The organism is Alphaproteobacteria bacterium (assembly GCA_040220875.1).
In the GTDB taxonomy this organism is placed as follows: Bacteria; Pseudomonadota; Alphaproteobacteria; order JAVJVX01; family JAVJVX01; genus JAVJVX01.
Genome location: JAVJVX010000009.1, coordinates 402,827 through 516,786, shown reverse-complemented (window position 1 = coordinate 516,786; position 113,960 = coordinate 402,827). Strand labels below are relative to the sequence as shown.

111 protein-coding genes and 1 tRNA gene (2 of these 112 running past the window's edge) are annotated in these 113,960 nt (G+C 63.3%); 42 read left to right on the top strand and 70 right to left on the bottom strand.

Features of this window, described 5'->3' with window-relative positions; translation table 11 throughout:
- The 16 genes from flhA to RLQ26_11845 form a co-directional block, all read right to left on the bottom strand.
- Positions 1-1,804 carry the 5' portion of a flagellar biosynthesis protein FlhA gene (gene flhA, locus RLQ26_11920; GenBank protein ID MEQ9089431.1) on the bottom strand. Its footprint begins 326 nt before the window's first position, so 1,804 of the gene's 2,130 nt are visible here — the first part of the coding sequence; it begins with the start codon at positions 1,802-1,804; its stop codon lies beyond the left edge, outside the window.
- Between the two features lie 56 nt (positions 1,805-1,860).
- Positions 1,861-3,240: a sigma-54 dependent transcriptional regulator gene (locus RLQ26_11915; protein MEQ9089430.1), complete on the bottom strand. Its 1,380-nt coding sequence runs from the start codon at positions 3,238-3,240 to the stop codon at positions 1,861-1,863.
- Between the two features lie 27 nt (positions 3,241-3,267).
- A complete protein-coding gene (locus RLQ26_11910; protein ID MEQ9089429.1) occupies positions 3,268-4,119 on the bottom strand; it encodes a MotA/TolQ/ExbB proton channel family protein in 852 nt (283 codons plus the stop codon).
- A gap of 22 nt (positions 4,120-4,141) precedes the next feature.
- Complete coding sequence (gene fliN / locus RLQ26_11905) at positions 4,142-4,411, bottom strand: flagellar motor switch protein FliN (protein ID MEQ9089428.1); 270 nt, start codon at positions 4,409-4,411, stop codon at positions 4,142-4,144.
- A gap of 163 nt (positions 4,412-4,574) precedes the next feature.
- Complete coding sequence (locus RLQ26_11900) at positions 4,575-5,333, bottom strand: FliH/SctL family protein (GenBank protein MEQ9089427.1); 759 nt, start codon at positions 5,331-5,333, stop codon at positions 4,575-4,577.
- Positions 5,334-5,356: 23 nt separating this feature from the next.
- On the bottom strand, positions 5,357-6,373 hold the full coding sequence (fliG, locus tag RLQ26_11895) for a flagellar motor switch protein FliG (protein MEQ9089426.1): 1,017 nt from the start codon (positions 6,371-6,373) through the stop codon (positions 5,357-5,359).
- Positions 6,374-6,430: 57 nt separating this feature from the next.
- A complete protein-coding gene (gene fliF, locus RLQ26_11890) occupies positions 6,431-8,107 on the bottom strand; it encodes a flagellar basal-body MS-ring/collar protein FliF (GenBank protein MEQ9089425.1) in 1,677 nt (558 codons plus the stop codon).
- A 172-nt stretch (positions 8,108-8,279) separates the two neighbouring features.
- Positions 8,280-8,621, bottom strand: a complete 342-nt coding sequence (locus RLQ26_11885; GenBank protein ID MEQ9089424.1) for a DUF1153 domain-containing protein — start codon at positions 8,619-8,621, stop codon at positions 8,280-8,282.
- Positions 8,622-8,879: 258 nt separating this feature from the next.
- Positions 8,880-10,157 carry a flagellar hook protein FlgE gene (gene flgE / locus RLQ26_11880; protein ID MEQ9089423.1) on the bottom strand — a complete coding sequence of 426 codons (1,278 nt, stop codon included), beginning with the start codon at positions 10,155-10,157 and terminating at the stop codon, positions 8,880-8,882.
- Positions 10,158-10,216: 59 nt separating this feature from the next.
- Complete coding sequence (locus tag RLQ26_11875; protein ID MEQ9089422.1) at positions 10,217-10,891, bottom strand: flagellar hook capping FlgD N-terminal domain-containing protein; 675 nt, start codon at positions 10,889-10,891, stop codon at positions 10,217-10,219.
- A gap of 25 nt (positions 10,892-10,916) precedes the next feature.
- Entirely contained in the window at positions 10,917-12,530 is a 1,614-nt protein-coding gene (locus RLQ26_11870; GenBank protein ID MEQ9089421.1) for a flagellar hook-length control protein FliK, read from the bottom strand.
- Between the two features lie 38 nt (positions 12,531-12,568).
- Complete coding sequence (fliS, locus tag RLQ26_11865) at positions 12,569-13,009, bottom strand: flagellar export chaperone FliS (GenBank protein ID MEQ9089420.1); 441 nt, start codon at positions 13,007-13,009, stop codon at positions 12,569-12,571.
- Positions 13,010-13,086: 77 nt separating this feature from the next.
- Complete coding sequence (locus RLQ26_11860) at positions 13,087-14,556, bottom strand: flagellin (protein ID MEQ9089419.1); 1,470 nt, start codon at positions 14,554-14,556, stop codon at positions 13,087-13,089.
- Positions 14,557-14,974: 418 nt separating this feature from the next.
- Entirely contained in the window at positions 14,975-15,454 is a 480-nt protein-coding gene (gene fliS / locus RLQ26_11855) for a flagellar export chaperone FliS (GenBank protein MEQ9089418.1), read from the bottom strand.
- 66 nt (positions 15,455-15,520) lie between these two features.
- Positions 15,521-17,947, bottom strand: coding sequence for a flagellar filament capping protein FliD (gene fliD, locus RLQ26_11850; protein MEQ9089417.1), 2,427 nt, complete (start codon positions 17,945-17,947; stop codon positions 15,521-15,523).
- A gap of 356 nt (positions 17,948-18,303) precedes the next feature.
- Positions 18,304-19,776 carry a flagellin gene (locus RLQ26_11845; GenBank protein MEQ9089416.1) on the bottom strand — a complete coding sequence of 491 codons (1,473 nt, stop codon included), beginning with the start codon at positions 19,774-19,776 and terminating at the stop codon, positions 18,304-18,306.
- 322 nt (positions 19,777-20,098) lie between these two features.
- On the opposite strand from RLQ26_11845, the gene RLQ26_11840 reads away from it, so the two are divergent.
- Both RLQ26_11840 and RLQ26_11835 read left to right on the top strand, forming a co-directional pair.
- Positions 20,099-20,851: a class I SAM-dependent methyltransferase gene (locus RLQ26_11840; GenBank protein MEQ9089415.1), complete on the top strand. Its 753-nt coding sequence runs from the start codon at positions 20,099-20,101 to the stop codon at positions 20,849-20,851.
- Between the two features lie 51 nt (positions 20,852-20,902).
- Positions 20,903-23,434 (top strand): tetratricopeptide repeat protein, encoded by a 2,532-nt coding sequence (locus RLQ26_11835; protein ID MEQ9089414.1) that lies wholly within the window; start codon positions 20,903-20,905, stop codon positions 23,432-23,434.
- A gap of 12 nt (positions 23,435-23,446) precedes the next feature.
- Here RLQ26_11835 and RLQ26_11830 read toward each other — a convergent pair whose 3' ends face one another.
- From RLQ26_11830 to RLQ26_11770, 13 genes are all read right to left on the bottom strand, one after another.
- Positions 23,447-24,226, bottom strand: a complete 780-nt coding sequence (locus RLQ26_11830) for a CmcI family methyltransferase (GenBank protein ID MEQ9089413.1) — start codon at positions 24,224-24,226, stop codon at positions 23,447-23,449.
- Complete coding sequence (locus tag RLQ26_11825; protein ID MEQ9089412.1) at positions 24,223-25,053, bottom strand: SDR family oxidoreductase; 831 nt, start codon at positions 25,051-25,053, stop codon at positions 24,223-24,225. Before RLQ26_11825 ends, RLQ26_11830 begins: the two co-directional genes overlap by 4 nt.
- On the bottom strand, positions 25,050-25,538 hold the full coding sequence (locus RLQ26_11820; GenBank protein MEQ9089411.1) for an acyltransferase: 489 nt from the start codon (positions 25,536-25,538) through the stop codon (positions 25,050-25,052). The genes RLQ26_11825 and RLQ26_11820 overlap by 4 nt, the downstream gene beginning before the upstream one ends.
- On the bottom strand, positions 25,532-26,071 hold the full coding sequence (rfbC, locus tag RLQ26_11815; protein ID MEQ9089410.1) for a dTDP-4-dehydrorhamnose 3,5-epimerase: 540 nt from the start codon (positions 26,069-26,071) through the stop codon (positions 25,532-25,534). The genes RLQ26_11820 and rfbC overlap by 7 nt, the downstream gene beginning before the upstream one ends.
- A gap of 15 nt (positions 26,072-26,086) precedes the next feature.
- Positions 26,087-27,361: a class I SAM-dependent methyltransferase gene (locus RLQ26_11810; protein ID MEQ9089409.1), complete on the bottom strand. Its 1,275-nt coding sequence runs from the start codon at positions 27,359-27,361 to the stop codon at positions 26,087-26,089.
- The gene (rfbG, locus tag RLQ26_11805) at positions 27,361-28,422 is read right to left on the bottom strand and encodes a CDP-glucose 4,6-dehydratase (GenBank protein MEQ9089408.1); all 1,062 of its coding nucleotides are present in this window, start codon (positions 28,420-28,422) and stop codon (positions 27,361-27,363) included. Before rfbG ends, RLQ26_11810 begins: the two co-directional genes overlap by 1 nt.
- Positions 28,419-29,231: a glucose-1-phosphate cytidylyltransferase gene (gene rfbF / locus RLQ26_11800; GenBank protein ID MEQ9089407.1), complete on the bottom strand. Its 813-nt coding sequence runs from the start codon at positions 29,229-29,231 to the stop codon at positions 28,419-28,421. Before rfbF ends, rfbG begins: the two co-directional genes overlap by 4 nt.
- Positions 29,232-29,338: 107 nt before the next feature.
- On the bottom strand, positions 29,339-29,824 hold the full coding sequence (locus RLQ26_11795; GenBank protein ID MEQ9089406.1) for a flagellar assembly protein FliW: 486 nt from the start codon (positions 29,822-29,824) through the stop codon (positions 29,339-29,341).
- Between the two features lie 34 nt (positions 29,825-29,858).
- Entirely contained in the window at positions 29,859-30,776 is a 918-nt protein-coding gene (locus RLQ26_11790; GenBank protein ID MEQ9089405.1) for a flagellin, read from the bottom strand.
- Between the two features lie 12 nt (positions 30,777-30,788).
- Positions 30,789-32,879 (bottom strand): flagellar hook-associated protein FlgK, encoded by a 2,091-nt coding sequence (gene flgK, locus RLQ26_11785; GenBank protein ID MEQ9089404.1) that lies wholly within the window; start codon positions 32,877-32,879, stop codon positions 30,789-30,791.
- A gap of 26 nt (positions 32,880-32,905) precedes the next feature.
- On the bottom strand, positions 32,906-33,343 hold the full coding sequence (locus RLQ26_11780; protein ID MEQ9089403.1) for a hypothetical protein: 438 nt from the start codon (positions 33,341-33,343) through the stop codon (positions 32,906-32,908).
- A 1-nt stretch (position 33,344) separates the two neighbouring features.
- Positions 33,345-33,668, bottom strand: coding sequence for a rod-binding protein (locus RLQ26_11775; protein ID MEQ9089402.1), 324 nt, complete (start codon positions 33,666-33,668; stop codon positions 33,345-33,347).
- Positions 33,668-34,819: a flagellar basal body P-ring protein FlgI gene (locus tag RLQ26_11770; protein ID MEQ9089401.1), complete on the bottom strand. Its 1,152-nt coding sequence runs from the start codon at positions 34,817-34,819 to the stop codon at positions 33,668-33,670. Before RLQ26_11770 ends, RLQ26_11775 begins: the two co-directional genes overlap by 1 nt.
- A 349-nt stretch (positions 34,820-35,168) precedes the next feature.
- On the opposite strand from RLQ26_11770, the gene RLQ26_11765 reads away from it, so the two are divergent.
- Together RLQ26_11765 and dksA are read left to right on the top strand one after the other, a co-directional pair.
- The gene (locus RLQ26_11765) at positions 35,169-35,606 is read left to right on the top strand and encodes a flagellar assembly protein FliX (protein MEQ9089400.1); all 438 of its coding nucleotides are present in this window, start codon (positions 35,169-35,171) and stop codon (positions 35,604-35,606) included.
- Positions 35,607-36,421: 815 nt separating this feature from the next.
- Positions 36,422-36,787, top strand: coding sequence for an RNA polymerase-binding protein DksA (dksA, locus tag RLQ26_11760; GenBank protein MEQ9089399.1), 366 nt, complete (start codon positions 36,422-36,424; stop codon positions 36,785-36,787).
- 18 nt (positions 36,788-36,805) lie between these two features.
- Here dksA and flgH read toward each other — a convergent pair whose 3' ends face one another.
- The 4 genes from flgH to flgF are packed head-to-tail and all read right to left on the bottom strand — an operon-like array spanning position 36,806 to position 40,106.
- Complete coding sequence (gene flgH, locus RLQ26_11755; GenBank protein MEQ9089398.1) at positions 36,806-37,564, bottom strand: flagellar basal body L-ring protein FlgH; 759 nt, start codon at positions 37,562-37,564, stop codon at positions 36,806-36,808.
- Between the two features lie 30 nt (positions 37,565-37,594).
- Positions 37,595-38,575, bottom strand: a complete 981-nt coding sequence (flgA, locus tag RLQ26_11750) for a flagellar basal body P-ring formation chaperone FlgA (protein MEQ9089397.1) — start codon at positions 38,573-38,575, stop codon at positions 37,595-37,597.
- An 8-nt stretch (positions 38,576-38,583) separates the two neighbouring features.
- Complete coding sequence (flgG, locus tag RLQ26_11745; protein ID MEQ9089396.1) at positions 38,584-39,369, bottom strand: flagellar basal-body rod protein FlgG; 786 nt, start codon at positions 39,367-39,369, stop codon at positions 38,584-38,586.
- Between the two features lie 17 nt (positions 39,370-39,386).
- Positions 39,387-40,106, bottom strand: coding sequence for a flagellar basal-body rod protein FlgF (flgF, locus tag RLQ26_11740; GenBank protein MEQ9089395.1), 720 nt, complete (start codon positions 40,104-40,106; stop codon positions 39,387-39,389).
- A 382-nt stretch (positions 40,107-40,488) separates the two neighbouring features.
- Here flgF and RLQ26_11735 point away from each other — a divergent pair, with 382 nt between their 5' ends.
- The 9 genes from RLQ26_11735 to RLQ26_11695 all read left to right on the top strand — a co-directional run bounded on the left by RLQ26_11735 (position 40,489) and on the right by RLQ26_11695 (position 49,204).
- Entirely contained in the window at positions 40,489-41,025 is a 537-nt protein-coding gene (locus RLQ26_11735; protein ID MEQ9089394.1) for a flagellar basal body-associated FliL family protein, read from the top strand.
- Between the two features lie 44 nt (positions 41,026-41,069).
- Positions 41,070-42,173, top strand: coding sequence for a flagellar motor switch protein FliM (gene fliM / locus RLQ26_11730; protein MEQ9089393.1), 1,104 nt, complete (start codon positions 41,070-41,072; stop codon positions 42,171-42,173).
- 2 nt (positions 42,174-42,175) lie between these two features.
- On the top strand, positions 42,176-42,682 hold the full coding sequence (locus RLQ26_11725) for a DUF6468 domain-containing protein (GenBank protein MEQ9089392.1): 507 nt from the start codon (positions 42,176-42,178) through the stop codon (positions 42,680-42,682).
- On the top strand, positions 42,682-43,401 hold the full coding sequence (locus RLQ26_11720) for a flagellar protein FlbB (protein ID MEQ9089391.1): 720 nt from the start codon (positions 42,682-42,684) through the stop codon (positions 43,399-43,401). The genes RLQ26_11725 and RLQ26_11720 overlap by 1 nt, the downstream gene beginning before the upstream one ends.
- 124 nt (positions 43,402-43,525) lie before the next feature.
- Complete coding sequence (locus RLQ26_11715) at positions 43,526-43,915, top strand: response regulator (GenBank protein MEQ9089390.1); 390 nt, start codon at positions 43,526-43,528, stop codon at positions 43,913-43,915.
- A gap of 23 nt (positions 43,916-43,938) precedes the next feature.
- Positions 43,939-44,580 (top strand): protein phosphatase CheZ, encoded by a 642-nt coding sequence (locus tag RLQ26_11710; protein ID MEQ9089389.1) that lies wholly within the window; start codon positions 43,939-43,941, stop codon positions 44,578-44,580.
- A 12-nt stretch (positions 44,581-44,592) separates the two neighbouring features.
- Positions 44,593-45,282, top strand: a complete 690-nt coding sequence (locus tag RLQ26_11705) for a hypothetical protein (protein ID MEQ9089388.1) — start codon at positions 44,593-44,595, stop codon at positions 45,280-45,282.
- Positions 45,279-46,040: a flagellar motor protein MotB gene (locus RLQ26_11700; GenBank protein MEQ9089387.1), complete on the top strand. Its 762-nt coding sequence runs from the start codon at positions 45,279-45,281 to the stop codon at positions 46,038-46,040. The genes RLQ26_11705 and RLQ26_11700 overlap by 4 nt, the downstream gene beginning before the upstream one ends.
- Positions 46,037-49,204, top strand: coding sequence for a hypothetical protein (locus RLQ26_11695; protein MEQ9089386.1), 3,168 nt, complete (start codon positions 46,037-46,039; stop codon positions 49,202-49,204). The genes RLQ26_11700 and RLQ26_11695 overlap by 4 nt, the downstream gene beginning before the upstream one ends.
- Positions 49,205-49,217: 13 nt before the next feature.
- Here RLQ26_11695 and fliP read toward each other — a convergent pair whose 3' ends face one another.
- From fliP to csrA, 5 genes are all read right to left on the bottom strand, one after another.
- Positions 49,218-49,958: a flagellar type III secretion system pore protein FliP gene (gene fliP / locus RLQ26_11690; protein MEQ9089385.1), complete on the bottom strand. Its 741-nt coding sequence runs from the start codon at positions 49,956-49,958 to the stop codon at positions 49,218-49,220.
- Positions 49,959-50,002: 44 nt separating this feature from the next.
- A complete protein-coding gene (locus RLQ26_11685; GenBank protein ID MEQ9089384.1) occupies positions 50,003-50,365 on the bottom strand; it encodes a flagellar biosynthetic protein FliO in 363 nt (120 codons plus the stop codon).
- A gap of 5 nt (positions 50,366-50,370) precedes the next feature.
- The gene (locus RLQ26_11680; GenBank protein MEQ9089383.1) at positions 50,371-50,697 is read right to left on the bottom strand and encodes a hypothetical protein; all 327 of its coding nucleotides are present in this window, start codon (positions 50,695-50,697) and stop codon (positions 50,371-50,373) included.
- On the bottom strand, positions 50,694-51,059 hold the full coding sequence (locus RLQ26_11675; protein ID MEQ9089382.1) for an EscU/YscU/HrcU family type III secretion system export apparatus switch protein: 366 nt from the start codon (positions 51,057-51,059) through the stop codon (positions 50,694-50,696). The genes RLQ26_11680 and RLQ26_11675 overlap by 4 nt, the downstream gene beginning before the upstream one ends.
- 120 nt (positions 51,060-51,179) lie before the next feature.
- Complete coding sequence (gene csrA / locus RLQ26_11670; protein MEQ9089381.1) at positions 51,180-51,404, bottom strand: carbon storage regulator CsrA; 225 nt, start codon at positions 51,402-51,404, stop codon at positions 51,180-51,182.
- Positions 51,405-51,634: 230 nt separating this feature from the next.
- Between csrA and RLQ26_11665 the strand changes: the two genes are divergently transcribed.
- The 9 genes from RLQ26_11665 (at position 51,635) to alaS (ending at position 61,828) form a co-directional block, all read left to right on the top strand.
- Positions 51,635-52,039 (top strand): flagellar basal body protein, encoded by a 405-nt coding sequence (locus tag RLQ26_11665; protein MEQ9089380.1) that lies wholly within the window; start codon positions 51,635-51,637, stop codon positions 52,037-52,039.
- A 19-nt stretch (positions 52,040-52,058) separates the two neighbouring features.
- Positions 52,059-52,466 carry a flagellar basal body rod protein FlgC gene (gene flgC / locus RLQ26_11660; GenBank protein MEQ9089379.1) on the top strand — a complete coding sequence of 136 codons (408 nt, stop codon included), beginning with the start codon at positions 52,059-52,061 and terminating at the stop codon, positions 52,464-52,466.
- Positions 52,467-52,536: 70 nt separating this feature from the next.
- On the top strand, positions 52,537-52,842 hold the full coding sequence (gene fliE, locus RLQ26_11655; GenBank protein MEQ9089378.1) for a flagellar hook-basal body complex protein FliE: 306 nt from the start codon (positions 52,537-52,539) through the stop codon (positions 52,840-52,842).
- Between the two features lie 19 nt (positions 52,843-52,861).
- Positions 52,862-53,128, top strand: coding sequence for a flagellar biosynthesis protein FliQ (gene fliQ, locus RLQ26_11650; GenBank protein ID MEQ9089377.1), 267 nt, complete (start codon positions 52,862-52,864; stop codon positions 53,126-53,128).
- A gap of 6 nt (positions 53,129-53,134) precedes the next feature.
- A complete protein-coding gene (gene fliR, locus RLQ26_11645; protein MEQ9089376.1) occupies positions 53,135-53,887 on the top strand; it encodes a flagellar biosynthetic protein FliR in 753 nt (250 codons plus the stop codon).
- 10 nt (positions 53,888-53,897) lie between these two features.
- Positions 53,898-54,983, top strand: a complete 1,086-nt coding sequence (gene flhB / locus RLQ26_11640) for a flagellar biosynthesis protein FlhB (protein ID MEQ9089375.1) — start codon at positions 53,898-53,900, stop codon at positions 54,981-54,983.
- A 142-nt stretch (positions 54,984-55,125) separates the two neighbouring features.
- On the top strand, positions 55,126-57,630 hold the full coding sequence (locus RLQ26_11635; GenBank protein ID MEQ9089374.1) for a PAS domain-containing protein: 2,505 nt from the start codon (positions 55,126-55,128) through the stop codon (positions 57,628-57,630).
- A gap of 175 nt (positions 57,631-57,805) precedes the next feature.
- Positions 57,806-58,891, top strand: a complete 1,086-nt coding sequence (gene recA, locus RLQ26_11630; protein ID MEQ9089373.1) for a recombinase RecA — start codon at positions 57,806-57,808, stop codon at positions 58,889-58,891.
- A 267-nt stretch (positions 58,892-59,158) separates the two neighbouring features.
- The gene (gene alaS / locus RLQ26_11625) at positions 59,159-61,828 is read left to right on the top strand and encodes an alanine--tRNA ligase (protein MEQ9089372.1); all 2,670 of its coding nucleotides are present in this window, start codon (positions 59,159-59,161) and stop codon (positions 61,826-61,828) included.
- Between the two features lie 105 nt (positions 61,829-61,933).
- Here the strand turns inward: alaS and RLQ26_11620 are convergent, their stop codons facing one another.
- From RLQ26_11620 to RLQ26_11585, 8 genes are all read right to left on the bottom strand, one after another.
- Entirely contained in the window at positions 61,934-63,148 is a 1,215-nt protein-coding gene (locus RLQ26_11620) for an NADP-dependent isocitrate dehydrogenase (GenBank protein MEQ9089371.1), read from the bottom strand.
- Positions 63,149-63,284: 136 nt separating this feature from the next.
- Positions 63,285-63,872 (bottom strand): TIGR00730 family Rossman fold protein, encoded by a 588-nt coding sequence (locus RLQ26_11615; GenBank protein MEQ9089370.1) that lies wholly within the window; start codon positions 63,870-63,872, stop codon positions 63,285-63,287.
- Between the two features lie 23 nt (positions 63,873-63,895).
- Positions 63,896-64,273 carry a hypothetical protein gene (locus RLQ26_11610; GenBank protein ID MEQ9089369.1) on the bottom strand — a complete coding sequence of 126 codons (378 nt, stop codon included), beginning with the start codon at positions 64,271-64,273 and terminating at the stop codon, positions 63,896-63,898.
- Positions 64,274-64,420: 147 nt separating this feature from the next.
- Positions 64,421-67,582, bottom strand: a complete 3,162-nt coding sequence (locus tag RLQ26_11605) for an efflux RND transporter permease subunit (GenBank protein MEQ9089368.1) — start codon at positions 67,580-67,582, stop codon at positions 64,421-64,423.
- The gene (locus RLQ26_11600) at positions 67,579-68,718 is read right to left on the bottom strand and encodes an efflux RND transporter periplasmic adaptor subunit (protein ID MEQ9089367.1); all 1,140 of its coding nucleotides are present in this window, start codon (positions 68,716-68,718) and stop codon (positions 67,579-67,581) included. The genes RLQ26_11605 and RLQ26_11600 overlap by 4 nt, the downstream gene beginning before the upstream one ends.
- A gap of 51 nt (positions 68,719-68,769) precedes the next feature.
- Positions 68,770-69,303: a PadR family transcriptional regulator gene (locus RLQ26_11595; GenBank protein MEQ9089366.1), complete on the bottom strand. Its 534-nt coding sequence runs from the start codon at positions 69,301-69,303 to the stop codon at positions 68,770-68,772.
- 103 nt (positions 69,304-69,406) lie between these two features.
- Complete coding sequence (locus RLQ26_11590; protein MEQ9089365.1) at positions 69,407-70,255, bottom strand: class I SAM-dependent methyltransferase; 849 nt, start codon at positions 70,253-70,255, stop codon at positions 69,407-69,409.
- Between the two features lie 171 nt (positions 70,256-70,426).
- Positions 70,427-70,500: transfer RNA gene (locus RLQ26_11585), tRNA-Gln, on the bottom strand.
- Between the two features lie 213 nt (positions 70,501-70,713).
- Between RLQ26_11585 and RLQ26_11580 the strand changes: the two genes are divergently transcribed.
- The 5 genes from RLQ26_11580 (at position 70,714) to guaA (ending at position 76,243) form a co-directional block, all read left to right on the top strand.
- Positions 70,714-71,745 (top strand): Ppx/GppA phosphatase family protein, encoded by a 1,032-nt coding sequence (locus RLQ26_11580; protein MEQ9089364.1) that lies wholly within the window; start codon positions 70,714-70,716, stop codon positions 71,743-71,745.
- 2 nt (positions 71,746-71,747) lie between these two features.
- Positions 71,748-72,446 (top strand): RlmE family RNA methyltransferase, encoded by a 699-nt coding sequence (locus RLQ26_11575; GenBank protein MEQ9089363.1) that lies wholly within the window; start codon positions 71,748-71,750, stop codon positions 72,444-72,446.
- A gap of 113 nt (positions 72,447-72,559) precedes the next feature.
- Positions 72,560-74,023 (top strand): IMP dehydrogenase, encoded by a 1,464-nt coding sequence (guaB, locus tag RLQ26_11570; GenBank protein ID MEQ9089362.1) that lies wholly within the window; start codon positions 72,560-72,562, stop codon positions 74,021-74,023.
- Positions 74,024-74,101: 78 nt separating this feature from the next.
- Positions 74,102-74,650: a GNAT family N-acetyltransferase gene (locus tag RLQ26_11565; protein MEQ9089361.1), complete on the top strand. Its 549-nt coding sequence runs from the start codon at positions 74,102-74,104 to the stop codon at positions 74,648-74,650.
- A gap of 42 nt (positions 74,651-74,692) precedes the next feature.
- Positions 74,693-76,243, top strand: a complete 1,551-nt coding sequence (gene guaA / locus RLQ26_11560) for a glutamine-hydrolyzing GMP synthase (protein ID MEQ9089360.1) — start codon at positions 74,693-74,695, stop codon at positions 76,241-76,243.
- A 24-nt stretch (positions 76,244-76,267) separates the two neighbouring features.
- On the opposite strand, the gene RLQ26_11555 is transcribed toward guaA, so the two are convergent.
- Positions 76,268-76,645 carry a DUF2794 domain-containing protein gene (locus RLQ26_11555; GenBank protein MEQ9089359.1) on the bottom strand — a complete coding sequence of 126 codons (378 nt, stop codon included), beginning with the start codon at positions 76,643-76,645 and terminating at the stop codon, positions 76,268-76,270.
- A 237-nt stretch (positions 76,646-76,882) separates the two neighbouring features.
- Here RLQ26_11555 and RLQ26_11550 point away from each other — a divergent pair, with 237 nt between their 5' ends.
- The 3 genes from RLQ26_11550 (at position 76,883) to der (ending at position 80,389) form a co-directional block, all read left to right on the top strand.
- Positions 76,883-77,530 carry a tetratricopeptide repeat protein gene (locus tag RLQ26_11550; GenBank protein MEQ9089358.1) on the top strand — a complete coding sequence of 216 codons (648 nt, stop codon included), beginning with the start codon at positions 76,883-76,885 and terminating at the stop codon, positions 77,528-77,530.
- An 81-nt stretch (positions 77,531-77,611) separates the two neighbouring features.
- Entirely contained in the window at positions 77,612-78,961 is a 1,350-nt protein-coding gene (locus tag RLQ26_11545; protein ID MEQ9089357.1) for a PQQ-binding-like beta-propeller repeat protein, read from the top strand.
- Positions 78,962-78,967: 6 nt separating this feature from the next.
- Positions 78,968-80,389: a ribosome biogenesis GTPase Der gene (gene der / locus RLQ26_11540; GenBank protein MEQ9089356.1), complete on the top strand. Its 1,422-nt coding sequence runs from the start codon at positions 78,968-78,970 to the stop codon at positions 80,387-80,389.
- A 10-nt stretch (positions 80,390-80,399) separates the two neighbouring features.
- On the opposite strand, the gene RLQ26_11535 is transcribed toward der, so the two are convergent.
- The 13 genes from RLQ26_11535 to rpsF form a co-directional block, all read right to left on the bottom strand.
- The gene (locus tag RLQ26_11535) at positions 80,400-81,128 is read right to left on the bottom strand and encodes an SDR family NAD(P)-dependent oxidoreductase (GenBank protein MEQ9089355.1); all 729 of its coding nucleotides are present in this window, start codon (positions 81,126-81,128) and stop codon (positions 80,400-80,402) included.
- Between the two features lie 4 nt (positions 81,129-81,132).
- A complete protein-coding gene (gene purF, locus RLQ26_11530; protein ID MEQ9089354.1) occupies positions 81,133-82,599 on the bottom strand; it encodes an amidophosphoribosyltransferase in 1,467 nt (488 codons plus the stop codon).
- Positions 82,599-83,198, bottom strand: coding sequence for a CvpA family protein (locus tag RLQ26_11525; protein ID MEQ9089353.1), 600 nt, complete (start codon positions 83,196-83,198; stop codon positions 82,599-82,601). The genes purF and RLQ26_11525 overlap by 1 nt, the downstream gene beginning before the upstream one ends.
- Positions 83,199-83,215: 17 nt before the next feature.
- Positions 83,216-84,613 carry a DNA repair protein RadA gene (gene radA / locus RLQ26_11520; protein ID MEQ9089352.1) on the bottom strand — a complete coding sequence of 466 codons (1,398 nt, stop codon included), beginning with the start codon at positions 84,611-84,613 and terminating at the stop codon, positions 83,216-83,218.
- 39 nt (positions 84,614-84,652) lie between these two features.
- A complete protein-coding gene (locus RLQ26_11515) occupies positions 84,653-85,423 on the bottom strand; it encodes an ATP-binding cassette domain-containing protein (protein ID MEQ9089351.1) in 771 nt (256 codons plus the stop codon).
- Between the two features lie 8 nt (positions 85,424-85,431).
- Positions 85,432-86,205 (bottom strand): ABC transporter permease, encoded by a 774-nt coding sequence (locus RLQ26_11510; GenBank protein MEQ9089350.1) that lies wholly within the window; start codon positions 86,203-86,205, stop codon positions 85,432-85,434.
- A 3-nt stretch (positions 86,206-86,208) separates the two neighbouring features.
- Positions 86,209-87,402, bottom strand: coding sequence for an alanine racemase (gene alr / locus RLQ26_11505; protein ID MEQ9089349.1), 1,194 nt, complete (start codon positions 87,400-87,402; stop codon positions 86,209-86,211).
- A 19-nt stretch (positions 87,403-87,421) separates the two neighbouring features.
- A complete protein-coding gene (locus RLQ26_11500; GenBank protein MEQ9089348.1) occupies positions 87,422-88,927 on the bottom strand; it encodes a replicative DNA helicase in 1,506 nt (501 codons plus the stop codon).
- A gap of 102 nt (positions 88,928-89,029) precedes the next feature.
- A complete protein-coding gene (locus RLQ26_11495; GenBank protein MEQ9089347.1) occupies positions 89,030-90,265 on the bottom strand; it encodes a cyclopropane-fatty-acyl-phospholipid synthase family protein in 1,236 nt (411 codons plus the stop codon).
- A 133-nt stretch (positions 90,266-90,398) separates the two neighbouring features.
- Positions 90,399-90,974: a 50S ribosomal protein L9 gene (rplI, locus tag RLQ26_11490; protein ID MEQ9089346.1), complete on the bottom strand. Its 576-nt coding sequence runs from the start codon at positions 90,972-90,974 to the stop codon at positions 90,399-90,401.
- Positions 90,975-90,989: 15 nt separating this feature from the next.
- A complete protein-coding gene (locus tag RLQ26_11485) occupies positions 90,990-91,946 on the bottom strand; it encodes a DUF2232 domain-containing protein (protein ID MEQ9089345.1) in 957 nt (318 codons plus the stop codon).
- A 13-nt stretch (positions 91,947-91,959) separates the two neighbouring features.
- Entirely contained in the window at positions 91,960-92,211 is a 252-nt protein-coding gene (gene rpsR / locus RLQ26_11480) for a 30S ribosomal protein S18 (protein ID MEQ9089344.1), read from the bottom strand.
- Entirely contained in the window at positions 92,211-92,672 is a 462-nt protein-coding gene (gene rpsF / locus RLQ26_11475) for a 30S ribosomal protein S6 (protein ID MEQ9089343.1), read from the bottom strand. Before rpsF ends, rpsR begins: the two co-directional genes overlap by 1 nt.
- Before the next feature lie 303 nt (positions 92,673-92,975).
- On the opposite strand from rpsF, the gene fabD reads away from it, so the two are divergent.
- The 5 genes from fabD (at position 92,976) to mltG (ending at position 97,433) form a co-directional block, all read left to right on the top strand.
- Complete coding sequence (gene fabD, locus RLQ26_11470) at positions 92,976-93,923, top strand: ACP S-malonyltransferase (protein ID MEQ9089342.1); 948 nt, start codon at positions 92,976-92,978, stop codon at positions 93,921-93,923.
- Between the two features lie 12 nt (positions 93,924-93,935).
- Positions 93,936-94,673 (top strand): 3-oxoacyl-[acyl-carrier-protein] reductase, encoded by a 738-nt coding sequence (gene fabG / locus RLQ26_11465; protein MEQ9089341.1) that lies wholly within the window; start codon positions 93,936-93,938, stop codon positions 94,671-94,673.
- 173 nt (positions 94,674-94,846) lie between these two features.
- On the top strand, positions 94,847-95,080 hold the full coding sequence (locus tag RLQ26_11460; GenBank protein ID MEQ9089340.1) for an acyl carrier protein: 234 nt from the start codon (positions 94,847-94,849) through the stop codon (positions 95,078-95,080).
- A 73-nt stretch (positions 95,081-95,153) separates the two neighbouring features.
- Positions 95,154-96,419, top strand: a complete 1,266-nt coding sequence (fabF, locus tag RLQ26_11455; protein ID MEQ9089339.1) for a beta-ketoacyl-ACP synthase II — start codon at positions 95,154-95,156, stop codon at positions 96,417-96,419.
- 24 nt (positions 96,420-96,443) lie between these two features.
- The gene (gene mltG / locus RLQ26_11450; GenBank protein ID MEQ9089338.1) at positions 96,444-97,433 is read left to right on the top strand and encodes an endolytic transglycosylase MltG; all 990 of its coding nucleotides are present in this window, start codon (positions 96,444-96,446) and stop codon (positions 97,431-97,433) included.
- Here the strand turns inward: mltG and RLQ26_11445 are convergent.
- Complete coding sequence (locus tag RLQ26_11445; protein MEQ9089337.1) at positions 97,418-98,218, bottom strand: SDR family NAD(P)-dependent oxidoreductase; 801 nt, start codon at positions 98,216-98,218, stop codon at positions 97,418-97,420. The genes mltG and RLQ26_11445 overlap by 16 nt on opposite strands.
- A gap of 128 nt (positions 98,219-98,346) precedes the next feature.
- Here RLQ26_11445 and RLQ26_11440 point away from each other — a divergent pair, with 128 nt between their 5' ends.
- Positions 98,347-99,240, top strand: a complete 894-nt coding sequence (locus RLQ26_11440) for a YicC/YloC family endoribonuclease (protein MEQ9089336.1) — start codon at positions 98,347-98,349, stop codon at positions 99,238-99,240.
- A gap of 5 nt (positions 99,241-99,245) precedes the next feature.
- Positions 99,246-99,887, top strand: coding sequence for a guanylate kinase (gmk, locus tag RLQ26_11435; protein ID MEQ9089335.1), 642 nt, complete (start codon positions 99,246-99,248; stop codon positions 99,885-99,887).
- Positions 99,888-99,890: 3 nt separating this feature from the next.
- Here the strand turns inward: gmk and rsmA are convergent, their stop codons facing one another.
- From rsmA to lptF, 6 genes are all read right to left on the bottom strand, one after another.
- Positions 99,891-100,742, bottom strand: coding sequence for a 16S rRNA (adenine(1518)-N(6)/adenine(1519)-N(6))-dimethyltransferase RsmA (gene rsmA / locus RLQ26_11430; GenBank protein ID MEQ9089334.1), 852 nt, complete (start codon positions 100,740-100,742; stop codon positions 99,891-99,893).
- Between the two features lie 5 nt (positions 100,743-100,747).
- On the bottom strand, positions 100,748-101,791 hold the full coding sequence (gene pdxA / locus RLQ26_11425) for a 4-hydroxythreonine-4-phosphate dehydrogenase PdxA (protein ID MEQ9089333.1): 1,044 nt from the start codon (positions 101,789-101,791) through the stop codon (positions 100,748-100,750).
- Positions 101,788-103,080: a peptidylprolyl isomerase gene (locus RLQ26_11420; GenBank protein ID MEQ9089332.1), complete on the bottom strand. Its 1,293-nt coding sequence runs from the start codon at positions 103,078-103,080 to the stop codon at positions 101,788-101,790. The genes pdxA and RLQ26_11420 overlap by 4 nt, the downstream gene beginning before the upstream one ends.
- Before the next feature lie 204 nt (positions 103,081-103,284).
- Positions 103,285-105,471 (bottom strand): LPS assembly protein LptD, encoded by a 2,187-nt coding sequence (lptD, locus tag RLQ26_11415; GenBank protein MEQ9089331.1) that lies wholly within the window; start codon positions 105,469-105,471, stop codon positions 103,285-103,287.
- A 4-nt stretch (positions 105,472-105,475) separates the two neighbouring features.
- Positions 105,476-106,570, bottom strand: coding sequence for an LPS export ABC transporter permease LptG (gene lptG / locus RLQ26_11410; GenBank protein ID MEQ9089330.1), 1,095 nt, complete (start codon positions 106,568-106,570; stop codon positions 105,476-105,478).
- Between the two features lie 16 nt (positions 106,571-106,586).
- Entirely contained in the window at positions 106,587-107,720 is a 1,134-nt protein-coding gene (lptF, locus tag RLQ26_11405) for an LPS export ABC transporter permease LptF (protein ID MEQ9089329.1), read from the bottom strand.
- 166 nt (positions 107,721-107,886) lie between these two features.
- On the opposite strand from lptF, the gene RLQ26_11400 reads away from it, so the two are divergent.
- The 3 genes from RLQ26_11400 to ndk all read left to right on the top strand — a co-directional run bounded on the left by RLQ26_11400 (position 107,887) and on the right by ndk (position 110,360).
- Complete coding sequence (locus RLQ26_11400; protein MEQ9089328.1) at positions 107,887-109,386, top strand: leucyl aminopeptidase; 1,500 nt, start codon at positions 107,887-107,889, stop codon at positions 109,384-109,386.
- 10 nt (positions 109,387-109,396) lie between these two features.
- The gene (locus RLQ26_11395; GenBank protein ID MEQ9089327.1) at positions 109,397-109,852 is read left to right on the top strand and encodes a DNA polymerase III subunit chi; all 456 of its coding nucleotides are present in this window, start codon (positions 109,397-109,399) and stop codon (positions 109,850-109,852) included.
- 85 nt (positions 109,853-109,937) lie between these two features.
- The gene (ndk, locus tag RLQ26_11390) at positions 109,938-110,360 is read left to right on the top strand and encodes a nucleoside-diphosphate kinase (protein ID MEQ9089326.1); all 423 of its coding nucleotides are present in this window, start codon (positions 109,938-109,940) and stop codon (positions 110,358-110,360) included.
- Positions 110,361-110,369: 9 nt separating this feature from the next.
- On the opposite strand, the gene RLQ26_11385 is transcribed toward ndk, so the two are convergent.
- The 3 genes from RLQ26_11385 to purM form a co-directional block, all read right to left on the bottom strand.
- Positions 110,370-110,492 carry an aa3-type cytochrome c oxidase subunit IV gene (locus RLQ26_11385; GenBank protein MEQ9089325.1) on the bottom strand — a complete coding sequence of 41 codons (123 nt, stop codon included), beginning with the start codon at positions 110,490-110,492 and terminating at the stop codon, positions 110,370-110,372.
- 168 nt (positions 110,493-110,660) lie between these two features.
- Positions 110,661-111,308: a phosphoribosylglycinamide formyltransferase gene (purN, locus tag RLQ26_11380; GenBank protein MEQ9089324.1), complete on the bottom strand. Its 648-nt coding sequence runs from the start codon at positions 111,306-111,308 to the stop codon at positions 110,661-110,663.
- Positions 111,309-111,318: 10 nt separating this feature from the next.
- Positions 111,319-112,407: a phosphoribosylformylglycinamidine cyclo-ligase gene (gene purM, locus RLQ26_11375; GenBank protein MEQ9089323.1), complete on the bottom strand. Its 1,089-nt coding sequence runs from the start codon at positions 112,405-112,407 to the stop codon at positions 111,319-111,321.
- Positions 112,408-112,487: 80 nt separating this feature from the next.
- Between purM and RLQ26_11370 the strand changes: the two genes are divergently transcribed.
- A complete protein-coding gene (locus RLQ26_11370) occupies positions 112,488-113,648 on the top strand; it encodes a DUF2066 domain-containing protein (GenBank protein ID MEQ9089322.1) in 1,161 nt (386 codons plus the stop codon).
- Between the two features lie 2 nt (positions 113,649-113,650).
- Positions 113,651-113,960, top strand: the 5' portion of a protein-coding gene (locus RLQ26_11365) for a CDP-alcohol phosphatidyltransferase family protein (protein MEQ9089321.1). It continues 260 nt past the right edge of the window; 310 of the gene's 570 nt are visible here — the first part of the coding sequence; it begins with the start codon at positions 113,651-113,653; the stop codon falls past the right edge of the window.

The window sequence follows — 113,960 nt, the reverse complement described above, 5'->3', positions numbered from 1 at the left end:
TGAGCTGCAGCGCGAGGCGACCGCGCACATGCTCGGTGATCATGGTGATATTGCGCGTGAAGTTGCTCGCTTCCGAAATTCCCTCAAGAATTGTTGGCAAATCACGGATCGAGATTCTCTCCCGCAGAAGATTCTGGAGCACGCGCTGGACGCCGCCCAGACTGATCCGGTCCGGGACCGTGTCGGCGACGAGTGACTGGTGCTCTTCCGGCAGATCGTCGAGCAGTTTCTTGGTCTCGGCGTAGGAGCACATATCCGCCATATTATCCCGGACCAGCTCGGTCAGATGGGTGGTGATCACGGTCGGCGGGTCGACCACGGTATAACCGCGGAAATTGGCTTCCTCGCGCTGGGCCGGGTCTACCCACATGGCCGGCAGCCCGAAAGTGGGCTCCGTCGTTTCTTCGCCGACGAGCGGAATCTTCTCGCCGCGCGGATCCATCACGAGCAGCATCGCCGGCTGGATATCGCCCCGGCCGGCCTCCACCTCCTTGATGCGAATGACATAGCTGTTGGGGCCCAGTTGCATGTTGTCCTGAATGCGCACCGCCGGCAGAACGAAACCCATATCGGCCGCCAGTTGCCGTCGCAGCGCCTTGATCTGGTCGGTCAGGCGATAGCCGGTCTCGGTATTGATCATGCTGACGAGGCCGTAGCCCAGCTCAAGCCGGATATGGTCCAGTTGCAGGCTCTTGGAAATCGGTTCGTCCGCCACGGGCACGGCGGCGGCCTCCGCCGCTTCGAGTGCCTGCACCTCGGCATGATCCCGTTCGTGCTTCTGTGTCGAGGCGTAGGCGAGGCCGCCCGTCAGCCCGGCCACCATCAGGAAGGGAAGCATCGGAATGCCGGGCATGAACGCGAGCGCGGCCATCAGCCCGGCGCTGACGCCCAGGGCGCGAGGGTAGCCGCCGAGCTGCCCGAAAAGCGCCTTGTCGGCGGTGCCTTCGACGCCGGCCTTCGCGACCAGCATGCCGGCGCCGGTCGAAACGATGAGTGCCGGGATTTGCGAAACCAGCCCGTCGCCTACTGTCAAAAGCGTATAGGTATGCGAGGCGTCCGAGAAGGACATGTCGTTCTGCGCCACACCGATGACGATCCCGCCGATGATGTTAATGAAGGTGATCAGCAGGCCGGCAACGGCGTCGCCGCGCACGAATTTGGCGGCGCCGTCCATCGAGCCGAAAAATGTGCTTTCATCCTCCAGTGCCTTGCGGCGCCCGCGCGCCTCGGCCTCGTTGATCAGACCGGCCGACAGATCAGCGTCGATCGCCATTTGCTTGCCGGGCATGGCATCCAGGCTGAAGCGGGCGGACACTTCGGCGATGCGGCCGGAGCCTTTCGTGATCACCACGAAATTCACGATGATCAGAATGGCAAACACAATCAGGCCGATGACAAAATTGCCGCCCATGACGAAATTACCGAACGCTTCGATCACGTGCCCGGCGGCCACCGTTCCCTCGTGTCCGTCCGACAGGATAAGGCGCGTGGACGCCAGATTGAGCGACAGCCTGAGCATGGTCGCAATCAGCAGGACAGTGGGGAAGCTGCTGAAATCGAGGGGTTTTTCGATAAACAGCACCGTCATCAGAATGAGGATCGAAAACGTGATCGAGATGGCGAGTGACATGTCGAGCAGCCAGCTCGGCATGGGCAGAACCAGGACAACCAGAATTGCCATGACCCCCAGCGCGAGAGCGATGTCGCCGCGCCGCAGGGCATCCACCAGGCGTCCGATGACCGCATCACCGCCTTGCCCGCCGCCGGCCTGGTCCGCTGGCTGATTACCGATCGTGTCTGACATGTTCACTCCCGGGAAGGCCGTGGGCCGATCCGTGCCTTCTTGGGTTCAAGGTTGCTTCAGGCCGTCGCCCTGTCGCGCTCACCGGGGATCGGCACCGGGACACCGTCCTCGCTATACTGCTTCAGCTTGTTGCGCAGCGTGCGTATCGAAATGCCCAGGATGTTGGCGGCATGAGTTCGATTGCCGAAACAGTGGGTCAGCGTGTCGAGAATAAGATCGCGCTCCACTTCGGCGACGGTCTTGCCGACAAGCGGGCGCGACCCGGTTCCGGCCGGACCCGTTCGGCCGCCGCCGGCCGTGTCTCTGGCCCCGGCCCCGTCGCCCAGGCCCGGAGCGGCACCCTCCGGCAGGGTCAGGGCATCCGGCCCGATTTCATCGCCATCGGCGAGGAGAACGGCGCGGTGAAGGGCGTTCTCCAGTTCGCGCACATTTCCGGGCCAGCCGTGACGCCCAAGGGCCGCGAGCCCGTCCGGTGAGACGGTTCGGGCCGGGAGGCCATTCGATTCCGCATATTTTGCGGCGAAATGTTGGGCCAGTGGCGCAATGTCCCTTGGCCTTTCGCGCAGGGCCGGCAGTTTCAGGGTCATGACATTGAGACGATAAAGAAGGTCCTCGCGGAACCTGCCAAGACGGACCTGGTCGGCCAGATCCAGATTGGTCGTGGCGATCAGACGAATATCAACCTTGACCGGATTGTCCCCGCCGACGCGGTCGATTTCACGCTCCTGCAGCGCCCGCAGCAGCTTGGCCTGAAGGCGGATGTCCATCTCGCTGATTTCATCAAGCAGCAAGGTTCCGCCATTCGCCTCCTCGAACTTGCCGATGCGGCGCGCCACGGCGCCCGTGAACGCACCCTTCTCATGGCCGAACAATTCCGACTCGAGAAGATTCTCCGGGATCGCGGCACAGTTGACCGAGACGAATTTCTGACTGCTCCGGCGGCTCTTGGCATGCACCAGTTGAGCGACCATTTCCTTGCCAGTCCCCGATTCGCCGGTAATCAAAATGCTTGCATCACTGGCGGCCACCCGCTCGGCGACTTTCAGCACGTCGCGAAAGACAGGATCCTCCGCAATCAGAGTCCGTCGCGTATCGGATACTGCTGCCAGGATTGCACCGATCAGCTCTGCGTCGGGCGGCAGCGGGACATATTCCTGAGCGCCCGCATGGATAGCTTCCACGGCCGCTTTGGGTTCGGCTTCGATGCCGCAGGCAACGACGGGCGTATTGATCCGCTCGCTCTTCATGCTGACCAGCAGATGGACCACGTCCAGGGCCACATCCACCATGGCCAGATCGGCTCCCTTACCCGAGCGCAGAAACGTCAGTGCCTCCTTGACCGAGTCCACACTCGCGACTTCTGCGCCGTTGGCAACGGCGATTTTAATCGCGTCACTTATATGGCCGTTGAGAGTGCCGACAATTAACAGACGCATTCCGAACTCCAGCTTGGGTACTATCGTTTAGTTGTATCGTGTCGACCGGTCTGACGGTGACAGGATCGTATTGAGATTCATTTCCAGCTTGCGCGGATTGTCCTGTCGCGCCACTGCCGCGGCGGTGATCGTAAAAATATGATTGACGAGGCTTTCCTCGGCCGCGTTCCGTTCCAGCTTGTTGGCCAGCGGACTGAACACCATCGTCGCGAGGATGGCGCCGTAGAAGGTCGTCAACAGTGCCACCGCCATGGCGGGGCCGATCGTGGATGGGTCTTCAAGGCGGCCGAGCATCTGAACGAGGCCGACGAGTGTACCGATCAGCCCCATCGACGGAGCCACTTCGGCCGACCGGCGCAGGACGGCGGAACTCGCTTTGTGGCGGACATAGGTCGCCTGGCGTTCGCGCTCCATCACCTTGTAGAGTTCGTCGGCCGGGACGCCGTCGACGACGAGAGACAGGGCCTTGAAGAGAAATTTCTCGCTCCGCATCCGGGGCAGAATCTGCTCGATCGCAAGGACACCCTTGCCGCGCGCGGCCTCGGCCACCTGAAGGGCGTAATTGGCGGCCCGGCGGGGTGCTCGTTGGGTCCTGAACAGCGCTTTGAGAACGACGCGTTGCGCCGTCAGGATCTCGCCGAGAGAAAAGCCCATCATGGTGACGCCGAATGTTCCGCCGATCACGATCATGAGCGCAGCCGGATCGACGAACGAGTTTGGTGTGCCTCCCGTCACGATGGCGAGCGCCACCAGGCCAAAAGCCGCAGTCAGGCCGAGGACTGTGGCGATATCCAGACCCCGGCTGTCACTCAGCGACGGCTTAGCGGCATTCGGGCGGCCGGTTCTGGTCGCCGGCGCCTGGGAAGCGATTTTTGCCATGACGGGACTCCCGGACCGGCCGTCAGTTCCGGTCCGACTTGATGATCTCGGTCATCGTCACACCCAGACGCTCGTCAACCACGACAACCTCGCCGCGTGCGACGAGGCGGTTGTTGACCAGAATGTCCACGGGCTCGCCGACCTTTCGGTCGAGTTCGACTACGGCCCCGCGGCCAAGCTTCAGAAGCTGGCTGACCTGCATCGCTGACCGGCCGAGCACGGCAGACACCTGAACGGGGATATCGTAAACCGCCTCCAGCTCTTCGGCCGTGTGCATCTCGTTCTTCTGCAGGTTTTGCTCGCCTCTTCGGCCATTGGCGCCGCCGTTCTCTTGCGGCTCGAAATCGTTCAGAGCCAGATTGGCCCCGTCCGCGCCCTCCGCATCCGGGCTCTCTGCCGCGGCTCCTTTCGGGGCTCCTTCCGGAGCTCCTTTCGGGGCTTCGCTGTTTTCTTCATCAACCATTGGTTTCTCCTCGCTCACTCATGTCCGTATCCGCCATGTCCATATCGGGCCTGTCCGCATCCGGGGTTTTTGCGTCCGTGGTCTTCGGGCTCGTTGTGTTGTCCTCGGCCGTCTCAGGCGAGGCCGGCAGGCTGAAGGCGCCGGGCCCGTCGGCCAGCGCCCGATTGACGGTCTCCTCGATCGCCGCCCAGAGATGTCCGCCATCGCGGGACACCCCGCCATCCGCCCATTCGATCCGGACATCGGCGCCGGTCAAATCGTCCGCCGGCACCATGACCAGCTGCCCCGGAAAACCGGCGGCAGCCGCCAGATCGTCGATTCGCGTCTTCAACATCTCGATCATGTCCGGCCCGAGGCGTATGACCAGTCGCGGCTCCTGTGCCATTTCTTCGAGACAGGTGACGATGAGGCGTTCCGCTTCGGTGGGGCCGTTCTCACGCTCCAGCGACGGGTAGAGTCTCTTGAGTATCGTTGCCGCCACGGCCACGGCATTCTTGCGCGCCGCGGCCGCCGCCTCCGCCTGCGCCGCCACGAGTCCCTGGATTTCGGGAATGAGTGCGGTCACAACCGATTCGATCCGGCTCTCAATATCCCGGAGGGCAGCAGTCCGGCCGGCTTCCAGGCCGGCGGCATAGCCTTCCTCCCGTGTGACCCGCAAGGTCGTCTCGTGGGCTTCTACGCGGGCGGCTTCCTCGACCTCGCGTTGCGAATCGAACCGGTTGTCGAAGGAGAATTTCTGCACAGCGCTCATCAAATTCGTTCCGCCGCCACCCGTTAATAGACGAGCTCGTCATCATCCTTGGAATCAAGGATGGTGATCTCACCCGACGCCGCAAGATTCTTGGCCGTGATGACCATCTGCATCTGCGCCTCGTCCACTTCGCGCAGTCGAACCGGCCCCATCGCTTCCATGTCCTCGCGAAGAATCTTGCCCGCCCGCTCCGACATATTGGAAAAGAAAAGGTCGCGGAGGGGCTCCGACGAGCCTTTGAGCGCAATGGCAAGCTGACCCTTGTCGACGTTGCGCAGGAGCGTCTGCACGCTGCCCGGATCCAGCTTGTTGAGATCCTCGAAGGTGAACATCAACTGGCGGATCCGCTCGGCCGCATCCTTGTTGCGTTCCTCGAGGGCCGAGAGGAAACGGCTTTCGGCCGCCCGGTCGAGATTGTTGAAAATCTCGGCCATCATTTCGTGTGCGTCGCGCCGGTTCGTCCGGGCCAGATTGCTCATGAATTCGGAACGCAGCGTGCGTTCCACATCGTCGAGGATCTCCTTCTGGACGGATTCCATCCGGAGCATCCGGAGAACCACCTCCATGGCGAAATTCTCGGGCAGGCAGGCGAGCACGCGCGCCGCATGATCGGAGCGGATCTTCGACATCACCACCGCGACCGTCTGCGGGTATTCGTTCTTGAGGTAGTTGGCGAGGACTTCCTCGTTCACATTGCCCAGCTTGTCCCACATGGTCCGGCCGGCGGGACCGCGGATTTCCTCCATAATCGTGTCGACCCGCTCCCGGCCCAGAGCCTTGAGCAGAAGGCGCTCGGTCGTATCGAAGCTGCCGGTTAGCCCGCCTGTCGCCGAGACCTGGTCGGCGAACTCGACGAATACCTTCTCCACGATCTCGGAGCCGACGGTGCCCAGCTTGGACATGCTCTGGGAAATCTCCTTGATTTCCTCGTCATCGAGGATCGTAAAGATTTCGGCCGCGAGCTCTTCGCCAAGTGACATCAGGAGCACGGCAGCCTTATCGCTGCCGCTGAGTGCTCTGTATTCTTCCTTTGCGCGCATGATCTGCCACTACCCCGTTGTCCGGGCCCGCCGGTGCTGGGCCGGAAAACTCGAGGGTTACCCTTCCTGATACATCCAGTTCCTGAGGATCGAGACCGACTCTTCAGGGTGCTTCTTCACGATTTCGCCGACTTTCTTGATCGAGGACGCGCGTACGCGGCCCTCCACCTGCTCAAGATTGATGAGGGACTCGGGCGCGTCGGCCAGGGGCAGCGACGCCTCACCCCCGTCCATGCCCGGGGCCGGCGCCTCCATGCCCGGGGGCAGTGCGGGGCGCGGTCCGCCAGAGGAATCGCTAATCAGCCGTTCGGCCGCCTTCTGGACATCCTGCGGCTTGGGCAAGGCCTCGAGTGTCCGGGCGACAAGCGGCCGGACCACCAGCATGATGACGAGGAGGGCGACAATCGAAAGGACAAGGATCTCGGCGATCCGGAAATAATCCTGCTTGGCCAGGCCAAAAATCGGCTCGATCTGCTCCTCGCCCCAATCGGTGCTGAGTTGCTTGAAGGGCATATTGACGATTTCGACAGTGTCCCCGCGACTTTCGTCAAAACCGATGGCGGATTTCACGAGGCGGCTCATCTGGGCGAGTTCTTCGTCGGAGCGCGGCTCGTAGCTCCGCTCCTCGCCATTGCCCGTGTATTCCCCGTCCACCAGGACCGCGACCGAGAGACGTCGCACTGCGCCCGTCTCGTGGTAATGATCGGTCACCGTCTCGGAGATCTCATAATTTACGGTCTCCTCGACCCGGTTGGAATCGCTGCGCGATGTCGCAGCGGCGCCGGCCTCGGCTTCCTCGTCGGGGAGGTTGTTTTCCACCGTGACCGTGTCGCTTGGCTCCTGCTCGGCGGATTTTTCTATTTCCTCAACGGTTTGCGTGGAGCGCACCACCTGACCGTCAGGGTCGAAGGTTTTGGATCGCGTGGTCACGCGGTCGAAATCCAAGAGGGCGGTCACCTGGGCGCGCACATTACCGGGACCGACGGAGCGTTCGATCAGCGATTCGATGGTTCGGCCAAGGCGATCCTCGTAGGACCGGCGCATGTCGTCTGACTGCGTCATCAACGCGGTGGCGGTATTCTCGCCGGCCGCGCGGGCCAGGAGGGCGCCCTTGTCGTCGACAACCGTGACCTTACCGGGCGCGAGCCCAGGGACCGCGGCCGCGACAAGCTGCTGGATGGCCAATACCTGACCGGCGTTGATCCGCGAGTTTCCCCGTGTCTGGAGGACCACCGAAGCGCTTGGTTCCTGCTCTTCGCGGCTGAAGAGCTGGCGGCGGGGCAGAACCAGATGAACCCTGGAGGCCTGCACGCCCGAAATCGACCGGATGGTGCGGGCGAGCTCGCCCTCGAGCGCCCGGACCAGATTGATATTCTGGACAAAATTAGTCGTGCCCAGGCTTTCCGAGCGATCGAATATTTCGTATCCGATGGAGCCGCCCGACGGCAGGCCGTCCTCCGCCATTGCCATGCGCAACCGCAAGACCTGATCGCCCGGGACCATGATCCGGGTGCCGTTCCCACTCAGCTCATACGGTACATTCAGCGTATCAAGCTTGCTGACGATCGCACCGCTATCCTGCATGTCCAGATCGCCGAACAGGAGAACCATGTCCGGCGTCGTCAGCTTGGAGGTCAGGAAAACGAAGAAAAGGATGATGCCCACCCCGACACCACCCAGAATCAGCAGGTGTGCAGCGCCGAGGCTACGAAACGTCGTTGCTAGTCCACTCAATGAAGCCGCCCTGAAAAAACATTTGGGCCTTGTCCTGTAGCCCGTCCCAGATCGGAAGTTAGGGTTGCGGCAGTGAAAAACCGGTTAACACTGGGAAAATTTTGCCGTTTTTCCGGAAAAATTTGCCGGGCCTGCTCGACGGACAGGATCGCGGCCGCGCTGCACGCTGAAGCTAATCGCGTGCCATATGCGCCGATGTCCGGCCGGCGGGCGTCTTTGTATCGCGGTATTGCTGCAGGCGGGTTGCGCGCAGCCCCATCATGCCATGCGCCTCGATCAGACGCTGCCACGAGAGAAACTCCTCCACCGACAGATTGTACATTTCACAGGCTTCCTCGAGGCTGAGCAGCCCCGCACGCACGGCGGAGACGACCTCGGCCTTGCGGCGCACGACCCAGCGCTTCGTGCCGGGCGAGGGGAGAGTCCGGCGTGTCAGACGGGTCCCGTTGGGGCCATTGATCCCGTCTTCCAACCTGTCTGACCCGCGGGCGTTATGAGTGGAGGTCTGCGACATGTTCTTTCGGTTTCGGTTGCGCCAGTGCCGCTCCGGACACGCCGCTTTTTCGGGACCGGTGAGAAGCCGGTCGAAGGTTGGGCGTGGCTCGTATCGACGGGGAAAGGCTAGGCCTGGCCGCTTAAAAATTCGCTAAACGCGTGTCCGCGGGCGACCGAAAAATCATGCAAAAAATGGCGATTTCCAATGATTTGTTAAAGGTTCGGGGCCGGCCTTTAAGGCTTCGTCAAGACATCGCCGAAACCGGCCCCGAAGCCATCAGCGAATGATGCGGACGAGTTCGTCCAGCATTTCGTCCGCGGTGGTGATGATCCGGGACGCAGCGGAATAGGCCTGCTGCGTGATCACCATCTTGGTGAACTCTTCGCCCAGATCCACGTTGGAGCTTTCCAGCGCACCCGAGGCGATCCGACTGGAATCCAGTTCGTCCGCGAAGTTGAGGAGTGTCTGGCCGGACCGGTCGGTCTGGGCGTAAGCGTTGCCGCTCTTGGCTTCCAGCCTGGAGGGATTGGCGAAGGTGGCGAGCGGGACCTTGTAGATGGGCCGTGTCTCGCCGTTATCAAATGTTGCCGTCACGAGGCCGTCCTCGCCAATTGTCACCCCCGTGAAGATGCCGAATTGAACGCCGTTCTGCTGAATGAACGAGGTCGTGAAATTGCCCGAGAATTGGGTCACCCCATCGGCCGAGCCGGCGGTCCCCAGGTCGAGGGTGATCGCGCCTGCGGCCGCACCCGTGGCGGTCGCCGGCGGGTTGGTGAAGTCGATGGCGAGGGCGGGGTTGGTGATGGTATTCGGCGTGCCGTCACCATTGAAGGTGACGGAGCCGGCAGCACCCGCCGTCAGCGTGGCGGTCTGGACCGAGGCGTCGTTCGCCAGGGTAGGATCCGCAACGGCATAATCCCAGGCGTTCACGCCCGTCTTCGTCCAGGTGATCTGGATGTTATGGGCGACGCCGAGCGAATCGAAAATCAGGATGTTATTGTTCTCCGTGGTCCCGGTCGGGGCGGAGGCCGGCAGGTTGGCGCCCAGGGAGACGTTGGAGGTGGCGACCGCCACGCCCGAGATCCCGCTGACGTTTACCGTCGATAGCGTCGATTCGATCGAGGTATTCGCGGCGATGGGTACGCCGGCCGTGTCAGTCGGCCAGCCCTGAAGGAAGTAACCGCCGGTGTTCTTCAGAAAGCCGTTCTGATCCACGGTGAACGAGCCCGCCCGTGTGAAGAGGAACTGGCCCGCGCTGTTGTCGCGCGTATTCACGACGAAGAAGCCCTTGCCTGCAACGGCGATGTCGGTTGCTGAATCGCTCGATTCAAGAAGGCCCTGCTTGTCGATCAGCGAGAATGGCGCCGCCTCGACACCGCCCGGCGAGTAACTCGTATCCGTCGCGGCCTGGGTCACCAGCGTTGAAAACCGCGCTTCGGTCGCCTTGAAGCCTACCGTGTTCACGTTGGAGATGTTGTCCGAGATCATGCCCAGAGACTGGCTCTGTGCGTTAAGGCCGGAAACGCCCGAGAACATTGCGCCAAACAAACTCATTTCTATTCTCCTTATTAAATCCGGTACCCGATCATGCCGTGACCGGTGCCGGGTACTGGTTAGGACGGATTGCTGCTGTCTATGACAGAAAGAACATTCGAAGCGGGCAGCTCTTTGCCGAGTACTGTGAGCAGAATGTCAGCGCCGTCATTCTTCAGAGATTCGACGCGACCAAATCCTGTGATCTGCGGGTTAAGTGCATTGCCATCGGGGTCGGTGGCCACGATCTGGAGAGCGTAAATGCCATCGGGCTGAAGGGTTTCGGTATGGTCTTCGCCGTTCCAGACGAATTCGTGGGTACCGGCCTGGTTTTCGCCATCGATTGTGCGAACGACGTTGCCGTCCTCATCCAGGATATTGACCGTGACATTCTGGGCCGAGGCGCCAAGCGTGTAAGTCCATTTTGCCGCGCCGTTCTCAAGTGCCGCCTTCGCGCCGCCGATCTCAACACTCTTCCCGAGATACGAGATCGAGTTGGTGAGCCCATTGTTGCCCAGAAGCGACAGCATGTCGTCGAGACGTTCATTCGTATTGAGGGTCTGTTCCACCTGGGAGAACATGACGAGCTGTTGGGTAAATTCATTCGAACTGAGCGGCTCCAGCGGATCCTGGTTCTGTAACTGCGTCGTCAGAATGGTGAGAAAGCTGTCGAAGGTGTCGGACAGCCGGTCGCGATCCGATTCGACCTGTGTGCTGGTGCTCGCGCCGGGCGCGGGATTTGGCGTGATTTCCATAATCGGGTCCTGTCCTAATCGCGGTTTAGATCGTGAGATCCACCCGATCCGTCCGCAGGATCTGGGTGATCTCGCCTGAAAGGGCGGGCGCGTCGCCCGACGCTTCGTTCACTATGCCCGCAAGGGGGCGGGAAGCGTCGCCATCGGCCCGCTCGCCACCGGCGCTATCCGAGTTTCCTCCCCGAAGCTGGAAATCCAGGCCGCCGCTATCGGCCTCGAAGCCGGCGTCCTGAAGGGCGCGCTCGAGAAGCCTCGCATCGCGCTGCAGCAGGTCGAGCGTATCGGCACGGTCGGCCACGATCACGGCTTGGAGACGGCCGTCATGGCCGATGTCGAGCTTCACATCCACCTTGCCGAGATGGGCCGGCTTGAGCTGGATGGTGATCCGGTCGAGCCCTTCCTGTGTCCCCTTGGCAAGCTGCATCGAAACCTGGTCCGTGAGCCCGGCCTGCGGCAGGTGGCGGGCAAACGCCGCGGCGTCGGCGGCGCTGGGCAGGCCGCCCGGCCTCACATCTGCCGTCATCGTGCCAAGCCCGCCCGGTGTCGCGCCGGGGGACGTCAGCCCCAGGTCGCTGGCGCTTGGGGCGAGTGACGTGAACTGGCCGGCAACCGGCGCGGCGGAACTTAACAGGAGACCGGGCGCGAAGGCGGCCGGATTGTTGCCCGCTCGTCCGGCCGAACTAGCCTGGAGGGCGGGATCGGTTGGGCCGGCGGCGGCGCTGATCTGTTTGATGGCAAAGGCGGTGGCATCCGATACCACGTTGCCTGAGAGGCCGGCGGCGGGATTTCCCGGATTGCCCGAACTCGTGGCGCCGACACGCACCTCGCCCGCTGCGTGGAGTGTCCGTGTTGGCCGGTCACCGGAAGCTGCCGTGACGGCGAGCCGGCCGGCTTCGCGACCGTCGGCGAGACGGCTGGTATCGGCCAGGGGCGTCGGGGTATGGCCGGGGGCTTGGGCCAGACCCTGTGGCTGGCCCGGCCTCGCGCCGACGGCCGTCGCGGCCGCCTGGCCCGCGGTGCCGGTGCCGGCCTGGCTGGCGACAGTCAGGCCGGGTGGCGTGGCGAGGCTCGCGCTTCCGGTCAGAATGGCGCCCGCCGGGACCGCGTTTACGGCTCCGAGGGCGGGGTTGGCGGCCAGTTGGGCGGCGGCGCGGGCGAGCCCTGCATCAGCCTCGCCGGCGGCAGCATTGTTGGTTGCCTGGCCGGGGATATGCGGGCTGTCGCCAGACCGCACATTGGGTGACGTGTCGACGGTATCTGCCCCATCCGGCTTTGGCGTGCCCCGGTCGGCCGGCCGGGTGCTGTCCTGATTGCCGGGTCGAGCATTGCCGTCGGCCGTCCGCTCGCGGGGGGCGGCCGCAGGCTCTCTCAAGGCTGTTTCCGTCTGGGCAGTTTCCGGGCGGGGTTTATCGATCGGCTCTTCTCGCCGCTCTCTCGCTCCCACCTCGGAGGCACGTTCGCGCTCGAACCGGGCCGTTTCGGACGGATCGGCGATACGGGCGTGAAAATCGTTCCGCTCCTCGGCCCTCTGCCGGGCGGCCTCGGCCAGGCGCGGCTCGTCGCGGTGGGTCGGGGAAGGCCGGGCCTTCCCGAGATCCACCGGCCGATCCAGCAGGCCGTGAGCGAGAGAGAGATCCATCACAAGTTGTCCGTATCAGAGTGGTTGGAAACTGCCGGCTAGGCCGTGGCCCGCGCGCGGGACGGCATGGCGCGGTGATTCTCATTCGCCAACGGCAGAATGAAGGGCGCCGACATGGCCGAATCGATTTCGATCCAGGATTCGTGGATGGGTCGCAGGATCTCGATCACGGCACGGGCCATGGCCGGGTCATTGTCCCGGTTGACCAGGGGCAGCTGCGTCATGCTGAAGCGATAGAGTTTCGCGAGGTTCTCGGAAATGATCCCGCCTTTCTCCATGTCGAGCGACATGTACAGGTAGGAAATGACCTCGATCGCAACATTGACGCATTTGCACCGCTTCTCGATATCGCCATCCTCGATGGCCTCGATTGCGGAGTCCAGCGCAGTGATCACGCCATCGTACAGCATGACGACGAGGCGACTTGGCGGCGTATTGGTGATCGTATCGATCTCCGAGCCGTGGTTTGTGACTGTCATTGTCTTCTCCTTTCTTCCTGCTTCCGGCCGGATGGTGCTGTGTCAGACAGCCCATCCGTCCCGGAAACCAGCTCCGATTACTGGAACAACTGGAGCAAGTTCTGTGGCAACTGATTGGCCTGCGAAAGCATGGACACGCCCGCCTGGACCAGGATCTGCTTACTCGTGAGGGTCGTGATTTCCTGAGCCACATCGAGATCGAGCAGGGCTGACCTGGCCGACTCGGCGTTTTCAATCGCCGTCGCCAGGTTTGCCGAGGCAAAGTCGAGCCTGTTCTGGGCCGCGCCGATTCCCGCACGCGAGTTGTTCAGGGTATCGATCGCGGAAGTCACGATGCCCTGGGCGCTCTCGGCATTGGAGACGTTGCTGATGCTCGAGCTCGTCAGGCCGAGAGACGAGTTGTTGATGGAATCGATGGCAATCGTGAGGCTGTCGACCCCGGACACGATGCCCGTGCCAAGCTTGAAGGTGAAGCTGATCTGAGACGATGAGCCGGAATTGCCGAACATCACGGCGCCGAGGTCATCCACATCCACGGTCAGATCGGCCCCGTCGGTATATCCGTCGGTGACGACGAAGCCGACCTCGATGTTGTTCGTCCCGTCGCTTAGCGTCAGGTTCTTGGTGCCGACGGTGCTCATATCCACGCCGTTGGCGGTAAAGGCTCCGAGGGAGACGCCGGCGGCATTCGCCGTCGTCGCGTCGATGCTCATGGCACTCGAGGCCAGATTCTGCACCGCCGCGGCGACATCCGCATTGAGAAGCTGGATCGTGGTGGTCTCGATGGAGCCCGCGCCGCCGTCATTTGCCTCGGTGACCGATCCCGTGGGGTTGATGTCGGCCGTTTTGTCGAAGGCAGAGTTGAGCGAAATGGTGACCCCGACCTCGGCGAACCGGACTTCCTGGGTCGTGTTGATGGGGACGGGGGTCGCGCCGATATTGATGCCCTGGCTGGCACCGGTCGTCATATTGGTGACGGTCAGGACATTACTCGTGGCGTCGTATGCCACCTGGGTCGCGGCGTCACCCACGCTGGGGTCGAACACGATGCTGGCGAAGCCATCGGCTGCCTGAAGCACGTTGTCGGCATTCGACAAGGCGTTGAGGACCGTGGTCGTGGAGGATGACCCGTTCACGAGCTGGTTGCCGTTGAACTCGGTATCCTGGGCGATCCGTTCGGCCTCCTGCAGGAGCTGCTGGTATTCGGTATCCAGCATCGAACGCTCGGTGTCCGAAAGCTGGCCGGAACTGGCCTGCACCGCCAGCACCTTCATGCGGACCAGGATGTCGCTGACTCGCGCCATGGCGCCATCCGCGATCTGGAGCATGGAAATGGCCTGGCCCGCGTTCACGTTGGCCTGTGACATGGAGCGAACCTCGGCGGCAAGCCGTGAGCCGATCGCCAGTGAGGCCGCATCGTCCCGCGCCGACACCACACGGGCGCCCGACGATAGCTTGGCCAGTGACTGGGTCGCCTGTTCGTTGTTGGTCACGAGATTCCGGTGGGCGACATTGGCCGCGAAATTCGAAATGACGTTTAAAGGCATTGCCTGATCTCCTCTACTTGATGTCCCGGTACTGACACCGGGCCCTACCTGCGGCGGCGATCCTTGATCGGTCGTCCCACAAAATCGTTTTCCCTTGTCATGGCTTTCCCCCGAGCCGGTCGGGACGAAGGCCGTTTCACGCGGACGGATAAACGCAAGCCCCGGGCCAGACCGCGAAAAAACCGGTAGATCCTTGTTTTTCATAAAGAAAATGATATCTGCGCCGGCCGCCCGGCACGGCCCCGGCGAACCGGCTTAGGCAGAATTTGCCGCGGCGGGCAGGTTCTGCCGGGCGGAGGGAAAACTTGACCCGTTCTGTCCGCTCACTGCGGCCGCCGGCCGCGGGCGGACACAAAAAAACGCCGCAGACGCGGCGTTTCGGGTTTGAACGCGGGCGGCGGAGCCGCCGGCCGGGAGGTCAGGCCGAGATCGACAGCGGGCCCGGCAGGGGCGGCTCGCCCTGGTTGCCATTGCCGTCGGACCGGGTGTCGCCGGTGCGATAGGGGCCGGGCGGCGGGCTGTTCGGCCCGCCTTTTTCCGCCAGCTCTTCCCAGGAGCGCGCGAGCGGCTCGAGGAGGCCGATAATGTCCTCGGCCACCTTCGGGTCATTCTTGAAGTCCACCTGGGGAAGCTGGCGCAGCATGAAGCAATAGAGCTGTTCGAGATTCTGGCCGACCTCGCCGCCTTTCTCGACATCGAGTGTCGAAAGCAGATGGGCGATGATCTCCTGGGCCGCGGAGTTGGATTTCCAGCGTTTCTCGATGTCACCCGCCTTGATCGCCGCGATGGCATCTCTCAGGCACACGATCGCCTTGCCGTACAGCATCGCCACGAGCCGTGCGGGCGAGGCGGTCATGATCTGCTGGGTCTGATAGTTCCGGGAGCCGTTCTGGTTCATTACGCCGTCTGCAATTCCGTTGGTTTATTCCCGAGTCGGGTCTCCGGCCGCTGTCTCCGAGTGTGATCAGTTGTTGTTATTATTTAATGAATCGGTGAGCTGCCGGATGGATTCCCGCAAGTTTTCGAGCCGGCTGAGTGCCGCCTCCATGGCGATGTACTGGTCTGTCAGGGTGGCGCGCTGAATCTCGAGCCGCGTTAGCATGTTCGCGATTCGCTCGTTGGCGACTTCGTTCTGGCCTTCTATCGAGTCGATCTCCGACCGCAGGGCGCCGTCCGATCCCAGCAACTGCTCAAGGTCGAAGAAAAGGTCGGATCCAAGCCCGATTGTGTAATCAAGATCAACGCCGCTCGCTGCCCCGGCCCCGCTGTAGAAAAGCCGCAATCCATCCGCACCCGTGGCATTCGTGGCGGTGACCGACATGCCGTTGATCGTGACGCTGCCGTCGCTGGCGCCGCTCGGGTCGCCATTGATATTTGCGCCCGTGATCAGCGTGTCCTGGGTCGTCAGTCCGAGCGCCGCGAGAAGATCGCCCGTGTCGTTGTTTACCGTGATGGCGTCCTGGGTTGAGGAAATCACCAGTTTCGGGGAGCCGCTGCTTTCGTTGATGGAGGCGCTGATTCCGGTGATCCCGGCCGCGGAAATGGTGGCGGCCAGATCCTCGAGAGTGTCTGTGGTGACATCGTAGGCGATTGCGGTGCCATTGATTTCGAATTGTCCCGACGTGGTTGCCCCGAAACTGTCCGCCTGATCGAGGGTAACGGCCTTATCCGTGATCGTGACGGAATCCTCGCGGGCCGATCCCGTCCCCTCGATATTCAACGTAAAACCGTTGACGTCGAACGATGTCTGGCCTGTAAACGAAAGCAGGGAGACCCTCGGGTCCGACGAAGTGAAGTCGAAGGCGAACAGCTTGCGGACCTCTTCCGAGTTGCTGAGCAGCGCCTGATCGAGGGCAGCATTATCCACCTCGAGCGTGTCGTCCAGAAGCGGGTCTGACAACGTGCTGTTATCGACGAAATTGACGCCGATCTGGGCCAGCACGGTGAAATCCGCGTTCGTGCCGGTGGCCCCGCCGCCGATGATGGCGCCGATCCGGGATTCGATCTCGGAAATGGCCCGGTTGCCGAAGAGGACGCCAGTATTCTCGATTGCCTCGCCGGTCTCTGGGTTCACGATTTGATGCGAGTTCAGCAGGGTGCGCAGCTCGTTATAGGCGTCGACAAAATCGGTGATGGCTGTTTTGAGCTGGCTGAGGTCCTGTTCCACATCGAGCTGGACGGCCGTCCCCACCTCGGCCTTGAACAGGGTCAGGGTCACGCCCGCGAAAAGATCGTTAATTGTGTTGCTGGCCCGCTCGATCACGAGATCCTTCTTGGAAAATGACAGGTCGGTCAGCAGATTGTTGGTGTCGCCCGAAATCGTGATGGGTCCGCCGTCGTCCTTGATGATCTCCAGTCGAAACTGTCCGCCGTCTGACACCACCTGCCCCGTTAGGCCCGATCCCGTAATGGCCGTGGCGAGATTCTGGAGTGTATCGGTATCATCGTAGGTAACGGTCTTGATCAGGGCGCCGGAAGCGTCGCGAATCTCGAATGTGTTGCCCGCGCCGGTTACAGAGGTATAGCTGCTCAGCGCCGCTGTATCGTCGGCCACGAGGATCGATTCATGCTGTGAGGGATCACGGAGTCCGTCGGCATGAAGCTGGGCCAGTTGGGACTGCTGGAGCTCGTTCAGGAATGTGCTGCCCCCGTCGGAAGAGATCCCGAGATCAGACAGAACGCCGGTCGTGTTGTCGTCGCTCAACGTAATGTCGGTGCCCGTCTCATCCGCGGTCAGCACCAGGACGTGCTGGGTCTCGCTCGCTGACACGATACTCGCCGTGACACCCGTAGCGTTATCGCCGGAGTTGGCATTGTTGATACGGTCACGCAGATCCGCCAGGCTATCCGTCGCCAGTACGTCGATCGTCACCCCGTTGATCTGAAAGTTTCCGGAGACGGGGCCGGCGGCGCCGGTCGCGGTCTGCAGGTCGCTCGTTTTGCTCGAGAAATCGCCGCTGCCGAGCTTGTGGGCCTTGGCGATTTGCAGCACCTCGATGGTGCTCGACCCGAGCGCGGCGGAATTGTCCACCGAAATTCCCATGATTTCGGCGACCGGGCTGGCCGAGCCCGAATCGATACGGCTGGCCGAGGCAAAGGCATTCTTGGCGGCAAAGATATTATTCGCGTTGTTGAAAGAAACGGCGCCTCTCAGCACGCTGAGGCGGTCGCGCAAGACATTGACGACGCTTTCCAGCTCGTCCAGCGCAGTCAGCTTCTCCTGGTTGTCAGCAACCCGCGTTTCCAGCCGGTCGACCGGGATGCGGCGCGCCTGGATGATGGCGTCGACGGTGCCTTCGATGTCGATGCCGGATCGCAGGCCCGAAAACGAAACCCGTCCCGACTCGTCGACATTGATATTGTTCAGGTTGAGACCGCTGGTATCGGACATGCTGGTTTTCCACTCGGGCGATTCGGGCCACTTGGGTTACTCTGGCCGTATTCCTTTCCGGCGCGCCCGCCCGGCTTGGCGGCGGGCGGCACGCGCTTCTCCACTGTGCCAGTCCTCTGCAATTCTCGGACCGCGCGACAGGGGCCTTCGCCGGACCACGCGTGCTGGCGGGTTTCTGGCCATTCTTCCCAGGGCACAGGGTAGGGAGGGAGGTTTAATAAATCTTTGAAAACGACATAAATTCATAGCCTTAGGCAAAAATTGCCGGGTTGGACCGAGGCCAGCGGCAAAATCTGCGCAAAAAAAAGAGAGGGGGCCATCTGGCCCCCTCTCCGGATAACCCCGGGAACTCGGGATTAGTTGAACAACCGCAGCAGGTTCTGCGGCAGCTGGTTCGCCTGCGCCAGCATGGAAACACCGGCCTGCAGGAGGACCTGCTTGCTGGTGAACACGCTGATTTCGTTGGCGACGTCCAGGTCCAACAGGGCCGACCGGGCCGATTCGGCGTTCTCGATCGCCGTCGACAGGTTCGCTGACGCGAAGTCGATCCGGTTCTGCGAGGCACCGACGCCTGCCCGAGAGGTGTTGAGCGTGTCGATGGCCGTCGAAACCGCCGCCGACGCCGTATCGGCGTTGCTGCCGTCCGACCCCGAAATCGACGTACCCGTCAGGCCGAGGGCTGCCACGCTGACGGCACTCACGGAAACATCCAGGTTGTCTTGAGCGGAGGTTCCCGTACCCAGCTTGAAGCTGAAGTCCGTCGTGCTGGAGGCAGCCGTGTTGCCGAACACCAGTGTGCCCAGGTCATCGACATCAACCGTCAGATCGGCACCGTCGGTGTACCCTTCGGTGACGACGAAGCTGATCTCGATATCGCTGGTTCCGTCGCTGAGTGTCAGGTTCTTCGTCCCGACCGTGCTTAAATCCACAGCGTTGGCCGTGAACGCACCGAGCGAAACGCCGGCACTGTTCGCGGTCGTGGCGTCGATCGAGGCCGACAGCGAGGACAGGGTTTCCACCGCATCCGCGACATCCGCGTTGAGCAACGTGATCGTGGCGGTGTCGATTGACCCCGTGCCGCCATCGTTGGCTTCCGTCACGGCGCCGGTCGGCGCAATGTCGGTGGTTTTGTCGAAGGCGGAGTTGAGGGTAATCGTGGCACCGATCTGATTGAAGCGCACGCTCTGCTCTTCGTTCAGCGCGATGGCCGTGCCGCCAATGTTCACGCCTTCGCTCACACCGGTCGTCAGGTTGGTGAGGGTGAGGACGTTATCGGTAGCGTTGAACGACACGCTGATGGCTGCATCGCCCACGTCGGAATCGAGCGCGATTCCGGCAAAACCGTCGGCCGCTTCGAAGATACGGTCGCCGGCCGCCTGGCCGTTCAGCACGGTCGTGGTCGATGTGGAGCCGTTCACCAGGGTTTGGCCGTTGAACTCGGTGTCCTGGGCGATACGGTCGATTTCCGACGTGAGTGCCTGGAACTCCGAGTCGAGGATGCTCCGCTCTGTCGAGGAAAGCTGGCCGGAACCAGCCTGCACCGAGAGGGTTTTCATCCGGACCAGAATGTCGTTCACGCGCGCCATGGCGCCGTCAGCGATCTGGAGCATCGAGACGGCCTGACCCGCGTTCACGGATGCCTGTTTCAGGGCCTGGACCTCGGCGTTCAGACGAGAACCGATCGCGAGCGACGCGGCGTCGTCCTTGGCCGAAACCACGCGGCTACCTGAAGACAGCTTGGTCAAGGAAGCAGTGGTTTGAGCTTCGGTCGTGGCCAGGTTGCGGTGAGCCGCATTGGCCGCGAAGTTGGAGATGATGTTGAGAGACATGGTGTGTTCTCCTACTTGGAGTTTGGGATAAACAGCTACCTGCCGTTCGGGAACATCCTGTTCCCCGCGAGCCGCCTGCCGTTGGAGCAGGCTTTCTCGGGGCTCGGGCGCAAGATTAGGGCGGCAAAGTTTTAGGAAGGGTTAAAGAAAATCGGAGGGCGGAAAACTTTCGGGTTCCATGCCCGGCTGTTTCCATGCCCGCTTGAATGCCGGAAAGTGGCCGATTTTACCGAAACTTAACGCTGATCGACCATGGTGAGACCGCTGGCGGCGCGCGAACGCGCCTGCGGGCGGCCCTTTCGCGTCAACAGGATTTTCTGTGGTGAAACTCGCCAAAAACTTTGCTCCGGGTATCTTCTACGGCGTCCGCAACAAGCCAGTTTTTACCAGAGGTTTCAAGGATATGCTCGGCAATGTCCAGCCGGGCATCTTCGCGGCCGACAATCTCATCACGTTCGGGCGAAATCTCACCCTGCTGGGGGACGAGCCTTTCCTGGCTGCATTCAATCGCCATGCCGAGACAGGGCCTGAAAAGGCCGTCATGTGGCGGGTCTACGTGTTGTGCTGGGCGGCGCAGCACGGGCTGCGGCGGGAAGGGGATTTCGTCGAGTGCGGGTCCTACAAGGGGACTTCGGCGAGAATCGTGTGCGATTACGTCGATTTCGCCTCCGAAACCGGGCGGCGTTTCTACCTCTACGATCTGTTCGAGCATACGGACGATATGAGCCACCATGCCATGCCGGAACATTCGGCCGGGCTTTTCGCCCAGGTGACAGAACGCTTTCGCAATGTGCCGAATGCCGTCGTGACCCAGGGGCCGGTCCCGGACTCGTTCGAAAAGGCCGTGCCCAACGGCCCGATCGCATTTCTCCATATCGATATGAACAATCGCGACGCCGAAATCGGCGCGCTGGAGCGTCTGTTCGACCAGGTTGTGCCAGGGGGGGCGATTGTCTTCGACGATTACGGCTGGCTTGGCTATGCCGATCAGCAGCGCGCCGAAGACCGGTTTATGGCAGATCGGGGCTACAAGATCCTGGAGCTTCCCACCGGGCAGGGACTTCTTATCAAGTGAACACCGGCCTGGCGGCGGTCGGGCCTGCAAATGGCATGGGAAAACTGAGTGATGGCCAAGAGACAAGGCAGGCTGCGTATAGGTGATCTGATGCAGCGCGCCGTCCGGATGCATCAGGCGGGCAATCTCGAGGATGCAATCGAAATTTACGGCAAGGTGCTCGAAAAGGTGCCGGCGCACCCCGATGCCTTGCACTATCTTGGAATCGCATATCATCAATCCGGAGACAGCGCGACCGCGGTCGAAAAGATAGAGGCCTCGATCCAGGCGGCGCCGGACCGCGCGGATTTCCTCGGCAATCTGGCCAAGATCCGGATCGAGACCGGGACCTACGAGGCGGCTGAGAAATCGTTGAAATCGGCCCTGAGCCTGGATCCGCAGGACCTGCAGGCGCGTCTTCACTACATCGTTCTGCTGCGGGAGACCGAGCGTTTCGGGGATGCGCTGACGATGCTCGACGCCGCCCGGAAAATTGAGCCCGGACTCAAAAACTACCACCGCCAGCGTGGTGAAATCCTGCAGCAATCCGGAGATTTCGCGGCAGCGGTCTCGGCTTACGAACAGCATCTTCTCATCGATCCCAACGATACGCGCGCTCACAGCAACGTGGGCTTTTGTCTCGAACAGCTCGGTCGGACCGGCGAGGCAATGACCGCATATCGCCGGGCCTTCGATACGGCCGGGGAATCGGAAGAATTCCGCGCCGAAATTCTGCGTTCCGTCGAGGAAGGCGGCGACCCCGAGGCGGCGATCCAGTCCTATCTGCAGCAAATGGAAAATGACCCGGAAGACTGGCATCAGCATGCCGTGGTGGGGCGTACGCTGGGGCGGCTTGGCCGGATGGAGGCCGCGATACGCGTTCTTCAGAAGATTGTGGAGCTCAATCCTGACAGTTACGAAGCCTGGAACGATGCCGGCTCCTGCCTGAATACGCTCAATCGGATAGACCTGGCGGCGCATTTCTATGCCAAGGCAATCGAGCTGGATCCCGGCAAGTACCCGGCGCTGAACAATCTCGGCAATGCCTTCATGGGTCAGCACCGCTACGACCTGGCTATCAAGTTCTACAAGGAGGCGCTACAACGCGCGCCGCGGGCGCCGGGGCCTCATGTAAACCTGATCCGCTCCCTTCGTCATCTCAACCGATACGATGAAGCAAATTTCTATGCTCATGCGACGCTGACACTGGACGACCTCGAGCCGGGCCACCGCTGCAATCCATTCCAGATTTTCCAGGCAACCTGCGATTTCGAGGGGCTTCGCGAGTTGGGCGATCTGTTCGGGCTGACCCGGCAGTTCCACACGAGCGGACAATCGGCGGTCTTTCTCGATCTCCTGGTTCACGCCAGAACGGATGATCAGCTCTCCAAGCTCTTCAGCCTTCACAAGGGCTGGGCCGACAACATGGTCCGCGCCTCGCAGGCCAGTCCGCTTCCCGAGGCCAAACTGCGCACACGCGACAAGGGGCGGAAAATTCGCGTCGGAGTTCTTTCGTCCGATCTGAAGGGGCATTCTGTTGCCCGTTTCGTCGGGCCGATCCTGCTCAACTACGACAAGTCCGGCTTCGAGTTTTATTGCTACACGCCCGAACGTGCGCCGAACGATCCGCTGCAAAAGAAATTTATCGATCATGTCGACAGGTTCACGTTCGTGGACGGGATGAGCGAGCGCGAGATCGCGGAAGCCATCCGACGGGACGAGGTGGATATTCTGATCGAGCTGAACGGATTTACCATGTCCCACAAGCTCGAGGTCCTGGCCTACAAGCCGGCACCGGTTCAGATCTGCTGGCTCGGCTATCCCTACACCACGGGCATGGAGACCGTTGATTTTCTCGTAACCGATCCTTACGTAAAGCCGGTCCGCGAGGACCTTCTGGCGGAAAAGCCGCTGGTTTTGCCGGAAAGCTGGGTCTGCTTCGATTCCTTCGAGGATGTGCCAATCAATCCGGTCATTCCATTCGAAAGAAACGGGATCATCACCTTCGGGACGCTCAACAATACCTACAAATACACGCCCGAAACAATTGGGCTCTGGGGTCAGGTCATGTCGCGCGTGCCCGACTCGCGGTTTCTTGTGGTGCGCCCCGAAATCGATTCCGTTGTTCTCAAGACGAACCTGGTGCGCGAGTTCGAAAAACACGGCATAGGCCCCGAACGTCTGTATTTCGTGAATAACAAGAAGATCGAGACCTCCCATCTCGACTTCTATAACGAGATCGATATCTCGCTCGATACTTTCCCCCTGACGGGGGGCACGACGACCTGCGAGGCCGTTTGGATGGGCGTGCCGGTGGTCACGAAAGTGGGACCGGGCATGCACCAGCGCATGAGCCATTCGATCCTCAACAACGTCAGCCTGGGTGAGCTTTCTGTCGGATCAGATGCCGAATTCATCGATGCGGCGGTTGAGCTGGCTCAAAATCCCGACAGCATCACCTTTCTTCGCTACCATCTGCGGCCGATGGTCCAGCAATCCGCGCTCTGCCGGATCGACGATTTCGTGGAAAATTTCCAGGCGGCGCTGCGCGCGGCACTGAAGGAAAAAGAGAGAACTGCTGGCAAAGCGGCCGCGGCCGCCTGATATGGCGCGGCGCTAGCGGACGCGCTTGACGAAGGCGCCGGGCCAATAGGTGACCCGCTCCGTGATCAGCCCCTCGTTAAAGGGAAATGCCGGCTCCTCGATTTTGAAGCGGGAATCCTCGGCGACGAATTGAAGAGCCGCTTCCTTCGGGTTGTTCCAGGACCAGTCGGCTTCGGTGCGTGGCGCGCCCACGACCTCTCCCATCACGCCATCTGTCGCAACGATATAGGAGCCGACGGAAACCAGGTCGGCATACATCCTCAGCTCCTCCAGAACATGGTCCCTGGTATGGTTGCTGTCGAGAATCACCAGGACAGTATCGCTCTCCTTGACCTCCTCCCGCGCTCTCGCCCCGATATCCGGATCGATCGATGAACCTTCGATCAGCGTGATCCGGTCGAAGAACTCGTGGGACTCGATGGCGGCACGATTGTGCGGCCGGATTTCGATGTCTATGCCGACGACGCGGCCTTTTTTCATGGCCTCGAAAAGTGTGGCGTAAAAGACGAGGGACCCGCCATGGGCGACGCCCGTCTCGATCAGAATGTCGGGCTTGAGCGCGTAGATCACTTCCTGAATCCGGATCATGTCATCCGGCAGCTGAATGACCGGCCGGCCAAACCACGAGAACCCGTAGACATATTTGGTGTCCCAGCCCGCACGGATCCAGGCGCGTGAGACAGCCCGGAAGGCTTCTTGCGTGTCCATCCTGTGGGAGACCCGGTGCTGTCCCCCGGGTGCATCCTCCTCGGTCAGTATGACCACGCCTTTTTTCATGTCGATCTGGATCATGCCGTTTCGAGCTCCGCGCGCGACAGGGCGACCAGGCGCGTCATATCGGTGAGGAGAGAGGCGGGCCGGAAATCAAACTCCGCCCCCAGTCGCGAGATGTCGATCGGCGGGCAACGCACTATCGGCGCACCCTCGCCAACACGGATATCCGCCTGGCATAGCCGGGCGAGCCGGTCGCATATCTCGCCATGGGAAACGTTTTCACCGGCCGCCAGATTGTATAGCCGGTGCCGGCCCGCCAGCGCGATGGCGGGGAGCGTATCCACGACGTCACTGAGGGCGATGTAATCCTTTTCCGAGGCAAGAGATGTGTGCAGGCGGATGCGGCCCCGGACCGCCTGGCGCAGAACGGAGGTGAGAAAATTCTCCGAGGTGAAATCCGCGCCGTAAACATTGGAAAGCCGCACCACTCGGTAGTCGGGCCGGTCGAGGGCAAGAACAAGGGATTCGCCCGCGATTTTGCTCGCATTGTAGAGATGATCGGGCTTGGCCGGACTGAGAGTGAGCGGGGCTTCCTCGTGGGTCGGTCCGCCCTCGCAGCCATAAACCCGGGTTGAAGAGAGGTAGGTAAAGGAGCTGAATTTTCCCAGCGCCAGCAATTCGGCCAGAACACCGGTATGCGCGCGGAGCGTCTCGATGGGCTTGCGCCGGAAATCGGCCGTGAGCCCGATCGCATAGATCGCGTGACCGAAATCGGTCCCGGCCAGGAACCTGGCATCGGCTGTCTCCTCCCGGCCGGGGGTCAGCACCTCGTGTCCCTGGGCCCGGAGATAGCGGAGCTGGGCCGCCCCGATAAAACCTGTTGCGCCGAAAATTGTGAACTTCATGACCGGTACCCTGTGACGGTGGCGGGGATGCCGCGGCTGACCGAATAGGGAGGCAATTCGTCGCGCACGATCGTACCTGCGGCGATCACCGCGCCGGCCCCGATAACGGCGCCGTCCAGAATGACGCAATTGGCGCCGATCCAGACGTCATTTCCGATGCAGATTCCCCCGCGGCTTTCCTGAAATCCCTGCTCGACAATAAGACGTGAGCTGTCCTGGTAGGCATGATTGACGGGGGCAAAGGTGCAATTGGCGGCGATCGCACAATGCTCGCCGATGGTGATGCCGTTACCGGTATAGAGAACGCAGCCGGAATTGATGGTCGTGCCCCGGCCGATCACCACGTCGCCCATGCCGCCCGCCGGCTTGAACTTGACGAAGGAATCGATGCAAACGCCGGGATGTATGATGATGCGCGATCCGCGGACAGAATCCTCGATATCCGCAAGGGGGGAAATCCGAGCGTCTGGGGAGATCTCTAGCATGGTGCCATGTCCATATCGGGCAGCGCGGCGTCCCGCGCGCTGATTTCCGAAACCGGCAGCGGCCACGGGATTTCGATCGTCGGATCGTCGTAACGGATACCGGACGAGGCCTCGGGCTCGTAGGCTGTGGAGATCTGATAGAATACCTCGCTTCCGTCACAAAGCGTTTGGAAGCCGTGCGCGAAGCCCTCGGGGATATAGATGATCCGGCCGTTCTCGGCCGTGAGTTCGGTTGCGAACCAGCGGCCCCGCGTGCGTGAGCCGGGACGAATATCGACGATGACATCGAAGATCGCGCCGCGCGTGCAGCGGACCAGCTTGATCTCGGCGAAGGGCGTCTGCTGGAAGTGCAGGCCGCGCAGCGTCCCGGCCAGGCGGCTGTAGGATGTGCCGCACTGGATCCATTCGGTGTTCAGCCCCATGGCCCTGAATTCGTGCGCGCAATAGGTGCGGGCAAAGTAACCGCGCGCGTCTTCGTGACGTGTGGGATCTATGACGCAGGCTTCGCCCAAATCGATGGAGGAGAACAGCATGTCTCCGGTCTCCGGTCAGTCCAGCACCGTGAGGGCAGGAATGGGGACGACAAAGCGGCCGCCCCAGTCCCGGATATGCGACATGGAGCGTGTGATCTCCGCAGTCAGGTTCCAGGGCAGGATCAGGACATAATCCGGCCGCGCTTCGGTCAGGTGGCCCGGATCGAACACGGGGATTCGGCTGCCCGGCAGGAAAAGCCCTTGCTTGTGCGGGCTGATATCCACCGTGAAGGGAAGTAGATCGGCCTTGATGCCGCAGTAATTGAGGAGCGTGTTGCCTTTCGCGGGCGCGCCGTAGCCGGCTACCGTCTTGCCGGCTTCGCGTGCGTCGATCAGGAAGCGCAGCAGGTCGCGCTTGATCGTCCCGCATCTTTCGGAAAATCCGGCATAGGTCTCAAGCCGGCCCAAACCGGCCGCTTTTTCCGCGGCCCGGACCTCGGCCAGCCCCGCTTCCTCCGGCCGGCGGTTGATCGCGAGGCAGGCATAGATCCGGAGCGAGCCGCCATGGGTCGGCAGCCTGTCCACGTCGAAGATGGCCAGGCCGTGGGCTTCAAAGATCCGTTCGACGGCCAGGATGGAGAGGTAGGAAAAATGCTCGTGATAGATGGTGTCGAACTGGCTTTTCTCGAGCAGGTTGAGGAGATGGGGAAACTCCATCACCAGCACACCGTCGGGTTTGAGCACCACCGACAGGCCGCGTACGAAATCGTTGATGTCGGGTACGTGGGCCAGCACATTATTGCCGATCAGCAGGTCAGCCAGTTGTCCGCCACGAACCAGATGCCGTGCGGCCTCGACACCGAAGAACTCGACCAGGGTCGGAATGCCGTCGCGCTGGGCCGCCATGGCTATATTTGCGGCCGGCTCGATGCCCAGCACCGGAATACGTTTCCTGAGGAAATTCTTGAGGAGATAGCCATCGTTGCTGGCAACTTCCATCACCAGTGAGCGGGGCGTGAGACCGAAGCGCTCAACTGCCATGTCGGCGAAAGCGGCGGCGTGTTCCAGCCAGCTCTCGGAATACGAGGAGAAATACAGGTAATCGGAGAAAAGCTGGCCCGGAGTTTGGAAATCCTCGAGCTGGACCAGCTTGCAACTGTCGCAGACATAAGCGTGTAGCGGGTAGTAGGTCTCGCCCAGACGCATCTGGGTCGGCGTCCGATACGCATTGGCCGCGGGCGTGGTGCCGAGATCGACCAGGGTGGTGGTCAGGGGGGCGCGGCAGAAACGACAGTGGGAATGCCAACGCTCGCCTTCAAGCGGTGGGACGGATTGATTTGCCAGCGCCATCAGGCTGCCTCCTGAAATCGTTCGATCTGTGATGCTGTCTGAGCGGCGCAATCGGCGCCCCGTTGTTCTGCCTTGTACCAGGCCACCGTTTCCGCCAGCCCGTGGTCCAGCGTCCAGACTGGGCGCCAGCCCAGTTTCTGGTGCGCCTTGGCGCTATCGACGGCAAGCAGTGTCGCTTCGTAAGGACCGCTTTCATTGGCGTGATGCCAGTGAGCGCCGTCCCCCCAGAGTTCGCTGATCCGGTCTGCCAGCCAGGCGACCGGGCGGATATCGTCCTGCGCCGGGCCGAAATTCCAGGGACCTGCCGTGCCGTCGGGATCCGCTATCAGTTTTTCCGCCAGACAGAGATAGCCGTTGAGGGGTTCCAGTACATGTTGCCAGGGCCGGACGGCCTCGGGGTGGCGGATCGCGAGTGTCTGACCGCGAACAAAGGCGCGGATCGCGTCCGGTACCAGGCGTTCGGCCGCCCAATCACCGCCACCGATGATATTTCCGGCCCGGACCGTGGCGATGGCGCAGGGCGTGGCCTGGCTTGCGAAATAGGAGGCGCGGTAGGAATCGACCACGATTTCCGCCGCTGCCTTGCTCGCGCCATAGGGTTCCCGGCCGCCGAGACGGTCCGATTCGCGGTATCCCCAGGCCCATTCCTGGTTCGCATACACCTTGTCCGATGTCACGATCACCACCGCCCGCACGGAGGGGCAGTGCCGGATCGCCTCGAGCAGGTTGACGGTGCCCATCACGTTGGTCTCGAAAGTCTCGGCCGGTCGGCGGTACGCATCCCGAACAAGAGGCTGGGCGGCCAGGTGAAACACGATTTCGGGCTCGGCCGACAGAATGGCGTTCTTCAGAAGGATCGGGTCGCGAATATCGGCAATCAGCGAATGGAGGCGCGTTTCGAGTCCGGAGAGGGAAAAAAAGTTCGGACGCGTTGGCGGTGTCAATGCGTAGCCCGTCAGCCGGGCGCCGAGCTCGGCCAGCCAGAAGCTCAGCCAGCCGCCCATAAACCCGGTATGACCGGTCAGGAAAACAGCGCGGTTATGCCAGAATTCGGGTGTCATGCCGATAGTCTTTGCTCGTTCTCCACCCGCCAGGGTGCCTGACCCGATTTCCACATATGGTTGAGAAGCTCCATCTCCCGGAACGTGTCCATGCACTGCCAGAAGCCGTGATGCTGGTAGACTGCAAGCTGTCCGCGGGCGGCGAGCTCTTCGAGGATGCCTTCTTCCAGGCTGAAATTCTCTTCCGGCGAAACGCCGTTGAATGCGGCGCGTTCAAACACGAAAAACCCGCCATTGATCCAGCCTTCGGTAACCTGGGGCTTCTCGGCGAAGGAATCGACGAGTCCGTCCTGGATCGACAGCTCTCCGAAGCGGGAAGAGGGATGGACCGCCGTCACGGTCGCCAGCTTGCCCGATCGCCGGTGGTGCATCATGAGCTGGTTGAGATCGACATTGCTGACCCCGTCACCGTAGGTGGCAAAGAAGGTGTCTCCGCGCAGATACTTGAGGGCGAGGGCCATGCGCCGGCCGGTCAGCGACTCGCTGCCGGTCTCGGCCATCACCACGCGCCAGTCCTCGTCGAACTCGTTGGAAAGGGTTTCAATGCCGCCGCTGCGAAGATCGACCGCCACATCGCTGTTATGGCGGCGGTAATTGATGAAATAATCGCGGATAACGTCACCCCGGTAACCGAGGCAGAGGATGAAATTCCTCGGTCCATAGGCGCGGTAATGACGCATGATATGCCAGAGGATCGGATGCTTGCCGATCTCCACCATGGGTTTGGGCTTGAATTCCGTCTCTTCGCGCAGCCGCGTGCCGAGCCCGCCGCAGAGGAGAATCACATCCATCTCGTTGATTGCCATCATGGTGCTTTCCTGAACCCCCTGTCGGCCCGGTTTCGGCCATTTTCCGGTTGCCGAACTATGGTCCCAACAGGGTTAATCTTCACTTAAGGCGGCAGCGTCCGGCCGGCCTAGAACTCGTAGCGAACCGGATATTTCGGGTTCGGGAGAACGTATTGCCGGGCGATGTGGTGCTCGTTGTCGACCATGACCGGCGCCCTCAGGTTGCCGTAGATCTTGATGGTGTCGGCCTCCCGCTGGACGGTCACCACCAGCAGCACAACCAGATCGTCCCGCCCGATGCCAAGCGCCCGCGCGGCGTCGGCCAGGTCCTTGTCGTCGATCATGCCGCTTTCCGCATTGTACGGCGCCACGATGAAGGACAGGCTGGCCTCCGAAAGGCTTTGCAGGAGCATCATCGCACCCAGACCACTATCCGGCAGGGCCAGCAGACCGAACTCGCGAAAATCGGAATAGCCGATCAGCCCCTGAGGCATGGTCAGGGAATTTTGCGGGTCGAACGGCATCTCGCCAAACCGCGTCTCGATCATTCGCACCCCGTCGGGCGGCGGTTCTGCCGCGCTCGATTCGGTGTGGGTCAGTTTGGTTGCGTGCATGGTCAGTCCTCTCTTTGCTTTGCTCGGGACGGGATTAAAGGAAATTGGTCAATGTCAGACCCCGCATCACGGAAATCGTCGAAAAGGACGCCTCCATCGTGAGCTGCTCCTGACTCAATTGCGTCAGCGCCTTGCTGACATCGACGTTCTCGATATCTGAAATCCCCTGTTCGAGATAAAGCTGCAGGTCGGTATGGATTGTCTCCACGTCCTGAAGCTGCTTGCGAACGGCGCCAATGGAGCTGACGATCCGCGGAATGTCGTCAATGGCCTGATTCGTCACGCCGAGTGCTTCCTCCAGCACATCGCGGCTGGGCGGCTGCCCGGCAATACTGACGAGCTTGAGGGCGCGAATGATTTCCTCGAAACCCGCCTGATCCGCCGTCACCCCGTAGGTGATTGAAATATCGGTATCCGCGCGGACCGTGAGTTTCTGGGAGTCTCCCTGGAAATAACTCGTATCTGCCGAAGTCGGCATCGCCGGAAAGACCGAGAAGAAATCGGGATCGTCAATATCGACCGGCCGGGTATCCGTCCGGGTGCCGGAAAACAGGTAGCGTCCCTCGTGAGTCTTGTTGAGCTGCCCCGCCACTGTTTCCAGGAAGGCGCGGGCGTCGCTCACTAGCGTGAGGTCGCTGGCGTTATCCATGTTGAGGGCATTGATGAGCTGGGTGCGGAATTGCTTTGCGACATCGAAGGTCGTGCTGGCCGCATTCTCCATAAAGGTCAGCCGCTGGTCGGCTGCCTGAATGTTGCGCAGGAACTGTGCGGTGCGCTGATGGGACGTCTTGAGGTCGATCAGCCGCGACGTGTCCTGCAACTCCAGCCCCTGAAAGCGCTGCGCTGTCTTGCCGGAGGAGATCTGCACGTTGAGCTTGCCGATCCGCGATTGGGCGGCCGCCATGTTCGAGAGAAGCTGCGCGTGGGCGGCAATGTCGGTGATACGGGTCATATCCTGAACCTCCTATCGGCCAAGATTGACAAGGATTTCAAGGAGTTCCGCAGTCACGGAAATGACCCGTGCGTTGGCGGCATAAGCGTTCTGGAAGACCGTCATATTGGCCAGCTCCTCGTCGACATTGACACCGCTTTGCCCCGAGACCTTGCCGGACAGCTCGTTACGCATTATTGTCTGGAAATCGAGCGTGCTGTCGTTGAGCTGCGCCTGCGAGGCATTGAGCGAAACCATGGTCGCACCGAAGCCGGAGAAGGTCGTGTTCGTTGTCGCGATCCCGCCCGAGGTGCCAAACACGATGCCTTCGGAAAACTTTGCGGCGAGCGCCAGCGCTGTTCGATTGTCACCCGCACTGATGGCGGACCCGCCGACAGTAGGGGTCGCACTGGAGACCCGGCCACGCGAAATCAGGGACGGGTTGGATGCGATATCGCTCCTGAGCGAGATTGTGGTTGAAATGGCGTCGTCCCGCGTGCCGAGGCCGAGATCCCGGTACGCGCTGCCGCCGCCGGTTTCCGCGAAATGCAGTTCATCCCCATCCGGATCCGAAATCACGAGACGCACGCCGTCCCCGTCACTGACGACACTGGCGGTGGCGTTGCCGCCCTGGGCGGCGATCTGCGTCGTGATGTCTGTTGCCAGCGTCGTGAGGGTGGTCGCCGACGTGTAATTGACGGTGGCGGCAGCGGTCATGCCGGCGAAGCTGATCGTGAGCTGGCCGTCGGAGCCGACGGGGGTCGTGGCGGCGGTCTGTCGGGCTGATTCGTAGGCCGAATAAACTTCGCCCGAGACAAAGAAGTCGTTCAGCCCGAAGTAATGCGAAAAGCTACGGCCCGTCGTGACTTCCTCGGAGCCCTGGTCGTCGATCGCGACCCGGAAGCCGCCGGAGCCCTCGAGGACAAGCTGTCCGTTCACGATGGTGGCGTTGATATTTGTAAGATTGGCGTTGATATCCGCCGCCAGCGCATCAATCGAGACCGGGCCGAGGGCCGTAAGATCCAGATCGTAGAAATCCGCATCGGTGGGGGGCGTGCCGGGCGCGTAATTGCCGTTCTGGTCCACAAGGGCGAGACGCACCGTGCCTGTACCTGAAAAAATGTCGTTGGCGGTGTTGCCGAAGACGCGCGTACCGGTCAGGGTCGAGGCGGCGGGATGGCCGGCGCCGGTATTGTGAACGGCGTTGATTTCGTCGCGAATGGTGACCGTGAGGTTGTCGAGCTGGGCGCCGAAATTCGGCAGCACCTGGTCGCGCATCCGGATCGCGCCGGCCATGCGGCCGTCCGTGATCTCGGCCGTAATATCGACACCGCCCAGGAATATGCCGTCGATCCCGCTTCCCAGCGTCAGCCCCTGATCCATCTGTGAGGCCGTGGCATGGGATAGCGGGCGCACGAACCCGTCCAGCAGGGTCCGGCCGGTCTTGGTCAGAATCACGGCCTCGCCGGTATCGCGAACGAAGAAACTGTAGTCGATTTCCTTGGCCAGATCGCTCATTGCCTGGTCGCGTTGATCCTCGAGTTCGACCGAGACGCGATTGTTACCCTTGGCGTCGGCGATCTGCCTGTTCAACTGGTCGATCTGGCCCAGAAGCTCGTTAACGCGCGTTACGGAAGCGCCGACAGTCTGGTCTGCCTCGAGCCGGAGTTTCTGCACGCTGGCCGCCATCGAGTTCAGTTCGTTGACCAGATTTTGGGCCTCGTTGATTACCGCAATTCGCGCGTCCTCGGATTCCGGCGTGGTCGCCAGGACCTCGAGCGCCTGTTCGAGGTCGTTGATTTGCGAGCTGATATCGCTTCCGCTGGCCAACGAGCCAAACATGTCCTGCATGCGCCCGAAAATCTCGCTCTGATAGGTGAGGTTCTCGACCGCGGAAATCTGAATGCGTAAATCCGAGAGGAGCCCCTGGCTGACCGAGCGGCTCAGCCCGGTGACATTGACGCCAGCGCCCTGGCCGGCCAGCGTGCGCGCCTCCACGTCGACCGTCTTGCGGGTATAGCCTTCGGTATTCGCGTTTGCGATGTTGTTCGAGATCGTGTTCAGCGTTGTCTGGCTGTATTGCAGCCCGCTGACCGCGTTCTGAAGCGCTAGGGTAAGGCTCATGACCGTGGCTTTCCGTTAGAGGTCCATTACAGACGCTCGTTCACGCTGACTGAAATCGGCCTTCCGCCGGCATCGCCAGCGGATGCCCGCCCGGTCCTGCCGTAGCCGCGCTGACCGGTCGACTGGCTTTTTATGGCGTCAACGATTGTGACCATGACGCGCCGGTTCACCTCCTGGGCCGCGCGCAACGCGTTCATGTTGCGGTTGGCGAGTTCATTGAACTGCTTCAGTGTCTTCTCGACCGTCTGGCGCAGGATGGGCTCCATCTGGGCGATCGGCGCCGGATCGCGGGCCAATTCGCGCATCAGCGCCTGGTAGGCGTTTGCCAGCGCCACCTTGTCGTCCTGAAGGGTGGTAATCCGGGCCGGCTTCATCGCCTGGAGCAGCTTGTTCTCCTGCTCCAGGATGGCCGAGAGCCGGCTCGTGACCGCAATCAGATCTTCGGCGAGGCTGTTCGGGTCCATGTCAGTTCAACTCCTGCAGCTTGAGAATTTCCCGCTCCACCTGGTCGGCGATGCCTATTCCGCCAGTGGTCGAGATCACCTTTCCGTATTCCTGGTTCAGCATCGAGCGATAGATGTCTCCGCTCGGGCCGGAGCCGAAAAGTCCATCGGTTTTGATTCCGGCAAACATCTGGTCGAGCATTTTCGAGAGAAACACGGATTCGAATTCCTCGGCCGCCTGGCGTGCGTCACTCTTGGTCTGGGTGGCGCGGCGCACGATGGATTCGGGTGAATTGCGATCGCCCAGGCTCATTCGCGCCGCTTCGGTGAAATGGGAATCGATCATCACATCACCTCGATTTCGGCCTGCAGCGCACCTGCGGCCTTGATGGCTTGAAGGATCGAGATCATGTCACGCGGACCGACACCGAGCGCGTTGAGGCCGTTGACCAGTTCCGTCAGGTTCACGCCCGCCTCGAAGACTGTGAGCTGGCGCGTTTCGCCTTCGTCGACCTCGAGTTCCGTGCGCGGCACCTGGATCGTCTCGCCTGTGTTGGAGAACGGGTTGGGTTGCGAAACCTGGGGCGTTTCCGTAATCCGGATCGTGAGATTCCCCTGCGCGATCGCGACCTTGCTGATCCGAACCTGTTCGCCCATGACGATGACCCCGGACTTCTCGTCGATCACGACCCGGGCGACCTGGTCGGGCTGGACGATGAGTTGCTCGATTTCGGTCATCAGCGCCACGGCATTGCCTTCGTAACGCGGGGGCACGGCGACCCGGATCGTGCCAGGGTCAAGGGCCGCGGCCGCGCTGGTTTCGAGAAATTCGTTGATTGCCTCACTCACCCGCCGGGCGGTCGTGAAATCGGGGTTGCGCAACGAGACCTGGACAGTGGCGATCTGCGCAAGCTCGAACCCGACCTCGCGTTCGACGATGGCGCCGCCCGCGATCCGGGCGCTGGTGGGCACGCCCTTGGTTACCGAGCCGGCATTTCCGGCGGCGGAAAATCCCGCGACGGCGACGGGTCCCTGGGCGACGGCATAGACTTCGCCATCGGCGCCCAGCAGGGGGGTTACGAGGAGAGTCCCGCCGAGCAGACTTTCGGCATTGCCCAGCGCACTGACCGAGACGTCGATCCGGCTGCCGTGGCGGACGAAGGGCGGCATGGTGGCGGTCACGATCACGGCGGCGACGTTATCGGTATCGAGCTCCTCGTCGCGTGTATTGACGCCAAGCCGCTCCAGCATGCCGATGAGGCTCTGGCGAGTGAAGCTGGCATCATCGAGGTCGTCACCTGTGCCGTCGAGGCCGACGACGAGGCCATAGCCGACAAGCATGTTGTCCCGCACGCCCTGGAATTCGGCGATATCCTTGATGCGTGAGACGGCCGCCGCCGCCGGTCCGGCGTGAGAGACGGCGAGGCCAAGCGCGAGGAGAAGCGAGAGGCACCGCCGACCGAAACCGAATTTCTTAAAGCCCAAAAATACTGACACGTGATCTGACCCCGCCTGATCGCTTGCTGGTGTTCGAACCACTTTCGGAATGCGAACGGCGTGCCACGGTCGGCTCTGGAGCAACCTATTGATTTTATTTGCTTGTGCCTGAGGTTTCGGGTGCAGGATCCTCAGGGAACCGGGCAAGCGCTGCCGGGCTGGCGGGGTGGGTCGGCAAGTTCTGCCGGGCAACCATGCGCGGGTGTCGATGGCGCGGACACCCAGGGTTAACGCCCTGTTAAATCCGGACCCCTAGGCTGCGGGATAGGCGTCCGGGCAAGGACGTGGTCGGCCCCCGGCCGGCGCGCCCGCAGCCCCTGACGTATTCGCCGGAATCAGGGCGCGTGGCATGAGAATAGATCCCACCGGAGTCACCAGATCGACCCCGGCGCGAAAAACCAAACGCGCCGGTCCGACACCGTCGGCCTTCGCGGAACATCTCTCGCCCAAGGACTCCTCGGGCCAACCGGTGGCCGTCAGCCAGCCCGGTGCGCTCGACGGCCTCCTCGCCCTGCAGCAACATGACGAGCGCGCCCCCGGGAACATGGCTTCCGCCGGCCTGCAACGCGGGGCCGATTTGCTGCGCGATCTCGAGGATATCCGGGTGGGGCTTCTCCTCGGCCGGCTGGACCGCGCCACCCTGGAAAATCTCACCAGGAAACTCGAGAATAACCGGGACCGGCCCGCGGACCCGCGCCTGGCTGCGATTCTATCGGAGATCGAACTCCGCGCGGCCGTGGAGCTGGCCAAGCTCGTCCGCGGCACCCCCGGCGAAAAAATCAAATAAGCATCTGAAAAATAAAAAATTTTTTGAGGCAGGCGGTTCTTGCCCCCGTCTGGCTGCCTGCATATACTCCGCGCCGCCTGAAGTCGGAGAAAGGCAAGGGAGAAATGCCCAAGACCAAGCCGAAAAAGGCCGCATCCGCCCGGAAGACCCCGACAAGGGGCAAGAGGGCCGCGACCACGGCCAGCGGTGCCGGCGCGCCCCGAAAAGGGGCGGTCCGGAAAAAGGCGGCGCCGGCCAAGAAGACCCCGGCCAAAACAACGAGGGCCAAGGCTGGTAACAAGGCTGGCAACAAGACCGGTAACAAGACCGGCAACAAGGCTGGCAACAAGACCGGCAAGAAGCCGGCGCAGCGCAAGACCGCGGCGAAACGGCCCGCCCGGAGCAGGGTGGCCGGTTCGAAGACTGCCTCTCACAAGGTGGCGGCCCGGAAGAGCCCTGCGAAAAAGAGGGTGACCAAGACGAAGTCCGGAGGGAGGACGGCTTCGAGGAAAGCGGCGGTCAGGAAGGATACCGCTGGCCGCAAAGCATTGCGCAACTCTTCCAGGACAGTTCAAAAGCCCGTGCCTAAAACAACCAAATCGAAGGCGGCGGCCAAGAAGAAAACGGCCAGCCCGAAAACCCAGCACTCGTCTTCTGTGAAAACCGCGGCCAAGACGACCGGCGTAAAGAAGCCCCCCCGGACCGGCAGCCCCAAGACCAGGCGCGACAAGGCGCGCCAGGCGATGGAGAAGCGCCGGCGCATCAACGGTGAGGCCAAAAACACGATCCGTCCGCTTCTGCCGCCGGATTACCGACCCAGAGCGAGTGAACCCTTCATGAACGAATTGCAGCGTGAATATTTTCGGCAAAAGCTCCTGGCCTGGAAGGAGGATATCCTGAAAGAGTCGAGCGAGACACTGCAGCATCTTCAGGAGGAAAGCCTTCAGGAGCCCGATATTGCCGATCGCGCCTCGCAGGAGACGGACCGCGCGCTCGAGCTGCGTACCCGTGATCGCCAGCGCAAGCTGATCGCCAAGATCGACGCCGCGTTGCAACGGATCGAGGACGGCACCTACGGCTATTGCGAGGAGACGGACGAGCCCATCGGCTTGAAACGCCTTGAGGCCCGGCCGATCGCCACGCTGAGCATCGAGGCCCAGGAGCGGCACGAGCGGCTGGAGCGGACCTACCGCGACGAGTGAGCCGCGGGCCCGGCCCGCCTAGAACGGGAACAGGATGTCATAGACCTGCTGTCCGTAGCGGGGCTGCTGAACGTCCGAAATATGGCCCCGCCCGCCGTAGGAAATCCGCGCTTCCGCGATCTGCTCGAATCTGATGCTGTTGGTGGAGCTGATGTCCTCGGGCCGGATGATGCCGGCCACCTGCAACTCGCGCACCTCGTAATTCACGCGGATCTCCTGCCGGCCGACGATCACCAGATTTCCGTTGGGCAAAGACTGGGTGATGAGCGCCGCCACCGTCAGTTCCAGTTCTTCGGTACGGTCAATCTCGCCGTCGCCCTCGCTCGAGCTCTCGCTGCCGGCATCCACCAGGTTCGTAGGGTCCACCGCGTCGGGGAGGATCTTGCTGAGCTTGCTTTCCAGCCCTAGCAGCTTGTCCGCATTGGCGCTTTCGCTGTTCTTGCGCGAACGCCGTGTCTTGTTGTTGAACTTGGCGCCATCCTCGATATCGATCAGAACGGTCAGGAGATCGCCCACGCGGCCGGCCCTCTGGTCCTTGAAGAACGCCCGCGCTCCGGTGCGCCAAAGGGAGTTGGGCGTCCGCTCGGCCGTATGGGTCTCCGGCATGGGAATACTCACAGGCCGGTAACCCTCAAGCCGGGTCGGATCCTCGATCTGGGTCAAAACCGGCACCTCTCCGACCTGGCTCAGCCGGTCGACCGTGCTGCATGCGCTCAAGCCTGACATGGCGGCGGCAAGGGCGAGCGGCACGATGAGGCGCGAATAAAGAAAAGCCATGAATTCCACTCCCGGGCCGGTGGGCCGGCCTTAGTTCAGCGCCGCTACGCCAGCGCCGATCGACATCTTGTTGGTGATAACATCGGCGACCGACGGGCCGGCGACCTCGCCTTCGATGACCGAATTGCTGCGCAGGTTGAGAATTCGGATGACTTCGCGCCGGGCGCCGTCCTCCATGGCCTTGCCCTGCGCGATGAGCGTCATCCGGTCCGTGACATACCGTACCGTGACCATCTGGCCTTTTTTCACGATGATCGGCTCCTGTACGTCGCGGTGGCGCACCGGTTCACCCGCGCGAATGGCGCGCCGCGGGCTTTTTCCGATCAGTGCCTCCGCGTCGACGATATCCCGGCGGTCCAGCGCTTCCTTGCGCATTGAAAGCCACTCGATATCGCGTTTGCGGATCACCTTGCCCGGCGCCGCCCGTTCCGTCAGCACGGGGATCTCGATCATGTGATGAATCTGCCCCGACACCTGCACATCGTCTGGCCGGTCGCCAGCGCTTGGCAGGCGCAGGATTGCACGGAAACGCCCGGAATCATCGAGGCGCCGCAAATCGGCGACCGTGACCGGTCCGGTGGCGGTCTCGCTGACCTCGAAACGGAGGGTCTCGTTATCCAGGCTGAGCGACATCGTATCCGATCCGTGCCGCGGGCCCTCGCGCGCACTCCCAAGCGCCCTGATCAGGGCCGCCTTGATTTCACCGGCCGTGATGAGCCGGCTCGCACGCTCGATCTGAACGGTCTCGGTGCCGGTCGGCCGCCAGTCGAGCCCGTATGCCTGGGCGACTGACCGGAGCCACGCGCCGTCATAGGCGATGCTTCGTCCAGGGGCGGGTGCGTTGGCGACGACGGTGTCCGCATGCTCGCCTGCCCCCTGGAACACGTCTCCCAGCGTGACTTTCGGCGCACTGACGACAACGTGGTGACGCAACAGGGGCGTGTCGGCCCAACCCGCGCTCGAGAGGGCCATGGCGGCGAGGATCGTGAAGAAAAGGGTAAGCGGTCTCATCGCTGGGCCTACCTTAGCTGGGTGGTCGTGGACATCATCTGATCGGCTGTCTCGATCACCTTGGAGTTCATCTCATAGGCTCGCTGGGCGCGGATCAGCGAGGTAATCTCGGCCACCGCGTCCACGTTCGACGATTCCAGGAACCCCTGAATCAGGGAGCCGAATCCGGCTTCGCCGGGCACGCCGGCGATGGGGCCGCCGGAGGCGGCTGTTTCGGTGAGAAGGTTGCTCCCCTCGGCCTCCAGCCCGGCCTCGTTCGGGAACACGACAAGGCTTAACTGTCCGACATTGATGGGTGCGGCGACGCCCTGCTGAGAGACGATCACCTCGCCACTTTCGTTGATGGTCACGTTGGTGGCATCGTTGGGGATGGTGACACCCGGCTGGACCAGGTATCCCTCGGTCGTCACCAGTTCGCCGTCCGGGCTGACCTGAAACGATCCGGCACGGGTATAGCCGGTCTCGCCGGTGGGCAGGTCGATCTCGAAATATCCTTTGCCCTGAATGGCGATGTCGAAGGGGTTGTCGGTCTGGGTGAGAGTGCCCTGGTTGGTCATCCGATAGACCGCCGCCGCCTTCACACCCAGCCCCGTCTGCACGCCGGCCGGCGAAATAGTTCCGGCATCGGAGGAGGTGGAGCCGACCGCAAGCTGGCTCTGGTAGAGGAGATCCTGGAATTCGGCGCGCTGGCGCTTGTAGCCCGTGGTGTTCATATTCGAAATGTTGTTCGAAATGACGTCCACGTTTAGCTGCTGGGCAAGCATGCCGGTGGCGGCGATATCGAGTGACTTCATGGGATGTTCCCCGGTTTCTAATTGACTTCCGTCAGTTTCTGGATGGTTTGGCGCGACAGATCGTGATTCTGTTCGGTGATGCGCTGCACTGACTGGTAAGCGCGCAATACCTCGATCATGCGGGTAATTTCCATTACCGCCTGGACATTGGCGGTTTCCAGCACGCCCTGATGAATCTCATGCCCTTCGGCCTCGATCTCGGGCTGGCTTGCGGTGTAAAGCGTGTCCCCGGCATCGGTCAGGCTGTTCGGATCATCGAAGGTGACCACCTTGATCGTGCCCAGCACCCCGGCGGGGCCCGAAACCGTGCCGTCCCGGGCGATTGCGACCGGTCCGGCATCGGGCGGGATGACGATGGGGCGGTCATTGGTGTCGAGCACCAGTGAGCCCGATTTGGTGGTGAGCTGGCCGTCGAAATCCAGTTCGAAGCTGCCGTTGCGAGTGTATTGGGTGGTAAATCCGTTATCCACCTTGAAGAAGCCGGCGCCCCGGATCGCCAGGTCAAGCTCGCCACCGGTCGTTTTGAGCGGCCCTTCGGAAAAATCGCGCAGATCGGCGATGGTGGAAACGAAGGAGATGGCGTTCCCCTGCGGCGGGCGCGCCACTTTTTCCACCAGAAAAGTATGCCGTCCCTTGAAGGAAGGCGTTTCAGCATTGGCAATGTTGTGCGCAATGGAATCAAGCTGGCTGCGCAACACCATCTGCCGTGAAAGGGTGACATGGCCCAGTGTGGACATGCGGAAAACCTCGTAAACGCCGTTCTGTTCGTTTTCGCACCGCGCTCGAAGGGCAAGACGTCACCCGGCGCGAGTGCCGTGCGCCCCTCGTCTTGCATCTCGCGTGCCATGGTGGAAATGGCGCTAAATCAGCGGGATGGCTGATCGGCGCCCGGCAAAATCCGGTCTGTCAGGCCGCGCGATGCAGGGCTTGCCCGGCATTTTTTGCCGCATTTATTTGGCCGGCGTGCCGTGATTTCGCCGTAGCTCAACTTATCGTTAACAAAACCTGTTTAGGGTCCTGCCCATGAGACTTGCGGGGCAACACCTTATGTCCTGCCGGCAATTATTCACCGGGTTGGCGACGCGCTCGTCATCCGGGGCAGGGGCGAGCGGCTGACCGATGACAGATGTCACGAACGAAGAGGCTGAAGACGGCGGCCTCGAGGGCGAAGACCTCGAGTTGGGGCCGAAGAAAAGCTGGAACGGCAAGCGGCTTGTCCTTTTTATCATCCTGCCGGCGGTCATGTTCCTTCTCGCCCTGGGGGCCCTCTTTTTCGTGGCGGGACTGGGGTCCGAGGACGAGGCCGAAGTGGTGGCCGATGAGACTGTTGGCGAGGAGACGGCCGAGGCGCCGCCAGTCTATGTCGAGCTGCCCGAAATGCTCGTCAACCTCAACGCCGCCGGCCGGCGCACCAGCTTTCTCAAGATCAAGGTGGCGCTGGAAGTACCGGAGGAGAGCGATATCGCTACAGTCGAACTTCGCATGCCCCGGGTTATGGACCATTTTCAGGTCTACCTTCGTGAACTTCGGGCCGAGGATCTTCGAGGGTCGGCCGGAATTCACCGCCTGCGCGAGGAGCTTCTGGCGCGTGTCCGCGCAGCGGTTGAACCCATCAAGGTCAACGACGTCCTCTTTACCGAAATGCTCGTTCAGTGAGCCCGTCGAGGCCTTAGGCCCGTTACTTTTGGCCGGAGTCCTGAATGTCCGATACGACAGATCAAGCAGCAGAGAAGCCCGAAGACGACAATTCCGACGCTGACGCCGACGCGCTGGCGGCGGAATGGGAGGCGATGACCGACGGGGAAGGTGACGACTCCCAGGGCGGCGCCGATCACGTGCCGCAGAACCGCGTCCTCAACCAGGACGAGATTGACAGCCTGCTGGGCTTCGACGATGACGAAAATGGCTCTGGCGGGGGTGGTGTCAGCGCCATTGTGAACAGTGCGCTCGTTTCGTATGAGCGCCTGCCCATGCTCGAGGTCATCTTCGATCGGCTGGTGCGCATGATGTCCACCAGCCTGAGAAATTTTACCTCCGATAACGTCGAGGTTTCGCTCGATAACATCACGTCGGTCCGGTTTGGGGACTACCTCAACTCGATCCCGCTGCCGGCGATGCTGGCGGTGTTCCGGGCCGAGGAATGGGACGATTACGGGCTGATGACGGTCGACAGTTCGCTGATTTATTCGGTCGTGGACGTGTTGCTGGGCGGTCGTCGCGGAACGGTGCCGTTGGCCATCGAAGGGCGGCCCTACACGACGATCGAGCACACGCTGGTCGACCGGCTGATGCAGGTCGTCCTGTCCGATCTCAGCGCCGCTTTCGACCCTCTGAGCCCGGTCAATTTCCGGTTCGAGCGGCTCGAGACCAATCCCCGTTTCGCGACCATCGCGCGCCCGGCCAACGCCGCCATTCTGGCGCGTTTCCGGATCGACATGGAAGATCGCGGCGGACGCATGGAGTTGCTGTTGCCGTATGCGACGCTGGAGCCGATCCGGGAACTCCTCTTGCAGATGTTTGTTGGCGAGAAATTCGGCCACGACTCGATCTGGGAAAACCATCTCGCGACCGAGCTGTGGTCCACCGATATCGAGGTCACGGCGGTACTCGATGAGCAACTGATGTCGCTGACCCAAATCATGAACATCAGAGTGGGCGAGCGGCTGATGCTGGACGCCATGCCGGATTCCGACGTCAAGATCTGCTGCGGCGATATTCCCCTGTTTACCGGAAAAGTCGGGCGGTCCCGCGGCCGTATCGCGGTCCAGATCGACCGAAAGTCACGTGCTGATAAGGATAATTGAACATGACACTAGGCCTTTTTCTCGATGGTGCCCTCATCGTTCTGGTTGCGGTGATGATCGGGTTTTGTGTCGTGCTCAACAATCGCCTCAAGGTTTTCAAAAACAATGAGAACGAGATGGGTGGAATGCTGGCCGCCTTTCAGGCGGCGGCTGCGAGCGCGGAAAAGGGTGTCACCGAAATGAAGTCGGCCGGCGAGGGTCTGGTGCGGGATCTGGCGGCAGGCACGCGCGAAGGCAAAGCGCTTCGTGATGAACTGGATGTCATCCTGAGCAGCGGTCAGCGACTGGCTGATCGGTTGGAGGGATCGATCTCGGGTGCGCGCAGAACAATGGGCTCCCGGGCAAAAGAGGTGACGGAACCGGATGAGACTGTGCTTGGGTCCGGTGTGCCGCCGCGCCGCTCGGCGCTTCGTGAGGAGGTGCGTCGCCGGCAGGGTGAGCCTGGCCCGATGAGATCGCCGTCGCAGGCGGCGGAGGGGCTGTTGCGGGCCCTTGACGGGGGCCGATGATGGCCGCCAAACCCCGGCGCATGGTCAGATTTCGGGTCCTGCCGGTCGCCATTGGCTGCCTCGGAGTCCTGCTGAGCGTCAAAATCGGTGGCTTCTGGTCGGACATGACGGACCAGAACTCCGGTTTCAGCCTTCGGGCCAATCAGGCACAGGCGGCAGAGGAGACGGAAGAGGCGAGCGATCAGACGGAAAGCGCGGCCGCCGGTACGGAACCCGAGGACGTGGAGACGGATGGAGCGGTCGCGGACCAGGGAACGGCAGCGGGTTCGGCTGACGGGTTCGTGGATTTGAGCCAGATGACGGAGTCCGAGATACTGACTCTTCAACGTCTCGTGACCCGTCGCAACGAGCTGAAGGCATGGGAAGAAGATATTGCCATGCGCGATCGGTTGCTGAAAGCGACTGAAACGCGGGTCGAGCAGAAGATTGCGGAACTGACCCAGCTCAAAGGGACCGTAGAGGCCCTCATCGATAAATTTGACAAGCAGGAAGAAGCCAAGCTCAAGAGCCTGGTCACGATCTACGAGAAAATGAAGTCGAAAGACGCTGCGCGCATCTTCAATGATCTGGAGATGGATGTCCTTCTCAAGGTTCTCGGCCGGATGAAGGAAAGCAAGACGGCGCCGATCCTGGCCGATATGGACCCGGCGCGCGCGAAAGGTGTCACCCTCGAAATGGCCCGCCAGCGTGAACCCGCCGAGGTCGCCGAAAGACCTTGATCGGGATATCTCGTGTTAAGGGCAATTTAACCGCAATTTTTTAGGGTCATGGCGTGTCGGCTCGCTTGCCGGGATCGGGAGGGGGCCCTGAACCCGGCCAAAAAATGACAATGGAAAGTGACTTATGGCTGTTGATATGAATATGCCCATCCTGATCGTCGACGATTACAAGACGATGCTCAGGATCATCCGTAACCTCTTGAAACAGCTCGGGTTCAGTAATGTCGAGGAGGCTACTGACGGCAGCGCGGCACTCCAGAAGCTTCGCGCCAACGGGGGGTTCAAGCTCGTCATTTCCGACTGGAACATGGAGCCGATGACAGGCTTCCAGCTTCTCAAGGAGGTGCGTGCCGACAAGGACCTTAGTCCGACCCCGTTCATTCTGATTACGGCGGAGAGCAAGACAGAAAATGTCATCGCGGCGAAAGAAGCGGGCGTCAACAATTATATCGTCAAGCCCTTCAACGCTGCGACACTGAAAACCAAGCTCGAAAGCGTCATAGGCGCTTTCTAGAAAGAGTACTGAGGGGGACAGTAATGAGTTTTGCGTCCGACCAGGTCAGCAAGCTTTCCGCCGAAGTTGCAGAAATTCCCGATGCCGCGGCGCTCCAAGCGATGGTGGAGTCGGCTGTTGAATCTCTGGAGGGTGACGTGACTGCCTCTGACTTGCGCCTGCAGCAAGAACTGCTGGCTTTGGCCCGAACCATTGAAGAAACGCGGAAGGAAGTGACGGCCCTGCAGCCGGAGCACATCCAGACCCACGATATCCCGACCGCAACTGATGAGTTGGGTGCTGTGGTGGATGCGGCGGAGGAAGCCACGAACGTAATCCTCGAATGCGCCGAGGCGATCGAGGAAGTGACCGGTAGCCTCGAGGGCGAGGCGGCTGAGAAGCTGGAGATGGCGGTTACGAGAATTTATGAAGCCTGCAATTTCCAGGACATTACGGGTCAACGCGTAACCAAGGTCGTCAACACCCTCCGTTTGATCGAGCAGCGGGTTATCAAGCTTCTTGAAGTCGTCGATCCCGACGGCAGGCACAAGGAGACGGCCGCGGCGGTATCCAGTGAAGGAACCGCTGGCGCAACAACGGAAGCGGATCTTTTGAACGGGCCGGCAACGCCGGGCGAAGGCGCTACTCAGGAAGATATCGACGCCATTCTCGCCAGCTTCGACTAGGGTGGTGACCCGATGGCGGGCGACGAGATCAATGACCAGGTGGAGCCGGGCGCAATCCAGGTCTATCTCGGACTGTACCTGTTGCTCCTGGCAATTTTCGTCCTGCTTAACAGCCTGTCCAGTTACAACGACGTCAAGACCGAGGCGACCTTGAACAGTGTCAGCGAGACGTTCGCCGACGCGACGAAAGGGCAATACCGGGGCGAGCGCTTCGTCGCGAGCGTCGGGCTGTCGCCCGGCGCCGACCCTTACATCGACCGGATCTCCAGTCTGGTCCAGACGGCGTTGCCGCTTGCACAGGTAGAGGTGGTCCATGGCGGGCAGGTGCTCAAGGTGGAAATTCCGGCCGATGTTTTCTTCGTGCCGGGTGACGCCCGGCTTCGGCCCGAATCGGCGCGGTTTCTCGACAATCTCGTGGTCTCGCTGGAGAGGGAGGCCTCACGCCGATTCGATCTCCAGTTTCTCACCGGGTCGCATTGGATTTCAGATGAGGAGCTGGCCGGCACGCCGCCGGTTTCTCTTCGCCGCGCGGGCGCTTTCGCGGCGGCACTCGTCAGCCGCGGGGCGGGCGCGGGGACGGTGCTTTCCGGCGTCGACCGGGGAGATGCCGACATGGTTCGGATCCTGATCGCGCCGAGCGACGCGGCCGGCGGCTCGGCACTGCCCGCAATTCCCCCACCCGGCGGCAAGGCAGGCCGATGACTGTAACCGGCGACATGGCGGAAACCCAGACACGGCCCGGCGCCGATTGGCCGCCAGGCGGGGATCATGCGGGCGAGAGCGTCCCGTCGGGGGCCTGGCTTGTCATCTTCACTGATGTGGTGGCGCTGCTTCTTACCTTTTTTGTGCTGCTGTTCGCCATGAAGCAGATCGAGGGAGATAGGTTCGAAGCGCTGACGACCGCCTTGTCGACGCAAAGCGCCCCCGCGCGCGAGGCCGAAAAACCAAGATCTGATACCCAGAAGAACGCCCAGTTGCTGCGGCCCAATGCGGCGGCCGACCTCGATTATCTGGCGGGGATTATCGAAAGCCAGAGTCTGGTCGGTCAGAGACTGGCCGCGGCCGAAATGATGGTGGAGGAAGACAGGCTCGTGATTTCGCTGCCGGGCTGGCTGCTGTTCGAGGGCGGAAGCGTCTCGCTTCGTCCCGAAGGCAGCGAGGCCCTTGATGCCTTCGGTGGCATTCTTCGCCATATCGGCAATCAGGTAGAGGTCCATGGCCATGCCGCCGCCCCTGTCTCCGCCACGGGACCGGGCGGAAGCTTCGACCAGAACTGGAATCTGTCCGCCAGCCGGGCCATCGTCACCGCCAACGCACTCAAGGCGGCCGGCTATACGCGCGGCATCGGAAGCTTCGGATATGGCGCGCCACAGGCGGGAAGGCCTGCGTCCCTGCCGGGAGGTGGCGCACTTCCGGCCGATCGCGTCGACATCATCATAAGAGCGAGGAAAGCGGAGTGAGCGCGAAAGACGCCATTCGGGCCGTCGCGGCCGGGCTGGCCGTTATGGCGCTGGTCGCAGCCATCGGCGCCGGGCAACCGGCCCGCGCCGCGGAAGATCTGACGGTGCGTGGCTGGGATCACGGCACGTTCGGCCGGCTGGTCTTCGATTGGGGCCGGCCGGTTGGCCATGAAATCTCCCGGGACGACCGGCGGCTCACGATCGTCTTTGACGCACCCTTCAGGGCCGATTACATGAAATCGGTGCGGGCTTTGCGGCGCTATGTCGCCGGGACCGAGGCTGCCGCCGATGGCCGGGGGATCACTCTGCGCCTCACCGGACCCATGACGTACCGGAGTTTCGTCGATTCGGGCAATGTCGCGATCGACCTGATGCCGGCGAAAGTGGCCCCGTCCGGTCAGGCGGCCGGCAGGGTCCGCGTGCGGGCGGGTGAACACAAGGCATTCAGCCGGCTCGTCGTGGACTGGCCGGCGCATGTGCCTTATCGCGTTGATCAGCAGGAGAACCGTGCCGATATCCGTTTTCAGGCGACGGCGACTCTGGATCTGAGCGATCTCGAGCGAGAGGTGCCGCAACATTTTGCCGATGCAACTGTCCTGAGCGAGGGCAAGGACTCGGAAACGACCCTGCGCTTGACCCTGCGCAACGATGCCCGGCTCCGACATTTCCGGCTCGGCCACAAGGTCGTTCTGGATGCGCTGCCCGCGCCGGCAGCCCCCGCGGCGCCGCAGACCGCCGAGCCTCTCCAGCCGCCCCAGCCCCTTCTGGCGCACGGGCAGGCCTCGCTCGACGTGGCCGCGGCGGAAAGCAGCCTGGGCCTGGTCAAGCTGACCTTTCCCTGGCCCAAATCTGTCGCCGCCGCCGCTTTCAACCGGGCCGGCTATTTGTGGATCGTCTTCGATGCCCCGGCGCGGATGACGCTCGATCAGCTCAAGGCCGACGATACAAGGTTCAACCGTCAGGTACAGGCCGGCAACGCTCCCTCCGCCGCGGGGGGCGCCGCCTATCTGCGCCTCGGCAATCCTTCCAACTATCAGCCCAGCCTCCAGCGCGACGGCACTCACTGGATCGTCGAACTCAAGGAAAGTCCGGCACAGTTAATCAAGCCGGTGGACGTGGTAACGCGGCCCGGCGGACCCGCCGGCGGCAAAGTGGTGCTGCCCGTCACCGACGCATCCCGGCCGGTCCATCTGGCCGATCCCGAAGTGGGCGATCGGCTGATCGTCGTGCCGCTCAAGGATCTGGGACAGGGGCTGGCACAGGACCGGGCCTTTGCCCAGTTCACCCTGCTACAATCAGCGCAGGGCCTTGTCGTGAGTCCCCGGGTCGAGGCACTCGATGTCTCGGTCGTGGCCAAGGCCGTCGAAATCGGCGCCGACGGACCGCTCTACCTCTCGAGCGCCGCGCAGAGCGCCCTCCCGGCGCCCGATACCGCGCCAGGGCCTTACATCCTGCCTGTGGAACATTGGCGGGGGGCGCCCGAACTCTCCTTCGTCGAGAAAAAGCAGGCCATCGAGTCCGCGCTGGCCGCGGCCCCCGAGGCCGATCGTAACCGGCTGCGGCTCGAACTGGCGCAATTGAATTTCGCCTTTGGAATCACCCGCGAGGCTGCCAGCCTCGTCGATTTCATGGTGTCCTATGACCCTCGCATCCTGGAGGCGCCGGATGTGCGGGCACTTCGCGGTGCCAGTCATCTCATGGCCGGCAACCTGACGGCTGCGGGCGAGGATCTCGGTCATTCGAGTCTCGATGACGAGCCCGGCATCGCCCTGTGGCGGGCGGCGCTGGCGGGTGCGCGGGAAGAATGGGGGAGCGCCGTCATCGGTTTTCGTGAAGCCGGCGAACGGCTCCTCAGCCTGCCCGCTCCCTACGCCGTCAGGCTTGGTCTGGAAGCGGCCGAGGCCGCGGTCCAGGCGGGCCAGTATCAGACCGCTCAAAGCTATCTGGCTGCCTTGCAGGACCAGCGGCTTTCCGCTCCCGAGAGCAATGTCTGGGCCTATCTCCGGGGTCGGGTGCTGGCCGGTCTTGGCCGGCCCGAGGATGCGCTCACAATCTGGGAAGAGGTGGCGCGCGGCACGGATCGGCGCAGCCGTGCCCTGGCCGCCTTCGAAACCGTGCGCCTGCTGCTCGATCTCGACCGGATCACGCCCGAGGAAGCGATCGAGGAGCTGACGCGCCTGCGCTTCGCTTGGCGGGGAGATTCCTTCGAATTCAATCTCCTGCGTCAGATGGCGGGGCTTCAGGAAGACCTTGACCGGCCCCGCGAGGCGCTATCCACATTGCGTGACGCGGCCACCGCCTTTGCCGGACGTCCCGAAGTTCCGGCCATCACCCAGCGCATGGGGGAGATCTTCCAGACACTCTATCTCGACGGCGACGCGGACAGGCTTTCGCCCCTGGAGGCGCTGTCTATCTACGAGGAGTTCCGCGAACTCACGCCGGCGGGCGCGGCGGGCGACAGGCTTGTACGTAACCTGGCCGAACGCCTCGTCGCGGTCGATCTGCTGGATCAGGCGGCATCTCTGCTCGATCACCAGATCGAATTCCGCCTTGAAGGCGAGGAAAAGGCACTGGCTGGTCAGCGACTGGCCGAGATCCGTCTGCTCGACAACGATCCGGAGGCGGCACTCGGGGCCCTTGCGGCGAGCGAAGTGGATCCCGTCGCGGCGTCCGTCGCCGGTGCGCGCGGTCGTCTGGCGGCCCGTGCCCTGAACGAGCTCGGGCGGGGCGAGGAGGCCCTCACGCGGCTCGCCGGCGACGTGGGCCCGGCGGCCGAACTGCTGCGGGCCGAGATACATATGGACGCCAAGGCCTGGAAACGGGCGGCCTTCAGTTATGCCACCTATGCGCTCGAGGAGCTCGGGAGTAGCAACGAGCTCGACCCGGCCGCGCAGCGGATCATCCTGCGCTGGGGGATGGCGCTTGGCCTGGCGGGAGATGAACAGGCACTGGGCGAGTTACGGCGGAAATACGAGGTCGCCATGACGGCGGGGCAATTCGCCAAGGATTTCCGGGCGCTTACCAGCCACGAAACGAGCCCGCCCCGCACCCTCGACGCCGTCTCGGCGCGTGTCGCTGAGGCCGGCGCCTTCGCATCGTTCCTGGACTCGTATCGAAACCGGAAAAACAGTACGCCTGACGCGGCTGAGCCGGCGAACGAATAGACGGTGTTCCCTGCTAGGGGCCGGCCCCCGCGCCGTAACTCTGGACCAGGCTGCCGGCCACGAGATACCAGCCATCCACAAGCACGAAGAAGACGAGCTTGAACGGCAGCGAGATCACGATGGGTGGCAGCATCAGCATGCCCATGGACATGAGGATCGACGCCACCACCATGTCGATGACGAGAAACGGCACGAACAGCAAAAAGCCGATCTCGAAAGCCCGGCGCAGTTCGCTGATCATGAAGGCGGGGATGAGGGCACGCAGCGGGACGTCATCCGGCCCCGTCACCTCGGCCTCGGGAATGAGGCCGACGAAAAGCTCGAGATCCGTCTCGCGGACGTGGCGCATCATGAACCCGTGAAACGGTGTCATGGTGCGCTCGAAGGCGACTTCTTCGGAGATCTCCTCGTCGATCAGCGGCTTCAGGCCGTTATCGTAAGCAGCTTCCAGCGTGGGTGCCATGATGAACCCGGTCAGGAAGAGCGCGAGCGAGATCAGTACAGCGTTGGGTGGCGTCTGCTGCAGGCCCAGCGCACTGCGCAGAAAGGACAGCACGACCACGATCCGGGTGAAGGATGTCACCATCACGAGGATCGAAGGCGCAAGGCTGAGCACTGTCAGGATGGCGATGAGCTGCAGGATTCGCCCCGTCGTGCCGCCGCCGCCATCGCCGCCGATATCGAGGGAAAGCGTCTGCGCCAGAACGGGGAGCGGCGCCAGGACCAGCACCAGGACCAGCATCAGGGCCGGCATCAGGGCGGCCAGGCCCAGGCAACGGTGTCTCGACGGGCGAAAGATCATGACGTGGCCGGCCTGGCTGCGGCGGGCCGGGAAATGTCCCCGGCTTGATCCTCGGCGCCATCGTCGTGCCCGGTCGCGTTTTCTGCCGGGATATGGCGCGCCACGATTTGGTCGCCGGACGGCCCGAGCAGCAGGAGATGCGCGTCGGCGCCGCAGCCCACCAGGACGAGCCGGCGCTTGCTGTCGAGCGCCAGGCTTTCGAGCACCTGAAGTCGTCGCTTCTCGGCTCGCGGGCCGGCGGTCAGGATGCCCTGCCCGAGGCCGAGGCGCCGCGCCAGCCAGGCCGCGGCCCAGATGAGGCCAAGGACGGCCACAAGGGCGGCGCCAAACCGAAGATAGGTTGTGAGGTCGATGTCCATGGCGGTCAGCGTTTCGGACCGCTCGGGGTGATATAGGCCCGGGCGGCCTGCTGGCGGGTGTTCAGTTGTCCCAGCTTCGCGCCCAGTTCCTTGTGCTGCCGGGCGAGTTCGGCGCCGAGCTTGTCGAGATCGTCGAGCAGGATCGTGACCAGGGGCGTCAGGGCGCCGGCGTCCGTGCCGCCCGTCCTGGTGATCGCCTCGCAGGTCGCCCGGGCCTCGGTTTCGAGGCCGGAAAGGTCGACCGTCTCCCCCTGGGCCAGACGGGCGCGGGCGGCCCCGACACGGTCGGACAGGGTGGCAAGGCGACGGCGGGCGTCCTCGGTTGCAGTCATGGGGTGCCATCCTTCGCGGTCCCGGCCGATATCAGATGGTTGGCGCGATAAACGTAGACCAGGATTTCCGCCACCGCGGCGATGGCCTCGAGCGGGATGTCGCTGTCCAAATCGACCGCCTCGAGAACCTCCGCCAGATCGGCGTCTTCGCGTACCCGCACGCCCGAGGCGAAGGCCATCTGCACGATCTGGTCTGCCAGCCGACCCCGGCCCTTGGCGACGATTCGGGCCCGGGAGTCCGGTCGCCCGTCCTCGGGCGCGGCCTCGCCCCGGACCGCAACCGCAACGGTGTTGCGCGGCGGCAGATCGGCGCGCGCCCGGGCAGCGGGAGATTCCGGTTTTCTGGATGGGTAGTCCGTCACGCGCCAGCCTAAATCCCTGGGTAAGGTCTCCATGGACCCGTGGGATATTCCTAACGCGTTATGCTTAAAAATTTCTTTAAGCGGGAGGCGTGGTGGAAACGGCGCCGGGGCGCGGGCGGCTTATTTCGACTTCGACGCCAGAGTCTTGGCGAATTCTTCGCTGCCCTCGGCGGCGGCGCGGTTCTCGGCCTGGATTTTCTCGTAAAGCTCGCGGCGCAGGACGGTCACATCGGCCGGAAATTCGAATCCGAGCTTGATCGTCTTACCGCGGACCTCGACGACTGTAATCTCGATATTGTCGTCGATAATGACCGATTCGCCAACCTTACGGGTGAGATAGAGCATGCAACGTCCTGTCGCTTACGTGGTGCCCGGCCGGGTGTTGTCCGGGCGGTGTGTCCGGGCCCGAAGTGTGAGAAACACCGGGATTTTACGCTTTATTAACACCATAAACCGATACTTCATGAAAGCGAAAATACACCGTACGCCCTGAAAAGCCGGGGCGAAAGTCGAGCGCCAGGACGGCCGAAACCCACGGGACCCTCTCAAATCGGGGCAGTGCGACCGGCGGCCGTATGAACATCGACAAACTACCCCTCTTCAAGGCGATGACCAGGCACATGACCTGGCTCAACCAGCGGCAGACCGTGCTGGCACGGAACGTCGCCAATCTGGACACGCCCGGCTACCGCCCCAAGGACGTGCCGCGGCCCGATTTTTCGCAGCTCGTCAATCGTACATCCGCGGCTCTCAAGCCGGTGGCGACAAACGAGTCCCATATTCAGGGCGTGCGGCCCCAGGGTCCCTTCCGGGCCGAAGAAACGAAGTCCCGCGACAGCGTTTCCCTTTCCGGCAATGCGGTCACGCTCGAGGATCAGTTGCTGAAGGTTTCCGAGACCGCCATGGAATACGAGGCCTCGACCACGCTTTACAACAAGCACGCCTCGATGATCCGTCAGGCGCTTGGCCGCCAGCGCTAGAGACCAAAGGAGTTAACCCATGGACCTCAAGGACGCGCTGACAATCTCCGCTTCTGGCCTGAAGGCGCAGGGCGCGCGAATGAAAGTCATCGCGCAGAACGTCGCCAATGCGAGTTCGGCCGCCGACACGCCGGAAGGCGAACCGTACCGGCGCAAGACAATCTCATTCAAGAACGAGCTTGACCGCGAGAAGGGCGTCGAAACCGTCGCAGTGAAAAAGATCGGTGAGGACAAGTCCGATTTCGTCAAGACGCATGATCCAAGCCACCCGGCGGCGGATGACAACGGCTTCGTGATGATGCCCAACGTCAATACCCTGATCGAGGTGATGGACATGCGCGAGGCCCAGCGCAGCTACGAAGCCAACCTCAACGTCATCGAGGTGTCCAAGACCATGCTGCGCAGCACACTCGGCATCATCCGGTAGCGCGGGGCCGGGACCGGCGGCGACTCACGACGCAAGACTCACAACGTAAAATATGTGACGGGACAAAGACATGGCTGTTGATCCGACGAGCGCAATCTCCGCTTACCTAAATTCGGCCCGGCCATCCGGCGCCGGGATGGAGCCGCGCGTCAATCCCGGCGAAAGTTTCGCCGATTTGATGAAGGATGTGGCCAATAATGCCGTCGAGGCAGGCCGGCAGAGCGAGGCGGTCACTGCGAAGGCCCTTCAGGGCGAAGCGGACATGACTGATATCGTGGCCGCCGTGACCAATGCCGAAATCGCGCTCCAGACGGTCGTCGCCGTCCGTGACCGGGTCATCCAGGCCTACCAGGACATTATGCGAATGCCGATCTAAAGCGGTCTGGACACAGGGGATGAATGAAGTTCAGGCGCTGGAGATCGGCCGCGACGCGCTCTGGGTGACGATCAAGATCGCAACACCGGTGATGCTGATCGCGCTCTTCGCGGGCCTCGTGGTCGCTCTCTTTCAGGCCCTCACGCAAATCCAGGAAATGACCCTGGCATTCGTGCCCAAGATCATTGTGATCTTTCTGTCCATGTTTCTCCTGCTGCCTTTCATGTACCAGACCCTCGCGACGTTCACGCTGGCTCTGGTCGACCGCATCATCACCGGCGGCTGATCGGCGATGCTCGAAATCTCGCTTCCCGCCGATATTTTCGACCTATTCCTCGTTTTTGCACGGCTCGGCGGGGCATTGATGCTCCTGCCTGGATTTGGCGAGGCCTATGTCACCCCCCGCGTGCGTCTCGCCATCGCCTTGCTCTTTACGCTTCTGGTCACGCCGGTCGTGCTGCCCGATTTGCCGGACCTGCCGGCCAGTCCACTGGGCGTGCTCGTTCTGGTTGTGCGTGAAACGCTGGTTGGAGTCTTCTTCGGCGTTCTTGCCCGACTGATGATGTCGGCGCTGCAAATGGCCGGGATGATCGTTGGCTATCAGCTTGGTATCGCGAATGCGTTCTCCTTCGACCCCACCTCCGCCCAGCAGGGCGCCCTGATCGGGACGTTTCTGGCGATTCTGGCGGTCCTTCTGATCTTTGTCTCAGGCCTTCACCACATGCTGATCGGCGCCGTTATCAACAGCTACGATGTCTTTCCGCCGGGTGCTCCTCTGCCAATGGGGGATTTCGCCGCCGCCATTTCCGAGACGGCGGCGAAAAGCTTTCTGATCGCCGTTCAGATCTGTGCGCCATTTCTCGTGGTGGGGCTTCTGTTTTACGCCGGCGTCGGCTTGCTCGGCCGTCTGATGCCCCAGGTGCAGATTTTCTTTGTGGCCCTGCCGGTCCAACTGGGCATCGGCCTGTTCGTGTTCGCAATCTCCCTTTCCGTGATGATGATGTGGTTCCTGAACAGTTTTCAGGAAACCATGACCGGCTTGTAGGCAGGCGCCTGTGGCGGACGATCAGGACCAATCGCAAAAAACCGAAGAGCCGACCCAAAAACGGCTGAAGGATGCGCGGGAGAAGGGCGAGGTCGCCAGTTCACGCGAGGTCAATCACGCCTTCATGATCCTCGCGGGCAGCATCCTGGTCGTGATGATCCTGCCCGGGACGTTCCGCGATCTGGCGTTGCTGTTGCAGCAATACATATCCATGGCGCACGAATTCTCGCTTACCGCTTCCTCCACGCCCGACCTGTACCGCGATCTCTTCCTCAACCTGGGCGCCGCCCTCGCGGTCCCGATGGGGATTCTGATCGTTTTCGCGCTGGCTGCCGGGCTGGTCCAGAACGGTTTCATGATGACGCCCGAGGCCATCAAGCCGAAGCTTTCCAAGATTTCTCCACTCGAGGGCGTCAAGCGCCTCTTCTCCCTCAAGGCGATCGTCGAGTTCGTCAAGGGGATCGCCAAGCTGGCCATCGTGGGGGCTGCCGCCGTCATCATTCTGCTGCCCCAGCTCTCCGACATCGAATTGATGCCGACCCTCGCAGTGACCACAATGATGGGCGATCTCAAGGCGCTTTCGGGTCAGCTCTTTGTTGGCGTTTTCGCGATCGTGGCCGTCATCGCGGGACTCGACTACCTGTATCAGCGCCAGGAATTCACAAAGAAGATGCGAATGTCGCGCCAGGAGCTGAAGGACGAGTTCAAACAGACGGAAGGCGACCCCATGGTCAAGAACCGCCTGCGTCAGATCCGGACGGAACGTGCCCGGGGTCGCATGATGGCCGCGGTGCCCGAAGCCGATGTCGTGATCACCAACCCGACGCATTTTGCGGTGGCGCTGGCCTGGGACCCGGAAAAGATGAATGCCCCCAAAATGGTCGCCAAGGGGGCGGATCTGATCGCGCTCAAAATTCGGGAGGTTGCCGACGAGAACGATGTCCCCATAGTCGAGAATCCGCCCCTGGCCCGGGCGCTTTTCGGCGGCATGGAGATCGAGCAGGAGATCCCGGTCGAGCACTACAAGGTCGTGGCCGAGATCATCAGCTATGTCATGGGCGTGAAACAGGGCCGCGGGAGCCGCGCCCGGCGCTAGCGCGCCGGCACCGGCCCGGTCCGGGAAAATCAGCGTAACGGGCTGATAAATTTGCGAAAAGCCATCATGGCTGTGCTACATAACGAAGCGGCACGCGGCGAGCGCGCAGGGACGGGGCTGAGAGGTACGGGCAAGAGTCGCCATGGGCGGTGTCCAATCACATAGTCGTTCTTACAACGGGCAGGTGCGCGAGCGCCGGCAGCGCTGGATCGACCTCGTGCTCGGCGGCCTCGGGGCGGTTTTGTCCGGGGCGGCTGCCGGCTACGGGCTGACAGAGTTTTCGGCCGAGGGTTTTCTCGAAACAGCGCCGCTTGTCGTGGCAGGCATGGCGCTGGGCGGCCTGGGGCTGTCGGCCTATCTGCTCGTCCGCGCCTTTCGTGTCGGGCATGGCAAGGGTGAGACGATCATGTGGCGGGCGTTCCAGGCCGGCTCGCAGCCCTATCTCATCATGGGCACCAATGAAGTTCTGATCGAGAGCAACGCGGCCTTCGACCATCTGTTCGGGCGCGTCAGCGGCGATCCCATGGCGGCGATCGAGCGCAACCTGGCCAGAACGGAAGAGACGGCCCGCGCCTTCCGGCGTCTGCGGGCTCTCTCGCTGTCCGGAATCGCGAGCCAGGCGGAAATCGAGGTGATCGCGGCCGACGGCAAATCGGTCTGGTACCAGACGGACATCTATCCTGTGCCCGATTTCCCGGGACACATGACGTGGCGGTTCTACGACGTGACCTCGCGCCACGAGATGCACGAGGCGATCCTCGAGGAGCAGGCCCGCATCACCGACTTTATCGAGAACGCGCCAGTCGGATTCTATTCGCTCGACCACGAAGGGTGTTTCCAGTTCGCCAACCATACATTCGCGGACTGGCTCGGCATGACGCCGGTCCAACTGACGAGCGGCCGGCGGCTCTCCGATTTCGTGAAGGGCAAGATGGCGGGAGATCTTCCCTACAGCCCCTGTCGGGACCCGGAATTTCGGGGCGAGGTCTGGCTCATGGGGGTCCAGGGAAAAAGCTTTCCCGCCATGATCGCCCAGACGGTGGTCGGCGAGGGGACGAACCTTCGGACCCGCTCGGTCGTCCGCGACCTCACGCCCGAACGCGAATGGGCACAGGCTCTGGCCCAGTCGGAAAGGCGGTTTCAGCGCTTTTACGAGGCCGCTCCCATCGGCATCATTCTGCTCGACATGGAAGGCCGGATCACCGAGTGCAATGCCGCTATGGCGGCGATTCTGGGCAATGCCAGCGAAGCGCTGACGGGCGGACAGTTCCTCGACCTGGTGGTGGAAAAGCAGCGCGACGAAGCCCGCAGCGTCCTGGCCGCCGCCGCAGGCGGGATGGAGAACGGCCGGCCGGTGGAACTGCACCTGGTGGGCGGGAAAGAGGCCGTGGTCTCGCTGTTCGTCAGCCGGCTGGAAGACCGTGACGGCGCCGTCTCGGGATTGCTTGTGCACGCGCTCGACACGACGGGCCAGAAGGCACTCGAAGTCCAGTTCGCCCAGTCGCAAAAGATGCAGGCGGTGGGACAGCTGGCGGGCGGCATCGCCCACGATTTCAACAATCTGCTCACCGCCATGATCGGGTTCTGTGATCTGCTGCTCGTGCGCCATCGGCCCGGCGATCAGTCTTTCGCCGATATCATGCAGATCAAGCAGAACGCCAACCGGGCGGCGAACCTGGTCCGCCAACTTCTGGCCTTTTCCCGTCAGCAGACCCTGCAGCCCCGGGTGCTCTCGATCACGGACACCCTGGCCGAGCTTTCCAACCTGCTGCGCCGCCTGATTGGCGAGAATATCGAGTTCTCGCTCTCCCATGGCCGCGATCTTGGCCTGGTCAAGGCCGATCAGGGTCAGTTCGAGCAGGTCGTCATCAACCTCGTCGTCAACGCGCGTGACGCTATGGCAGGTGGCGGCAAGCTGGCGATCCAGACAAGCAACCTGACTCTGGTTCACACGACCGAGTGGGGCGCGGAGACGGCATCCGCGGGAGAGTATATCCTGGTGGAAATCAGCGATACCGGCAGCGGCATCGAGCCCGATGTGCTCGAACACATCTTCGAGCCGTTTTTCTCCACCAAGGAGGTTGGCGCCGGGACCGGTCTCGGGCTGGCGACTGTGTATGGCATTCTCAAGCAGACCGGCGGCTTCATTTCCGTCGATAGTCGCCCCGGCCGGGGCAGCAAGTTCCGTATCCTGCTGCCGCGCCACGTGGAAGAGGCGGCGGAAGTCGAAAGGACGGAGGTTCTTGAGCGCCGACAGTCCGATCTGACGGGGGTGGGCACGGTGCTGCTGGTGGAGGACGAGGACGCGGTGCGTCTGTTCGGCGCGCGGGCCCTTCGTAACAAGGGCTACAAGGTGCTCGAGGCGCGCTCGGGCGAGAACGCGCTCGAGCTCATGAACTCGCTGGAAGACCCGATCGACATCCTGATCACGGATGTCGTCATGCCGGAGATGGATGGCCCGGCGCTGATCCAGGCGGTGCGGGAAAAGATCCCCAGCATGCGGGTGATCTGCATCTCGGGCTATGCGGAGGATTCTTTCCGCCGCCGGCTCGACGGCCAGCCGGGTATTCATTTCCTGCCCAAGCCCTTCAGCCTCGACCAGCTTGCCGGCAAGGTGAAGGACGTCCTCGCCGACCGCGCCGCCTGACCTCGCCGGTTCCGGGCCGTGCGCCCTTCCGGAGAACATTCCCCTTGCGAGGCAGAACAAAACGTGTACATACTCCCGGTCCGTGGCGCCCGATATCCGGTGGGGCGGGCCACCGGAGAAATCCGGAAATCGAGATTGCCTGAGCTAAAGGCTTATGAAATAAGGGAGATCAGTGATGGCGGAGCCGAATCTCAAAGTCGTGAGCAAGAACGAAAGCGAAAAAAGCAAGGCGCTTGAAGCCGCGGTCTCCCAGATCGAGCGGGCCTTCGGCAAGGGCTCCATCATGCGGCTGGGCCAGGGCGATTCCGTGGTCGAAACGGAGACCATCTCCTCGGGCTCCCTGGGCCTCGATATCGCGCTCGGCATCGGCGGATTGCCCCGCGGCCGCATTGTCGAGATTTACGGCCCCGAAAGTTCGGGCAAGACGACCCTGGCGCTCCACGTCGTTGCGGAAGCCCAGAAGCTCGGTGGCGCCTGCGCCTTTGTCGATGCGGAACACGCGCTCGATCCCGTATATGCCCGCAAGCTCGGCGTCAATGTCGAGGAACTGCTGATCAGTCAGCCCGATGCCGGCGAACAGGCGCTTGAAATCACCGACACGCTGGTCCGCTCCGGCGCCGTCGATGTGCTGGTGGTGGACAGCGTTGCGGCGCTGGTGCCGCGGGCCGAGCTCGAGGGCGAGATGGGTGACACCCACGTGGGGCTTCAGGCGCGCCTGATGAGCCAGGCGTTGCGCAAGCTCACCTCGTCCATCGCCCGCTCGCGCACGCTGGTGATTTTTATCAATCAGATACGCCTCAAGATCGGGGTCATGTTCGGCAATCCCGAAACGACGACCGGTGGAAACGCCCTGAAATTCTACGCCTCCGTGCGTCTCGATATCCGGCGCATCGGCGCTATCAAGGATAAGGACAAGGTGGTTGGCAACCAGACCCGGGTAAAGGTCGTGAAGAACAAGCTGGCCCCACCCTTCAAGCAGGTCGAATTCGACATCATGTATGGCGAGGGTGTCTCCAAGATGGGCGAGTTGGTCGATCTCGGCGTTCAGGCCGGGGTCGTGGAAAAATCGGGCACCTGGTTCTCCGTCGGGGACGATCGGATCGGCCAGGGGCGGGAAAACGCCAAGACCTACCTTCGGGAAAATCCGGACGCGGCCCGTAGGATCGAGGCCCGGATCCGCGAGGAAGCGGGCCTGCTTTCGGGCGCCATGCTTGACGAGCGCGACACGTCGGCGGTCGAGGAAGAGGACGGCGCCGACTGAGCGATCGTCGTCGGGCGATAATTGTATGATCGGGCGCGGGCCGTAACTGGCCGGCGCCCGTCTCTTTTGGCGGACATTGTTGCATTCGTGCCGGGCGGGCGGGCCTGGCGCCGCTTGCTGGACACCCCAAATATGACAGGGTAAAAGCAACGCGGCCGGTGGCTCGCCGCGGGCCTGTCCGCATCGTCAGGCGGGAAGGGCGGCCCGGAAGCGGGCGGCTCACGCCTGATACCCGACGACGCGCAATCACGGATTTGACGGGGGCCTATGCCCAGTTCGAACGACATTCGCAGCGCATTTCTGGATTACTTTGCCCGGCATGACCATCAGGTCGTGCCGTCGGGCCCGCTCGTGCCGCGCAACGACCCGACGCTTCTGTTTACCAATGCGGGGATGGTTCAGTTCAAGAATGTGTTCACCGGCCGCGAAACGCTGGACTATGCGCGCGCGGCAAGTTCGCAGAAATGCGTCCGCGCCGGCGGCAAACACAATGACCTCGAGAATGTGGGCCATACCGCGCGCCACCACACGTTTTTCGAGATGCTGGGCAATTTTTCCTTTGGGGATTATTTCAAGGAACGGGCGATCGAGCTCGCCTGGGATCTGGTTTCCCGGGAATTCGCAATAGACCCGGGCCGCTTGCTGGTTACCGTCTATGCCGAGGATGATGCCGCTTTCGATCTCTGGAAGAAAATCGCTGGCCTGCCGGAGAGCCGGATCGTCCGCATCGCCACTTCGGATAATTTCTGGGCGATGGGCGACACCGGACCGTGTGGCCCGTCCTCCGAGATATTCTACGATCACGGCCCGGATATTCCGGGTGGGCCGCCGGGGTCACCGGACGAGGCGGGGGACCGTTTCATCGAGATCTGGAATCTCGTTTTCATGCAGTACGATCAGATACGGCCGGACGAGAGGGTGGACCTGCCCCACCCGTCGATTGACACCGGTATGGGCCTGGAACGCATCGCGGCCGTGCTGCAGGGTGTTCACGACAATTACGACACTGATCTGTTTAAGGCCCTGATCTCGGCTTCGGTTGAGGTCTCGGGCGTACGGTCCGAAGGGGACAGGACTGTTTCCCATCGTGTCATTGCCGACCACCTTCGCGCCAGTTGCTTTCTGATCGCCGATGGTGTGCTGCCGGCGAATGACGGGCGTGGCTATGTGTTGCGGCGGATCATGCGCCGGGCCATGCGTCACGCTCATTTGCTGGGCTGCAAGGAGCCTCTCATCTGGCGCCTGGTGCCGGCGCTTATCGGCGAAATGGGGCGCGCCTTTCCGGAACTCGGCCGGGCGGAGGCTCTGATGACGGAAACGCTGCGCCTCGAGGAGGAGCGTTTCAAGGACATGCTGGCCCGGGGCCTGCGCCTGCTCGACGATGAAGAAGCGAAGATCCCGGCCGGTGGCGCGTTGCCGGGCGACGTCGCCTTCCGTCTCTATGACACTTACGGATTTCCGCTCGATCTGACCCAGGACATTCTCCGCGGCCAGGGGAAAACCGTTGAACTCTCCGGCTTCGAGGCCGCAATGGCACGCCAGCGGGCGGAAGCGCGCGCGGCCTGGCAGGGCTCGGGCGAAGCGGTCGAGGAAGATGTCTGGCTGGATCTGGCCGACCGGCTGGGTGTAAGCGAGTTTCTTGGGTACGAGGCGGAAGAGGCTGATGGCCAGGTCGTGGCAATGGTGCGCGACGGGACTCTCGTCGACAGTCTGGCCGAAGGCCAGGAGGGGGCGATCGTTCTGAACCAGACCCCGTTTTACGCCGAATCCGGTGGCCAGTTGGGCGATCACGGCATCCTGACCCGGGGGGACGCGCTCTTCTCGGTCAGCGATACCAGGAAACACGGTGGCGGGCTTCACGTCCATCTCGGGGTGATGAGCCGTGGCAACATCTCGGCCGGCGATACGGTGCGGGCTGCAATCGAATCGGCCCGGCGCGACAAGCTGCGGGCTGCCCATTCCGCCACCCACCTGCTGCACGAGGCGCTTCGCCGGGTCGTCGGCGGTCACGTCACGCAGAAAGGTTCTCTCGTGGCGCCGGACCGGCTCCGTTTCGATATCAGCCACGCGAAGCCGCTGACCGCCGAGCAGATGGCGGAGGTGGAGCAGACCGTCAACGCGCGGATTCGCAAAAACGCCGATGTCACCACCCGCTACATGACTCCGGACGAAGCGGTTTCAGCCGGGGCGTTGGCACTCTTCGGTGAAAAATACGGGGACGAGGTCCGGGTCGTTTCCATGGGTGGCGATGCGCGTGACAAATTCTCCACAGAACTCTGTGGCGGCACCCATGTTGGACGGACCGGCGATATCGGCCTCTTCAAGATCGTGGGCGAAAGTGCGGTCTCGGCTGGCGTTCGCCGGATCGAGGCGCTCACCGGCGAGGCTGCCGAACGTCATGTCGCCGAGGAGGAGAGCCAGCTCCGCGCGGCCGCGAGCGCACTCAAGGTACGGCCCCAGGAGCTGGGATCGCGGGTCGGCGCACTTGTCGAGGAACGGCGCAAGCTGGAGCGTGAACTGAGCGACGCGCGACGCGCGCTTGCGCTCGGTGGAACGGCCGGCGCAGGCCAGGCCGCTGCCGGAGGGGAGCCCGGCGAAACCGTCCGCAAGGTCGGCGATATCACCTTTGCGCCCCGGATCGTGCGTGACATGGCGCCCAAGGATCTCAAGGGACTGGCGGACGATCTCAAGAAAAAAATCGGCAGCGGCGTGGTTGCCGTCGCGGCCGCCAATGACGGTAAGGCCTCTCTCGTCGTCGGGGTGACGGACGATCTGACCGCGAGAATCAGCGCCGTCGATCTGGTTCGTGCCGGCGCCGAGGCGCTTGGCGGCAAGGGCGGTGGCGGCCGGCCTGACATGGCCCAGGCGGGCGGGCCTGGGGGGGACAGGCTGGAGGCCGCGGTCTCGGCGATCGAGGGCGCGCTCGCGAAAGCCTGAAGCCTGAGATTCCGGCCAGGAAAAAAGGCGCCTCGCGAGGCGCCTTTTTGGTTTCGGGCCAGTACGTCGGGCCAGTACGTCGGGCCAGTGCGTCGGGCCAGTGCGTCAGGCCATTGCTTTTTGCAAATTCTCGTCCAGCTTGGCGAGAAATTCGTTGGTGGTGAGCCATTTCTGGTCGGGACCGATCAGAAGCGCCAGATCCTTGGTCATGAACCCGGATTCGACCGTATCGACGCAAACTTTTTCCAGCGTCTCGGCGAATGCCGTCACCTCGGGTGTCTCGTCAAACTGGCCCCGGTACTTGAGACCGCGGGTCCAGGCGAAAATCGAGGCGATCGGGTTCGTGGAGGTGGCCTTGCCCTGTTGATGCTGGCGGTAGTGGCGGGTGACGGTGCCGTGCGCCGCTTCGGCCTCGACCGTCTTGCCGTCCGGGGTCAGAAGGACCGATGTCATCAGGCCGAGCGAGCCGAAACCCTGCGCGACCGTGTCGGACTGTACGTCGCCGTCGTAATTCTTGCAGGCCCATACGAAGCCGCCCGACCATTTGAGCGCGGCCGCCACCATGTCGTCGATCAGCCTGTGCTCGTAGGTTATCTTCTTCGCCTCGAACCTGTCCTTGAATTCGCTTTCGAAGACTTCCTGGAAGAGGTCCTTGAAGCGACCGTCATAGGCCTTGAGGATTGTGTTCTTGGTCGACAGGTAGACTGGGTAGCCGCGATTCAGGCCGTAGTTGAAGCAGGCCCGTGCGAAGCCCCGGATGGACTCGTCCAGGTTATACATCGCCATGGCGACGCCGCCGCCGGGAAAGTCATAAACCTCGTGCTCGATGGGCGCGCTGCCATCCTCGGGCACAAAGCTGATCGTAAGCTTGCCCGGGCCCGGAACGACGAAATCGGTCGCGCGATACTGGTCGCCGAACGCGTGCCGGCCAATGATCATGGGTTCGGTCCAGTTCGGGACGATCCGCGGCACATTTTTGCAGACGATCGGTTCGCGGAAGACGGTCCCGCCGAGGATGTTCCGGATGGTCCCGTTGGGCGAGCGCCACATTTTCTTGAGGCCGAATTCTTCGACCCGGGCCTCGTCCGGGGTGATGGTCGCGCATTTGACTCCGACGCCGTATTTCTTGATGGCCTCGGCCGCGTCCACGGTGACCTGATCGTCCGTTTCGTCGCGGTGCTCGATGCCCAGGTCGTAATATTTCAGGTCGATATCCAGATAGGGCAGGATCAGCCGGTTACGGATCATCTCCCAGATGATACGGGTCATCTCGTCGCCATCGAGTTCCACAACCGGATTGGCGACCTTTATTTTTGCCATTTTTCCTACCTCTTTTTGGTTTTATATCGGGGGGCCGACACTGTCCCGGCCGGATCGAAGGTCCGGCAGGTCCCCGGCGGCGGCACAATATCATCCGGGAAGCGGAGTGCAAGCCTGCCTGCCCGCGGCGAGCGCCTCAGCCCCGGTCAAGCGCCCGCCGCCCCGGCACCGGTGGGGGCAGGGCTTCCAAGGTGGGCAGCACGTCCTCGACCCCGGGGACGACATGAAACAGCTCCCACAGCCAGGGCTTGGCAAAACCTTTTTCGATAAAGACCCGCATCTGTGCAAGAAGCGGTTGCCAGTAGCCGTCCTGATCGACCAGGAGGATCGGCTTGTCGTGCAGCCCCAACTGGCGCCAGGTGATGATTTCGATGGCTTCGTCAAGAGTCCCGATCGATCCGGGCAGGATGGCGAAGGCATCGGCGAGTTCCGCCATTTTCTGTTTGCGTTCATGCATGGTCGCGACGACGATCATGTCGCCGCCGGGTGTGCCGCCCACCTCGGGGACGACCAGAAATCCCGGAATGATCCCGGTGACCTCACCGCCGTGGGCCCGAGCGCTCCGTGCCAGCGCGCCCATCAGGCCGATGCCGCCGCCGCCATAAACCAGACGGACCTTGTGTGCGGCCAGTATGCGGCCGAGAGTTTCGGCCATGGCGCGATAGAGGGGCGCGGACTCGCCGGCGGATCCGCAATACACGCACAGAGAAGAAATTCGGGCCATGGCGCCGGTAGCGTACCGGAGCGCTAGGCGGAGTTCGAGAGGAAGCTTGAGGGGTGGGGAGATTTTGCCAAAAACGGCCGAAGTCGCGACAAATACGCCAATTGGCGGAACGCGACCTCAAGAGCCAGGGTAACGACCCGGATCTCCGCCGCGTCGCGTTCGACCGGCGCGCTCCCTGAAAGGACGAGTTCGTGATTGTTGCGCCCGAGGGTCAGCGTGCCCGGACGGGTGCCGTCGGTGGCCGACAGAAATTTATGGATCTCACGGCGCGCCTCGCGGGATTCAGCGGTGAAGGGAATGTAGCCGGCGCAGACATTCACGCATAAATTCGGTATATCGGCGGGTCTGGACGCATGAAAGATCAGGTCGTCGAGACGAAAGCGAAAGCTGCGCGCGGTCATGCAGAAACTCGGCCATCATCGAATGAGGGTCTCCGGGGCGGAATATCCCATCCAGGGCTTAAGGAACTGTAAAGGCGGCGCGGCACCGGCGGCCGGCCCTCGCGGCCCCGCCTGCCCAGACCGTCACCTGCCCAGACCGTCACCTGTCTAGACTGCCGCCCGGGCCGCCTCGGATCTTCGCCGCCGCCTGGTCAGCCAGTTGCGGAAATTGTGACGCACCATCAGCGCGCATGGTGTGACGAACAAGGTCAGCACCGTGGCGAAAAGCAGCCCTGAGACGATGGCGGTGGAGAGTTGCACCCACCATTGCGTCGATGGGCCGCCTACTTCAATTTCGCGCGTGATCAGGTTGATATTGGTGCTCAGCACCATCGGCAGCAGGCCAAGCGCCGTGGTGACAGATGTCAGCAGTACCGGACGAAGGCGCTGCGCCCCCGTTCGCACAATGGCATCGAGCGGGTTTTTTTCTTCCACGACCAGACGGTCATAGGTATCGATCAGGACGATGTTGTTGTTGACGACGATGCCGGCCAGCGCGATGACACCGATGCCCGACATGACGATACCGAAGGGCTGATGAATAATGAGCAGGCCGACCATAACCCCAAGCGTGGACATAATGATGGCCGAGAGGATCAGGAACGCGCTGTAGAAGCTGTTGAACTGAGTGACGAGAATGATCGCCATCAGACCCAGGGTAACCAGAAAGGCGCGCGAGAGAAACTCGGTCGCGGCGCGCTGCTCCTCGTCCTCGCCCTTGAACGCGACCTTGACCCGCGGGTCCCAGTCGGCGCTCGAGAACCAGTTCTGAAGCTCCCGCACCTTGGTATCGGCAAGGACACCCTCCGCCAGTTCGGCCTTCACCGTCATGACCCGGTCGCCGTCCACGCGCCGGATTGTGCCGGTCTTCGCATCGGGCACGCGCTGAACGAAATTGCTGATGGGGATCAGCCCCGAGTCGGTCTGGACCCGCACATCGTCGATCTTGTCCAGATTGCGGTAGTCCTCGGGGTAGCGCACGACGATGTCGATTTCGTCATCGGTGTCGTCCGGGCGGTATTCGCCCACCTTGAGGCCCTTGGTCACGAGCTTGATGGCGCTTCCCACGGCCGAGACGTCGGCGCCGAATTTCGCGGCCTGCGGCCGGTCCACTTCAAGCTTCCATTCGATCCCGGGAATGGGCCGGTTATCCTCGATGTCGCGAAAACCTCCTAGTTGAAGAAGTGCGGAGCGGACCCGCTCGACCGCATCAGGCAGAAGGGCAGGGTCGATCGAGGAGAGCTCGATCTGGACCGGCTTGCCGACCGGAGGGCCCTGTTCCTCCTCGCGGACTTCGACCCTGATCCCCGCAAGATCGGCCGTTGAAGCAACAATGTCGTCCATGATCTGCCTGGCCGGGCGACGGTCACTCCAGTCGCCGAACTCGATCTGGATGGAGCCGATCACATCCTCCGCGCGGTCCTCGACGGATTGCTGCTCGCCCGAGCGGGCATAGACCGAGTCCATCTCGCCATACCGGGCATCCAACCGCAGCACACGGGCTTCCACCTGTCGCACCAGGGCATCCTTCTCGGCCACAGACAGGTTGCCGCGAGCGTGTATTTCCACCGTCGCGCGCTCAGGCTCGACATCGGGAAAAAATTCTATGCCCGCACCGGAAACCGCATAGGCGGCTTGCACCAGGAAGAGGAGGGCAAGCGTGCCGGCCAGGACCTTGCCCGGATGGAGGAGCGCGCGGCGCAGGAGGCGGATATACCTGCCGGTGAAGCCGGGGAGGGTATAGAGCTTCTCCGTTGATCCGGGTTCGAGGACGGCGACGGTGGCGGGGTCAGCGGTGCCGCTCGGCCGGTCAATGTAAGCGCCGAGTGTCGGCACGAAGATCAACGCCATGAGCAACGAGGCGGCAAGCGTGGCGACGAGCGTGATCGGGAGGAATTTCATGAACTCACCCACGACACCGGGCCAGAACAGCAGTGGCAGGAAGGCGCAGAGCGTCGTCGCCGTGGACGTCAGGACCGGCCAGGCCATCCGCTTGGCCGCTTCCCGGTAGGCCTCCCGGCGCCCGACTCCTTCCGTCATGCGCCGGTCGGCGAATTCGGTGACGATGATCGCCCCGTCGACCAACATGCCGACCGCCAGAATCAGGCTGAACAGCACGACCATGTTGAGGGTAAGACCCAGCATGCTGAGAACAAGGAGTCCGGTGAGGAAGGAGCCCGGAATGGCGACGCCGACCAGCGCGCCGGCGCGCAGGCCGAGGGCGGCCACGACCACGATCATCACCAGGACGACGGCCGCGATAACGTTGTTCTGGAGGTCGGAAAGCATCTGGTAGATGTCTTCGGACCTGTCCTGCGTGAAGGTGACGGTCAGCCCCTCCGGCCAGAACTGCCGGCGAGAGTCCACCACGTCGCGCACCTGCCGGATCGTTTCGATGACATTCTCGCCCGCCCGCTTGGAGACTTCCAGTGCGACCGCCGGCTCGCCGTTCAGGCGTGCATAACTGATACGGTCCTTGTAGCCGCGCCGGCCGGTTGCGATTTCTTCCAGCGTGATCACCGTATCGTCGTTGACCTTGACCGGCAGATCGACGATGTCCTCGACCGATTCGAACAGTCCCGGGACCTTGATGGAGAAGCGCCCGTGGCCGGTGTCGAGCGCGCCGGCCGCCACCAGCCGGTTCGAGCGGGAGATACTGCTCGCAACCTCGTCGGCCGAAAGCCCGTAACTCTCAACCGTCAGCGGATCGATGATGATCTCAGCCTGTTCCTCGCGCTGTCCCTGGATCTTGGCCTCCAGAACCGGCGGCAGGGCCTTGAGGTCATCGCGCAGGCTGCGGGCGATACGTACAAGCGTTCGTTCCGGCACCTCGCCGGCGAGGGTTATGACGATAACGGGGAACAGGCTGAAATTGATTTCGTGAACCGTTGGCTCGTCCGCGTCCTCGGGCAGATCGGGTTTCGCGTCGTCGACCGCTTCGCGGACATCCGTGAGCGCCGTGTCGGCGTTGAAGCCGGCCTCGAACTCGAGCACCACATAGGCGCCCCCTTCATAGCCGGTGCTGCGCATCTCCTTGACGCCCTCGATGCTTTGCATCTCCTCCTCCAGCGGGCGGATGAGGAGACGCTCGGCATCGTCCGGAGAAATTCCCTCGAGCGTTGCGGAGACATACATGACCGGAATCGGAATATCGGGCGCCGATTCCTTGGGAATAGTGATGTAGGTATAGAGCCCTGTAACGAGAATCGCGACCAGACTGGCGAGAACCGTCCGCGAATGACTGAGGGCGGCGTCTATGATGGCATTCACGAGACGTCGTCCTTGTCCACACTGACGGGGTCCACCCGGCTGCCTTCACGCACGAACTCCTGTCCGACCACGATGACACGCGCCTTGTCGGGCAGGCCGGTCACCCAGGCGCCGTCGCGCTCGTCGGCGATGATCGTGACCGGATAAAATTCAACGGTATTATCGTCGCGCACGGTCTTGATCCCGACTTCGCCCTCGTTCGAAAGGGTCAGGGCGGCGGGGCTCACGAAATGCGCCAGCGAGCGAGCGACGGGAAGATTGAGTTCGGCTGTGACACCGTCGCGAATGTCGCCCTCGGGGTTCGGTACTTCCAGTTCGATCCGGAAGGTGCGCGTAGCCGGATCGGCGACGGCGGAGACGAAGCTGATCTGCCCCCTCACAATCCGTCCGTCGACCAGGCGCGCACTTGCCGGATCGCCCGGCTCGAGGTCCTGGATATGGCGTTCAGAGACGGCGCCCACGACTTTCAACGGATCAAGGTCCACGAGTTCGGCAATATTGTCGCCGACCTTGAGGTAATCACCGCGCTCGACAAAGCGTTCGTTGAGGATGCCGGCAAATGGCGCCGTCACCTCGGTCTTGTCGATGTCGATCTCGATTCTCTCGAGATACGCCCGCGCTGAATCCAGGGCCGCCCGGTTCTCTGCCAGCTTGGTCGATGACCTGAAACCCTTTTTCTCAAGCTCGACGGCAGCATTGTATTCGAGTTGGCGTTGTTGCAGGAGCGCCCTGGCCTCTGCGAGTTGGGCGAGGCGGTCGTCGGGCGCGAGTTGAACGATAAGATCGCCTTCGGACAGACGAGTGCCCTCGGTTGCGCCGATTTCGTCCACCCGGCCCGGCGTTTCGGCCCGGATGCGCACGCGGCGTGACGCGTTGGTCCGTCCCGTGACAGTCAGCGCCGTCGCGCGCGGCTCTGCCGTCAGCATCTTGACGCGCACTGTGGGGAGGGCGGCTGTCTCGGCCGGGGCATCCTCGGCTGGCGCCGCCCCGCCGCTGCCGCCGTGATCCGGCCCGCCACCGATCTGACCGGACAGCAGCCACAGCCCGACCAGGGCAGCGAAGCTCAGCGAGATGATGAAGGAGCTTTTGCCTTTCAGACGTGCGGACAGTCGCTTAAGGGGAGAGGAGGATGTCATGACATTCCAGACTTGATGGACCGTAGTACAAAAGACCACAGGCAAAGGAATTCAGGCGGCGGAATCCTTGCGCGCGGCGGTGATCAGCTCTGCTTTGTGATTTTCCAGGTAATCGGCCGCGGTGCGGTAAATCTCGACGCCAAAGCCATGGGCGAATTTCTGCCCCGGTGTCGCATGGTGCTCCGTATCCTGGCACATCGTATCGAGAACCCCGCGATACCAGGCGATGCGCTGGTCGATGACCTTTTCCAGCCAGTCGGCCGGCAGTCTTTCACCGAAAAAGACAATGAACATGAAATCGGAGCGGACCTTGTCGATATCAGGCGCTTCCATCAGCACGTTCTGCAGCGTGCGCTCGCCCTTGGCCGTGATCGTATAAATCTTCTTGTCCGGCCGCCGGTCCTGGGTAAGCGACATGCAGGAAACGAGCCCTTCGGTCTGCAGCCGGTTGAGAGCCGGGTAGATCGAGCCGAATCCGGCATGGAAGAAATGGCCGAACGGGCCTTCCTCGAACTGTTTGCGGATTTCGTAGCCCGTGGCGTCGCCGCAGGCGAGCACGCCGAGACAGGCGCTTTTTACATCCATGGCCGGGGGGTCCGTATTCCAGTTATGTGTATCGGACCGATATATATACTATATCGGTCCGATATACAACTCCGGCCATTTGCGGGCGGACCAGGCGGGCGGATCAGGCCGGTTTATCGCCGACCACCACGCGGACATGGCTTTTGAAGACGTGGAAATCATCCTCGATATATTTTTCGAGGGCGGCCTCGACCGCCTGATTGATCCGCTCGCGGACGGCCGGATCCCGCGTGTCGAGATGGGGCCCCACCCCCATATCGATCTGCGCCTGCCAGAAGGGCCTGCCATCCAGCGGCCGGCGAAGATTTACGATGATATCCTCCTCGCGGACCCCGGTGAAACCGGCCTTCGCCATTTCCGGGCCCAGTATGCCGGCCTCGGGAAAACGAAAGGGGTTGATGTCGTCGTTCCAGGGCCAGAAGCCGAGTTCCTTTTCGGCGACGGCCGTGGTCTCGGCGATCACCGTATTGTCGGTCAGCGGGCCCCAGACCATATAGGCCGCCCGTCCGCCCGGCTTGAGCACGCGAAAGGCCTCGGCGAATGTGCGGGAAATGTCGCTGCTGAACATGATGCCGAAACGGCATGTGACGCGATCGAAGCTTTCATCCTCGAAAGGCAGGTTTTCCATGTCCGCGAGACGGAAATCGAGATTGGTGAGTTTGCGATCGGCCGCCCGGCGGCGAATACCGGCAAGCATCTCGTCCACCAGATCGGTTGCCGTCACATGCCCCGAGGGGCCGACCTTTTTGGCGATCGTCAGGGCCGGCTCGCCCGCGCCCGAGGCGAGGTCCAGGGTTCTTTGACCGGGGCGGATATCGGCAATCTCGACGAAAGGCAGATTGAAGATATCGGACTGCTCGCCCATCTGGTCCGCCCATTCGTCCCAATAGCTTCCCCGTTTTGCCCAATCCTCGCGAACCTGTTCCTTGCGGGGGGCCGGGCTCTGGCTCATGGGTCTCTCCTTTTCGGGATGGGGCGCCGCGCGGGGCAGCGGGCCCAACTTAATGCCACTATCGCGCGGTGCCGTCGACCCCGATCGGGGTTCGCTTCACGGCATGGTGACCGGCCCCGCCGACGGCTGTCGTGGGCGGTGCGATCCAGGTATTTTCCGGAAAATCGGTGATGGCTGGGGGACCTGGATTCGAACCAGGGCTGCTCGGGTCAGAGCCGAGAGTTCTACCGCTAAACTATCCCCCAGCAGGGCGCCAGCCTCGTCTAGCACAGGGCCGCATGCACTTAAAGCTGCTTTGGCCCTGCACGGCACGGCTTCGAGCGGGGCCGCGAGTTGCATGCGCGCTTGACCTGCCGGGAACCGCCGGGCAGCATAGAGAATCGGATAAACCGCTGAAATCAAGGCACGAGTCAGATTGTCTCGCATGATATCAGGGGACCGGGCGGACGAGGATCATCGTGGAGCACAGGGCGCGGGACGAGGAGGGGACGAGGGCCGCCGGGGGCAGAGCCGGCAGGGACCGTCTCTGTGCCGCACTCGATCTCGGCACCAATAACTGTCGGCTGATGATGGCCCGGGCCACGGGGAGTGGCTTCAAGGTCGTGGACGCGTTTTCCCGCATCGTCCGGCTGGGCGAGGGGCTGGCGGCAACCGGCCGGCTGTCGGACGATGCGATGGAGCGCACCATCGACGCGCTTCGCCAGTGTGCCGGCCGGATGGCGCGCCGCAATATCTCCCGCGCCCGCACCGTGGCGACCGAGGCCTGCCGGCGGGCCACGAACGGGGCCGAATTCCTGAGCCGGGTCGAGGCGGAGACCGGGCTGGCGCTGGAGGTCATCTCGCCGGAAGAGGAAGCAGGCCTGGCGCTGGCGGGCTGCGCGCCGCTGCTGAAGCCGGAAAAGCCCGCTGCCGTGGTATTTGACATTGGCGGCGGCAGCACGGAAATCCTCTGGATCGAAACCGGCCGCGACGGTACGCCCCGGCTGCGGGATTCCGTCTCACTGCCCCATGGCGTGGTGACCTTGTCCGACCGGTTCGGCGGGGCGGCGATATGCCCCGATACCTACCAGAAAATCCGCCGCGAAATTTTTGACGCGCTCTCGGATTTCGACGCAAGGCATCAGATCGGGCGGCGCGTGGCCGACCGCGAGGTTGACCTGCTCGGCACCTCGGGCACGGTGACGACCGTGGCCGGCGTTCACCTCTGCCTCGGCCGATATGATCGCCGGCGGGTCGACGGCGCCACCATCGATTTCGAGACCGTGCATGAAGTGGCGGAAATGCTTGGCCGCATGTCGAACGACGATCGCGGCTCCCACCCGTGTATCGGGGAGGCGCGCGCCGATCTCGTCGTGCCGGGATGCGCCGTGCTGGCCGGCATCTGCGACCGGGTGCCGGTGGGCTCGCTGACGGTGGCGGATCGCGGCGTCCGGGACGGGATCCTGCTCGGGCTCTTTGCCGGCCGGCGCGCCCGGCCCCGTCTTTCCTGACCATGGCGCAACGCAAGGGCGGTGGAGGCTCGGGACGCCGGACCAAGGCTGTTCGCGTCCATCGCGCAAAGGGGCGCAAGGCGTCGAGCACGCGGTGGCTGCACCGCCATCTGAATGATCCCTACGTGCAGGAAGCCCGGGCCACCGGCTACCGGTCCCGGGCCGCCTTCAAGCTCCTCCAGCTCGATAAGCGCTTTCATTTTCTGCGCCGGGACGCCCGCGTCCTCGACCTCGGCGCGGCTCCCGGGGGCTGGAGTCAGGTGGCGGCCGAAAAAGTCGGGCCCGGCGGCTGGGTGGTCGCGATCGATATCCTGCCCATGGATCCCATCCCGGGGGTCGAGGTCGTGACGGCGGACATCGAGAGCGAGGCAGGACTCGCCGCCTGCCGGGACCTTTTGGGCGGGCCGGCCGATGTCGTCCTGAGCGACATGGCCCCGGCCACGACCGGCCATGCGCCGACCGATCACCTGAGGATCGTGCGGCTCTGCGAGGCGGGCCTGGCGGCGGCAGAGGAACTGCTCGCGCCCGGCGGGACCTTCGTCGCGAAGGTCTTTCAGGGGGGCGCCCAGGGTGAATTGCTCGATCGCCTCAAGGAACGCTTTGCCGTCGTGCGCCACGCCAAGCCGCCGGCAAGCCGCCAGGAATCGCCCGAGACCTACGTCGTGGCGCAGGACTTTCGCCCGGTCGGCCCCGCCCGCTGAAAACCGCAATTTCCCGCGCTTTTTCCGGCAACCGCAATCTTTACCCAGGCACTTGGATTCCCAATCGTCTCGTGTATGATGCCGGCCAATTTCACGGGTGGACCAGACCAGATATGGAAATTCGCGAAGCGCTGACTTTCGACGACGTCTCGCTCGTGCCCTCCGAATCCGCCATCCTGCCGCACCAGGCCGACACCCGGGCCCGGCTGACCCGCACGATCGAGCTGGGCATCCCCTTTGTGTCGGCCGCCATGGATACCGTAACCGAAGGCCCCCTGGCGATCGCCATGGCCCAGGCGGGCGGCATCGGCGTCATTCACAAGAACCTCGATATCGATCTGCAGGCCAACGAGGTCCGCGCCGTCAAGAAATTCGAGGCGGGAATGGTGGTCAACCCGGTGACCATGAATCCGGACCAGTCCCTGGCCGAGGCCCTGCAGGTCATGGATGTCAACCGGATCTCCGGAATCCCGGTGGTCGAGCGCGATACCGGCAAGCTGATCGGCATTCTGACGAACCGGGACGTGCGCTTCGCGACCGAAACCCGCAAGCCGATCGCCGAATTCATGACCCGCGAGGGGCTGATCACCGCGCCGGAAAGCGTGACTTTGGACGAGGCCAAACGGATTTTACACCAGCACCGGATCGAAAAGCTCCTGGTGGTGGACGGCGCCTATCGCTGCATCGGTCTGATCACGGTCAAGGATATCGAGAAAGCGCGAACCTTTCCCAATGCCTGCAAGGACGAAAAGGGCCGGCTGCGCGTCGCCGCCGCAACGGGGGTCGGGCCTGACGGCCTGGCACGCGCCGAGGCGCTGGTCGAGGCGGGCGCGGACGCCATTGTCGTGGATACGGCCCACGGCCATTCCGCCGGCGTCATCGAGGCCATTCGCCGGATCAAGCAGATATCCAATTACATCCAGGTCATTGCCGGCAATGTCGCGACGGCCGAGGGTGCGCAGGCGCTGATCGACGCCGGGGCGGATGCCGTGAAGGTGGGTATCGGGCCGGGATCCATTTGCACGACGCGGGTCGTGGCGGGTGTCGGCGTGCCGCAACTGACGGCGATCAGCGACGTGGCCAGTGTGACGCGCCGGGCGGGTGTGCCGCTCATCGGGGATGGCGGGATCAAATATTCCGGCGACGTGGCCAAGGCCCTGGCGGCCGGCGCGAATTGCGTGATGGTCGGTTCGCTCCTCGCAGGCACGGACGAAAGCCCTGGCGACGTCATTCTTTATCAGGGGCGGTCGTACAAGACCTATCGGGGCATGGGCTCGATCGGGGCGATGGCGCGCGGATCGGCCGACCGGTATTTTCAGGAAGAGGTTTCGGACCGGATGAAGCTGGTGCCCGAGGGGGTCGAGGGCCGCGTGCCCTACAAGGGCCCGGCCGGGCAGGTCGTGCATCAGCTGGTGGGCGGGCTGCGCGCCGCCATGGGATATATTGGCGCGCCGACGATCGAAGAAATGGCAAAACGTGCTAAGTTTGTCCGCGTGACATCCTCCGGTCTGAGGGAAAGCCATGTTCACGACGTTGCCATCACCCGGGAAACGCCGAATTACCGTCCCGATTTCTAGGACGCCCCTGCGTGCCAGGGTGGCGGGAGATGCGGGCGCGCGTGCGCGGCCGGCGCCGGACCCGACGGGAATCTCGCGATGCTAGGTGTCCGCCCGGCAGATCACTCAGACGTGCACACGATTGCGCAGGTTTTCGTTGAAAGCTGGCGCACGGCCTATGCGGGCCTCCTCCCTGACGAGGTGCTGCTCGGCCTGTCTCCCGACCGGCAGGAAGGCTACTGGCGCAAGACGATGGACCGGCTGGGCGGCCTGAACATCGTCGAAGTGGCGGAATCGGACGAGGAAGTCGTCGGCTTCATCAACGCCGGCCGGGCGCGCAGTTGGCCCCTCAAATTCCGGGGCGAGATCTACACGCTTTATCTGCTGCCCGATTTCCAGGGTCATGGACTCGGCCGGATGCTGCTGGCCGAAACATTTCGCCATATGGTGAAGCAGGATATCAGTAGCGCTATTGTCTGGGTGCTCGGACAGAACCACGCGCGATACTTCTACGAAGCGATGGGGGGCAAGCTCGTCGGCGAACGCCACGAATACCGCTGGAACACCCATCTCCATGAAGTAGCCTATGGCTGGCGCGACGTCCGTGATGTGCTGGTGCCCGGCGGCCCGCTGGCCCTTGACCTCTAGGCCCGAGCGCTCTCCCATGACATCAGGTAAGGATTTGCCGTCTTGACCACGGATCTCGTTCTCATTCTGGATTTTGGCTCGCAGGTGACGCAGCTGATCGCCCGGCGGGTGCGTGAAAGCGGCGTCTATTCCGAGGTCCTGCCCTTCAATGCCGATGACGCGCGCATCCGGGCGTTGAGCCCGCGCGCGATTATTCTCTCGGGCGGGCCGGCGTCGGTTACCCAGATCGGCACGCCCCGCGCGCCGGAAATCGTTTTCAGCCTTGGCGTACCTGTTCTCGGCATCTGCTACGGCGAGCAGACGATGTGCGATCAGCTCGGGGGGAGGGTGGCCAACTCGGATCACCGTGAATTCGGCCGCGCCTATATCGATGTCGTGGACGGCTGCCGGCTTTTTGAGGGGCTGTGGCGAAAGGGCGACCGCGCGCAGGTCTGGATGAGTCACGGGGACAGGGTCATCGACCTGCCGCCGGGTTTTCGTCCCGTGGCCACGAGCGACGGCGCGCCGTTCGCGGCCATCGCCGATGACGAGCGGCGGTATTACGGGGTGCAGTTTCATCCCGAAGTCGTGCATACCCCGCAGGGGGCAGAGCTTCTCGAGAATTTCACCCACCGGGTCGCGGGGTGTCGGGGCGACTGGACGATGGCGGCGTTCCGGGACCGGGCGATCGACGAAATCCGCTCCCGGGTGGGCGACGGGCATGTCATCTGCGGCCTGTCGGGCGGAGTCGATTCGTCCGTGGCGGCCATCCTCATTCACGAGGCGATCGGCGACCAGTTGACCTGCGTGTTCATCGATCACGGCCTGTTACGCCAGAACGAGGCGGAAGAGGTCGTTTCGCTGTTTGGTCGCCACTACAATATCCCGCTGATTCACCGGGACGCGTCCGAAATCTTCCTCAACAAGCTGGAAGGGGTGAGTGACCCCGAGGAAAAGCGCAAGATCATCGGCGCCACCTTCATCGATATCTTCGATGAAGAGGCGCACAAGCTCGGGCAGGTCGATTTCCTCGCCCAGGGCACGCTTTACCCGGACGTTATCGAAAGTGTCTCGCCCACCGGCGGACCAAGTGTGACGATCAAGTCGCACCACAACGTGGGCGGGCTGCCGGAGCGCATGCGCATGGCGCTGGTCGAACCGCTGCGCGAGCTCTTCAAGGACGAGGTGCGCGAGTTGGGGCGGGTTCTGGGTCTGCCGGAAAGCCTGATCGGCCGTCATCCGTTCCCGGGGCCCGGGCTCGCGATCCGGATTCCGGGCGAGGTGTCGCGCGAAAAGATCCGGATTTTGCAAAAGGCCGATACCGTCTATCTGGACCAGATCCGCAATCACGGGCTCTACGATTCCATCTGGCAGGCTTTCGCCGTTCTGTTGCCGGTTCGCAGCGTGGGGGTCATGGGGGATGAGCGGTCCTATGACTATGTCTGCGCGCTCCGGGCTGTGACATCGCTGGACGGCATGACGGCGGATTCCTTCGCCTTTTCCCATGAGTTTCTGCAGGAAACCTCCACACGCATCATTAACGAGGTGCGCGGGATCAACCGCGTCGTCTATGACGTGACCTCGAAACCGCCCGGCACGATCGAGTGGGAATAAGACAGGGGTGGCGGCGAAGGGGCTTTAGCCCTGGCGCGAGACGACCAGCTTGAGCTTGCGGTCGAACACACTCAGCACATCGGCCAATTCCGCCCCCTGGCGCAGCTTCTTGCTTCCGGCGTAGACGGCAAAGCCTCGCCGCTTTGATTTGCCCCCCAGCTTGGCCACGGCAAAGACCGGATGGTTGTGCTGGCCATTGAAGATGCTGAAGAGTGCCATCGAATCGCCGTGGTCGATGGCGTAATCCTTCCACTCGCCGCGCATGACGTTGCGGCTGTAGACGTTCAGGATCTGTCCGAGTTCCTGGCGATTGAAGCTGACCCGGGCGGGTCGCCGGCCGGTTGCGCCGGATGCCGGTTGGCTGGCCGCCCGCGGGCGGCTGAAGTGATGAAGGGTTCCCATGGGGCGGGGCATGCTCCCCAGTTTGTGGACGGGGCGTCATTGTTCCGTAATTTGCCGGGCCCGTCCATGCACAAGGAGCCTTCGGGCTGGTCGGGGCCTGTCCTGTCCTGCGCCGTCCTGGCTTGTCCTGTCCTGGCTTGTCTTGTCTTGTCCCGGCCCGACGGCGCCCCGATGACGTTTGCACTCGCCCGGCTGGGGGGCTAATGTAGCCCGCCTCTCACGGGGCGGGGAGCCGAAATGTCTGATATATTTCAGGAGGTTGAAGAAGACCTCCGGCGCGAAAGATACGCCAGCCTGTGGGCCCGTTACGGCCGACAGTTGATCATGATCGTCGTGGCCGTCGTGCTCGGGACGGCAATCGGCGTGGGGTGGAACAGCTATCGGCAGTCGGTCCGCTCCGAGCAGACGCGCGAGCTGGCCGAGGCGGCTGAACAGCAGGGCCTGGGCCTCCACGATGAGGCGATGGCACGGCTGGGCCGGATTGGCGACGGCACGGATCACGACGGCGTGGCGCTGCTGGCGCGGCTGCGCGAAGGGGCGATCCTGGTGGAATCGGGCGATCTCGGGGCTGCGGCCGCGCATTACCGCGCGCTCGCGGAAAGCTCGGACATTCCGCCGCTCTACCGCGATCTCGCGCGCCTGCTCGCCCTTTACGCGGCCTTCGACCAAACGCCACCGGCCGAACTGGAGCCGGGCCTGACGGCTCTCGCCCAGGACGATGGCCCGTGGCGGCACTCCGCCCGGGAACTGCAGGCCCTGCTGGCCCTGAAGCAGGGAGACGGGGTGGCGGCGCGCGATCTTTTCTCGCAGATTGCCGCCGATCCGACGGCGCCCGGCCCCCTGCGTGCGCGGGTCGCTGAGATGGTGGATATGATCGGGCAATAGACGTTTCCGCGACGCGCCGCGACGGCGCGACGAAATACCGGGAACCCCAACAACCAGATGGTCCGAGTGAAGGCAAAGGGTTTGAAAAAGGAAAAACATGGCCCCCCCCGCTGGGGTCGGGCCAGCGCCGGCGCGTCCGCGGCGCTTTGCCTGGCCGCCCTCTCGGCCTGCGGCTTTTTCATGGATACGCCGGACGACCGGCTGCCGGGGGAGCGCGTCCCGGTCCTCCAGGGCGAGGACGGGCTTGCCCCGAGCCCGTCCCTCGCGAGTGTGCCGGTGCGTTTGCCGCGTCCGGTGGTCAATCGCGATTGGACCCAGGTCGGCGCTGAACCCGGTCATGCGCCTCATCATCTGGCATTGAGCGCGACGCTGACCGAGGCCTGGTCGACCGATATCGGTGCCGGCCGGGACGACGAGGCCCCGCTGCTGCCGCAGCCCCTTGTCGTGGACGAGGTGGTCTTCACCATGGACGCACGGGCCCGGGTCAGTGCCCTGGATGCCCGCACCGGCGATCTCTACTGGCGGATCAGCCTGGCTGATGATGTCAGCGAGGACAGCGTCTCGTCGGCCGGAATTGCCTATGGCGAAGGTCGAGTCTTCGTGACCACGGGATTTGCCGTCGCTTACGCGCTTGATGCCAGAACAGGAAAAATCATTTGGCGGCGCAAGCTGTCCGCCCCCATGCGGGCCTCGCCTTCGGTCGACGGGGACCGGGTGTACATCACGACGGTGGACAGCCGTCTCCATGCCATTTCCACGGCGACCGGCGAGCGGTTGTGGACACATGCGGGCCTGGAGGAAGCCTCCGGCATTCTCGGCAGCGCGGAACCGGCGATTGCCCCTGATGTCGTGATCGCGGCCTACGCCTCCGGCGAGGTCTACGCGATCCGTCGGGCCAACGGCCGTACCCTCTGGTCGGATACGGTGGTCTCCATCAGCCAGGCGGACCCGCTGGCCACCATCGCCGATATCAGTGGGGCGCCGGTGATTGACGATAACCTGGTCTTCGCGGTCAGCCATAGCGGGCGCATGGTCGCGTTGAATCTGCAGACCGGGCGGCGCGTCTGGGAGCAAAGTGTGGGGGGGACCCACATGCCCTGGGTCGCCGGTAATTTCGTTTACGTGCTGACCAACAGCATGGAGATCGTCTGCATCCATCGCGAAAGCGGCGAGATTCGCTGGATCACGCAATTGCGTCGCTTCGAGGATACCGAAGAACGGGAAAAGCTGGTTGTCTGGTCAGGGCCTGTCATCGCGGGGGACCGGGCCCTTGTCGTCAGCTCCCACGGCTATATCGGGGCCGTTTCCCCCTATACGGGACAGTTCCTCGGTTCCGTCAAGGTGGGTGAGCCCATTCACGTGAGCCCGGTGGTTGCGGGTGATACGCTCTACGTTCTCACCGACGACGCCACGCTGATGGCCTTCCGGTAGGGCGCCATGCTCCGGGTCGCGATCGTCGGCCGGCCCAATGTCGGCAAATCAACGCTCTTCAACCGCCTTGCCGGTCGCCATCTCGCGATCGTCAACGACGTGCCGGGCGTAACGCGGGACTGGCAGGCGGCCGAGGCCAGGCTGGGTGACCGGTCGTTTCTGGCGATCGACACGGCGGGTCTCGAGGATGTGTCGGCCGGGACGCTCGAAGGGCGCATGCGCCAGTTCACCGAAGCCGTCGTGGCTGAGGCCGACGTGGTGCTGTTCCTTGTTGATTCGCGGGCGGGGCTCTTGCCGCTGGACCGGCACTTCGCTAATGCGCTCCGCCGCATCGGTACGCCCGTCATCCTGGTGGCCAACAAATGCGAATCCAGGAGCGCCCGCGCCGGCGCCGAGGAGGCCCTGGCGCTCGGCCTTGGGGATCCGATCCCGCTGTCGGCCGAGCACGGGCTGGGGCTGGGCGAGCTGTTCGAGGTGCTGGAGCCTTATTTCGCGGCCGCCCCGGCTGACGAAGCGGCGGATGATGACGAAGCGGCTGCCGACAGTGGCCCACTTCGACTGGCGATCGTCGGCCGGCCCAATGTCGGCAAATCGACCCTGGCCAATCGCCTGATCGGGGAAGAACGTCTGCTGACCGGCCCGGAGCCCGGTGTCACGCGGGATGCCATCCCGCTTGACTGGGAGTGGCAGGGGCGTGCCGTGCGGCTCGTGGATACGGCAGGCTTGCGGCGCAAGAGCCGCATCGAGGCCGAACTTGAAAAGGCGTCGGCCACCGAGGCGCTGCGCGCCATCCGTCTGGCAGAGCTGGTCATGCTGGTGATCGACGCGACTGCGGGGCTGGAGAAACAGGATCTGACGATCGCGCGTCACGTGGTTGATGAGGGGCGGGCGCTCGTGCTGGTGCTCAACAAGTGGGATCTGATCGACGAGCGACAAAAGACTCTCAAGGAGATTCGCGATCGGCTCGCCCGTTCGTTGCCGCAGATCAAGGGATTGCGCGTGGTGCCCGTTTCCGCCCGGACAGGGCGCCAGCTCGACAGGCTCATGCCCGAAGTGGTGCGTGCTCACGAAATCTGGAACACGCGGCTCTCAACGGGCAGGCTCAATCGCTGGCTGGCAGCGCTCGTCGACAGCCATCCACCGCCCGCGCCCGGTGGCCGCCGGATCCAGCTCCGCTATATCACCCAAGTGAAGGCTCGTCCCCCGACATTCGCACTCTTTGCGAACAAGCCGCATGACTTGCCGGCTTCCTATCTGCGCTATGTGGAGAATGCACTGCGCGAGGCTTTCGGTCTCGAAGGCGTGCCTATCCGCCTCGAGGCCCGTAAGGGCGCCAACCCCTATGCGGGCAAGAAACCGAAAAAAGTATCCAAGCTGGCGAAGAAGAAACCGGCGGTGCGCCGGCGCCCGGCAAACAGGAAGGACTGACCCGGCCGGATCAGTTCTGGGCTTTGACGATCTCGCCGTTCCGCAGGCAGTCGGGCAGGGCCAGTTCGACGAACGTGTCCGTGATCGCTTCGGGCGGCGGCAGGGTGAGGGGATCCTCGCCCGGAATGGCGGTCGCGCGCATCCGCGTGCGGACGATGCCCGGATTGACCAGATTTATCCGCACAGGCGTTTTCTCCATCTCGCGCGCATAGACCTGCACGAGCGCCTCCAGCCCGGATTTGCTCGCCGCATAGGCGCCCCAAAAGGCCCGCCGGCTGGTGGCGATGCCCGAGGTCACGAACATTGCGCGCCCCGCAGTGGACGCGCGCAGCAACGGGTCGAAGGCTCGGATCAGACGCCAGTTCGCGGTCAGGTTCGTTCGCAGGACACGGTCCCACATGTCGGGGTCCATGTGGGCGACGGGTGTGAGTTCGCCCAGAATGGCCGCGTTGGCAACGAGGATGTCGACGTGTCCAAAGCGCTGAGCCACGCTGGTTGCCATCCGGTCGATCGAGTCCAGGTCCTCAAGGTCGAGCGGGACAAGGGTCGGGGGCTCGAAACCGGCCTCGCGCAACTCGTCATCCAGCGCCTCGAGCGCTCCCTGGGTCCGGCTGACCAGAATGAGTTGTGCGCCTTCGGCCGCAAACCGTTTCGCGACGGCCGCGCCGATGCCGCGTCCCGCCCCCGTGATGAGGGCAAGTCGGCCGGCGAGCGGCTGTGGGGTCGCCTCACCGGTCATGGGCTCAGCGGGCATCCGAAAGAAGCGAGAGCTGGCGCGGCTTGGTGCCCTCCAGCATATCGGTCAGGCGGATAGGATATTCGCCCGTAAAGCAGGCATCGCAATACTGGGGCGTCGCCGCATTCCGGCCTGCCTCGCCCATGGCGCGATACAGCCCGTCCATCGACAGATAGGCCAGACTGTCCACGCCGATCAGGCGTGCCATTTCCTCGACCGAATGGTTGGAGGCGATGAGGTTGCTGCGCTCGGGTGTGTCTATGCCGTAAAAGCACGAATTGATGGTGGGCGGACTGGCGATGCGCATATGCACTTCCTTCGCACCGGCCTGACGCACCATTTCGACGATCTTCTTGGAGGTCGTGCCCCGCACGATACTGTCGTCCACGAGGATGACGCGCTGCCCCCGGAGCTGACCCGAATTGGCGTTATGCTTCAGCTTGACTCCGAGATGGCGAATGCTGTCGGTCGGCTCGATGAAGGTCCGCCCCACATAGTGGTTGCGAATAATGCCGAGCTCGAAGGGAATCTTCGCTTCTTCGGCGTAGCCGATGGCGGCCGGCACGCCCGAATCGGGAACCGGCACCACGCAATCGGCGTCGACAGGGTTCTCCCGGGCAAGTTGCTGGCCGATCCGCTTGCGCGCCAGATAAACGTTCGAGCCTTCGATGACGCTGTCCGGCCGGGCAAAGTAGATATACTCAAAAATACAGAACCGGTGATTGACTTCGGGGAACGGCTTGATCGATGTCAGGCCGTTGGAATCTATGACGATCAGCTCGCCCGGCTCGACGTCGCGAACGTGTTCCGCCCCGATGATGTCGAGGGCACAGGTCTCCGACGCGAGGATGAAGGAGCCTTCCAGCTTGCCCAGGACCAGCGGGCGCACGCCGTGAGGATCGCGCACGCCGATAAGCTTCTTGCGTGTGAGGGCGACGAGCGAATAAGCACCCTCCACCTGGCGCAGGGCATCGACCACCCTGTCGACGACCGTGCTCTTGTGACTGGTCGCGATGAGATGGACGATGACTTCCGTATCGCTGGTCGATTGAAACAGGCAGCCGGTCTCCACGAGGCGCCGGCGCACCTGAAAAGCGTTGGTCAGGTTGCCGTTATGGGCGATCGCGAGGCCACCAAAGGCGAATTCGGCAAATAGCGGCTGCACGTTGCGCAGAACGGTGTCGCCGGTCGTGGAATAGCGGTTGTGGCCGATAGCGAAGCGGCCGAGGAGCTGCTCGATCACCTTTTCGGTGCCGAAATTGTCGCCGACATGCCCCAGCGCCCGGTGAGAATGGAACTGCTCGCCGTCGTACGAGACGATCCCGGCGGCTTCCTGCCCGCGATGCTGGAGCGCATGCAGGCCCAGTGCCGTCAGCGCCGCCGCATCGCTATGGCCCCAGATGCCGAAGACGCCGCATTCCTCGCGGAACTTGTCTTCGTCGAAGGGATTCGTCGTGCGAAGATTGGATGCCACTAATTGAGATCCTCGATCACCTGTTCAAGCCGCTGCCGCTCTTCCAGCTTATACCCTTTTTCGCCGCCCGGCGCAGCCGCGCCCGGTCGTGGAGCCGTGGTGACGGTCGTTGTCTCTTCGGGCGCGAACCAGCCAAGTATTTCGGCGCCGGTCTCCAGAACGCCGATGAGCCTTGCCTCTCGCAACCAGTCAGGCTGCTCGTCCGCTGTCCAAATCCAGGCCACCCCGAGATAAAGCGCCGAGACAATCACGAGCCCGCGCAGCGCGCCCAGCCCCGCGCCAAGAAACCGGTTCAGCCCCGAGAGGCCGCTGTCGCCCACCCGCCCGCTGATGAACCTGGCAACCATCGAGAGGACCAGATAGCTGGCGATAAAAACGGTGATCACGGCCACCAGGTCGGCCGCCATCGCGATCCCGATAAGATCGCGGAATAGCGGCTTTATCAGCGGGACCCCATATATGGTCGCGAAAACCGCGCCGACAAGCCCCGCGAGGCCCAGCACGACCCCGACAAAGCCGCGCATGAAGGCCAGCACCGTCGAGATCAGGATGATCGCGAGGATGAGGATGTCCACGGCCGTGATAATTTCCATTTGCATGCGTCGTGTCTCCGCGGTTAGCCCGGAAGGGCGGCCCGTCCCCGCCTGTCGCCCGGCGGCCCGAGGGCGGCCACCAGGTCGCTCAGATAGGTGAGCGGCGTAACCCGGATCCCGTCGGCCATCTTTTTGCCGTTCTTGTTCTTGGGTGCCCAGGCCTGGGTGAAACCCAGCCGGGCGGCTTCGAGGAGTCGGGCATCGGCCTGTCCAACGGCCCGGATCTCGCCGGCGAGCCCGATCTCGCCGAAAACCACCGCGTCGGGCGGGACCGGCCTGCCAGCGGCGGCCGAAACAAGCGCGGCGGCCACGGCGAGATCGGCCGCGGGTTCTGAAATCCGGAGGCCGCCGGCCACGTTGAGGTATACGTCCTGACCGGAAAATCCCAGCCCGCAGCGCGTATCCAGCACCGCCAGGATCATGGAAAGCCGGTTGGAATCCCAGCCCACCACGGCGCGCCGCGGGGTCCCGAGCGGCGAGGGGGCCACCAGGGCCTGGATTTCCACCAGAACCGGGCGGGTGCCCTCGATCCCGGCAAAAACCGCCGCTCCGGGAACGTCGTCGTGGCGCTCGGCCAACAGCAGCGAGGACGGGTTTGCCACGCCTTCGAGCCCGCCTGCCGTCATCTCGAAAACGCCAATTTCATTGGCCGGGCCGAAGCGGTTCTTGACCGAACGCAGGATACGGAAATGATGGCCCCGCTCGCCCTCGAAATAGAGAACGGTGTCGACCATATGCTCCAGCACCTTGGGACCGGCGATGGTGCCTTCCTTGGTGACGTGGCCCACGAGCAGGAGCGTGAGGCCCCGCTGCTTGGCGAGTTTGATCAGGCTTTGCGCCGATCCACGGACCTGGCCCACAGTGCCGGGCGCGGAATCGAGCGCATCCACAAACATCGTCTGGATCGAATCGATCACCACCACCTTCGGACCGTCAGGCCCTTCGATACCGGCAATGATGTCCTCGACCCGTGTGGCCGCCGCAAGTTCGAGCGGCGCGTCGGCCAGTCCCAGCCGGCTCGCGCGCATGCGGATCTGGCCGATCGCCTCCTCGCCCGAGATGTAGGCGACCGGCACCTGGCGGGAGAGGGCGGCGGCGGCCTGAAGCATCAGGGTGGATTTTCCGATACCGGGATCGCCGCCGATCAGGATGGCGGAGCCGGCGATGAGCCCGCCGCCGGTCACGCGATCGAACTCATCGAGCCCGGATTTGAGACGCGGAGGATTTTCGGATGCGCCGGTCAGCTTGGTGAACTGTATGGCCTTGCCGCGCGCGCGTCGGGTAGCGCCTTTCGGCGTCATGTCGACACCGGTTTCCTCGGCCATGGTGTTCCACGCGCCACAGGCCTCGCAGCGCCCCGCCCATTTTGGAGCCGTGGCGCCGCATTGCTGGCAGACGTAAAGCGTGGCACCTCTAGCCATGGCCACCCGGAAAGTGGGACACGGAGCCAATAAATGGGGTCAAGCGCGGACCTTCATCTGGATCGGGCCTTCCCCCCGGCCGTGGATGAACTGATCCACATGGGCATCGCCGCTATTGTCGATTTCGCGCATCGGGCCGTGCCAGATGATCTTGCCCTCATACAGCATGGCGAGCTTGTCGCCGATCGTTCGGGCGCTGGCCATGTCATGGGTGATCGACAAGGCCGTGCTGCCCAGATCCCGCACGCACTTGACGATCAGGCGGTTGATGACATCGGCCATAATCGGGTCAAGGCCAGTCGTTGGCTCGTCGAAGAAGATGATCTCGGGCTCGGCCGCGATGGCCCGCGCCAGGGCGACGCGCTTTTGCATGCCGCCCGAGAGCTCGGCCGGGAAAAGGTCGGCCACCTCGGGCTGGAGGCCCACATCGGCCAGCTTGGCGACCGCGATCTCGCGCGCCGCCTGGCGCGACATGCCCTCACCCGCGATCAGGCCAAATCCGACATTCTCCCAGACCGGCAGGCTGTCGAAGAGCGCGCCGCCCTGGAAAAGCATGCCGAACTTCCGCAGGACGCGGGCGCGGTCAGGCCCCTTGAGGTCGAGGATATTTTCGCCGTCGATCTCGATCGTGCCGGCATCAGGCTCGATGATGCCGAGGACGCATTTGATCAGCACGGACTTGCCCGATCCCGACCCTCCGATGACCACCAGAGATTCGCGGGGCATGACGTCGAGGTCGAGGCCGGCCAGGACTTCCTTGTTGCCGAACGCCTTTTTCAGACCGCGAATCGAGATTTTTGGTGTCGTCATCTGTCGCCCTAACGCGCGAAGAACAATTCGGTGATCAGGTAGTTGAAGGAGAGGATCAGGATCGAGGCGGAGACCACGGCCGCCGTGGTCGCCGCGCCCACCCCTTGGGCACCGCCGCGCGAGTGAAAGCCGTGATAACAGCCCATCAGCGCAATGATAAAGCCAAAAACCGCCGCCTTCACCAGGCCCGAGACCACGTCCATCGTCTCCATGAAATCGATCGTGTTGCGCATATAGGTGGCGGCGTTGAAGTCCAACTTGTAGACGCTGACCAGATAGCCGCCGAAGACGCCGATGATATCGGCCACGAGGACGAGAAGCGGCAGCATCGTCAGCCCGGCGAGCAGCCGGGGCACGACAAGATATTTATAGGGGTCGGTGGAAAGCGTCGTCAGGGCATCGACCTGCTCGGTCACGCGCATAGTGCCGATTTCGGCCGCCATGGCCGCGCCGATGCGGCCCGCCACCATGAGCCCCGCCAGCACCGGGCCCAGTTCTCGCGTGATGGAGACCACCACCACGTTGGGAATGGCGCTTTCGGCGGAAAAGCGGGAAAACCCGGTATAGCTCTGCAGCGCCAGCACCATGCCGGTGAAGATCGCCGTCAGTCCCACGACGGGCAGGGAGTAATAGCCGATATCGATCATCTGGCGCAGCATCAGCCGCGGGTAGTAGGGCGGGCGCAGACAGTGCGACAAAGATGTGATCGTGAACTGGGTGATCCGCCCCGTGACCTCAAAAAAGCCCAGGGTGAGCCGCCCGATATTGGCGACGAACTCCATCATTCAACGCGTCTCCTCGACATAGACGCGCGTATGGCGCCGCCCCAGCGATGTCAGAATTTCGTAGGCAATGGTCCCCGCTTCGTCCGCGAGGTCGTCCACCGTGTGCGCCGGGCTGATGAGGTCCACAAAATCGCCCGGCCGGCAGGCGTGGGATGGCACCGCGGAGACGTCGAAAGTGCTCAGATCCATCGAAACTCGACCCACCAGCGGCACGCGGATTCCATTGACGAGGGCGCTTCCCCTATGGGACAGGGCGCGCGGGTAGCCGTCGCCGTAACCCACTGCGACGGTTGCAATTTTCATGGCCCCCTCGGCGCGGAATGCGGCACCGTAGCCAACGGTCTCGGGACTGTCAATCTCGCGAATTTGCAGGATTCTGGCTTTGAGATGAACCACTTGAGCGAGTTCGGCGAACCCGTTTTCCGGCCGGTCGAGCGCCGGCACCCCGCCGTAAAGCGCTATGCCCGGGCGTGTCAGATCGAAGTGAAAGGGGGCGCCCATCAGCACCCCGCCCGAGTTGGCAAGGCAGGCGGGCAACCCGGGGGTTTCGGCGACAAGTCGGGCGAACAGGGCTTGCTGGTCGTGGTTCTTGGGGTTCGCCGGTTCGTCGGCGCAGGCCAGGTGGCTGATCACGAGACAGATATTGAGCCGGTCCAGACGCGCCGGATCGCGGATCAGCTCCCGAAAGCCGGCAACTGGCAGGCCCAGCCGGTTCATCCCCGTATCGACATGGACCGCCGCCGGCAGGGTGGCGCCGGTTTTCCGCCCGCCCGGCCCCTGGGGCGGTCCCGTCCGCGCCCAGGGTTCCCAGGCCGCGATGTCGTCGAACGTGTTCAGCACCGGAACCAGCCGGTGCAGCGCCAGAAGGCCCGGCTGACCGGTCGGGCCATCAAAGACGAAGATGACGGCATCCGGCAGCAGGCGGCGCAGTGTCACGCCCTCGGCCGGGGTGGCAACGAAGAAGCGCCGGCAGCCAGCGCGCCAAAGGGCCGGCCCCACCCGTTCGATCCCCAGCCCGTAGGCGTCCGCCTTTACCACTGCGGCGGTTTCCGCGGTGCCGCTGGCGCGGCGGAGGAATGCGTAATTCCGCTTCAGCGCGTCCAGATCGATGGTGAGGATACTGCTTGCGGTCTCGCCGGACACGCGGCGGTCTGCGTCGGTACTGATGGAAGGATCAGTCTCACGCGCGGCCATGATGTGTCCGTTCCAGGCGCTAGTGGGGCGCGTCGGGCAGGCGGTCGTCCCGGACATAGTCGCTGAACTTCGTCGACGCGCCGGCGAAGTGCAGCGTGACGCGACCGACGGGCCCGTGGCGCTGCTTTGCGATGATCACCTCGGCCAGATTGTGAACCTTTTCCATGCTTTCCTGCCAGGTGGCGTGATCCGTCGTGCCGGGGCTGGGTTCCTTGCGCTCGAGGTAATATTCCTCGCGGTAAATGAACATCACCACATCGGCGTCCTGTTCGATCGAGCCGGATTCCCGGAGATCGGCCAGTTGGGGCCGCTTGTCGTCGCGCTGCTCGACGGCGCGCGAAAGCTGGGAAAGGGCCAGGACGGGCACGTTGAGTTCCTTGGCGAGCGCCTTTAGGCCCCGCGTGATATCGGAAATCTCCTGCACCCGATTGTCGGCCCGCGTCCCCACGGTCGGCCTCAGGAGTTGCAGGTAGTCGATGACCACAAGATCGAGCCCCTGTGTGCGTTTGAGGCGCCGCGCCCGGGTTCGCAAGGCCGAGACCGTCAGGGCAGGCGTATCGTCGATATGGAAGGGCAGTTGCGCGAGTTCGGCCGACGCCTGCACGAGACTCTGAAACCCGTCGGCGCTGACGTCCCCGCGGCGGATCCTGTCCGACGAGAGACCGGATTCCTCGGCGAGGATCCGCGTGGCGAGCTGTTCAGCCGACATTTCGAGGGAAAAGAATCCAACAACGCCGCCATTAACGGTTTCGGGCACGCCGTCGCGGGATTCTGTCCGGTGCGTCCTGGCCGCGTGGTAGGCGATGTTGGTGGCCAGCGCGGTCTTGCCCATCGATGGGCGGCCGGCGAGGATCACGAGATCCGAACTGTGCAACCCGCCAAGGATTCCATCGAGATCCCTGAGCCCGGTGGAAACACCCGTGAGCTGGCCATCGCGCTGATAGGCGTGTTCGGCCGCCTGGATTGCGCTTTGCAGGCTGCGCTCGAAGGTCTGGAATCCGCCCTCCACCGTGCCGGCGGTCGCGAGGTCGAACAGCCGCTGTTCGGCTGATTCGATCTGTTCCGTCGCCTGCTGTTCGATGCTCGTTTCGAAGGCTTCGTTGACCACATCCTCGCCAAGCGCGATGAGCTGCCGGCGCAGGTAGAGGTCGTGGATCGTCCGGCCGTAATCGGCCGCGTTGATGACCGTGACCGCGCTGGCTGCCAGGCGGGCGAGATATTTCTGTCCACCGATTTTCGACAGTTCGCCGTCTGTCTCGAAAAAGCCTTTCAGCGTGACCGGGTTGGCGAGCTGGCCGCGCGCGATCAGCTGCATGGCGGCCGCGAAAATGCGGCCATGCACGGGATCGGCGAAATGCTCGGGCTGAAGGAAATCCGAAACCCGGTCAAAGGCCGCGTTGCGCACCAGGATCGCCCCGAGAAGCGCCTGCTCCGCTTCGTAGTTGTGCGGCAGGACCCTGTAGTCGGTTTCGTCCTTCGCGCGTTCATGGAGAGAGACGGTAATGGAGCTGTTGTCGCTGGGCATGGGGCGACTTTATCAGAACGTTTCCCGGGCGCGACCTAAATTCCCGGGCGCGACCTAAATTTATGGATCTAAAGTTATCCCCGCTTTCCACGGGATTGAAACTCAGGCTGCTGCGCTGGCGCCTGGTTCGCTGATCTCGCGCTCGCGGTCCACCATGTATTCGCGGGTAATCGGCAGCGTTGTGATGTCGCGGGTCAGTTGAAGTTGAAAGACCATGAGCCCGTCATAACGGAACCCGACCTCGCTGGCGGCAAGGTAGAACTCCCACATGCGACAGAAGCGCTGGTCATAAAGCGCTTCGATCTTGTCCCGATTTGCCAGGAAGCGCCGGCGCCACTCGTTCAGGGTCTCGGCGTAATGCAGGCGAAGAATTTCGATATCGGTGACAAAGAGGCCGGCGCGCTCCACGGCGGCAAGGGTCTCTGACAAGGCCGGGACGTAGCCGCCGGGGAAAATATATTTCTGGATCCAGGGGTTCGTGTCGCCCGGCGGGTCCAGGCGGCCGATCGAGTGGAGCACCATCACGCCGTCTTCGCTCAGCAGGTCCCGGACCTTCCGGAAGAAAACGTCATAGAATGGCGCGCCGACATGCTCGAACATACCGACGGAGACGATCCGGTCAAAGGGTCCCTCGATCTCGCGGTAGTCCTTGAGTTCGAACCGGAGTCGGCCGGAGATGCCGTGCTTTTCCGCCCGTTCGCGGGCGACGGCGAGTTGTTCGGAGGAGAGGGTGATGCCCGTGGCGGTGACGTCGAACCGTTCGGCCATGTAGAGCGCGAGGCCGCCCCAGCCCGCACCGATATCGAGGAGGGTCTGCCCCGGCCGCAGGTCGAGCTTGGCGGCCAGGTGATGCTTCTTGTCCAGCTGTGCCTCCTCCAGCGTGCTCTCGGGAGAGCGAAAATAGGCGCAGGAGTATTGCCGGTCGTCATCCAGAAACAATCTGTAGAGCTCGCCCGACAGGTCGTAATGATGCGCGACGTTACGGCGCGCCCGGCGGGTCCAGTTCCGCTGAGCCAGGGGACGCGCCAGCGTGCCCAGTCCACGCCCGAGAGGGCTCATCCAGCCGAGATCCGCCGCCTGCTGGTTGCGGATCAGGAGTCCCAGCAAGTCGTAGATCGATCCGCCGTCTTCGACTGTCAGGGTGCCATCCATATAGGCTTCGCCGAATGCGAGCCGAGGGCGCAGGGCGAGCCGATGGTGGAGGCTCGGGTCGTGCAGCCTGATCCTGACGTGCGGCCCCGAGGTGTTGCCGTCGAAAACATGACGGCGGCCGCGCGCGTCCTCAACGGTCAGCCGACCGGTCGTGATCAGTCGATCGAAAAGCGCTTTTGCCAACATCGTCCTGCCCCGGCATTGTGCGTCTTCGCCCGTGTCATTCTGGCGGAGTTGCCGGGGCGTTGTCACTACCGGGAAAGGGCCGAAAAAAACGGGGCCCGACGGGCCCCGCTTCCACCAATGCGCTGGTGAATACCTATTCCGAAGGTGTCTCTACCGCCAGAGAGCCGGATTCCGGCTTTTCAGCCATTTCCGCCTCCTCTTCGCTCTCGACCGTTTCGCCCACGGCGTTGATCACCTCGCCCCGGCGCTGGCGCGCCGCCTCGTCCTCGGATCGGGCCACATTGACGTGCACTGTGACCTTGACCTCGGGATGCAGTGCAACAGCCACATCGGTGATGCCGAGCGTCTTGATGAGCTGATTGAGGTCGATCTGGCGCCGGGCCACGGTAAAACCGGCCTCGATCAGCGCATCGGCGATATCTCTTGTGGTGACCGAGCCGTAAAGCTGGCCGGTATCGCCGGCCTGGCGAATAAGTGTGACGTCGAGCCCGTCGAGCTTCTGGCCGACGGTTTCGGCTTCCTTGCGCCGATCCAGGTTTACAGCCTCGAGCTGGGTCCGCTGGGTCTCGAAATAGGCGATGTTTTCCTTGGTGGCCCTGAGCGCCTTCTTTTCCGGCAACAGGTAGTTGCGTGCAAAGCCGGGCTTGACCCTGACGACATCGCCCATCTGGCCAAGTTTTTCCACGCGCTCCAGAAGAATGACTTCCATGATCCTAGTCTCCTTTTATTCAGACGCGCTGGGTGCCAGCCAGTCGCGAAGCCGGGTCCATTGATCGACCAGCCCCAACAGGGCAAAAACCACGCAGATCCAAAACAACGTCTGGCCGAAGCCGTACTCGATTGCCAGCATGAACACCGCCGCCACGACGATCGCGGGGATCAGCGCCAGCCGGGGCAACCGGCCGAGGCCGAGGGACGCGACATACAGTCCCATGATGAAATACGGTACCGCCAGCACCAGGACCGCGTTCTGGGCAAAATATTGCAGCGCACCGCCCGCCAGCAGGCCCGCCACAGCGCTTGCCCCCAGCAGTAGCGCCAGCGCCCGCGGCAGCCGCGTATCCGACAGCGTCGGGCTGGGCCGCAAATTCCGGCCCAGGCGTTTGACGATCCCCTGGGCCAGGGCTGCATTTATCAGATGCATCGCCAGCCAGAAAACCGCCGCCAAGCCCGGAAACAGGGCCACGAGGCGGGTCAGGGTGTTCGCCTGCAAGTCGGTGCCCCGCGCCTCGAGTTGGCTCGCGACGCTGAACACGAAATCCGAAACCATCCCCCGGACTCCCGCCGAATGTCCGAAACCCTGGGCCAGCGCGAGGGCCAGCACGATCAGGGTGGCGAGGCTGGTCACCATCAGGAGCCGGTCGGCCGGGAACCAGGACACCGCTCCCCCTGAAGCGGCGCGCCGGCGCAGGGAGAGGGCTACCAGCCCCGCGGCCGGGACGCCGAAGCCAAGCGCCATGAAGGCGCTGAAGCCGGTCCCGGTTAGGAGCGTGGTCGCTGCTGCCGCCACCAGAGCGGCAACCAGTGCAGTTACCGATCCCAGAGACAGGCCTACCGTCAGGATAGGCAGGGGCGAAAAATACGCCAAGAGCAGACCCCCTGTCGGGCTTACCAGAACGAGGAGTTGGAGGATCGCCGCGGTCAGCCCGGCTGCCGACGCCCAGAGGACCGATCGACCCACCGCCGCCGCCCGGTCAGTTCACCATGTACGGCATCAGTGCCAGAAAGCGCGCCCGCTTGATGGCCCGCGCCAGTTCGCGCTGCTTCTTGACCGAAACCGCCGAGATTCGGCTGGGCACGATCTTGCCCCGTTCCGAGACGTAGCGGCTAAGCAACTTCGTATCCTTGTAATCGATCTTCGGCGCGCTCGGGCCCGAGAATGGGCAGCTCTTGCGGCGCCGGAAAAACGGTCGCCGTCCGCCGCTGGGGTTACCGCCTTGTGCCATCAGGACTCTCCCTGCCTGTCGCTGCGCTCGCCGCGATCCCGGCGTCCACCGCGATCCCCGCGATCCCGGTCACGATCCCCGCGATCCCGGTCACGGTCCCCGCGATCCCGGTCACCCCGATCGCGCTCCTCGCGCCGTTCCTTGGCGCGCAGCATCGGAGACGGGCCGTCCTCCAGCTCGTCGACGCGTACGGTGAGGTAGCGGAGCACGTCTTCGTCGAGCCGCATCTGCCGTTCCATCTCATGGACGGCGGGGGCCGGCGCATCGATGTTGAGCAGCACGTAGTGGCCCTTCCGGTTTTTCTTGATCCGGTAGGCGAGGTTTCGGAGACCCCAGTTCTCGCACTTCTTGACTTTTCCCTCGCCTTCTTCGAGGACCGCCGTGAACCGGTCCACGAGGGCATCGACGGCCGAGGACGAGACGTCCTGCCGCGCGATGAGCACGGTTTCGTAATATGCCAATTTGTAACTCCCTTTGGCTGTTCCGTGGCCCGGCGCTGCGGCAGGCATGGGAGCCGTGCCGGTCAGCCGCCCGGGCCTATCCGAGCCCGAAGACCCGGAAAGGAGCGGAGCCGGGACTATACACAAAAGCCCCGGCCCGGCAACCGGTGAAACAGCGCCGATTCTCTTCCGGCCCGGGCCGGGCCGGCGGTTCCGACGATCACCTTCACGGCGATCTCGGCCATGCCGCTTGACTTGGCGCGGACAGCGGGTAAGACCGGGCGCGGTCAAACCGGTCGAGGGACAGGGTAGGGGGCGCATGAGATGACGAGAGCACTGGTGTTTCCGGGCCAGGGGTCGCAGGCAATCGGCATGGGTGCCGATCTGGCCCGGGCCTATCCGGCAGCCAAGGCGGTTTTCGACGAGGTCGACGAGGCGCTCGGCGAGGCCCTCAGTCGGATCATCGCGGCCGGACCCGAGGATCAACTGACCCTGACCCGCAATGCCCAGCCCGCTCTGATGGCGGTGAGTCTCGCCGTTTTCCGCGTGATCGAGGACCGGACCGGCCGGACCCTCGACCAGTTGGCCAGCTTCGTGGCAGGGCATTCCCTGGGCGAGTATTCGGCCCTCGCCGCCGCGGGCGCCCTGAGCGTCTCCGACACGGCGCGGCTTCTGCGCCGGCGGGGCGAGGCGATGCAGCGTGCGGTGCCGGTGGGCGAGGGGGCGATGGCCGCCCTGATGGGGCTCGATTTCGCCGCTGCCCAGGAAATTGCCGCGGCGGCGGCGGCACGAACGGGCGGCGTCTGTCAGGCGGCCAACGACAACGCGCCGGGTCAGGTGGTGATCAGTGGCGCCAGCGCTGCCGTGCAGGCGGCCATCGATATCGCCGGGGAAAAAGGGGCCAAGCGGGCGGTGCTTCTGCCGGTCAGCGCTCCTTTCCATTGTGCCCTGATGGCGCCCGCGGCCGAGGAGATGCGAGAAGCCCTGGCCGAGGTCACGGTCCGGGCGCCGGTGGTGCCCCTCGTCGCCAACGTCACTGCCGCGCCTGTGACGGATCCGGTCGAGATCCGCGAATTGCTGGTCCGCCAGGTTACCGGTACCGTGCGCTGGCGCGAAAGTGTGGCGTGGCTGGTGGCCGAAGGGGTCGGGGAATTGGTCGAAGTCGGCGCCGGCAAGGTGCTGGCGGGGCTGGCGCGCCGGATCGATCGGTCGCTCGGGGCCCGGACCGTGGCCACGCCCGAGGACCTCGACGCATTCCTGGCGACGCTTTGAAGGGAAGTCATCATGTTCGGGCTTGAGGGAAGTACGGCGCTGGTGACCGGCGCATCGGGTGGAATCGGGGCCGCGATCGCGCGCGCCTTGCATGGGCAGGGCGCGCGGGTGGTCCTGGCGGGCCGCCGGCAAGAGGCGCTCGATACCCTGGCCGCCGAACTGGGAGAGGGCGCTTATGTGGCGGTGGCCGATCTTGGCGAACCTGGCGCGCCGGCGGCCCTGGTCGAGGAAGCGAGGAAGCTGGCCGACGGACCCGATATACTCGTGAACAATGCGGGGTTGACGCGCGATAATCTGGCGCTGCGCATGAAGGATGCCGAATGGCAGGAAGTGATCGATGTCAACCTGACCGCGTCGTTCCAGCTGTGCCGGGCGTCCTTGCGCGGCATGATGAAAAATCGGTGGGGACGGATTATCTCGATCACCTCCATCGTCGGCACCACCGGGAATCCCGGGCAGGCGAATTACGCGGCGAGCAAGGCGGGGCTTGTCGGCATGTCGAAATCGCTCGCCCAGGAGGTGGCCAGCCGCGGTATTACGGTCAATTGCGTGGCGCCGGGCTTTATAGAGACCGCGATGACCGACGCCCTGGGTGACGAGCAGAAAGCGAAACTCGTGGCGGCGATTCCCTCGGCGTCGCTTGGCACGCCAGAGGACGTGGCGGCCTGCGTGACGTTTCTGGCCTCGCGGGAGGCCGCCTACGTGACCGGCCAGACACTTCACGTCAATGGCGGTATGGCCATGATTTAAGGACCGAATCCGGCGCATCGCGAGACTTCGGGCCATGCTGGTCAACGGTGATAAAGTGTGTTACGTACCGAAAACACTGACTTGCTGCGCCGGCCCGAAATGGCGCATAAACAACAACTCGTTATATCCAATTCCCTACTCAATCATCCTGAAATAAGCGGGTTTTCAAAAAGATGAGCGACGTCGCCGAGCGAGTAAAAAAGATCGTTGTGGACCACCTTGGAGTCGATGAAGCCAAGGTCGCCCCGAATGCCAGCTTCATCGACGACCTCGGGGCGGACAGCCTCGACACCGTCGAACTGGTCATGGCCTTCGAGGAAGAGTTCGGGTGCGAAATCCCCGACGACGCGGCTGAAAAAATCGTCACTGTCAAGGACGCGGTCGATTACATCGAGCAGAAGTCCTGACCGGTCGCCCCGGCGCAGGCTTGCCTCGGGGTACGGTCTCATCCTGTAGAGTTAGCAGACGATCGCTGGAACCATGAAACGCGTCGTCGTCACCGGAATGGGTATCGTGAGCCCGCTCGGAGTCGGTATCAAACCGACCTGGGAGCGGCTGACCGCGGGCCGTTCCGGAATCCGCGCAATCCAGTCCTTTGATGTCTCCGATCTGCCCTCGAAGATTGCGGGTCAGGTGCCCACGGGCGACACGGCGGAGGGGCTTTTCAATGCGGATGACTGGGTCGGCCCGAAGGACCGGCGCAAGATGGACCAGTTCATCCTCTACGCCATGGCGGCAGCGCAACAGGCGGTGGAAGATTCGGGCTGGACGCCCGAAGGCGAGGATGATCGCGAACGCACCGGCGTGATGATCGGGTCGGGCATCGGCGGCCTGCCGGGTCTCTACGACGGCTTCGTGACCCTTTACGAAAAAGGGCCCAAGCGCATGTCGCCCTTCTTCATTCCTTCCTGCCTGATCAATCTTGCCTCCGGCTTTGTCTCGATAAAATACGGCTTCAAGGGACCCAACCACTCTGTCGTCACGGCGTGCTCCACGGGTGCGCACGCGATCGGCGATGCCTCACGCCTTATCCAGTTCGGTGACGCCGACGTCATGGTGGCCGGGGGGACCGAAGCGGCGATCTGCCGGATCGGCATCGCCGGGTTCGCGGCCGCGCGGGCGCTGTCGACCGGGTTCAACGATACACCGGAAAGAGCATCGCGCCCGTGGGACCGGGACCGGGACGGGTTCGTCATGGGCGAGGGGGCGGGCGTCGTCGTCCTCGAGGAGTTGGAGCACGCCAAGGCGCGCGGCGCCCAAATTTATGCGGAGATCGTAGGCTACGGCATGTCGGGCGACGCCTATCACATCACGGCGCCAGCCGAGGACGGCAATGGCGGCTACCGCTCCATGCGCAACGCGCTCAGAAGCGCCAACCTGTCGCCGGCCGATATCGATTATGTCAACGCGCACGGCACATCGACACCGCTGGGTGACGAGATCGAGCTCGGGGCCGTCCGCCGGCTGTTCGGCGACAGCGCGAAAGATATCTCGATGTCGTCCACCAAATCGGCCATTGGCCATATGCTCGGTGCGGCGGGCGCGGTCGAATCGATCTTTTCGATTATGGCCATTACCACTCAGACGGTGCCGCCTACGATCAATCTGGAGAATCCCTGCGAGGGCAGCGACGGGATTGATCTGGTCCCACGGGAAGCCCGCGAGCGACCGGTCCGTCGTGCGCTTTCCAACTCCTTCGGATTCGGCGGCACCAACGCGACCGTCATCTTTCAGGCCGCCCCGTAGGCGTCTCGCCAGGGGGCGGCTGCAATGCGGCGTTATCTTCCCGGACTGGTCATCGCGGCGGCCGTGCTGGCGGTTGCCGCCGGTTGCCTGGGCGCCGCGCTGGCGCTGGTTTACCGCGACGGGCCGGCACGGGAAGAAATCACCCTGATCGTTCCTAAAGGGGCCACCCTGCGCGCCACGGCGTCGTTGCTTGGGACCCATGGCGTAATCCGCCAGCCGGCGCTCTTCCAGGCCTATGCGCGGCTTGCCGGGGCCAGCGGGGCCCTCAAGGCGGGCGAATACGCGTTCCCGCCCGGCACCAGCATGTACGATGCGCTGGCCCGGCTGGTCGCCGGAGACGTCGTGCTGCGTCAGTTGACGGTACCCGAAGGCCTGTCGGTGAACCAGGTCCTCACCCTCCTGGCCGAGGCGCCCGGCCTGATCGGAGATCCGGGCGAGGACGTGGCCGAGGGAAGCCTTCTGCCTGAAACCTACCACTACACCCATGGAGACGACCGCCGGGAGCTCGTCCGCAGGATGCAGGCGGCGATGACGGCCACGCTGGCGGAGCTTTGGGAGTCGCGGGCCGAGGGTGTACCGCTCGCCTCCCCGGCCGAAGCGCTGATCCTGGCGTCGATCGTGGAAAAGGAGACGGGCCTCGCTCACGAGCGCCCCCTGGTCGCCGGGGTTTTCGTAAACCGGCTGCGGGCCGGCCTGCCGTTGCAATCGGATCCTACGGTGGCCTATGTCGTAAGCGGCGGCAACGGCGTGCTCGACCGTCCCCTGACGCGCACTGATCTCGGGACAGAGAGCCCCTACAACACCTATCGCCGCCGGGGCCTCCCGCCCGGCCCCATCGCCAACCCCGGACGCGCGGCCATCGCGGCCGTGCTCGACCCGGCCAATACGGACGCCCTGTATTTCGTGGCGGACGGGACGGGTGGCCATGCCTTCGCGCGCGACCTCGAGAGCCATAACCGCAATGTCCGTGCCTGGCGGCGCTGGCAGCGCGAGCAGCGTCAGTCGGCCGACTGAATATCGATCGCGGGTGGCTTGCGTGCGCCCCGATGAACGAGGACATCGGTAAGCCCGGCCGGCAGGCTGGCCATCAGCCAGACAAGTGCCGCCATGGGCCAGGGGAAGGTAATCCGGGACCTGTTGCGCGCGAGCCGGCGTCGGATAAGCCGGGCCGCGCGCTCCGCCGGCATCAGGAACGGCATGGGAAAGCTGTTGGCGGCGGTCATCCGGCTTTCGACGAAGCCGGGACAGATGACGGAGACCCGGACACCATGCGGCCGGAGGGCGCCGCGCAGCCCTTCGCCCCAGACCCGGATGGCCGCCTTGCTCGCGCAATAGGCCGGTGCCGAGGCGATGCCGCGAAAGGCGGCGAGCGAGCTCATCACCGCGACCTGGCCGCGGCCACGACCGATCATTCGGGGCAGAACCGGAAATACCGTGTTCAGAACCCCCGCCAGATTGACGTCGAAGATCCGCCGGGCCTGATCGGCCGTTTCCGCCATGCCGCTTTGGCCGCTGCCGGCCGAAATGCCGGCGTTCGCTATGACCAGGTCGAGCGGCTGATCGGCATCGATCGAATCGATCCAGCGCTGCAAGCGGCCGGCCTCGGTGACATCGAGCACCGCCAGCTCTACTTCCGCGCCCCGGTCACGGCAGGCCTCGCCAATTTCCGCCAGGCGGTCCCGGTCGCGCCCGGCCAGGGCAAGAAACACGCCTTGGGCAGCATATTCGCGGGCGAGCGCGGCGCCGATGCCGCTGCTGGCCCCGGTGATCAGGATATTACGGAGTGCGGTTTCGGGCATGGTGTGACCTCCGCCAAGGCATTTCCGGGGCCGGGGAGATTGCGCCGGCGCTTCCCTTGGCCTTCCACCGGTTGCGGGATATAACCCCCCGTCGGGGTTGATCCAGTTTTTCACATTGAGGCGCCAAGGTGTCCATCGCAAGCATGACCGGGTTTGCCCGCGCGCAGGGAACGCAGGACGGGTATAGCTGGGCCTGGGAGATACGGGCGGTCAACGCACGGGGGCTCGAGGCGCGCTTCCGCCTGCCGGCGGGGTTCGATCCGCTCGAGCCTGAATTTCGCGCCGAACTCGGCCGAAAGGTCTCGCGCGGAGCACTCAACCTGGCGCTGACCTGGCAGGGGCCGGATGGCAATATCCGCCTCAAGCTCAACGACACGGCCTTCGGCACCCTCATGGGGATCGTCGACGAGATCCGGGCGCGGGGACAGGACATCGCGCCGCCCCGCCTGGACGGGCTCCTGCAGATCAGGGGTGTGCTGGACCAACTGGACGAAAGCCCGGATCTGAGCGAGATCCTCGACGACATGGCGGCACCGGTACGGGCGTCGCTCCAGGCCGCGCTCGACGATCTGGTCGCCGCGCGCCGGGAGGAAGGCAAGCGCATTGCCGAAAAGCTTCAGGTGCTGGTGGCCAGTATCGTGGCCACCACCGAGGAGGTGGAACTCCACGCCGCCCGCCAGCCCGAACTGATCAGTACCCGACTGCTCCAGAAACTGGCCGAACTCGCGGAGACCGTCCCCGACATTCCGGAAGAACGCGTCGCCCAGGAAGCCGCGCTTCAGGCGACCAAGGCCGATGTGCGCGAGGAGATTGACCGGCTCAAGGCTCATCTCGCCTCGCTCGAGGACCTCCTGGGCGCGGGCGGCGCGGTCGGGCGCCGGCTCGATTTTCTGTGCCAGGAGCTCAACCGCGAGGCCAACACGATCTGCTCGAAATCGGCCGACTTGAAACTTACCCAGGCGGGGCTCGCCCTCAAGGCCTTCATCGAGCAGTTCCGCGAACAGGTCCAGAATATAGAGTGACGCCCATGACACGACCTCACATCGGCCGCCGTGGCTTCATGCTGGTTTTCTCCTCGCCCTCGGGTGCCGGCAAGACGACCATTTCGCGTCGCATCCTCGAAAGCCACGACAATATCGACATGTCGATCTCCGTCACGACCCGGCCGCGCCGGCCGGGTGAGGTCGCCGGCAAGGATTATATTTTTGTCGACGGGCCGACTTTCCAGGAAATGCGCGACAAGGGCGAGTTTCTCGAATGGGCCAAGGTCTTCGATCACTATTACGGCACGCCGCGCAGCCCGATTCAGTCGGCGCTCGATGACGGGCGGATCGTCATCTTTGATATCGACTGGCAGGGCACGCAGCAACTTCTGGACACAAAGGCCAGCGCCGATCTGGTGACTATCTTCATCCTGCCGCCCTCGACGCGCGAGCTGGAGCGCCGCCTGCAGGGGCGCGCCCAGGACACGGATGATGTCGTCGCCCGCCGCATGGCGAAGGCTCCGGAGGAGCTAAGCCACTGGGCGGAATATGGTTACATCGTCATCAATGACGATCTCGATGCCTGTCTGCGCGACGTGCAGGCAATTTTGCGGGCCGAGATGCTCAAGCGCGGCCGCCAGCCGGGTCTGGCCGAGTTTGTCAAATCCCTGATCGCGGGACAGTAGCGCTCAAAGGCTCAGGGTGGTCGCCAGCCGCGCGAGACGACAGAAATCCTCGATGGTGAGACGCTCGGCGCGGGTTTCGGGATCGATCCCGGCCGCCTCGGCCGCGCGGATCAGTTCGGTCGCGGCGGGGCCGAGTGTTGTCAGGCTGCGTCGGATCATCTTGCGCCGCTGATTGAAGGCGGCCGCAACAATCTTCTCCATCAGCCGGGGATCGGCTTCGGGATAAGTCCCGGCCGGGCGTGGCACGAACGACACGATGCTTGAGGTCACCTTGGGCGGGGGGACGAAGGCCTTGGGCGAGACATCGAACAGTTTCTCCGCCCGCCAGCGCCAGTTGGCGATCACGCCAAGCCGCCCCCAGGCCCGGCCGCCGGGGCTCGCGGTCAGGCGGTCGGCGACTTCCTTCTGGAACATCAGGGTCAGGCGCTCGAAGGCCTCGGGCGTGGCCAGCCAGCCGATCAGAAGAGGCGTCGCGATATTGTAGGGGAGGTTGGCGACGATCTGGCGCGGCGCCGTCCCCGTGCTGGCCGCGGGGAAGCCGAGAGCGTCGCCCGCGATCAGGACAAGGCGCCCGTCCGCCGCGGTCTCGAGCTCGCCCAGGGCGGTCAGGCACCGCGGGTCGCGCTCCACGGCGACGACCTGCCGAACCGCTGTTTCGAGGAGCGCGCGGGTAAGCCCGCCCGGTCCCGGCCCGATTTCGATCACCGTGCGATCTGTCAGATCACCGGCCGCCGCCGCGATCCGGCGCGTCAGGTTAAGATCGAGGAGAAAATTCTGTCCCAGTTGCCTCAGCGCCCGCAGATCGTACCGACGGATTACGTCGCGCAGGGGCGGCAACTCGGGAAGCCGGCTCATGGGGGTCAGCCGCCGGCGCGGGCCGGGGAGCGAGAGCCGGGCTCGAGCGGCGCGCCGGTTTCGGCGGCTGACATGCGGGCGGCAAGGCGGAGGGCCGCGAAAAAACTGTCGGGCCGCGCCCGGCCGGAACCGGCGATGTCAAAGGCGACACCATGATCGGGCGAGGTGCGGATGATCGGCAGGCCAAGCGTGACATTCACGCCGCCATGGAAGTCCAGGGTCTTGAGAGGGATCAGCGCCTGGTCGTGATACATGCAGATGGCCGCATCGTATCTTTCCCGCGCTTCGGCATGGAACAAGGTATCGGCCGGGGCCGGACCGAACACGTCGATCCCCTCATCGCGCAATGCCGCCACGGCGGGCGCGATCACCTCGCTCTCTTCCCGGCCGAGACGGCCGCCTTCGCCGGCATGGGGATTGAGGGCGGCGACAGCCAAGCGGGGGCGGCCGATGGCCTGGCGTCGGCGCAGATCATCGACCGTGACCCGCGCGGCATGGAGGATATCTTCACGGGTCAGCCGGTCGATTGCTTCCCTGAGCGCGAGATGGACCGTGACCGGCACCACGCGCAGGCCGGTCGCCTGCAGCATCATCACGGGCCGGACCACTCCCGTCAGGTGGCCGAGGAATTCCGTCTGTCCGGGCCAGGAAAACCCCGCTTCATACAGCGACTGCTTGTGGACGGGATTGGTCACGACGGCTGCGACCGTGCGCGCCCGGGCGGCCGCGACCGCGCGGCGAAGAGAGTTCGTGACGGCCTGGCAGGCGGCCCCGTCGGGCTTGCCGGGCTCCGCCGGCGCGGCCAGGGGCTCGACCATGACGGGAAGCGCGTCCGGCAGGACGCCAGCGGCTTCCTCGGGCGTGTCTACCGCTCTTACCGGGACGGGCAGTCCCAGGAGAGCCGCTCGCCGGGACAGATTGTCGGGATCGTCAAAGGCCACGAAGGGCGGCAGCTCGGCCCGGTGGCGCCAGGCGGCCAGGGTGAGCTCGGGGCCGATACCGGCTGGGTCCCCCATGGTCAGCGCCAAGGGAAGGGGGGCGACGGTCACACGCGCACGTCCAGAAAGGCCGACTGGCGCAGATCGCGCAGATAGTCCCGCGCCAGAAGATCGAGCCGCTGGCGGCTGATGGATTCTGCAATTTCGTCGCGATCCGGCATGACCGAATCGGCCTCGTCACGCTGACAGGCCATGAGCAAAAGTACCGATTGATCGGTCACGATCGGCTCGCTGATCTGGCCGACCTCGAGATCGATCACGGCTTCGCGCAGCTTCTGTGGCAGATCGCCGACCCGCATCTGGCCGAGATCGCCCGACAGCGGGTTGTCCAGACGCTCGATGGCGAGATCCATGGTTGGGCAGTCATAGATCTCCTTGCGAACGGACCTGGCCGACGCGACCCGCCCGGCGATTTCGTCCGCGGTCGCCAGATCCTTCAGCTGCCAGACAATTTGCTTGAGCGATACGACCGTGGCATCCGTTTCATCCGGGATCGAAACCCGCCGGTCGCGCAGCTGCAGGATGTGGTAGCCCTTGCCGGTGCGGATGGGCTCGGACACGGTGTTAAGCGACATGCTTTCGAGCACTTCATCGAGTTCCGGCTCGTAATAGCCCTGGCGCACCCACCCGATATCGCCGCCGGTAGCCGCCGTGGCGCCTTGCGAGAATTGTCGCGCGAGTTCCTCGAAGGGCACGCCGCGCCTGACCTGGGATATGATCTCCTCGGCCGCCTGCTTGGCTGGTTCCTCGTCGCGGGGAAGAGTGACGGGCAGGAAAATTTCCGATACCAGATTTTCAGGGCGGCCGCGCTGGCTTTTCATGCTTTCCAGGCGTTCGTCGATTTCGTCCTCGCCGATCTGGATCAGCGGACGGACAGTCTCGCCGATGATCTTGAGCCAGGCCAGGTTGGCGCGGATCTGGTTGAGGACGGCATCGTCGGGGATGCCATTGTCCTCCAGCATCTGTTCCAGCCCGCCCTCGCCAAGTTCGGCGCCTTCCTCGATGCGCCGGATGGCGGCCTCGAGCTCGTCCTTTTCGACGGAAATTTCAAGCCTTTGCGCTTCCTGGATCTGGAGCCGCTCGTCGATCAGGCTGCGAAGGACCTGAGGAAGCAGCCGCTCCCGGTTCTCGGGCGTGTCCGGGATGCGCGCCGAGAGCATGACGAGACGCATGCGGGCAATCACGTCATACTCGGTGATCACGTCGTCATTCACCACGGCCGCGATAACGACCGCGGTATCATCCTGCCTCAGCTCGGCTTTGGCCGGCTGCTGCGTGCACAGAACGGCAAGCAGCAGGGTGGCCAGGGCCCATGCGGGCCACTTCGTTACCGGTGTCATGGCTGTATCATCGCAATTTTGCGCGTTGTCGCGTGGCCAGGCCCGAGATCGGGCGGCTCGAACGGCTTACGCTTCATCCCACTAGCCCCTTTATATTCAGCGCGGCCAGGTAATTAAAGGGCCAAAGATGGCCGAACAGAGGCGTTTTTTCTTGGGCAAGAGAGGCAAAAGAGCTGATCTGGCGGGCGCGGCCGTGCTGTTCGGCTAGTCGTCCTCGGCACCGAAACCGGCCGGGGCCAGCGAGCCGCCGCCCAGATGCTTGAAAAAGATCTGGAAGACGATCTTGTCCTCCGGTTCGAGATCGCGGTCCTGGAAGAAGTCGCGCTTGAGTTCGACCGCCACATCGAGGCAGTCGTCGGTATATCTCAGCCCGTAAGCCATGCTCAGCGTGTTGTTATCGCCGGTGAGGTCGCGGGTGGTTCGCCCTCTTACGGCCCAGTTCTCGGTCATCCGCAGGACGCCGCCATACCTGATCTGCTCGCGATCGACTGCGCTGCTGAAAAGCGGGCTGGCCTCAAGGAAAATATAGTCGGCCGTGATGCGGAAGAAATTGGGGCCGGTGCGAACCGTGACCTCATTCCGTTTTACGGTGCTGTCATCCGCGTCATAGCGAAAGCGATAGACCAGATCGAGATAGTTGCTGGGCGTCAGCTTCACATTGCCGACGACATCCGAGACCTGCTCTTCGAGTCCTGTGCCGGCCGAGAATTCGGAGGCCTCCCGGAGACGGTAGCTCTGGCCAAGAAAGGCGGTAATGCTGCCGCCTCTCGGGCCATAGAGCCCGAGATTCAGGCCATAGTCCACACGTTGGCCGCTATCCACGCGGTCGAGCCCGCTGAAGCGGTCGGCGATGAGGAGATCGGTCTCGTCGAACTCAAGCGCGCGGCTATCCTCGTTGGGAATAAGGGGCGAATTATTCCCGTTGGGGGCCGCTACAATGGCGACGACCGGCTCCACCAACTGGCGCAGGGACCCGGCCGTGCTGACCAGCGGGTAGCGCACGGAAAACGAGGCTTGTGGAAAAATCCGGCCGAGAAGGCCGGAAAATTCGGTATCCGTGGGGTCCTCTTCATTGGTCACGTCGCTCACGGAATACAGATCGCTCTGCACCGTGGCGGAGAAATCGACCACCTGTCCCAGCGTTCCGATAGTCCGAAGATGCCACCCGCCTTTCAGCGACATCCGCCGGCTGTCGGCTCCCTCCGTGCGTGTCAGGGACATGGCGTTGGCATCGAGGGTCCAGTAGGCGCCATAGGAGGTGGGGTCGGTAACCAGATTGTAGTTGAGCAGGGGCGCGACCTGCGGGAACTCGCCGCGGACGTCGTTGGTGCGCAGCCCCTGGAAGGCGTAGACCTCGGCTGACGCGTAGCTGCGGTCGCGGAACCCTTCGACAAAACCCCGCGACGTCAAATCCGAAGCGCTCGAGATGTCGTAGCGCCTGAGATAAGTGTCGTCGGTAACTCGGTTTACGTCGAAGCCCCAGCGCCAGGTCTTGTCGTAATCGAAATCGCCACGAAAATTCATATGGCCGCGCAGCGTATCGAGTTTTTCACGGCCGTTTTTCGTAATCAGATCGGACGCGGTCAAGCTCCCTTCAAACCGGAGCTGTCCGTTGCCGAAATGTCGACGATACTGAACGAAGCCGCCGGGGTTCTCCTTGGAGGCATGAAAGGGCTCGATTGTGGCGTCTTCGTATTCGGAAAAGGCGAAGTGATACGGCACCCGGACAAACAGGCCCAGATCGTCCGACGAAGTAATCGTTGGCGCGAGAAAGCCGCTCTTCCGCTCCACGGTGGGGTCCGGGTGGGCGAAATATGGGGTGTAGAATACCGGCACCCCCGCGATCTCAAGGACGGCGTCCTTGTACTCGATCATATGTTCGTCCTGATCATGGACGACCTTTACCGCCTTGATCTGCCAGACCGGCGGGCGTGACGGATCTTCCTCGCACAGCCGGCAGGGCGAAAAGACGGCCCGGCTCAACTCAGTCTGATTTCCCTCCGTCCGAACCGCGGATTCCGCCGCAACCCGGGTCTTGTCGACCATCAGAAGGCGCAGCGTTTCGATGAGACCCACTTTCAGGTCTTCGCGCACCTCCATGGATTCGGCAAAATAGACGTCGCCCGTTGGCTCGACGACCCGCACATTGCCCGTTGCCGTGACGATTCCCGTATTCTGGTTATAGGTGACGCGATCGGCATAAAGAGTGCGGCCCGTGCGGCTGATTTCGACATTGCCTTCGGCCGTGACCAGCCCTTCTTTTTCGTCGAACTGCACTTCGTTCGCCGTAAAGGCGATGGGAAGCTCTCGCAGCCCGGTCTGGGCCAGGGCGGCGGGGGGCAGCAGGGCGGCCCCGAGGATGAGCGAGGCGATGACCAGAAGGCCGCGCATGGGCTTAGCCATCTTCCAGGTGGAAGAGCACTGCCACGCCCATAAGGGTGCTGACGCCGGCGGGGGTCCAGGCCGCCAGAATGACCGGCAGGTTGCCTGCCAACCCGAGGGCGAACACGAGATCCGACAGGAAATAGAGCAGGAATCCGACAGTGATCCCGGACATCACCATGGGCAAAACGCCGCCCCGGCGCGTAAAGCGCATCGAGAATGCGGCTGCGAAAAGCAGCATCGCCGCCAGGAGCAGCGGAGAGGAGAGCAGGCCGTGCCAATGCAGCCGATGGCGCATGCCGGTGAAGCCGGCCGACTCGAGCCGCTGGATAAATCCAGGCAATTCCCAGAAGGACATGGTTTCCGGCGGGGCGAAACTGTCCTGGATGCCATCCGCCGTCAGATTGGTTTTCACCTCGAACCGGGCCTGGAATTCCGCCCGTCGCCCCGGCCGGCTGATCCAGGCATCCTCGAGAACCCATTTGCCGGGCTGCAGCGTCGCGCCCATCGCATCGATCCGGCCATCGAAATTATCCCGCGCCTTGTAGAGAAAGAAGATCACGTCCCGCAACTCGACGGAATCCGGCACGACCCGGTCGGCGTGGATTACAGCCTGACCCGAACTGTCCGCCTGGCGCAGCCAGACGCCGCCCGAGGACACCGCGAGGAGGCTGGATTGCCCCCGCAGCAGGCGTCCCTCGAGCTGCTCGAAGCGCGAGGCCATGGCCGAACCGATAGGGTTGAAGACGGTGACCGCGCAGGCGCCGATGAGGCCGGCCGCGACGAGGGCGGGAAAGAGGAACTGCCAGGCCGAGATCCCCGCGGCGCGGGCGACGATCAGCTCCTGGCTCTTGGTCAGTCGCCAGAAAGCGAACATCCCGCCGAAAAGCACCGCGAAAGGCAATAGTTTTTGCGCCATGAGCGGCAATTTCAGGACCGCCATCTGGACGATGATCCCGAAACTGGCCTCGGGCCGGGACGCGGCACGACGCAGGAGTTCGACCATGTCAAACAGGAAGATGATCGACACCAGCGCAGCGAAGACGATCGCGAACCAGAGCAGGAACTGGCGGCCGATATAGATGGATAAGGTGGATGAGAGCCGCAAGACGCCTCGTCGCCGGTTAGGAGGTTGGAATCCCGTCGCCGCTTTTCGCCCGCGTCGTGTCGGCGGAAAGGACGGGCTGCTCACGCAAGAGATAGAGGCCGCCCAATATAAGACCGAGCGGCAGGCCGTAAACCGCAAAGATCGCCCAGGACTGGCGCACCGAAAGATTGACCATCCCCAATGCAATACCCTCTATGGCAATGCCGACGACGACGGCCGCGATGATCCGCCGCGCCTGTCCTCGGCGCTCGAAGGTGCCGAAAAGCACCGCGGCGAGGCCGACCAGCGTCAGGGCCAGCGCGTAGAGGGGGGAGGCGAGGCGCTGGTGGCCCTCGGCGATGAGCTCGTCGCGGTACAGCATGTCATTCGGCCCGTCTCCCGGCGCCAGAAGATCCGTCACGAACCGTTCGCGCGGCTCGCGCCAGCGCTGTCCCTCGCCACCGCCGAGGCGGCCGACATCGAGAGCGTACCGGTCAAAATAAAGGAGAGAAAGTTGCCCGCGATCGCGCTCCACCTCCTGGCGGTTCCCGTTAAACATGATGACGCGCGGCCCGTCACTGGTCCGGGCCAGGGCGCCACGCTCGGCGATAAGCGTCACCGGCTGATCCGGGATGCGCTGGTCATGCACCAGAATGCCTAGCAACTCGCCGTTGCTTTTGCGCTCGCGCACATAAACGGTGAGATCGTCGCGCAGCGTGTTGAACGTCCCTTCACGCAGCATGACCGTGGAATAGTCGCTGCGCAGTGCAAACTGCAGATCCTTGAACTCGCGATACGACATCGGCATGAGGTAGAGAGTTAGAACGTAGCAGAATACGGCCACGGTCATGCCCACCAGCAGCGCCGGCTTGGCGAGGCCGAAATGGCTGAGACCGGCCGCCCGCATGACCACGAGCTCACTGTCACTGACCAGCCGGTTGTACGTGAAAAGGACGGCCGCGAACATCGCGATCGGCAAGATGATCACCAGGAATGTCGGCAGCATCAGAAGCGCCAGGCGCAGGAACTCGGAAACCGGCAGGCCGCGGTTGACGATCATGTCCACGAGGCGGAGTGACTGGGTCAGCCAGACGGCCGCCGTGAGTGCGACCGTACCCACGGAAAGGGTAATAAGTAATTGACGGGAAATATATTTCGTCAGTGCATGCATACCCGATTATAGACATGCGCGGCAAAAAACCTATAGCCGGAAGGGATTTGCGTGCCGGGCCCGCAGCGGCGGGCCTTTTAATTCGGGCCTGTTCCGGTAAAGTCCCCCGGGGCCCAGGCCGGGCCCCGTTCGTCCCCGGTCCTCCTCCTTTACATGCGAGTCTTTCATGAAGGTCACGTTTTCCGCTCCCCCCAAGACGCCGAAGGGCGCGCTCGCCGTCTTTGTCATGGAGGGCGGCAAACTCTCTCCCTCGGCCCGCGCGCTGGACAAGGCGACCGGCGGTCGCCTCGCTGACAGCCTGAGAAGCGCCAGAAAATCCGGCAAAGCGGACGAGTTCCTCGTGATCGAGCAGCCGGGCGAAAACGGGCCCGCGCGGCTTATCCTGGTCGGTGTCGGCCAGCCCGGGAAACTGGACGCGCTGGGTGTCCAGCGGTTGGGGGGCAAGTGCCAGGCCTTCTTCAATACGCTTGGCGAGGAGACTGTTCATGTCGCGCTCGATGATCTGCCCCGGGCCAAGATCAAGGGCGCATCGGCCGCGGCCGAGTTTGCCTTTGGCGCGCGGCTTCGCGCCTACAATTTCGACAAGTACCGTACCCGGAAAAAAGAAGGGCAAAACGGGAAGCTGGCCCGCCTCGATATTCAGTTGCGGGACGCGGCCAGGGCGCGTCATGAGTTCGAGGGGTTCGACAAGGTGGCGGACGGCGTGTTCCTGACCCGCGATCTCGTTTCCGAGCCGGCGAATATTCTTTATCCCGAGTCCCTAGCCAAGCGGGCACAAGAGCTGACCAGGCTGGGGATCAAGGTCGAGGTGCTGACACTTGCTCAACTCCGCAAACTCGGCATGGGGGCCTTGCTTGGTGTCGCGCAGGGCAGCGCGCGTGAACCGCGCGTCGTGGTGATGCAATGGCCGGGCGGCTCCCGGGCCAAAAACGCCAAGCCCGTGGCGTTTATCGGCAAGGGCGTGACCTTCGATACCGGCGGGATCTCGATCAAGCCGGCTCAGGGTATGGAGGATATGAAATGGGACATGGGCGGCGCCGGTGTCGTCATCGGTCTCATGAAGGCCCTGGCCGGCCGCCGGGCGAAGGTGAATGCCGTGGGCGTGGTCGGCCTCGTCGAGAATATGCCCGACGGCAACGCGCAACGGCCTGGCGATATCGTAACCTCGATGTCGGGCCAGACCATCGAGGTGCTGAATACGGATGCAGAAGGCCGCCTCGTGCTGGCGGACGCCCTCTGGTACACGCAGGACAGGTTCAAGCCTCAGGCGATGGTGGATCTGGCGACCCTGACAGGGGCCATCCTCGTGGCGCTGGGCGAGGAATACGCCGGTGTCTTCTCCAACGACGAAAAACTGGTTCGTCAGCTGGAAAAAGCCTCGAAAGCGACAGGCGAGAAAATCTGGCATATGCCGCTTGACGAAGTTTACGACAAGCAGATTGAAGGCGATGCGGCCGACATCAGGAACATCGGGACCGGGCGTTGGGCCGGCAGCATTACGGCGGCGCAGTTCCTGCAGCGCTTCGTGAACAAGGTCCCGTGGGTTCATATCGACATCGCGGGCACGACCTGGAGCCGAAAGGATGCGCCCACCGTGCCCAGGGGCGGTACGGGGTTCGGCGTACGGCTGCTCGATCGCTTCGTTGCCGAGCACTACGAAAAATAGCAGGCGGGCGATGACGGATATCGGCTTCTACCATTTGCTGGTGAGCCCGCTGGAGCGCGCGCTTCCCAGACTTCTGGAAAAGATGCTGGAGGCGGGCGGCCGGGCCGTTATCCTCGCGGGCTCGGAAGAGCGGGTGAAGTTCCTCAACGCCCATCTCTGGACCTATGATCCAAAGTCCTTTTTGCCGCACGGAGCGGCCGAAGATGGCGAGGCGGCGCGCCAGCCAATCTATCTGACCACCGAAGACGAAAACCCCAACACCGCCAGCGTGCTGTTTCTGCTGGATGGAATGAATTCGGACAGGCTCGCAACGTATGCGCGGTGCCTGGATCTGTTCGATGGCCGGGACGAGGCGGCGGTCGTGGCCGCCCGCGAGCGGTGGCGAGCGGCCACGGCTGCGGGCCATGGCCTGACTTACTGGCGGCAGACCGAAGGGGGCGGCTGGGAGAAACAGGCCTCGGCCTGATGACGGCCGGCCCGGCCTCAACCTTGCCGAATGCCCTCTGCCCGGATATAAGGCCGCAACCCGAGGCAAAGGAGTGATTGAAGCAATGGCTGTAGAGCGGACCCTATCGATCGTTAAGCCGGACGCAACCCGGCGCAATATTACCGGGCAGATTATTGCCCGCCTGGAAGATGCCGGGCTGCGGGTCGTCGCCCAGAAGCGCCTGCACCTGACGATGCCCATGGCTGAAGGATTCTATGCCGAGCACAGTGAGCGGTCGTTTTTCAGCGATCTCTGCACCTACATGACATCCGGGCCGGTGATCGTGCAGGTTCTCGAAGGAGAGAGCGCAATCCAGAAAAACCGCGATGTGATGGGAGCCACTAACCCGGACAAGGCGGAGAAGGGAACGATCCGCCATGATTTCGGCGAATCGATCGAGGCGAACTCGGTGCATGGCTCGGACTCGCCTGACTCCGCCAGGCGTGAGATCGGCTATTTCTTCGCCGAGATCGAAATCACGGGGTAGGCGCCCGGCCTAAACCAGGAAGATCGCCATCAGCCCCAGTGTGATGAGGCTGACAGCGGCCAGCGCAGCCATCAACTTCACGACACCGTGCCAGGTCTGCTGGTGCTCTTTGAGATCGGGTTGTGCCGCCATGTCTATCTTTCCCTTCCTGCGCCCACCGGGTGTGGCGCTTCGGTAGCGTGTCCCGCGAGTCGGCCTGTCGCTCCGTCAGGACCGGGCACATTTTTTGAGGCTTCCGTCGGGCAAGTCAAGCTTCTCTTCGGCAAGATCTCGCCGGGTATTTCTCCGCCGGGGGATCGCTCACCGGTCCGGGAGCGGGTTGAGCAGGACCGTGTCGGGCGTTTGTGTATTTTCCAGAACGACCGTGGCGCCCTGAACCCGGGTCCGGCCCGAGGCGACCAGCCAAAGGCAATACGGGTAGAGCCGATGCTCTGCCGCGAGCACGCGCTCGGCCAGGTCCTCGGGGCCGTCGTCGGGTTGGACGGGGACCACGGCCTGTCCGATGATGGGACCGTCATCCATCTCGGGGCGAACGAGATGCACAGTGCAGCCGGTAAAGCGAACGCCCGTGCTCAGGACGCGTTCGTGGGTGTTCAAACCCCGAAAGGCAGGCAGGAGTGAGGGGTGGATGTTGATGATCCTATCGGGCCATTTCTGGATGAACTCCTCGCCAAGGAGGCGCATGAAACCCGCCAGGCAAATCAGCTCGATTCCGGCGGCCGCGACGATGTCGTGGAGCGCGTTATCGAAATCCCCCCGTTCGTCGAAGTCGCGATGATTGAGCACCCGGGTCGGGATGTCCCACTCTGCCGCGTACTCGAGCCCGGCCGCGTCCGGCGTGTTCGAGATCACGAGCGCGATTTCGGCCGGAAAATCGTCGGTGGCGGCCGCATCGATCAGGGCCCGCATGTTGCTGCCCCGCCCGGAGATGAAAATCGCCGTCCTCATGCCGGCCCCGTCAGTCCCGCTGCCAGGCTTCGAGGTTTTCAAACCTGATGGCCGCAGCCTCCCGTGGCTCCAGCCGCCCGATTTCGTGGACGGACAGGCCGTGCGTTTCGAAGATGTCGCGGAGTGTTCCGGCGCGATCCGGCGCCACGGCGACGACCATGCCAATGCCGCAATTGAAGGTGCGTGCCATTTCCCGAGGCACCACTTTTCCTGTCTCCATCAGCCAGCGGAAGACGGGCGGCAGTGGCCAGCGGCCGGCGTCGATTACGGCTGTCACCTCCCCGGGCAGAACCCGCGGGATATTTTCCACGAGACCGCCGCCGGTGATGTGGGCGAGGGCGTGGACGCCGCCTGCCGACAGGGCCTCAAGGCAGGGCCGCACGTAGATCCGCGTCGGCACCAGCAGCGCCTCGCCGAGCGAGGGGGTATCGAGTTCGTCGTCCGTTGCGAACGGGGCGGGGGCGTCATAACCGAGCCCGCTCTCGGAGACAATCTTGCGTATCAGCGAATACCCGTTCGAATGAGGCCCCGATGCGCCGAGGCCGAGCACCACGTCACCCGGCCGCGCTGCTGCGCCCGTCAGCAGGCGCTCCCGCTCGACGATGCCGAGCGCAAAACCCGCAAGATCAAAATCCGCGCCGGCGTACATACCCGGCATCTCCGCCGTCTCGCCGCCGATCAGTGCCGCGCCGGCCGTCTTGCAGCCTTCGGCGATGCCTCCGATGACCCGCGTGGCGTCGGCGACGGAGAGCGCGCCCGTCGCGTAGTAATCGAGGAAGAAAAGGGGTTCCGCCCCCTGGACGACGAGATCGTTGACGCACATGGCGACAAGATCGATCCCGACCGTCTCCAGACGCCCGGCCTCGATCGCGATGCGCAGCTTGGTCCCGACCCCGTCCGTGCCTGCCACCAGAAGGGGGTCCCGATAGCCCAGCGGCTTGAGATCGAAGACCGCGCCGAACCCGCCGAGATCACTGTCGGCGCCGGGGCGCCGGGTGGCCCGGGCCAAGGGCTTCAGGGCGTCCACCAGCCGGCTGCCCGCATCGATATCGACCCCGGCGTCTTTGTAGGTGCGGCTAATTATGGCGTCATCCCTCATGATAGGGTAGCTATCGTTCTTGACGCTCGGCCCCTGCGGGGCGAGCGTGAAAGACCATACTGTATCCCAAAGTGTTTTCAATGGTCGTCGGTACGCAAAAAAAGCCCCATCTGCTCGTATTCGTCCACTGCCTGTTTCTGATCGGTGCGGCTTGCCTTTCCCTGGTGCCACCGGCACAGGCGGGGGAGCTTTTCACGGTGGACGGGGTGGAGGTGGATGTCCGGGCGGCCAGTTCCACCGAGGCGCGCGAGGTCGCACTCGAGCACGGCCAGCGCGCGGCGCTGGGGCGGCTGCTGCGTCGGCTGACACAGACGGCCGATCACGCGCGACTGCCCGACCCGCTGGCGGCCCGGCTGGGCGACTACGTCAAGGGCGTCGAAATCCAGTCTGAAAAGGCATCGGACGTGCGATACCTCGCCACCCTGTCCGTCAGTTTCGATGCCGAGCGGATCCGGCAATTGCTGCGCCAGCGCGGCATCAGTTATGCCGAGACGGAAAGCAAGCCTGTCCTGGTGCTGCCGGTGCTGATGTCCGGATCCGGCCCGCTCCTCTGGGAGCCTGATAACCTCTGGTTCAATGCCTGGGCCGAAAGGCCGCTGCCGGACGGGCTGGTCCCGTTCATGCTGCCGCTCGGCGACCTTCTGGACATGTCTGCCCTGTCGGCCGAGGCCGCCCTGTCGGCCAACCACACGGCGCTGGACAACATCGCGGCCCGCTACGATGCGGGCTCGGTCCTTGTGGCCGTGGCCCGGCTCCGTGAGGCCGGGTCGGACGCGGCCCCGGCGGACGGCGCGGGTGCTTCGCCGCGTCCGAAAATTGTGGATCTGAGCGGCGGCTGGTATGGCGCGGCCCTGCCCGACCAGACCATCGTAGACCGGATCGAGGGCGCGCCCGGGCAGACCAACGCCAATCTGCTCCTGGGAGCGGCCAACCGCCTGGCTTCCTATATCGACCAGCGCTGGAAGGAGCGGAACCTGCTGCGCTTCGGCACAGACGAGCAGATCCTGGCGTTTGTGCCCCTACAGGCTTTGTCCAACTGGATCACGGTGCGCGACCGGCTGGCCGACGTCGCTTTTGTGAAGAACAGCCAGTTGATCGCGATGTCTCGGACCGAGGCGCAGGTGCTGTTGACCTATCTCGGTGATCGCGAGCAACTGGAAGTGGCGCTGGCGCAAAAAGACCTGAGTCTTACCCGCAAGCAGAACTGGTGGGTTCTGGCGGCCGACGGGGCGGACCGGTAGCGATGGTCGACAGTTACCGCTACTCCTTCACGATTCCCAACATCATCACCTTGCTCAGGCTGATGTGCGCGCCCCTCGTGATATGGCTTGTGCTGGAGGACCATCTGGTGGCCGCATTCTGGGTCTTTATCCTGGCGGGAATCTCGGACGGGGTTGATGGCTTCATTGCCAAGACATTCGACCTGAGGTCTCTTTTGGGCGCGTATATCGATCCGCTTGCCGACAAGGCGCTGCTCGTGAGCATCTACGTGTCACTTGGTCTCAAGGGCTATATACCGGACTGGCTTGTCATTCTGGTGGTTTTCCGCGATG

Bases quoted from the DNA above. Each gene is read 5' to 3' on its own strand.
- RLQ26_11915 (MEQ9089430.1), bottom strand. From the start codon at position 3,240: ATGCGTCTGTTAATTGTCGGCACTCTCAACGGCCATATAAGTGACGCG.
- RLQ26_11910 (MEQ9089429.1), bottom strand. From the start codon at position 4,119: ATGGCAAAAATCGCTTCCCAGGCGCCGGCGACCAGAACCGGCCGCCCG.
- RLQ26_11900 (MEQ9089427.1), bottom strand. From the start codon at position 5,333: ATGAGCGCTGTGCAGAAATTCTCCTTCGACAACCGGTTCGATTCGCAA.
- fliG (MEQ9089426.1), bottom strand. From the start codon at position 6,373: ATGCGCGCAAAGGAAGAATACAGAGCACTCAGCGGCAGCGATAAGGCT.
- RLQ26_11885 (MEQ9089424.1), bottom strand. From the start codon at position 8,621: ATGTCGCAGACCTCCACTCATAACGCCCGCGGGTCAGACAGGTTGGAA.
- flgE (MEQ9089423.1), bottom strand. From the start codon at position 10,157: ATGAGTTTGTTTGGCGCAATGTTCTCGGGCGTTTCCGGCCTTAACGCA.
- RLQ26_11875 (MEQ9089422.1), bottom strand. From the start codon at position 10,891: ATGGAAATCACGCCAAATCCCGCGCCCGGCGCGAGCACCAGCACACAG.
- RLQ26_11870 (MEQ9089421.1), bottom strand. From the start codon at position 12,530: ATGGATCTCTCTCTCGCTCACGGCCTGCTGGATCGGCCGGTGGATCTC.
- fliS (MEQ9089420.1), bottom strand. From the start codon at position 13,009: ATGACAGTCACAAACCACGGCTCGGAGATCGATACGATCACCAATACG.
- RLQ26_11860 (MEQ9089419.1), bottom strand. From the start codon at position 14,556: ATGCCTTTAAACGTCATTTCGAATTTCGCGGCCAATGTCGCCCACCGG.
- fliS (MEQ9089418.1), bottom strand. From the start codon at position 15,454: ATGAACCAGAACGGCTCCCGGAACTATCAGACCCAGCAGATCATGACC.
- fliD (MEQ9089417.1), bottom strand. From the start codon at position 17,947: ATGTCCGATACCAGCGGTCTCAACCTGAACAATATCAATGTCGACGAG.
- RLQ26_11845 (MEQ9089416.1), bottom strand. From the start codon at position 19,776: ATGTCTCTCAACATCATCTCCAACTTCGCGGCCAATGCGGCTCACCGC.
- RLQ26_11835 (MEQ9089414.1), top strand. From the start codon at position 20,903: ATGGCCAAGAGACAAGGCAGGCTGCGTATAGGTGATCTGATGCAGCGC.
- RLQ26_11830 (MEQ9089413.1), bottom strand. From the start codon at position 24,226: ATGATCCAGATCGACATGAAAAAAGGCGTGGTCATACTGACCGAGGAG.
- RLQ26_11825 (MEQ9089412.1), bottom strand. From the start codon at position 25,053: ATGAAGTTCACAATTTTCGGCGCAACAGGTTTTATCGGGGCGGCCCAG.
- RLQ26_11820 (MEQ9089411.1), bottom strand. From the start codon at position 25,538: ATGCTAGAGATCTCCCCAGACGCTCGGATTTCCCCCCTTGCGGATATC.
- rfbC (MEQ9089410.1), bottom strand. From the start codon at position 26,071: ATGCTGTTCTCCTCCATCGATTTGGGCGAAGCCTGCGTCATAGATCCC.
- RLQ26_11810 (MEQ9089409.1), bottom strand. From the start codon at position 27,361: ATGGCGCTGGCAAATCAATCCGTCCCACCGCTTGAAGGCGAGCGTTGG.
- rfbG (MEQ9089408.1), bottom strand. From the start codon at position 28,422: ATGACACCCGAATTCTGGCATAACCGCGCTGTTTTCCTGACCGGTCAT.
- rfbF (MEQ9089407.1), bottom strand. From the start codon at position 29,231: ATGATGGCAATCAACGAGATGGATGTGATTCTCCTCTGCGGCGGGCTC.
- RLQ26_11795 (MEQ9089406.1), bottom strand. From the start codon at position 29,824: ATGCACGCAACCAAACTGACCCACACCGAATCGAGCGCGGCAGAACCG.
- RLQ26_11790 (MEQ9089405.1), bottom strand. From the start codon at position 30,776: ATGACCCGTATCACCGACATTGCCGCCCACGCGCAGCTTCTCTCGAAC.
- flgK (MEQ9089404.1), bottom strand. From the start codon at position 32,879: ATGAGCCTTACCCTAGCGCTTCAGAACGCGGTCAGCGGGCTGCAATAC.
- RLQ26_11780 (MEQ9089403.1), bottom strand. From the start codon at position 33,343: ATGGACCCGAACAGCCTCGCCGAAGATCTGATTGCGGTCACGAGCCGG.
- RLQ26_11775 (MEQ9089402.1), bottom strand. From the start codon at position 33,668: ATGATCGATTCCCATTTCACCGAAGCGGCGCGAATGAGCCTGGGCGAT.
- RLQ26_11765 (MEQ9089400.1), top strand. From the start codon at position 35,169: ATGAGAATAGATCCCACCGGAGTCACCAGATCGACCCCGGCGCGAAAA.
- dksA (MEQ9089399.1), top strand. From the start codon at position 36,422: ATGAACGAATTGCAGCGTGAATATTTTCGGCAAAAGCTCCTGGCCTGG.
- flgH (MEQ9089398.1), bottom strand. From the start codon at position 37,564: ATGGCTTTTCTTTATTCGCGCCTCATCGTGCCGCTCGCCCTTGCCGCC.
- flgA (MEQ9089397.1), bottom strand. From the start codon at position 38,575: ATGAGACCGCTTACCCTTTTCTTCACGATCCTCGCCGCCATGGCCCTC.
- flgG (MEQ9089396.1), bottom strand. From the start codon at position 39,369: ATGAAGTCACTCGATATCGCCGCCACCGGCATGCTTGCCCAGCAGCTA.
- flgF (MEQ9089395.1), bottom strand. From the start codon at position 40,106: ATGTCCACACTGGGCCATGTCACCCTTTCACGGCAGATGGTGTTGCGC.
- RLQ26_11735 (MEQ9089394.1), top strand. From the start codon at position 40,489: ATGACAGATGTCACGAACGAAGAGGCTGAAGACGGCGGCCTCGAGGGC.
- fliM (MEQ9089393.1), top strand. From the start codon at position 41,070: ATGTCCGATACGACAGATCAAGCAGCAGAGAAGCCCGAAGACGACAAT.
- RLQ26_11725 (MEQ9089392.1), top strand. From the start codon at position 42,176: ATGACACTAGGCCTTTTTCTCGATGGTGCCCTCATCGTTCTGGTTGCG.
- RLQ26_11720 (MEQ9089391.1), top strand. From the start codon at position 42,682: ATGGCCGCCAAACCCCGGCGCATGGTCAGATTTCGGGTCCTGCCGGTC.
- RLQ26_11715 (MEQ9089390.1), top strand. From the start codon at position 43,526: ATGGCTGTTGATATGAATATGCCCATCCTGATCGTCGACGATTACAAG.
- RLQ26_11710 (MEQ9089389.1), top strand. From the start codon at position 43,939: ATGAGTTTTGCGTCCGACCAGGTCAGCAAGCTTTCCGCCGAAGTTGCA.
- RLQ26_11705 (MEQ9089388.1), top strand. From the start codon at position 44,593: ATGGCGGGCGACGAGATCAATGACCAGGTGGAGCCGGGCGCAATCCAG.
- RLQ26_11700 (MEQ9089387.1), top strand. From the start codon at position 45,279: ATGACTGTAACCGGCGACATGGCGGAAACCCAGACACGGCCCGGCGCC.
- fliP (MEQ9089385.1), bottom strand. From the start codon at position 49,958: ATGCCGGCCCTGATGCTGGTCCTGGTGCTGGTCCTGGCGCCGCTCCCC.
- RLQ26_11685 (MEQ9089384.1), bottom strand. From the start codon at position 50,365: ATGGACATCGACCTCACAACCTATCTTCGGTTTGGCGCCGCCCTTGTG.
- RLQ26_11680 (MEQ9089383.1), bottom strand. From the start codon at position 50,697: ATGACTGCAACCGAGGACGCCCGCCGTCGCCTTGCCACCCTGTCCGAC.
- csrA (MEQ9089381.1), bottom strand. From the start codon at position 51,404: ATGCTCTATCTCACCCGTAAGGTTGGCGAATCGGTCATTATCGACGAC.
- RLQ26_11665 (MEQ9089380.1), top strand. From the start codon at position 51,635: ATGAACATCGACAAACTACCCCTCTTCAAGGCGATGACCAGGCACATG.
- flgC (MEQ9089379.1), top strand. From the start codon at position 52,059: ATGGACCTCAAGGACGCGCTGACAATCTCCGCTTCTGGCCTGAAGGCG.
- fliE (MEQ9089378.1), top strand. From the start codon at position 52,537: ATGGCTGTTGATCCGACGAGCGCAATCTCCGCTTACCTAAATTCGGCC.
- fliQ (MEQ9089377.1), top strand. From the start codon at position 52,862: ATGAATGAAGTTCAGGCGCTGGAGATCGGCCGCGACGCGCTCTGGGTG.
- fliR (MEQ9089376.1), top strand. From the start codon at position 53,135: ATGCTCGAAATCTCGCTTCCCGCCGATATTTTCGACCTATTCCTCGTT.
- RLQ26_11635 (MEQ9089374.1), top strand. From the start codon at position 55,126: ATGGGCGGTGTCCAATCACATAGTCGTTCTTACAACGGGCAGGTGCGC.
- recA (MEQ9089373.1), top strand. From the start codon at position 57,806: ATGGCGGAGCCGAATCTCAAAGTCGTGAGCAAGAACGAAAGCGAAAAA.
- alaS (MEQ9089372.1), top strand. From the start codon at position 59,159: ATGCCCAGTTCGAACGACATTCGCAGCGCATTTCTGGATTACTTTGCC.
- RLQ26_11620 (MEQ9089371.1), bottom strand. From the start codon at position 63,148: ATGGCAAAAATAAAGGTCGCCAATCCGGTTGTGGAACTCGATGGCGAC.
- RLQ26_11615 (MEQ9089370.1), bottom strand. From the start codon at position 63,872: ATGGCCCGAATTTCTTCTCTGTGCGTGTATTGCGGATCCGCCGGCGAG.
- RLQ26_11610 (MEQ9089369.1), bottom strand. From the start codon at position 64,273: ATGACCGCGCGCAGCTTTCGCTTTCGTCTCGACGACCTGATCTTTCAT.
- RLQ26_11600 (MEQ9089367.1), bottom strand. From the start codon at position 68,718: ATGACATCCTCCTCTCCCCTTAAGCGACTGTCCGCACGTCTGAAAGGC.
- RLQ26_11595 (MEQ9089366.1), bottom strand. From the start codon at position 69,303: ATGGATGTAAAAAGCGCCTGTCTCGGCGTGCTCGCCTGCGGCGACGCC.
- RLQ26_11590 (MEQ9089365.1), bottom strand. From the start codon at position 70,255: ATGAGCCAGAGCCCGGCCCCCCGCAAGGAACAGGTTCGCGAGGATTGG.
- RLQ26_11575 (MEQ9089363.1), top strand. From the start codon at position 71,748: ATGGCGCAACGCAAGGGCGGTGGAGGCTCGGGACGCCGGACCAAGGCT.
- guaB (MEQ9089362.1), top strand. From the start codon at position 72,560: ATGGAAATTCGCGAAGCGCTGACTTTCGACGACGTCTCGCTCGTGCCC.
- RLQ26_11565 (MEQ9089361.1), top strand. From the start codon at position 74,102: ATGCTAGGTGTCCGCCCGGCAGATCACTCAGACGTGCACACGATTGCG.
- RLQ26_11555 (MEQ9089359.1), bottom strand. From the start codon at position 76,645: ATGGGAACCCTTCATCACTTCAGCCGCCCGCGGGCGGCCAGCCAACCG.
- RLQ26_11550 (MEQ9089358.1), top strand. From the start codon at position 76,883: ATGTCTGATATATTTCAGGAGGTTGAAGAAGACCTCCGGCGCGAAAGA.
- der (MEQ9089356.1), top strand. From the start codon at position 78,968: ATGCTCCGGGTCGCGATCGTCGGCCGGCCCAATGTCGGCAAATCAACG.
- RLQ26_11535 (MEQ9089355.1), bottom strand. From the start codon at position 81,128: ATGACCGGTGAGGCGACCCCACAGCCGCTCGCCGGCCGACTTGCCCTC.
- RLQ26_11525 (MEQ9089353.1), bottom strand. From the start codon at position 83,198: ATGCAAATGGAAATTATCACGGCCGTGGACATCCTCATCCTCGCGATC.
- radA (MEQ9089352.1), bottom strand. From the start codon at position 84,613: ATGGCTAGAGGTGCCACGCTTTACGTCTGCCAGCAATGCGGCGCCACG.
- RLQ26_11515 (MEQ9089351.1), bottom strand. From the start codon at position 85,423: ATGACGACACCAAAAATCTCGATTCGCGGTCTGAAAAAGGCGTTCGGC.
- RLQ26_11510 (MEQ9089350.1), bottom strand. From the start codon at position 86,205: ATGGAGTTCGTCGCCAATATCGGGCGGCTCACCCTGGGCTTTTTTGAG.
- alr (MEQ9089349.1), bottom strand. From the start codon at position 87,402: ATGGCCGCGCGTGAGACTGATCCTTCCATCAGTACCGACGCAGACCGC.
- RLQ26_11500 (MEQ9089348.1), bottom strand. From the start codon at position 88,927: ATGCCCAGCGACAACAGCTCCATTACCGTCTCTCTCCATGAACGCGCG.
- RLQ26_11495 (MEQ9089347.1), bottom strand. From the start codon at position 90,265: ATGTTGGCAAAAGCGCTTTTCGATCGACTGATCACGACCGGTCGGCTG.
- rplI (MEQ9089346.1), bottom strand. From the start codon at position 90,974: ATGGAAGTCATTCTTCTGGAGCGCGTGGAAAAACTTGGCCAGATGGGC.
- rpsR (MEQ9089344.1), bottom strand. From the start codon at position 92,211: ATGGCACAAGGCGGTAACCCCAGCGGCGGACGGCGACCGTTTTTCCGG.
- fabD (MEQ9089342.1), top strand. From the start codon at position 92,976: ATGACGAGAGCACTGGTGTTTCCGGGCCAGGGGTCGCAGGCAATCGGC.
- fabG (MEQ9089341.1), top strand. From the start codon at position 93,936: ATGTTCGGGCTTGAGGGAAGTACGGCGCTGGTGACCGGCGCATCGGGT.
- RLQ26_11460 (MEQ9089340.1), top strand. From the start codon at position 94,847: ATGAGCGACGTCGCCGAGCGAGTAAAAAAGATCGTTGTGGACCACCTT.
- fabF (MEQ9089339.1), top strand. From the start codon at position 95,154: ATGAAACGCGTCGTCGTCACCGGAATGGGTATCGTGAGCCCGCTCGGA.
- mltG (MEQ9089338.1), top strand. From the start codon at position 96,444: ATGCGGCGTTATCTTCCCGGACTGGTCATCGCGGCGGCCGTGCTGGCG.
- RLQ26_11445 (MEQ9089337.1), bottom strand. From the start codon at position 98,218: ATGCCCGAAACCGCACTCCGTAATATCCTGATCACCGGGGCCAGCAGC.
- gmk (MEQ9089335.1), top strand. From the start codon at position 99,246: ATGACACGACCTCACATCGGCCGCCGTGGCTTCATGCTGGTTTTCTCC.
- rsmA (MEQ9089334.1), bottom strand. From the start codon at position 100,742: ATGAGCCGGCTTCCCGAGTTGCCGCCCCTGCGCGACGTAATCCGTCGG.
- RLQ26_11420 (MEQ9089332.1), bottom strand. From the start codon at position 103,080: ATGACACCGGTAACGAAGTGGCCCGCATGGGCCCTGGCCACCCTGCTG.
- lptD (MEQ9089331.1), bottom strand. From the start codon at position 105,471: ATGCGCGGCCTTCTGGTCATCGCCTCGCTCATCCTCGGGGCCGCCCTG.
- lptF (MEQ9089329.1), bottom strand. From the start codon at position 107,720: ATGCATGCACTGACGAAATATATTTCCCGTCAATTACTTATTACCCTT.
- RLQ26_11400 (MEQ9089328.1), top strand. From the start codon at position 107,887: ATGAAGGTCACGTTTTCCGCTCCCCCCAAGACGCCGAAGGGCGCGCTC.
- RLQ26_11395 (MEQ9089327.1), top strand. From the start codon at position 109,397: ATGACGGATATCGGCTTCTACCATTTGCTGGTGAGCCCGCTGGAGCGC.
- ndk (MEQ9089326.1), top strand. From the start codon at position 109,938: ATGGCTGTAGAGCGGACCCTATCGATCGTTAAGCCGGACGCAACCCGG.
- RLQ26_11385 (MEQ9089325.1), bottom strand. From the start codon at position 110,492: ATGGCGGCACAACCCGATCTCAAAGAGCACCAGCAGACCTGGCACGGT.
- purN (MEQ9089324.1), bottom strand. From the start codon at position 111,308: ATGAGGACGGCGATTTTCATCTCCGGGCGGGGCAGCAACATGCGGGCC.
- purM (MEQ9089323.1), bottom strand. From the start codon at position 112,407: ATGAGGGATGACGCCATAATTAGCCGCACCTACAAAGACGCCGGGGTC.
- RLQ26_11370 (MEQ9089322.1), top strand. From the start codon at position 112,488: ATGGTCGTCGGTACGCAAAAAAAGCCCCATCTGCTCGTATTCGTCCAC.